We start from the raw sequence: 106,882 nt of genomic DNA, 5'->3' as shown, positions 1-106,882 counted from the left end.
TGCCAAATAGCGCTGTATCTTGCCGCTGAATAGCAGGTGGTGGCAATTAGCTTTAATTTATCCATGTAAAATAGTCAGTAGGGGAGTGTCATTGGCGAAATGTTGCTCGAAGAAGTATCAATGAACCTGACCCTATCGATCTTTGACCCTATCGATCTTGACCCTATCGATCCTGGCCCTATCGATCCTGAAATGTTGTCTGATAAGCTGCTGAGTGCCAATAGGAGCTAGAATGAGTCTAGTGTTTTAGGGGAAGTCCAAGGCCTTTCGGGCATGGCTCCAGTTGCCAGAGGATTTAATATGACGGATATCTATATGCAGGCGGCTATCGCTCAGGCCAGAAAAAGTTTGGCTGAGGGCGGTATTCCTATCGGTTCGGTGCTGGTTATCGATGGCAAGATTGTTGGCGCTGGCCATAATCAGCGGGTGCAGAAGGGCAGTTGTGTATTGCATGCTGAAATGGATTGCCTGGAAAACGCCGGTCGCTTAACTGCCGCCGATTACCGCCGAGCCACGCTCTACTCTACTTTATCGCCCTGCGATATGTGCAGCGGCACCGTTTTGCTTTACGGCATTCCAAAGGTGGTGATTGGTGAGAACCAGACTTTTCAGGGGCCGGAAGCCTATGTGCAAAGCCGGGGCGTTACGCTGGAGAACCAGCATAATGCCGAGTGCATTCAGCTGATGCAGGATTTTATTGCCGCTAAACCCCAGTTGTGGTTTGAAGATATTGGCGAGTAACCGGGTATCTGCTTTGCTACCGCTAACAACATTGGCTGAGGAATATGAACACATTATCTAAACAAATTACCTTGTGGTTAACTGCTGTTGTTATGGTTGCGGCCTGCAGCAGTGCAATTAGCAACCCCAATAGCAACTCTAATAGCAACCAGGCAGCCGCCGACCCTGAGCCTCAGTTGTTGCGGCTGGATTATCAGAGCAGCATCGACAATGCCAGACGCCAGTATTTTGTTTATTTACCGGCGGGTTATCAGCAAAACAGTACCAAAAAATGGCCGGTTATGCTGTTTTTGCACGGCAATGGTGAGCGGGGCAATGGCCTGGATGAGCTGGATTACACCTTAATTCACGGACCTTTGTATGAAGCCTGGGTGCAAAAGCGTGACTTGCCATTTATTATCGTTGTGCCGCAACTGCATATGTTTCAGATGGGCAACGTATCTTATATTGCCAACCGCTCGCCGGCCGATATCCCGCAGCGCTTAACAGAAGGCGTGCCGCCGCGCCCGGCGATGTTTCCCTCCAGCCAACCAATAGCACCGGCAGAGCCGGTAGCAGATATGAGTAAGGTGCCTGCATTATTGCCTGATGGCTGGGAGCGGGCAGAGCAGGATTTGCTGGCGATGCTGCAAACCGTGCAGACAACTTACAAAACCGATGCCAGCCGTTTGTATTTAACCGGCATTAGCTATGGCGGTTTTGGCTGCTGGTATATGGCCAGCAAGCACCCGCAATTGTTTGCTGCGGTGGCGCCGGTAGTCGGCTGGGGCCATCCGGATTTAATGCCGCCTATTGCCGAGGCTAACATTCCACTATGGGTATTTGCGGCCGGGCGTGATGCTGCGGTCAATAAAAACTACTTTTACCCGGGTATTGAAACCTTGCGGCAGTTGGGCCACGATAATTTTCGTTTTAGCATGTTAGAGCAAGCGGGGCATGATGCCTGGCGCCAGATATACGCCGGCGACGATCTGTATAACTGGCTGCTGCAACACACATTGCCCAAGCAGTAAAAGAAAGGAAAAAAGAATGTGGTTACAAAAAGAGCTGACATTAAAAGCGCAAACCCGGGGTTTTCATTTAATTACCGACGAGCTGCTGCGGCAGTTACCTGAGCTTAGCAAGCTGTCGGTCGGTATTTGTCATTTTTTTATTAAACACAGTTCTGCCTCAATAACTATTAACGAAAACGCCGACCCGACTGTGCGTCAGGACTTCGAGCAGTTTTTTAACCGGGCCGTGCCGGAAAACGAGCCTTATTACACCCATACTTATGAAGGTAGTGACGATTTGCCCGCCCATCTGAAAAGCAGCCTGCTTGGCAGCAGTGTCACCATTCCAATCACCGGCGGTAGGCTGGATCTGGGGACCTGGCAGGGAATTTACCTGGGCGAACACCGCAACCGTGCTGGCAGCCGAAAGGTGGTGGTTACCCTACAGGGGGAATAGGCTGGTTGTGATCAGGATTTCGGTTTTCTTCAGTTCAGCCAGGCGTTTGCATAACAACAACCTTTTGCTCAGTCACGCTGATAATTTAATCGCCCCATACTTTGTTCACCTCGATTGGTAAGTAGACATCGGTGCGCCACTGTGCAACAGGTGTGCTTTCCAGATCATCAATATATTACGTACAATAACACCCTAGACGAACTTAGGCTTAACACTGGTAAATAGAAAGTTGTTGATAACCAGTGTTTCTCGGGTTAGTTTCCGGTGATTCAATTATTTTTCATAAGCGATCTGCTTGCGCGCCTTGCAGACAAAGTACCTTCTATTAAATTGGCAGATTTCAGATGCGAGAGTTACTTAATTTAGATCATATAAAAAGGACGCTATGAAAAAATTAAATGCCCGTATTGTCTTTGTATCTATATATTTTTTATCAATACTATATTCTGTTGCTGGTGCCGATTAAGTAGATGATTTTTTGTTGAAAAAGATGCAGGATGAAAAAATTCCTGGCTTACAAATCGCTGTTGTAAAAAATAACAAAATAATCAAAACAGAAAACTATGGTATCGCAAATTTACAAGATAATATTGCGGTTACCGACAAGACTGTTTTTACCATTAATTCGATAACCAAGTCTTTTATCGGGGTTGCCATTATGCAACTTGTCGAAAAAGGTAAATTGGCACTATCAGATAAAGCTTCTTCTTATGTGACCGACTTGCCTGATACTTGGCAAAACATCACCATTAAACAGTTGCTTACTCATACTTCCGGATTACCTGAAATTGAGTTAGGAACATCTCTTATTGCCCCTGAAGGTGCAGAAGCTTCCTGGAGTTTGGTTAAAACTTTACCTTTGGCTGCAAAAGCCAATACTCAATTCCAGTATACTTCTACAAATTATGTGCTACTAGGGAAAATAATCACCCAGGTAAGTGGCAACAGCTTCACCGATTTTATTACTGAAAATCAACTTATAAAAGTAGGAATGAGGCGAACTGAGGCAGCTGGCTTCGCTCACTTTCAAGGCGTCATTCCTCATCAGGCGAGAGGCTATACGTATTATTTTGGAAATGAATTAACTACGATTCAATATGAATTACCTCCTTTTCTTCGAGCTGCTGCAGGCATGAGTTCGAATGCAAAAGAAATAGCACAGTGGGTAATTGCTTTACAGAAAGGAGAATTGTTAAGTGAACCTTCGAGCCTGAAAGTTTTGTGGTCACCCGCTGTACTCGAAAGTGGGAAAACGGCAGGCTTTGACCGGCTGTTAAATGGCTACGCACTTGGCTGGCAGGTTATTGACAGGGCTGAACACCCGGCAATTGCCGCTGTTGGTGGCGATCGATCTGCATTGGTTATATACCCACAAGATAATCTGTCCATTGTTGTTATTACGAATTTGATGGGAGCAAACCCGCAATCTTTCATTGATGAAATTGCTGAATTCTATATTGCAGATATGGAGGCTATTAATGGTATTGCTGTTACCGAAAGTACGTTGAAAAATTATGTTGGACATTATACGTTTTCTAACTTTTCTATTGATGTAATGTTAAAAGATGGCAGGCTATCTTTTCTTGCTTCAGGAGAGGGGCAAGAGCCGTTTATCCTTTATGCAAAATCAGATACTCATTTCTTTGCAAAAGTTGTCGATTTACAAGTGAGTTTTAAACATAATGATAATGGTTCTGCACCATCACTTATCATACATCAAGGTGATGAAAATTACCTTGGCACCAGAGCGCGTTAATGTATCTGGCTAATACGGTGTTAAAAGAAACGTCTATAACATGCCATTTATCGACTTTAAAATTGTCTAATGACGGCCTGCCATTTTTACTACGTCATCCAGTTGATGGCTTACCAGCAGAAATTACAAGTTTCCAAGCATAAATTTACATTTTAGTGCTTTATCGACGATTAACTATACTCAAAAATACCGTAAAACGATTAAACACAGATTCAAACACTTGGCTAAACACCAAAGACTCATCGGAGCCAGGCATTAATGCCTGGCTCCGATGAAGAATGAGTTACTGACAACTGCCGCAGCACATCTGGCGGTCATCACCGCGAGTTGTAACTTCAGGCTGGACAAACAGAATTTGATTTTCCAGTAAAATATGCTGCATTAAGTCTTCTTTTAGCTCCTGCAACGCCAGATACAGTGCTGTCCAGGTATTGCAGGCATCGGCCGGTAACGTAATATTATTGGTCAGTTTATCCAGGGTTTCCAGGGCATCCCCATGTTGCAGGTGCTCTTCTTCCATTACGCTAATCGGCCCGGCAGGATATATGCCCCCGGCGAGCATTGGAAATAAAATCTGCTCTTCTTTTACCATATGGCTTTCCAGCTCCTGATACATGTCCTCCAGGTGTTGGGTCAGCCCGGTCGGGCAATTCGGATCGTCAGCATGAACATGTTCAACCCGTCTGGCCAGACGGATAACTTCGGGCAGTTGCAACCGGTGGCGTTGATGAAAACGCTGCAGAATATACTCAATAAGTTGCCGTACCGGTTTACTGCGCCAGTCGGTTATCTCGCCGTCTTGTTGTTGTAATTGCCTCAGCGCACTGAGGATCGGCGTTGCATCAAGCTCTTTTTGTGCAAGGGCTTCACGCAGGCTATGTTGGCCGCCACAACAAAAATCCAGTTTGTATTGGTGAAATACCGCGGTAGCACCGGCAATGGTAGTGGCTATCTGGCCTAAAGACTGGTCTAAAAATGATACATGGGTGAGTGACATACTAACTCCTGCATACTGAATAAAATGTGCCGCAGTAACGGGGCGACTTGTCGCTATTAACAACACTAAGATGGCAAGAGTCAGGCCAAAACTACCTCCTTTGATTTATATAGCTTTATTTTGCACTGTGGTAAATTGCACCCGGTTAATTGAGGGTAATATCTACCCAGGGGTAAAAAATACCATGCTGGAAGAAAGTCTAATTGCAGATTTGGTAACAGATTTACCTGCGGCCGTACGGTTGCAGCGCTTAGTGAGTACCCTGCGAAGCCACTTTTGCTGTGGCGCAGTCGGTCTGCTCAGACTGGAGCATGACGTGCTGAAACCGGTGGCGCTGCATGGTTTGGTGCGGGAAGCGCAGGGCAGGCGTTTCGTGGTAGCCCAACACCCCAGGCTGGCGGCAATTCTGGCCAGCCGCAATCCGGTCAGGTTTGAGCCGGAGTCTGAATTACCCGACCCATATGATGGTTTATTAGCAGAGCAACCCGGCCAGGCGCTTCCTGTACACGATTGTATGGGTATTGCGCTTTATGTTGAGGGACGCTGTTGGGGGGTTATTACCCTGGATGCGTTGCAGGCAGGCAGCTTTTCTCAGGCTGCGATTTACGAGCTGCAGCGCTACAGTTTGCTGGTAGAAGCCGCAGTACGGATGACGGAGCTGGAGCAAGCTAACCGGGCTTTGCGTCTCAATCATCAGGCCGATGAGCAGCAATATGAACCCGCCGCCAAACAACGCTATGAGCTGATTGGCCAGAGTAAAGTCTTGCGCCAAATTCTGCAGGAATTAACTGTGGTAGCAAGCTCTGATCTTCCGGTTTTGCTGCTGGGTGAAACCGGTGTGGGGAAGGAGCTGTTTGCCCGTCATTTGCACCGCAGTTCCGCCCGCGCCAACAAGCCGATGATTTATATTAACTGCGCGGCCCTGCCCGAAAGCCTGGCAGAAAGTGAACTGTTTGGTCATAACAAAGGCGCGTTCTCGGGGGCCCACAGTGAGCGGGCAGGCCGATTTGAGGCGGCAGACGGCGGAACCTTGTTTTTAGATGAAGTAGGCGAGCTGCCACTTTCAGTGCAAGCGAAATTGCTGCGGGTACTACAAGACGGTGAGATCCAACGCCTCGGTTCAGATAAAACCCGCCAGGTAAATGTACGGTTGGTGGCGGCAACGAACCGGGATTTAAAACAACAGGTTAAAAGTGGTGAATTTCGGGCCGATTTATACCATCGCTTATCGGTTTACCCGTTGCCAATTCCACCGCTGCGCGAACGGCCGGATGATATTCCGCTATTGGCAGGTCATTTTCTGGAGCTCAATCGCAGCCGGTTGGGGCTTCGGGCGCTCAGATTATCCGCTGACGCTGAACTTGCGTTATTAAGTTACGACTGGCCGGGAAATGTACGGGAACTGGAGCATGTAATAAGCCGGGCGGCGATTAAAGCATTAAGTCATGGCGCATCCCGCACTGACATTGTTACTCTGGAGGCGGCATTGCTTGATCTGGATACCGTGCCCTTAGCCATTGCACACAATGAAACAAATGAGGTGCTGCAATTAAGCGGTATCCCTTTAAAGCAAGCGGTCAACCAACTGCAACGACAAATGATTCAACAGGCAATAAGCCAGCACAATGGCAGCTGGTCGTTAGCTGCCCGTCAGCTGGAGCTTGATCCCAGCAACCTGCATAAGCTGGCACAAAGGTTGGGCCTTAAATGAATGGTAAAAGACATAATGTGGCACTATAGCCGGATGCTGTGCTGGCGGGCACTGGCCATTGTCAGCTTAGCGCTGGGGCTGTTAGGCATACCCTTGCCGGGCCTGCCGACGGTACCTTTTATTTTGCTTAGCGCCTGGTCGTCAGGTAAAGGCTGGCCAGCCCTGGAGCAGCGTTTGCTGGCACATCCGCAACTAGGCCCACCCATTCTGGCCTGGCGCCAGAATGGGGTGGTACCGCGTCGCGCCAAATACCTGGCCACGGGCATGATGCTGCTCAGTGTTGTGCTGTTACAATTATCTCAGGCTCCGCTGCTACTAAGGCTGCTGCTACCCTGTTTTTTGCTGCTGGTGGCAATTTGGCTATGGCGCCGTCCGGAACACGTTACTCAGGATAATAATTATGACAAAACCGACTAAGCCGCCAGCTCTAAGCGCCCAGCAGGCGATGCGATACAGCCGCCAGCTGATGCTGCCGGCAATGGATTTTCGTGGTCAGGAGGCATTGCTGGCAAGCTCGGTGTTGCTGGTCGGCATGGGCGGGCTTGGCTGTGCTGCTGCGCCTTATTTAGTCGCCAGCGGCATTGGCAGTATTACGCTGGTCGATGATGACACTATTGACCGCAGTAACCTGCAACGCCAGATTTTGTATCGCGAAGCCGATATCGGGCTTAGTAAGGTGCAACAGGCTGCGGCGGGTTTGCGCCAGTTAAATGCTGAAATTGATATTGAAGCGTTGCAGCAACGTTTAACTGCGGAGGATTTAGCTGAGCTGATACCGCAATTTTCACTGGTACTCGATTGCAGCGATAACCTCGTCACCCGCAATGCCATTAACGCCGCCTGTGTTAAGGCCAAAGTGCCGCTGGTATCAGGCGCGGCGATCCGCTTTGAAGGCCAGGTTGCCAGCTTCAGCATGCAAGGCGACACGGCTTGTTATCACTGCTTAAGCCAGTTATTTGGTGAGCAGCAATTAAGTTGTATGGAAGCCGGTATTTTGAGCCCGGTAGTGGGGGTTATTGGCACAATGCAGGCACTGGAGGCGGTAAAAATCCTGGCGGAAGTGGGCACGCCGCTGTATGGCAAGTTGCAGTTATTTGACGCTTTGACCAGCCAATGGCGCCAGTTTGGTATAAATAAAGACCCGGGCTGTTCGGTTTGTGGCTAATGGCTAGTGACTAGTGACTAGTGGTTAATGGCTTGCAGTGTTTAACGCTGCGCCGGTTTTGTCGCCTGTGGCAGAATATCGCTATGTACCATTTGCAACAGGTTATAAGCATCACCTAAATCACAGTTTTCATGGTCGCGTTTTTTATAACCCATTGACGTTAATTCAATATGCCAGGTTGGCACCACATCTACCGTGGCCAGGGTTTGTTTTACACAGTTAAGCGGGCAGCCATCGACAGCAAGAATTGGCCGGCCGGACTGGGCAACTTTTACCAATTGCTTTACCTTGCCGCCAACTCCGGCAATACAGGACATTTGGGCTGAGCCTTCACGATCGAGTACGACCGCAAGATCATTGGCTAGCTGCGCGACATTAGAGCAACCTGAGCAGGAATAGACTAAAGGCTTGTCGTTGTATTTTGTGTTCATAGCAGGCTCCTGATGCTAAATAGTGTGGTCAGACTATTTAGTCAGTGTAGAGGCCATGGCAATACGCGACTTGATATAAATCAAAGCTGCTGGACAGATACCCCTTCAGGGGTACAGGTGATAAGAATGGCAAGCGGCGTGCCATCTGCGGTTACAACGCCTTCAGAGCTTGTCACAGCAACTCGCTCGCTACCCACTCGCTCAGACACTCTGTGACAACTCTTCAGGGTTCTAACCTTCGCGACTATTCAGGTTATCAGCATGCTGAGGAAAGGAGGTTGGAATCCCGATTGCGCAGCCACAGAGTGTTTGAGCCCTGCCGTAGGCAGCAGGGCGACAAATTCGTCAGGAACGAATTTGAACAGCTTCAGCTGGCCGCAGGGGCTGGGCAGGATGCCCAGCATAGTTGCTGTGGCGAGTAGAGCGGGAGTTGCAACCGGCTCGATGAACACCGAACTCTAACTATTTAATATCAGAAACTGGCGATTTAACCCGGCCGGCCATCTGGCCTTGGGGTGGTAAGCACCGGGAAATATACCAGTACATAAAGTAAATAGGCCAGTACCCAGCCAGCAACACCCAACCATAGCCACTGCATTGTTTGCGCTGGCCAGAGCCAGATTAGCAGGGTGCGGCTGACAGCTGCAGCCAGTACCAGCAAAAATGCCAGTGACATAATGGTATGCGGTTTAAGCATGCGGCCGCTGTGGCCCAATGACACCCGCGCCATCATGCTTAAAATCATACTGCCCATAGCGCCGGCGGTTAAGGCGTGCAGCGCGATGCTATTGCTGATATTAACCCCGGCGTAGCGAGCGCTGTATAGGGCAAGACCAATTGGAATACACCAGTATGCCAGATGCAGCGACCACAGCAGCGGCACTTTTAAGGTGATCCAGATTTTCCAGCGCAGACAGCGCAACGCGGTTAAGGAGGCGCTAACTGCAAATAAGCCACTGATTGCCATGGCTGGCAGATATTTGGTTAAGGCAAAAAAATGCAGCACAAAAATAAGCCAGAGCGAAGCCAATGCGGCGCGATCGAGCCAAAGTAAGGCTTCCACCTTTGGGGTTTGGGTGCCATTGGCTGTAAACATTGGCAATACCCTACCACCGACAATGGCCATCAGCAGGGTAATCAGCCAAACCGCATTCTGACTACCCAGTTGAATAAGCTCAAAGCGGTTCGTAGCGACGCCGATATACATTAATGCATTACAGGCACTGAGTAACAACAGCACCGGGATAAAAAACAAATTTCTGCTTTGTCCTGTTTGCAATAACGGCCTGGCCAGCAGATAGGCGCAAACCGGCAAAAAGCTGAGATCTACTGCCGCCACCAGGTAAAGGGGTAAGTCCTGGCCGAACAGCAGTAGCAAGCGACCTGCCAGCCACAACAAGCTAATTATTAGCAGGCTTTTACCATGTGGCGCCCGCAAGCCGGTCCAGTTTTGTACTGCGGTAAGTAAAAAGCCGATAATAATGGCGGCAACAAAACCAAACAACATTTCGTGGCTATGCCAGAACAGCACATTGGCGAAGGGTTTAAGCTGAATAACGCCAAAAAGCGTCAGGCCCCATAACAGCATCGCGATGACACTAAAGGCAGCCCCCATTAAAAACATTGGCCGGAACGCCTGGCGTAACAACGGTGACAGCTTCTGCTCAGTTGCCAAGTCGGTAATTTGCATGGTTTATCCTTACCTTAAACAGGTTGGTCTTCATCTAAAAGAAAATTGTCAGAGCGGGCCGCAGCCAGCTTTTGCTGATACTGCGCCGCCTGATTAGCAAAGAACATGGTGATCATACAAAGCGCCAATACGCCGTATAAAATCATAAAACAGCCGGTGACTATGCCGAGTGCATCCTGTGCCAAACCAAATACTATTGGCAGGGTGCAGCCGCCCAGGGCGCCGATAGCAGCAACAAAACCACCAGCGCTACCCATATGATGCGGATAGTAATCGTGAATTACTTTATACACACTGGCCCGGCCAAAACCCTGCGCCACGCCGATAATGAAAATCAGTAGGGTAAACCACCAGACATTAATACCTATTTCCAGTTGTACATCTTTTTCCAGGCCGTGAATAATCAGGGTAGTGGGCGGGTAACTTAGAAAAAACAAGCAAACTATACAAACCCAGAACACACTCCAGTTTACGGCACGGCCGCCGTAACGGTCAGAGAACCAGCCGCCCAGCGCCCGCATCATTGAAGACGTGGCGACAAAAAACAGAGTAAAGGCCATCGCTTGCCGCGCGTCCATGGCGTAGGCCTGCATATAATATTGCGGTAACCATAACAACAAGGCTAAAAAACTGCCGAACACAAAATAATAATACAATGAGAATCGCCAAATCCGCGCGTCAGCGCATAGCTGGCGCAAACTCAGCCCCTTGGGTCTGGCCTGAGTGCTCTGCAGCGGTTCTTTTGGTGCCAGCAAGGCAAACAGCAGACTGATTACCAACAGTCCGCCGGCATAAACCGGTCCAACCCATTGCCAGCCGGCGTAATCTATCAGCAAAGGAACCAGCACAAAGGTAATCGCCACCCCGGCATTGCCAACACCAAACAGGCCAAGTGCCCGGCCCTGACGGCTGGAGGCAAACCACTGACTGACATAGCGCACCCCAAAGGTAAAAGACACGCCGCTAATCCCAAACCACAATCCCAGCAATAAATAACCAGTGAAGCTTTGTACGGTCGGCAGCAGTAATAAAGCGGGCAGCACAGCCAGCATCTGGTAGAGCCATAACAGTCGCGCACTATAGCGGTCGGCCAGAATACCGAGCGGCAATCGGAGGATGGCACCACTTAATATCGGTGCTGCCAGCAGTATGCCGTATTGGGTCGCGCTAAGGCCAAGTTGCTGTTGCAGGGCAATGCCCATTACAGCGTACAAGGTCCAGACGGAAAAGCAGGCAGCAAAAGCCAGGGTTGCCAACAATAACGCCAGGTTGGCACCAGGCAGTGTCGCCTGTTTCAACGAGGTGGCAGCAGGTTGCGGCATAACTATAAATCCGGCAAACAGTATTAACCGTTAGTGTAACGTCAAAGTGGCCCACTGCTGCAGCGAAGAGGGTGTACCTCTGACGCGCTATGCTGGCCTGGATAAAAGTGCCGGCCTGACCGAAGTAGGTAGTAAGTGCCGCAATACCCTGCATTTGCATCGGCAATGCCACTACCTATAAGGTGGTATATTGTTGTTTTTTATATGAAAATAAAATTTCAGCTTTGTTTTATATCAATGATTTTCGGTTTCAGTCTCTCTACACTGGCTGCAGTTTAGTGATAATCCTTTGGAGGATGTTATGGCTGGCCCTGCTTTATCAACAAATAGCGGCAGCGGGTTAAACCTGCTTAATTTTGCCGAACAAAAAATAAAAATGCTGCACCTTACCTGGTTTGCGTTTTTTTTGACCTTTGTAATGTGGTTTGCCCACGCACCTTTGCTTATTCATATTAAAGAAGCACTTGCCCTTACCGATGCACAGGTTAAAGCGCTGCTGATTTTAAACGTGGCAATAACGATCCCGGCACGGATAGTAGTGGGCATGCTGGTAGACCGCTATGGTCCGCGGATTATGTATTCTTTGCTGCTGTTTATCTCAGCAGTGCTGTGTATCGGCTTTGCTTTTGCCGATACCTATGCCGCGCTGGCGTTATTTCGCTTTTTACTTGGCTTTGTCGGTGCCGGCTTTGTGGTTGGCATTCGTCTGGTCGGCGAGTGGTTTCCGCACCATCAGGTAGGAACGGCAGAGGGTATCTACGGTGGCTGGGGCAATTTTGGCTCTGCCGCAGCAGCAATGAGCTTACCGCTATTGGCACTGGCCTATGGCGGCGAAAATGGCTGGCGGTATGCTATTGGCACTGTCGGGGTGATAAGTGCAGTGTATTCGCTGATATTTTATAAATTTGCCCGCAATACGCCCAAAGGCTCAATGTATTTTAAACCGAAAAAAACCGGCGCTATGGTGGTGACAAGCTGGGGGGCGCTGTGGGGCCTGATCCTGATGAACATTCCGATGCATCTGGCATTGGGCATGCTGGCCTGGCGTTTATCACCGGCCGGGGTTAATTTATTCTCTGTCAATATGATGTATGCGTTGTGGAGTGTGTTATTGCTGTTATTTATCGTCCAAACCCAGCAAACCTGGAGGATTAATGCCGAGCATTTACGGGTTGGGGTGCCAGAGATCGATAAATACAGTTTTAAGCAGGTGGGGATATTAAATATTGCCTATTTTGCTACTTTTGGCTCTGAGCTGGCAGTGATATCTATGCTGCCATTGTATTTTCTGGAAACCTTTGACGGTTTAAGTGCGGTAAAAGCCGGTTTGCTGGCGTCGGGCTTTGCCTTTATGAACCTGGTATCACGGCCAATGGGCGGTTGGTTTTCCGATAAATTTGGCCGGCGTAAAAGTATGCTGATCTTAATTGGAGGTCTGGCGGCAGGCTACTTCTTAATGGGGCTGATGGACAGCCACTGGTGGATCCCGCTGGCAGTGCTGGCAACGATGGCTTGCAGCTTCTTTGTTCAGGCCGGAGAAGGCGCAGTATTTGCCATAGTGCCGCTGATTAAACGCAGCATGACCGGCCAGATTGCCGGTATGGCCGGTGCCTATGGTAACGTTGGTGCGGTCGTTTATCTAACAGTGCTAAGTTATGTCAGCTACAGTATGTTTTTCTATGTTATAGCGGCATCTGCCCTGGTTGGCCTGGTAGCGGTAATGTTTTTAGATGATCCCAAAGGTCATATTACCGAAGTGGGGGAAGACGGTACGGTCTTTCGGATAAACGTTGGTTAGGCGTGTTGCTGGTTAAATAAGGATTAACAGGTGTCGGGATCTGAGCTGCAACTTTGCTACAGCAGTATTTGCGAGGCCGGCGTTAAGCCGGCCAACGAAGATGCTGTGGCGGTAGATATACCGGCCGATCCTCACCTGTTAGCTTACAAAGGCGCCTGTTTTACCCTGGCCGATGGCGTAAGCACAGCTGAGGCTGGCCGGCAAGCCAGCGAGCGGGCGGTAAGCCGGTTTTGCCGTGAATACTGTCAGACGCCGGATAGCTGGTCGGTGGCCTATAGCGCTCAACAGTTACTGGCAACCATTAACAATGAGTTGTACGAGCTGAGCCATCAGTTTGCGCACAACCAAAAAGGCTACCTGACGACATTTACCGCGCTGGTGCTGAAATCGCAGACCGCGCATTTTTTTCATATTGGCGATAGCCGCTTGTATCACTGGCGCGAAGGCGTGCTGGTGCAACTTAGCCAGGACCATACCACGATATTATCAGAGCAACGTCAGTTTCTCGGCCGGGCCCTGGGTATGGATGCCCACGTCGAGTTACAGCATGGTAGTATCAGCATTAGAATGGGTGACCGCTTTTTACTGTGCTCCGATGGCCTGTCTGATTTTATCAGCCCGGATGCACTGCAGCAGGCAGTGTCAGCCGCAGTTGATTTACAGCAAGCCTCGCAGCAGCTTAAGCAGCAGGCGTTAGCGCAGGGCAGTGATGATAATATCAGCCTGATTTTGCTTGAAATAACGGCACTGCCTGAGCAAAGCCTGGATGATTTAAATCAGCGCCTTACCAGGCTGCCATTTCCGCCAGCGCTTAGCCCCGGGATGAAGCTGGATGGCTATAAAGTACTGCGCGAATTATTTGCCAGCAGCCGCAGCCATTTATATTTGGTTGAAGATGAGTGCGCTGCTGTAAAAAGCACTGCCCGGCAAATGGTGCTGAAATGTCCTTCGCTGAACTACGATGATGATGTTCTCTATATTGACCGTTTTATCCGCGAAGAATGGATCGGCCTGCGGATAGAGTCAGACTTCGTGGTAAAGGTTGTGCGCCAGCACCGGCCGCGGACCTTTTTATACTACCTGATGGAGTATTTGCCGGGCCAAAGCCTGGAGCAATGGTTTGAGGCTCAACCCAAACCGTTAAAACCGGCATTGGCAATTAAGCTGGTAAAACAAATTGCCGAAGGTTTAAAAGCTTTCCACCGGATGGGCGCTATCCATCAGGATTTAAAGCCCGGCAATATTATTTACCTGGAAGATGGCAGCTTGAAAATTGTTGATTTTGGTTCAGTCTATGTCGCTGGTCTGGCAGAAATATACAGCCCGCTGCAACATGAAGCCGCACTGGGTACCGCCGCTTATTCTGATCCACACTATCTGCTTGGGCATAACTCTGGCGTCCAGGGCGATATTTATGCGCTGGCTACCATTGCGTACGAGCTGTTCAGTGGTGGTCATTTACCTTATGGTCATACCGTTGAAAATTGCCGCACGGCGGCCGATTACGACAAACTGCGTTATCGCAGTAGCAGCCAGTTTAACCCGGTCATTCCAACCTGGTTCGACCGGGCCTTACAAAAAGGGGTGAGTTTAGATTTATCGCAGCGCTATCAGAGTATTAATCAGCTACTGACCGATTTACAACAACCAAACCCGGCATTTTTGCACGAGGAAGTTAAACAACAACACAAAACCAACCCGCTGCTTTTCTGGCAGCTGTTATCGGGTTTCTGGTTTATCACGTTATTGCTGGTGGTGTGGCTGTTTTTGCTTAGGCGTTAACATAGCTGATAGCGAAGACCGGTTTGCTCTAAGACAACCGTTGAAGCCCCGGACGGGCGGAAACGAGCCCCCAGGGAAGGGTTCACGGCGTGTTGTCGTGAGCAAACCGGTTGAAGCCAGACATCTGATTATCAGCTTTTGGGCCGAAAGGGCTTAATTACCTGTTCATTGCATTGCAAAAAGGGTCCATCCATTAAATCAATGCAGTAAGGCACCGCCGGAAATACCGCATCTAAACACTGGCGAATGGCTTTGGGTTTACCCGGCAGATTAATAATAAGGCAGCTGCCGCGCAGGCCGGCGGTTTGGCGCGATAATATGGCCGTGGGCACATATTTTAAGGATTCGGTGCGCATTAATTCGCCAAAACCCGGCATCATTCTATCACAGACGGCTTCGGTTGCCTCGGGGGTGACATCACGTTTAGAGGGCCCAGTGCCGCCCGTGGTAACAATTAAACAGCAACCCTGTTCATCAGCCAGTTTACGGAGAATATGCTCGATCAACGGCTGCTCGTCCGGGATCAGCCGGTATTCGGCCTGCCAGTCGCTGCTTAAATAGTCTGTTAAAGTATCGATAATTGCCTTACCGGATAAATCCTCGTAAATGCCGGCACTGGCCCGATCGCTTACTGTAACTATGCCAATTTTGGCGATTTGATTAGTCATTAAAATTCCACGTTTTGTTAAATAAGACGAACCGACTTACCCACGCTAACACGCCGTGAACCCATCCCTGGGGGCTCGATTCGGCCGTCCGGGCCTGCAACGGTTAGCTTAGAGTAAGTCGATTCTCACTTAGATTATCTGCGTCAGTACTGTACTTTTTTGCTAACTAACCGCAAGCCATCCCGGCCAGTTGCAGCCAGTAGCCATTACTATCTGTAGCGTTTAGTTGCTGCGGTGCGTTGCCATCAAGGTTGGCCTTAAATTTAGCCAGCCAGTCAAAAGTGCCGGTTTGTTGTGGGCTTAACCGTACAATATCTGCCAGGTTTTGCATAGCGGGTAGCTGGTTTATCAAATTGTAACGGTAACCCGATTGCGTCTGAATACCGTTTAACACAAAGACCTGAGTGCCGTCCTGGCTTTTTACTTCGCGCCCCTGCGGATAATTAATGCAGCACAGTTCACACTGATCTTTACTGCGGTTTTCAGAGCGGGCAGTAAAACAGCGACCGCTCCACGCCAGCGGCAAATGACCAAAACTAAATACTTCGGTAGTAAAGCAATCGCGGATATCAGTTATCAGACTCTGGCTTAATACATCGCTTAACCACTGGCCGGATAATTCTACCGGCATCACCCAGCGGGTCATGCCCATGCTGATTAAGCGGCGTAATGTATGCTGGTTGTAGCAATTAATGGCAGCGCCAGCAACGAACGGCAGGCATTGCTCCTGCAACATGCTGATGGCGCCAACGTCATTTGCCTCTACTAAAAAATCGCCGTTATCGACATATTTGCGCAGCTCTCTTAACTCATTTGGCGCTTCATATAAGGTCATAGACGATAAACAAACCTGTTTGCCGGCTTCGCGCAGCATTTGCCCCAGCGCAAAATAATCGGCATATTTCAGCTCACGCCTTTTACTACAGACCGTTTCGCCAAGGTAAACAATGTCAACGTCGCTGTCAGCCACCTCGCGATAAAACTGCAGTATTTGTGCTTTGGGCCAGAAATAAAGCACCGGGCCTAATGAGAATTGCATAGCTGTTATTTCCATTTCCGATGATAGGCGCCCAGCGTGGTCTGGCTGCCTTCAGCCAGACCTGCCAACACCTGCTGCCACTTTGGTTGTACATTAAAATGATCGGGGGCGCTTTTTACCGCATCGATGGCAGCACGCCACACTTTGGTAATTTGGGCCACATAGGCCGGGCTGCGCTGGCGGCCTTCTATTTTCAAAGAGCTAATGCCTTCGGCATACAGCTGTGGCAGTAAGTCCAGGGTGTTAAGGCTGGTTGGCTCTTCCAGCGCATGGTAAGTGTCATCGCCCACAGTAAAGCGACCTTTACACAGGGTGGGGTAGCCGGCTGTTTCATTCGGGGCAAAGCGGTCAATTAATATACCGTTTAAGCGCGACTCCAGCGTGCCGTCGTTATCCTGCCAGTTAACAAACGCTGCCGGTGAGCAGGCACCTGCGGTATTAGGTGACTGACCGGTCATGTAGGAACTTAAATAACAGCGGCCTTCGGCCATGATACACAGGCTGCCAAAAGCAAACACTTCAAGATCAATGTCGCAGCTGCGGGCCAGGGCGCGCACTTGCTGCATCGATAGCACGCGCGGTAACACGACGCGGCTGATATCAAACTGCCGGTAAAAATTTATTGCCGCGGCATTGGTTGCAGAAGCCTGCACTGATAAATGCCGCTCCAGCTTAGGAAAGCGCTCAGCGGCATAGGCCAGCACGGCAATATCAGCCAGAATAAGCACGTCGGCGCCAGCATTGGCAGCAACATCCACCGCCTGCTGCCAGCGCTGATAGTTATCCGGATGGGCAAAGGTATTAATGGCCACATGTAATTTTTTACCATGCTGATGAGCATAGCGCGCCGCATCTTTCAGTCTGGCTTCGTCAAAATTCAGCCCGGCAAAGTGACGGGCGTTGGTGTCATCTTTTAAGCCGATATACACGGCGTCGGCGCCATGTTCAATGGCCGCCTTTAACGCCGGCATACTGCCAGCAGGGCAGAGCAGCTCCATTTGTCGCCTCATTAAGTCATTAGTTATCTCAGCTACCTCCGACAGGGCATAGCTAAGGGGTCGGTACTGTGGTTTTATTATAGGACGATAACGGACACTAAGGCTTTTATATGTTTGATATTAAAAGGGTTAACTCTAAGTTGGTAGCAGTACTACCCCCAATGTTACGCCAGCTTACCCGCTGTGCGCCAAAGGGGATGCAAAGCTGCATGTTACAGTTGGCATTAAACCGGTTTTTCCAGCCTGAGCTCAGTAGCGGTGAGCTTAATTTTATGCAGCACAAGTCGGTGGTGATCAATGTTGCCGATATCAGTCTGGAATTTGGTATTAGCCTGCATGGCAGTAGCTTGCAGGTCCAGCTGATGCCCGCGCAACACGACCTGTTATTAAAAGCTGAACTGGCTGATTTTATTGCCATGATAAGCAATACCACCGATCCGGATACGTTATTTTTCCGCCGTCGGTTACAAATGCTGGGGGATACCGAGCTGGGTTTGTACTGTAAAAACCTGTTGGACAGTATAGGGCCAGAACGCTTACCACCGGGGATATCGGGCGGTCTTAACTGGTTAGCGCAACAACAAGCTGAGTAATAGCAGCGCAACCGCAAAGCAATAGCAGAGGTAATAATGCAACGTATCAAATGGGACCCGAAGTTAATCAGCAAGTACAATATTAACGGCCCGCGTTATACCTCGTATCCAACGGCGCTGGCGCTTAGTAGCAACTTTGATCCGGTGCAAATACTAGAGGCGGTCAGCCAAAGCCCGGCTGAGCTTAGCCTGTATTTGCATATCCCGTTTTGCCACAAGCTTTGTTATTACTGCGGCTGCAATAAAGTCATTACCCGCCATCAGCATAAAGCCGATACCTATCTTGATGCCTTAGCGCAGGAAATGGCGCTGTATGCTCCGCTGTTAAAGAGCAAGCAAATTAATCAACTGCATTTAGGCGGCGGCACGCCCACCTTTTTAACCGAAGTGCAGTTAAGCCGGTTAATGGCGCTATTAGATAATCACTTTACGATAACGCCAGACGCTGAAATCAGTATCGAAATTGACCCACGCAGCTGCAGTGATGAAAAATTACGCCATTTACGCACCCTGGGGTTTAACCGAGTAAGTTTTGGCGTGCAGGATTTAGATGAAAAAGTGCAAATTGCTATTAACCGGATGCAGGATACTGATTTAATTCGCCATCAGGTAAAGCTGAGCACTGAGCTGGGCTTCAGCTCGATTAACCTGGATTTAATCTACGGTCTGCCATTTCAGCAACCGGCCAGCTTCGCCCAAACGGTCGATGAAATTATCCGCCTGAACCCGCACCGTATTTCGCTGTTTAGCTACGCCCATATTCCTGAACGTTTTGCGGCCCAGCGTAAAATAGCCGATAGCAGCCTGCCAGATGCGCCATTAAAGCTGGAACTGATGCAACTGGCGATTGAACGTTTTGTTGCGGCAGGTTATCAGTTTATTGGTATGGACCACTTTGCCAGACCAGGCGATGCCTTAGCCAAAGCGCAGCGAGCGGGTAAGTTACAACGTAATTTTCAGGGTTATACCACCGCAGGCCAGGACGCCCTGATTGGCCTGGGAGTATCCAGTATCAGCCAGGTAAGTGGTGTGCTGTGGCAAAACAGCAAAGAGCTGCCCGCCTATTATGCGGCTATCAGTGATGGCCAGCTTCCCACCGAACGCGGTTTTAGTTTAAATGCCGATGATAAAATCCGCGCAGCGTTAATCAGCCAGTTAATCTGCCATTTTGAATTAGATATAGCTGCGTTTTGCCAGCAATGGCTGCCAGGCAGCTTCTGGCATTACTTTGCCGAGGCGCTGGAGCGCTTGCAGCCCTTTATCGAAGATGGCCTGGTAGAGGTAACTGCCGGGCGGATTAAAGTCACCGACGCCGGCCGGCTCTGGGTGCGCAGCATCTGCGCCTGCTTTGACGCCTATTTAACCCAGGGCCAGCAGCGCTATTCAAAAGTAGTGTAATTCTGAGGGGACGCCCGTTTATCAGTGAAAAAGGGCGCCCCAAAGCTATCTGGAGGGAGGTTAATACAACGCCACTAAATCGCCGGCTTTATTAAAAGTCAGGAAATCGGCAATCATGCCGCCCTGAATTTTTTCAGTCATCATTTTAAGTGGTTGGCTGGCCTCATCACTGTTTGGAGCAAAGCTGCCGCGCCCCGCAATTGCTGAGACAAAAGCGATATCCCAGTCAATGCCGGTTTTTTCTGATTCCGCGACCAGGGTACTGAATTCGACGACTTCGTCAGGCAGTTTATCTACACATAGCACCGGTGCTAACGCGCCGCCCTGACCTTGTTCAAAGTTGTTTTTTTGGGTGTCGGTATAACCGTTTGGCAGCTCAGCTTTGGCAAACACAAACAGCAAACGTTGCGGCTCATCCTGGATGCCGGCAGCGCGGATTAAGTCGGCATAAGATTCAATATTCATATCAGAACGCTCAGTAAGGATTTGGGTCAGTGTAGCAAAGCCGGCCGGGGTGAAGCTTTGGTATTAAGGGGTAAAGGTTTTACCCCAGATGGGGTAGGGCTCTGGCATTTAGTGAGGCAATAAAGAGCGTTCAGTTTAGTTTAGTGTTAAACAAAGCTGCAATCAGATCTGACTGCGTTATGACTCCCACCAGCTGCTGCTGTGTATTTAGCACCGGTATATGGTGCCGGCCCTGATCTGAAAGCAGCGGCACCAGAACGGCGATATGGTCATCCTCATGCGCCACGCTTAGCTTAGTCACCATAATCTCTGCCACTTTACGTTTGTATTGTTTATTATGGCGGTTTTTTAACAGCAGCTGATTAACATGCCGCAGTAAGCCCCAGTAGTGTGGGACCTGCAAGTTTTTCAGAACATCCACCGTCGATACGACGCCCAGCAGCTGCTGTTGACTATCGGTTACCGGCAGCATGCTTATTTTATGTTTACGCAGCAACTGCCAGGCAGCAGCGACAGCCCTATCGGGTTCAACTGTAATTAAATCGCGCGACATAATATCGCGACAGCGTATTTCGCCGCTTTTGCGCTGATAGGCATGAAGTTGCGCCTGATGATAAAGCTTTTCTAAATCCTGCTCGCTAATATCCACTACCGTATCAAAGCTATTTAATGCGTCGAGTAAATCCTCTGGTTGTAAGCCGAGCCGTTTAAGCGGGGATTGATCGTGATGCAAATGCACCGGATCAAATTTTTGTGGTGGTTTTTGCATGCCGCGCTTCAGCCAGAACTTTTGCAATAAAATAGCAACCGCCAGCATCACAAATACGTTTAATGCTACCGGGTAGAGTAAAAAATCATAACCCAGCACAGTGTCGGTTGAAGCAATAACAGGTACCAGGGCCGTGGCGCCGCCAGGAGGATGCATACATTCAAAAATATACATGAAAAACAAAACACAGCCGATAGTGACTGCGGCCATCAGTGCCAGGTCATTAAACAGGTGCGAACAGAGAAGACCAACAGCCGCTGAGATAAGATGGCCAGCTGTAAATGACCAGGGACGTGCCAACGGGCTGTTCGGTAAGCCAAATAATAAAACAGAAGACGCGCCCATTGATGCCAACAGCACTAGGGTACTGGCGGGATCAGCCAGTTGCAGGCTAATAAAGGTGACGATAAACAGCGCTATAAATGCCGCGAAGGCTACTTTTAACCGCTCGATTAGTGGTATGGCGGATAGTCGCTGGCTGTCATGTTTCATCAGGCCCAGTTGTGCCAGTATAACACTTAACAGGTTTTTCGCTTTAATTTGCAAATGTAAATCCGGTAACTGCACCAAAGGGGGGCAAGTATAAGCAGGGACAAAAGAAAAAGACACCACAGCAATGCCATGGTGTCTTTTAATCTTTCAATTTTTTAATCTTTCGTTTTTTAATCTTTCAATTTTAGCCAGGTAATTGGACTGGCTGTTGGGCTGCGTTACTGTCAAACACGCCTTTTACCACCTGCCAGCTTACTGCCAGGGCGCCGACGATAAAGATCACATCTCCAATAGTCCGCACCCAACGCAGCGTTTGCAGGATATCGCTTTGCATAAAGGCTTCACTACGGGCATACCATAAACCCTGGCTGGCACTGGCGTAAAACTGAATAAAACCGATTGGTAGCAGGCTGGTAAACAGCATCAGCAATAGGCCGCCATTCATCCACCAAAAGGCGGTTTTCATCAGTTTTTCATCAAATACCAGCTGCGGCCGGATATAACGCAGAATCAGCAAACAGAACCCGAGCGCCAGGAAGCCATAAACCCCAAACAGCGCAGCGTGAGCATGGGTAGGGGTGGTATTTAAGCCTTGCAGGTAATACAGCGCAATGGGTGGGTTGATCATAAAACCAAACACCCCGGCACCCAGCATATTCCAGAACGCAACTGCCACGAAAAACATTAATGGCCATTTAATATCTGCCATCCACGGCGCTTTGTTTTTTAAACGCCAGTTTTCCCAGGCTTCATAACCCAGCACAACCAGTGGCACGACTTCCAGCGCACTAAAAGTCGCGCCAACGGCCATTACCGGGGTGGTGGTGCCAGAGAAATAAAGATGGTGGAAGGTACCGGGTATGCCGCCAAGCATAAATAACGAGGCCGAAGCTAAACTGGCAGTGGTGGCCACATTGCGTGATACCAGGCCCATACTATGAAAGATAAACGCCAGTGATACCGTTGCGAATACTTCAAAGAAGCCTTCTACCCACAAGTGAACCACCCACCAGCGCCAGTACTCCATTACCGATAAATGCGTGCGTTCGCCGTAGAACAAACCTGCACCGTAAAACAAACCAACGCAGATAACCGACGCTGCAAACAGTGCCAGCAGGTTTTTATCGCCCGGCGCTTTAAAGGCCGGTATTACCGCCCGCAGCATTAGCAACAACCAGAATAGGATGCCGATGTACTTAATGATCTGCCAGAAACGGCCTATATCAATGTATTCATAGCCCTGATGACCAAACCAGAAGCTTAAATGCTCAGGCATAATTTGCATAATGGCAAAATAGTTACCGGCAAAAGAGCCGGCGACTAATACCACTAACGCCCAGAACAAAATATCGACGCCCAGTTTCTGATACTTCGGATCTTTGCCACCGTTGATAATAGGTGCTAAAAACAGCCCCGCGGCTAAAAAACCGGTTGCGATCCAGAACATCGCGGCCTGAATGTGCCAGGTACGGGCCAGACTATAGGGCAACCACTCGGTGGTATTCAGACCGTAAAATCCATCACCTTCCACGGTGTAGTGTGCCGTAAAACCGCCCAAAAATACCTGCAGGGTAAACAGGGCAACCACCACCAGAATATATTTGCCCAGTGATTTTTGCGACGGCGTTAGTGTAAGCCGGGCGATAGGGTCGAGCTGAGGTGCTTGTGGCTCTTCCTCATCATGCTTACGCAAAAACGACCAGCCCCAAATCAACGCACCAACTCCGGCAATCAGCAAAATAATACTCACCAGTGACCAGATCAGGTTTTCAGCGGTAGGGCGGTTATCGATTAACGGCTCATGCGGCCAGTTGTTAGTATAGGTCGCACTGTCTGGTGTGCGTTCCGTGCTGGCAGCCCAGGCGGTCCAGAAAAAGAATTGGGTCATTTCCTGACGCCGGCTCAACGACGGCAGGGTATTGTTTTTCATTGCATAGTTTTCACGGGTCTGACTGAGTGCAATATCATCTCCGAACAGGGCAATATAGTGCTCTGCTGTTTGCTCAATAGCCTGCACACGACGATCGCTAAGTTGCAGCGTATCCGTAGCTTTATCATAGCTATTAGTGCGGTAGGTTTGCTTTAAGGCAAACTGCAGTGCATTTTGTTGGGCAGGGTCAAGTTGCGTATAACTAAGACCATACTCATCCAGGGCAGCCAGTTCCAGCCAGGCCAGCAGTTCCCGATGCAACCAGTCCGCCGTCCAGTCGGGTGCCTGATAAGCGCCATGGCCCCAGATTGAACCCAACTGCATACCGCCGACAGACTGCCAGGCTGTCTGACCGTTTAAAATAGTCTCATTAGTCATCAGCACTTGCCCTTGCTGATTCACTACCTTAGCCGGGATAGGCGGGGCCGAGCGGTAAACCTCAGCGCCAAAATAGCCCAATACCGAGAAAGTTATCGCCAGGATGCCAATTAGCAGCCACCAGAGTTTACGATATCCGGCCATATAGCCCCCTTACATAATTGTTATTGCGCCCAAATCTCATACTTCACTCCTGTTTTTTTATCGGCAGGGCGTCACCTGCCTGCGCTGTCATTACAAGAATCAAGCCAAAGGTTAAGCTTTTGTTTTTAATGATTTTATCTGTTTTAGTTTACACGGCAGGGTAGTTTTAACCTGAGCAGGGTTGGGTGTAATTAACTCTTTGGGTCAAAATGACCCGACAGCTTCGCAGGCAGGGTGCTTTCTACCACTTTAGCGATATAGGCATAGCAGCCCGGTTGTTTTAAGGTAGCGCCTAAGTGCAGTGCTGATGCGCAGTTTTGAGGCCCTACTGATGGAATACTATTTACCGCTAAAACACTTACACATGCTGTGTGCGTTTTTAAGCGCCACCTTGTTTATTGGCCGCTTATTGCTGGACGTGACCGGTAAACCGCAGTGGCGGCATAGCCCGCTGCGGCGTTTACCACATATTAATGACACCCTGCTACTGACATTAGCGTTTACGCTGTTAGCCATAGGCCCCTGGCAGCCTTTTACTCACCAGTGGCTGGGTTTTAAAATTCTGCTATTGCTCGGCTATATTGGTTTTGGTGTCGGGGCGTTAAAGCAAAGCCTGGCAGTGCCAACACGCACAATCTGCGCGCTATTGGCCCTGGCTCAGCTGGCCGGAATTTTTTATCTGGCGCGGTTTAAACCCGTTTTGTTTTTATAAAACATAACGGCTATGGCATGAGTCAGCTGCATCAGCTTAATGGCTGACTGACTTGTTAATCCGTTTTGTTCAAGTGAGATATGCTTTTCAGGTTATTGATAGCTAATTTGCTCCAGAAATACGCTGTCAGTAATTGAAAGCGATTTCCGGTATGAAGCAGCGTTTGTGCCTGCTGTTGACAGATCCTGCTGACCTCATGGTTACGTTCAGCAAGATCTCTGATATGAAAAAGACTTTTATTTACTGCTTCTGCCACTGCACTTTGCTCCTGAACAGCGGCAGCAATCATTTGACTGGCATCTAAACTATGTTGAGTTCGTTCCGATAGCTGTTTAAATGCCGTTGTCAGAATCTCTGTGTGGCTCGCACAGTTATCAGCCAGATTTCTGCCCTGTTGCATTGCTTCCAGACTATGCTGGCTGGCTTGTGTAATACCCGACACTATGTGCTCAATCTCATTGACTGAGTGTTGCGTACGATTTGCTAGCTCTCTTATTTCAGCGGCAACCACAGAAAACCCTCTTCCTGCATCGCCTGCACGGGCAGCTTCAATAGCGGCATTGAGGGCCAGCAAATTTGTTTGATCGGCCAAAGTGGTAATAACATCAAGCACATCTGCTATGCGTTGACTGTTGTCAGAAAGCTCACTGAGCTTGGCATCCGCCTGACATAAGCTTTGTTGCAGTTGCTCAAAGACACTATTATTCTGTGCACTTAACGTTAAGCAATGTTCAAAGCCTTGCTGCAATTGTCGCCCTGTATCAGCATTAATTTGCGCGTTGTTTGCGACATCGCCGATACTGGTGGTCATTTGATGCATAGCAGTTGCTACCTGCTCTGTTTCGCTGAATTGTCCTTGCAGATTAGAATCCAGTTGCTGCATGTGCTGGCTGAACTGTTCGCTGCTTTGAATCAGTTGTTCTGATACAAAACACATCCGTCCGGTAAGTGCAGCCTGTTCGCCTTGCAGCGTTTGCAATCTAAAATGGATATGGCTTGCAGGGTGACGGCTACCACAATATATGTATTGCATTATTTGATCGACAATCGTTTTATCAGACGCATCATCTGGCTGGCTAAAAGGCTTAAGTAATTTTAACTGGATATATAACGAACAGAGGGCCGCAACAATCACCAGGCCTATCAGGGCATTTTGCGGTAACGCCAATACCAGGCCGAGTGTTAGTGCTATTGTTAAAGGTATCAGGTTGAGCTTAATCAGATTATGTATCAGATTATGTGTTTTGGTACTCGGATTTTGACCATTTTTAAGCTGCTTATATAACGTTTCTGCCCGGGCGATTTGTTCATCACTGGCATGTCGGCGAACAGACTGATACTCGACTATATCGCCGTTATCGTAAATTGGTGAAATAAAAGCATCAACCCAGTAGTGATCGCCATTCTTACAGCGGTTTTTCACAATTCCCCGCCAGGACTTACCGGTTTTAATCGTCTGCCAAAGATGCTCGAAGGCGGCGGAAGGCATATCTGGATGGCGCAAAATATTATGGCCATGGCCAATTAATTCTTGTTCATTGTAGCCACTGATTTCAACAAATTCGCGGTTTACGGAGGTAATTCTGCCTTTAAGATCAGTGGTGGATAAGATATTGCAATTTGGTGGAACAGGAATATTTTTTTGAGTTACGTTGCTCGCAATCGACATTATTCTACTTCTTATGCAGCCTGTATATTATGTAAACAGTGTAACCGTGTAAAAACCAGCGTAAATCCTGCTTTAAGGGTAGTGCCGTACCTCTTCTGCGGTACGACACTCTCGATGTGTTTACCCAGCACAAGTTAACGTTGTATTACGCCTGATATTTTTCTAAGGGCAAAATCAGTGATTCACGTTGATAGTGGCGCAGCGAATGCTCTTGCCGGCGGCCACGGCTAAAGGCCGATACCCGCTTTAAATAACCGATAACCCGGGTACCGTAATCGATATCGTTGCTGCCGCAAGCCGGACAAGCGCATAAGGTGCGCTTGTCGATGGTTTCGCACTGGTTGCAGATGGTAATTTTGATGTTGACGCAAAAATAGTTGCATCCGGTTTGGGCGGCGATATTCAGCAGTTGCAGGTAGCCGGTCTGATCTAACCTTTCCTCCAGATTTAAATGCAGGGCAGAGCCGCCGTCGAGGTAATCCAGTAGCTCGCGGCCGTGCAGCTGAAATTTATCCAGAGTGTTGCTTTGCTCATCTTCTACTACGTAAAAATACGAGTTATAGCAATCCCGCGGTACCTGGTAGCCATCCTCACGGTCCCATTTGGCATTCTTAACGCCCAGGTTTTCTGCCGGCACAAACTCGGTGTTAAACATATAGCCATATTCCACTTTAGCCGCTTTATTGGCATCAAAAATGATTTTCAGCTGTTGTTGCACAAAGTTAATGTAGTCGGGGTTATTGCTGGCAGTTAAGCCCTGTGACTCGGCCGCTTCTACCATGCCGTTGATGCCAATGGTTAAAAATTGCTTATCCAGGCTGATAAAGCCGGCATCGTAAACGGTCAGCAACCCTGCGGCTTGGTACTCTTCCATTAACCTACGATAAGCCACCTGATATTTATGAATTTTACTGATCTCAATGGCTAAATCCCGGCCATCCTGCACCAGCCGGTTCATATTAATAGTAATTACATTGATTGAGCCGGTGGCGACTCCGCCGGCCCCTAACGAATAGGAAAACGTGTTATCGCTGATTTCACTACGCAAACGGCAGCAGCTGGCCAGTGAGTCGGCATTTTCTGATTGATAAACAAAGAAAGCGTTACCGGCAGCCATTTCCCGGGCAATGTCATTGGCAAAGGCTTTATCTTTGCACTGACCATTATTGGTTAGCATGGCCACGGTGACGACCGGAAAGGTCAGCACGGTTTTTTCCCGTTCTTTATTAAACCACTGTAAAAAGTACTGCTGTAAAGCTGATACTGATTGCCACTCTGGTTTCATAAAATCGGGAAAGACAAAGCTGCCAAACATACTGTCAAAGTAGTATTGATCGTAAATTGAGATATTCCAGAATACGCTTTGGTAGCCGCGGGCCGCAGCTGGCTGGTTTAATGCGTAGACCACATGTTGCAGATGATTAGCAATTTGCTTTGGATGAGTCTGCAGATAGTTATCGCCATAATCTTTACGGGCAAAGTAATCAAAATACGTTAAAAACTCAACGGTAGCCACGGCACCGGCAAACTGGCTGGAAACGGCAAAGACAAAATTGACAAAGCAACCGCAAAACGACTCCAGATGTTTGGGCGCCTGCGACTCGCCACCCAGTTTGGTTAAACCATCCCGTAAAAACGGATACATGGTGACCGACACACAATAGGGTTTTAAGCTGGTTTCATCATGGACATATATTTCGTGGTCGGTTATCTGGCGCAGATACTCAGCAGCCAGTTCAGCACCGAACAGTTCGCTTATTTTATTGCTGATCAGCGCCCGGTTGACCTGAATAAACTGATCTTTCATCAGCTCAGCTTCCAGGGTTGCGATGTTTTTCTGAGTCACGTTTGCATTAGCATCCAGTTTAGAGCCATCAGCAGCATTATTGGCGTGCAGGTAATTGTCGATAAAATTCAGTTTTTGTTGAAGTTGGTGAAAATTCAGCGCTTGCATAATAAATCCCTCTGCAGTTTATTTTTGAAGAAAAAGATGGTTCAGGCATTGGCCTGTGCGTAAATCAGTAAAAATCTGGTTAGTGTTGGCGCTGTTCAGCCCCCCGAGCTCCTGCAGCCAGCGGCCGGTTTTCAGATACGTCAGCTGCTGTTTAAGATCAGGACTGATATCGTCCAGGCCAGTGTAAAGACAAGTATTTAAACCAGCAGCACGTGCCAGCCTTAATAATTCGAGTAAGTTTTGCGGCTGCCATTCGCCGCCGAGGAACAACACGCAGCTAATTAGCTTCTGATAGCTTTGCAGGCGGTGGCTAAAGTACTCTGGCGTGAGCTGACAGCCGATATCATCCCGCCAGCTGTAGCTGCTGTGGCAGCCTTTACAACCCAGCGGGCAGCCCGCAATGGTAAAGGCCAGTGATACTTCGCCCGGCACTTCCTGGAAAACGACTTGTTCAGCAGTGAATCTAAGCATATTTCCTCTATATAGTGTTTTAGTTACAAATAGGCACTAGATGTTGTGTTTTAGCTTAGTCTTCCTTGCGGTTGGAAACTTGATCTGGATCAAGTTTTGCTCGTGGGGTAAACCCTGGTCTGGCGCCAGGGCCCGGATTTAGTGAGGTTGTTACCCCTTTGGAGGTAAAGCCGGTTATCTTTGATACCCTTCACCCGGCCGGCGCGGAAAATAAAAAACCGCCCACTGAAATCCAGGGGCGGTGCAGAGGAGCCAATAACAACATTGGCCAACGTGGAGCGCTAAGACAAAATGGCTTACAGCTGGTAACTCAGCATTAGCCAAACCTTGGTGGTATCTGCTGCCAGCGTATCGGCACTGTAATGAGCCAGTTTCAACAAGGCAGACAGCTGTTTACTGACTGCATAACCGGCACTGGCATTCCATTCGCTGCCGTATTTGCTGTTGCCCGCATCGCTGTCAAAGCGGTGATAGGTAACGGCAAGTGCAACATTATTTAATTTACCGCTGGCTTGCAGCCAGTTATCTCGAAGGCCATTATCGGGGGTGTTTAAGAATATATCAGCAAACCCGGAAAAGGCATGCAGGGTAGCCAGTGGGGTTTGAAAAGCGCTCTGACCGTCGCCGGCAAGCCGTTCTTGTCCGGCTTGTAACGTGACGCGTTCCAGTGCCCAGCTCACACTCAGACGATGGTAATGATGGCTAACGTTTAACGGCGCATTATGGGCATCATCCTGTTTGGCCAGGGCTAAATGCCAACTAAGTTTCGGCCCGCTAGTTAACTTGCCCTGATAGTCGATACCAAGGGTGCGGCTACTGCGTGCTGCCCAGCTATCAAACTCAAAATCATAGCCAAAAGCAGCCAGTTGCTGGGCAGGGCTGAGTTGCCACTGCAGCAGTGCTGTATTGAAGCTACCACGCTGATCTGCCGCGGCGCCTTCAGGGCCAAACACCCGGTTAACGTTATAATAATGGCCCACTTCGGCGCTTAAGCCCTGTTTGAAACTTTGCTGCAGCCGGTAACCGTCTAAGGTTTGCTCATTCTGGCGCCAGCCTACGCCCCCTAAAAAGCGCTGATTCAGCTGGTTTACCAGCTGGCGGCCAGCGCTTAGCACGGTGCCATTGTCGCTCTGGTAACGCAGCAGCGCCTGATTAATATCAGTGCCCTTAGGGTCGGCTACCACACTGTAATTTGTATTGCCATTTACGGTGCTGTTGTAGTTATCGCCCCCCAGCTGGCTAACATTGTCCAGCTGTAATAACGCACTAAAACCATAAGCCTTGCCGGTATCAATGTTTAACCGGCTGCGCAGGGTAGAGGCGATAGCGTCATCCAGGGCGTTATCCTGATCAACATATTCTAAGCGGTAGCGAAAATGCGCCGAAACGCTGCTTTGCTTAACTGCAGTGTTCAGTTCATCACTGATACTGGCGGTAACCGGTGTGGGCAGGATAGTCGCAGATAACGCGACTGTGATCGCAAAAGGTAAAGCAGAAACAGCGGTTGTCATGGTGGATCTCCAGACTGCAAATGATGCAGAGATCCTAGCCTGAAATAATTTTTTTTATAATTAGGTTAAGGAGTTACCTAATTATTGGTAGGGGAGGTGATAAACAGGAATAAAGGGGTAAAAACGCAGAGGCGCCAGCTGTTCCGACATCATTGGCGCCTCAGGTTGGGCTGGTCTGGCACTGCCGAATTATTGCATTAGTGGCGACGCTGACAGGTTAAAATCAAAGCCGTCTATTTCTGCATCGACAATCAGTGTATGAATATACTGCGCTACTGCTTTGCGCCGGACTTTTTCATTTAAATATTCGGCAATTTTCTGCTGTACTGCGCGAAACGGTAGTAACTTGCCGGGTACTTTGCGGGCAATATGGACGACATGGTAACCATAGCGGCTTTCTACCGGCTGTCTGACCAGGCCAGGCTCGGCAGTGAAAAGTTGCCGCTCAAATTCCGGTACTGTCTGGCCCCGGCTGATTTGGCCTAAGCTACCGCCGGTTTCTTTGGACGGGCAGACGGAGTAATGCTGCGCCAGTGCGGCCAAAGGTTCGCCTTGTTGTAACTGGCTGATGAGCTGCTCGGCCAGTATTTTGGCCTCTACCCGGGCTTTGTCATCCTCAGGTGCTGCGGCCAGCAGAATATGGCTTGCTTCCAGTAACGGCGAACTTTGAAACCGCTGTGGGTTTAGCCGGTAGTATTGCTCGCATTCTTCCTGGCTTGCTGTGGGAATTGCCACTTCAGCCGTAATTAATGCATCGAGAAAATTATCATCGCTGGCGGTGTTGGCTTCACTTTTTACGCTAAGGCCTAGCGCTTTAGCCCGCTGGCGCAGCAGCTCGCCGATAATCAGTGATTCGGCCGCTTTTAGCATGGCGCCGCGTTTATCGCTGGCCGGGTGGTACTGCATTTCGGCCATAATGGCCGCTTCGCTGATACTGGCGTTGTTTACTTGTATCATATTAAACCTCTGATATCGTTGCCGTTTAGCATGTCGCCAGACTGCTTTCAGCCGGTATTGCACACAAAGACGCCGTAAATCCCTCCCTGGAGGCTCCTCTTTGGCATCCATGCCAAAGACGCTTTGTTTAGCAATATCAGCTCGCAGTCTGGCTGGTCAATCGATCCTTTCTGGCCCAGGTTGGAACCTCGATAGCGCAGCCACAGAGTGTCTGAGCGCAGCGAGTTGCTGTGGCGAGCACAGCGAGTGTTGCAACCGTCAGGGCCTTAAACCGTGCGTTATTCAAGTCGTCTAGCGCACAAACCGCTGGCGTACTATCTGGTGCTGGCGGCTGATGTACTGCACCGGCACGCTGAGCATATGCACTAAGCGGCTAAACGGGAACACTACAAACAGCGTCATACCCAAAAACACGTGTAGTTTAAAAATCCAGTGCACGCCGCTAATGGCTTCTGCTGCTGCCACGCTGTTAAAGGTGACGGTATTTTGGGCCCAGGCCATCAGTTTTAGCATCTCAGCACCCTCTAAATGGCCCATTGATACGGTAATACTCAGCAAGCCCAAAATTAACTGCGCATAAAGTAAAAACAAAATGGCGATGTCCATCGGGTTGCTGGTGGCGCGAATGCGCGGGTTAAACAAGCGACGTTTAATCAGCACCGTTAAGCCGTAAAAGCAGATCAGGCCAAATAAGCCACCAGCGCCGATTGCGATCAGCTGTTTCATCTGGGTGGTAATACCAAACAGATACCAGATTTCTTTTGGCATTAATAAGCCAAAGAAATGGCCTAAAAAGATGCCCAGCACGCCAATGTGAAACGCGATACTGCCTTTACGCAATTGCTTGCTTTCCAGCAGCTGGCTGGAGCTGGTTTTCCAGCTGTATTGCTCTCTGTCGTAGCGAATCCAGCTGCCAATCACCATAATGGCGATGGCAATGTAGGGGTAAATGCCAAAGGCAAACATATTTAAATGTGCCATGTTAATGCTCCTTTAAGCGCGCTTAGCCGCGGCTGCTTTATAAAGTTGTTGCCCAGCCTCTTCGCTACCTAATAACTCCGTACTTAGCGGAATAAACTGATCGCGGCGCTGTCCGTCGGTAGGCTTGTTACCTGTGCCGCACGCCGAATTGGTTTGCTCGTTGCCGATAAAGCTGACCATTTCTTCCTCCCAAACCTTGTCGAGCTCTTTGGGCGTATCGTCACGTTTTTCGCTGGCGATCTGACTTTTAATATCCGTCAAATCAATTTCAGCAGCAGATAAGGCGACCAGAGTGGCAAAAATGCTGGCGTAGTCCGACTCACGCTGCTCAAGGCGGCACAACAGTACCGCCAGCACCGGCGCAATTTCTTCCAGGCCAATTTGTGCGTTTTGTCCGCCCTGAGTGGATAAAAATTCCAGGTAAAGCGGCAGGTAGTCCGGCAGCTCTTTTACGCCGATATCCAGACCGGCCTCTCGGTATTGCGCCATCAGATTAACCATGGCCTGACCGCGATCGCGTGACTCGCCATGAATATGCTCAAAAATCAGCAAGGACAACGAGCGGCCGCGTTCAAAAAGGCTGTCGTATTCAGACTGCCAGTCCATCAGTTCACCGCTGCTGCGGGTTTCTATAAAAGCACTTAAACTTTGCTTAAGTTCTGCCGCGATAGCGGCATCGGCCACTATCGTCAGCAATTCAGCTTTGGCATCAATTAACGGCTGCTTCGGGTAATCCAGCAGCAGGGATAACAGTTGTAGTATGGGCATGCTTTGAATTGACATAAAATTTAATCCTTAATCTCAACCGGGATAACCTGACGTACACCTTTGGCTTTGGTGCCAAACAGATTTACGCCGTTATTGCCATCGCCACAGCCGTTGCCAAAACTAAAACCACAGCTTGATTTTAAGTCATAGGCGTTTTCGGCGTAGGCGCGGTGGCTGGTCGGAATGACAAACCGGTCTTCATAGTTTGCCAGCGCCATATAGCGGTACATTTCTTCTACCTGTACCGGGGTTAAGCCTACTTGCTTTAACACCTCGGCATCTTCTACCCCGTCTACCTGCTGGGCACGTTTAAAGGCGCGCATCGCTATCATCCGCTCCAGCGCCCGCACTACCGGCGCTTCATCACCGGCGGTGAGCATATTGGCCAGATAACGCAGTGGAATACGCAATGATTTCAGATCCGGTATTTCACCGTTCATGCCGACATGGCCAGCCTGTACTGCGCCCTGAATGGGTGACAGTGGCGGCACATACCAGACCATTGGCAGGGTGCGGTACTCCGGGTGTAGCGGTAAGGCTACTTTCCAGTCCATTGCCATCATATATACCGGCGAGCGCTGGGCGGCTTTAATCCAGTTATCACCAATACCTTCCGCTTTGGCTGCAGCAATTACTGCCGGATCGGTCGGATCGAGGAAGATATCCAGTTGCGCCTGATACAAATCTTTTTCGTTTGGTGTATTGGCGGCCGCTTCAATTTTATCGGCGTCATACAGCAGCACACCCAGGTAGCGGATGCGGCCCACACAGGTTTCCGAGCATACGGTCGGCTGGCCGGCTTCAATGCGCGGGAAGCAGAAAGTACATTTTTCTGATTTACCGGTTTTCCAGTTGTAATAGATTTTTTTGTACGGGCAGGCCGAAACACACATCCGCCAACCGCGGCATTTGTCCTGATCAATCAGTACTATGCCGTCTTCCTCGCGCTTATAAATAGCACCGGAAGGACAGGCTGCAACGCAGGCCGGATTTAAGCAGTGCTCGCACAAGCGGGGCAGGTACATCATAAAGGTCTTCTCAAACTGCCCGTAAATGTCTTTTTGCACCACTTCGTTAAAGTTCTGATCGACTTTGCGTTTGGCAAACTCGGTACCGAGAATTTCTTCCCAGTTCGGGCCCCATTCGATTTTTTCCATCCGCTGGCCGCTGATTAACGAACGAGGACGTGCCACCGGCTGATGTTTGGTATCGCCAGCAGTATGTAAATGCTGATAGTCAAAATCGAACGGCTCGTAGTAGTCGTCAATTTCCGGTAAGTCCGGGTTAGCGAAAATATTCGCCAGAATACGGCGTTTGCCACCGATTTTCAGTTCCAGCTTACCGCTTTTATTGCGTACCCAGCCGCCATTCCATTTTTGCTGGTTTTCCCATTCTTTCGGAAAACCAATACCGGGCTTGGTTTCAACGTTGTTAAACCAGGCGTATTCGACGCCTTCACGCGAGGTCCAGACATTTTTACAAGTGATGGAGCAAGTGTGGCAACCTATGCACTTGTCTAAATTCAGCACCATGCCAATTTGGGCTCTTACTTTCATGTTACTTACTCCAACCTTATTTAGTGTCTAACCAGTCGACTTTGCCCATTTTCCGGATGATGACAAACTCATCGCGGTTACAGCCAACGGTACCGTAGTAGTTAAAGCCGTAGGATTGTTGGGCATAACCACCGATCATATGGGTGGGCTTCATCACCGCGCGGGTAACCGAGTTATGAATACCGCCACGGGTACCGGTTAACTCGCTGCCGGGTACGTTTACAATGCGCTCCTGGGCGTGGTACATCATGCTCATGCCCTCTGGCACCCGTTGCGATACCACAGCGCGGGCGGCGATGGCGCCATTGACGTTAAAGATGTCAATCCAGTCGTTATCCTCAATACCGGCAGCGGCAGCGTCGGTTTCGCTTAACCAGACGATAGGGCCGCCACGCGACAGCGTCAGCATCAGCAGGTTGTCCGAGTAAGTACTGTGGATACCCCATTTCTGGTGCGGCGTGATCCAGTTCAGTACGATCTCTTTATTGCCGTTCGGTGTTTTATTCAGCACCGGCTGCACGGTTTTTAAGTTAATCGGTGGCTTGTAGCTGCACAGCTGCTCGCCAAAATCGCGCATCCACTCGTGATCCTGATAAAACTGCTGGCGGCCGGTAATGGTGCGCCATGGGATCAGCTCATGGACGTTGGTGTAACCCGCGTTGTAAGACACATGTTCATCCTCCAGGCCAGACCAGGTTGGCGAGCTGATGATTTTGCGCGGCTGGGCGACGATATCGTTAAAACGAATTTTCTCGTCAGCTTTAGGCAGTGCCAAATGGGTGTGGTCGCGACCGGTAATTTTGCCAAGCGCCTGCCAGGCTTTTACCGCGACATGGCCATTGGTTTCCGGTGCTAAGGATAAAATCATCTCGCAGGCATCGATGGCGCTGTCAATCTTCGCCATGCCTTTGTTAATGCCTTCGTCAGTATGCACCCGGTTCAGTTTTTTCAGGAAAGCGACTTCGTCCTTGGTATCCCAACCGATGCCTTTACCGCCATTGCCAATTTTCTCCAGCAAAGGGCCAACAGAGGTAAAGCGTTGATAGGTATTGGGGTAATCACGCTCAACAATATTAATATGTGGCATGGTCAAGCCCGGTATGGCCTCACATTCGCCTTTCCACCAGGCTTTTACGCCATAAGGCTGGGCCAGTTCGGCCGGGGTGTCGTGGTGCATTGGCGTGGTGACAACGTCAGTTTCTACACCTAAGTGGCCAACGGCGGCTTTGGAGAATGCCTTGGCGATGCCTTTAAAGATTTCCCAGTCGCTGCGTGCTTCCCATACCGGATCAATGGCAGCGGTTAACGGGTGAATAAACGGATGCATATCCGAGGTATTCATATCGTCTTTTTCATACCAGGTGGCGGTAGGCAGCACAATATCGGAATACAGGCAGGTGGTTGACATCCTGAAATCCAGCGTCACCCATAAGTCGACCTTGCCTTCAGCACCGTTGTCAGTCCACTCAATATCCTGCGGTTTTTTGCCACCGAACTCGCCTAAGTCTTTTCCTAACAAGCCATGCTTGGTACCCAGAAAATGCTTCAGCATATATTCGTGGCCTTTACCGCTGGAACCCAGCAGGTTAGAGCGCCAGATAAACATATTCCGCGGGAAGTTTTGCGGGCTGTCGGGCTGTTCGCAGGCAAACTTAATGCTGCGATCTGTCAGCTGCTGCAGCACATAGTCTTTTAGCTCAACCCCGGCCGCCTTGGCTTTGGCGGCCAGGCCCAGCGGGTTAACGCCTAACTGCGGTGCGGATGGTAACCAGCCCATGCGCTCAGCACGGCTGTTAAAGTCGATAATGCTGCCGCTCCACTTTTCTTTGTTCGCCAGCGGTGATACTACTTCGGTCATATCAAGCTTTTCATAACGCCACTGGCTGGAATGGTTATAAAAGAATGAGGTACCGTTCATATGACGTGGTGGCCGCTGCCAGTCCAGCGCAAACGCCAATGGTGTCCAGCCCGTTTGTGGCCGCAGCTTTTCCTGGCCGACATAATGCGCCCAGCCGCCGCCGCTCTGGCCGATACAACCGCACATCATCAGCATATTAATTAAGCCGCGGTAATTCATGTCCATGTGATACCAGTGGTTTAATGCTGCGCCGACAATGACCATCGAGCGGCCGCGGGTTTTATCGGCATTGCGGGCAAATTCGCGGGCTACTCTAATCACATCGTCCGGGTTAACACCGGTGATTGGCTGCTGCCAGCCCGGGGTATAGGGCACATTGTCCAGATAGGTTTTTGCACGACTATCATCACCAATGCCGTTATCGACACCGTAGTGTGCCAGCATTAAGTCAAATACAGTGGCAACCAGCGCCGTGCTGCCATCGGCCAGCTCAACTTTTTTGGCCGGAATTTTGCGGATTTGCACATCGTCGTGCGCGGTGTGCTGGAAATACTGATATTCGTGCGGCGCGCCACCAAAATAAGGAAAAGCCACGTCGACCAGCTCATCACGGTTATCTTTTAACGATAACTGTAAGTCGATATCACCGTCTTTATCTTTTTGCTCAAGGTTCCATTTTCCGGCCTGGCCCCAGCGGTAACCAATGGCACCGTTTGGGCTGGTTAAGCGGCCATCGCTGTTAATGGCAATGGTTTTCCAGTCCGGGTTGTTGTCTTCGCCCAGGTTATCCACTAAATCGGCAGCACGCAGGAAACGGCCCTGTGTCAGATGCTTATCCCCTTGTTCCAGCATCACCAGCATCGGCATATCAGTGGTGCGTTTTACATAGTCGGTAAAATACGCGCTTGGGTTATTAACGTAAAACTCTTGTAAAATAACGTGGCCAAACGCCATTGCCAGCGCGGCATCGGTACCCTGGCGTGGCGCTAACCAGGTATCACCGAACTTAGAGGCTTCTGAATAATCTGAGGTGATAACACAGGTTTTGGTGCCTTTGTAACGTACTTCAGTTAAAAAGTGCGCGTCTGGTGTGCGGGTTTGCGGCACATTAGAGCCCCAGACAATAATGTAATTCGAGTTATACCAGTCGGCCGACTCCGGCACGTCGGTTTGCTCGCCCCATACCTGGGGTGAGGCCGGTGGCAAGTCGCAGTACCAGTCGTAGAAGCTTAAGCAGTTACCGCCGATTAACGATAAATAACGGGCACCTGCGGCGTAGGACACCATCGACATCGCCGGAATGGGCGAGAAGCCGGTAACCCGGTCCGGGCCATAGGTTTTGGTGGTATACACATTTGACGCAGCGATAAGCTCGTTCACTTCATCCCAGCTGGCGCGGATAAAGCCGCCCAAGCCGCGACGTTCTTTGTAACTTTTCGCTTTTACCGGATCGCTGACAATAGACTCCCAGGCTTTTACCGGGTCCTGATGCAGCGCTTTGGCTTCGCGCCACAGTTTCATTAATTGCTGGCGTACCTTGGGGTATTTTAAGCGATTGGCGCTGTAGATATACCAGGAATAGCTGGCGCCACGCGGACAACCGCGCGGTTCATGATTCGGTAAATCCGGCCGGGTGCGCGGATAGTCGGTTTGCTGGGTTTCCCAGGTTACCAGGCCGTCTTTTACATAAATTTTCCAGCTACACGAGCCGGTGCAGTTTACGCCATGGGTTGAGCGCACAATCTTATCGTGCTGCCAGCGCTGACGATAACCTTGTTCCCAGGTTCTGTCTTCGTTAGTGGTAACACCGTGGCCGTCGGCGAACGGGGCTTTGCGGGTTTTGAAAAACCGCAGTTTGTCGAGTAGGTGACTCATGGTTTACTCCTGGTCTTGTCCTGCATGAACAGACATCTTGCTTTTCTGGTAGGCACACTATAGAAACTACACTGAGATAATGCTTGATTTGGATCAAAGCGGCTACCGCGCTAAATGACTGATAAAAAACAAAAATACCCACAAGGTGGTAGTGTGGGTAACGCTGTTTTAGTTGACAATACGCAGGTCTATACCCCCTGCAAAGCCAGTGCGGTAATATTGACTACCCCGGCGGGGCAAAAGGAGTAGCTCATTTTTGCCGGCAATTTTTGCCAGATAGCAGCGCGGCAGCCAATAAGCAGGTATGCTTAGCCAGTAATGTAAGCGGAGAAGTTATGCGACAGTTTTCAATAGTCAGCCGAATTAATATTGCCCTGGCCTGCATTGTAGCGCTGGCTATCGGTACCATGCTGGTCTCGTACTGGTTATCAGATAAAACCGATAATGATGCTCACGCAGTCAATGTCGCTGGCTCGCTCAGGATGCAAAGTTACCGTCTGGCCTTGCTGACGCTGCAGCAGGATGAACAAAAGCTGCAGGCTGCCAAAGTACAATTTAATCAAAGCTGGCAACATCCGGTGTTTACCCGCTTTATGCATAACGAAAAAATAGCCTCGCAATTCGAAACGGCCAGACAGCACTGGCAACAACTGGAACCGGAATTGGCGCAGTTGTCACAACAGCCGGTACAGATTGAGCAGGCTCTGACAGAGCAGATTCAGTTGCTTGAGCAGCTGGTGTCTTATATCCAGCAGGATGCCGAGCAGAAGGTCCGTAGTTTCCGTACTCTGCAGCTGGTCGCATTACTGGCCACAGTGTTGTTGTCGGCTATTGTCATTTATTGGTTAAAAGTGATGGTTCAGCAACCGCTGGAAACACTGACTCAGGGCGCGAAAAGAGTTGCTATGGGAGATTTTACCCACCGTCTCAGCGTGGAGAATAATGATGAGCTGGGCACTCTGGCGCACAGCTTTAATAAAATGAACGATTCCATCGCTTACATGTATGGCAATCTGGAACAGCGGGTAGAACAGCAAACCGAGGCGCTGAAGCATAGCAATACCACGCTACGGTTTTTGTATAACACGGCGCAGCGTATTAGTGAACATGTGCCGGAGTATGTCGATTTTAATCAGATTATTGCTGAGTTAAAGCCGGTGGTTAAACTCGACGATTTGGAATTGTGTCTGTTCACCCAGGAAGGCGATAAACCCTATATACAACTGGTGCCCGGAACCGACGGTGCAGAACCTTGCATTCAGCTGAACTGCGGTGACTGTTTAAGTCAGACAGAAAATGCTGGCTGTACAACTCATCAGTTTAATTTTCAGCTGCAACGCGAGCGGAAAAAATATGGTGTTCTGGTGGCACGGGTTACACAGGGCCAGCAGCTGGCTAAGTGGCAGCAACAGTTGCTGAGCTCAGTCGCTGATCAGCTGGCACTGGCATTAAGTTTAAAATCTGAAGAACAACAGGTACGCCGGCTGGCATTGATGCAGGAGCGCACTGTGATTGCCCGTGAATTGCACGACTCGCTGGCCCAGGCGTTGTCTTATTTAAAAATTCAGGTAACCCGCCTGAATAAAGCGACCCAAAAAGATGACAAAGCTATTATTGCTGATGTATCGGCTGAGTTGAAACAGGGTCTGGATGCGGCTTATCGCCAGCTGCGCGAGCTGCTAACCACCTTCCGTTTAAAAGTTGATGGCGAAGGCTTGTTAAGCGCCTTACAAACCACGGTTAAACAATTAACCATTCAGTCTGATTTGCACATCAGGCTGGATTACCAGTTGACGAATGTGCCGCTGGCGCCACATGAAGAAATTCATCTTTTGCAAATTATCCGGGAAGCCAGTCAGAATGCTGTGCATCATAGCCAGGGCAGCGAGCTTAAAATCAGCCTGCATCATAGTGCTGAGGGGATCAATCTGGCGGTGGAAGATAATGGGGTTGGCATACCTGCATCGGCTGAAAAACTAAACCATTATGGTCTGGCCATTATGCAGGAACGAAGCAAGCATTTAGGTGGCAGTATTCAGATTAAAGCCCGTGCAGAAGGCGGTACCGGTGTGTATTTCAGCTTCCGGCCAGAGTATTTATTACAGCAGCATCTGGCATGATGGAGCGCAAAGGGGGCGTATATTTACGCCCCCTGTGGTTTGCAGGAATAGCTGTTTGGGCTATGGATTATAAAACTCGCCGTTTTTACGCAGGTAAAAAAACCAATTCACCAGCAAACACAGGCTGTAGAAAATGGCAAACCCTACCATCGCGTATTCCGGGGTAGCCGCTTTTATTTGCTCTCCCAGTACCTGTGGAATATAAAATGCACCATAGGCGGCAACGGCTGAAGTCCAGCCCAGTACCGGGCCAGCTTGTTCTTTTGGAAATACCACAGCAATGGTGCGGAAGGTGGAGCCGTTACCAATACCACTGGCAGCAAACAAACCTAAAAAGATCAGGAAGAACGGCACAAAGTACTGTTCCGGAGTGGCGCTTTGATAGGCCAGCTGCATATAGTAAGCCGCACCCAATGCACATAGTACCATCACCACAGAACATAGCTGGGTTACAAAGGCGCCACCGAGTTTATCAGCAATCCAGCCGCCAACCGGGCGGATCAGCGCGCCCACAAAGGGGGCAATCCAGGCATAAGTTAAGGCGCTGGGGCCGTTGGGGTTTGGCGTAGAATGGGTCATAACGCCATCTACCATAATATGGCTGTAGCCAAATATCACTTTAATGGATAACGGGAAGGCGGCGGCAAAGCCGATAAAAGAGCCAAAAGTCATCACATAAAGTACGCTCATTACCCAGGTGTGTTTATTGTTAAAAATCTTATATTGCCGATCCAGACTGGTGCGAATGGCGCCCGGCAACAATTTAAGTAAAAACACGGTGGCAAATAAGATTGCAATCAGCACAATTTCTTTCGGAATACCAAAACCTGAACCATTGGCCGACTCCGGTAAAATTAACCATAGACCGGCAATAGAGGTGATAAAACCAATGCCCAGCATGGTCAGAATGATGCTGAAAGATTTGGCTGCTGAAGGCAGTTTAGGTGTCACTTCTTCGGTATGAATATTGTTAGTGCCAAACCAGAGCAAAAACGCCAGCGGTATCAGGGTGATTAACCAGGCAAAACCGGCATTCTGGATCCAGGTTTCAGTGCCGGCCGGTATGGTACCGGTAACGGTGCCGCTGGCTTTAGCCAGGATCATCGGCTCCCCACCACCGAGCAGGGTAAACACGCCATACGACATAAAAACCGGCACCAGGATTTGCACGGTAGTAACACCAAAGTTACCCAGGCCAGCGTTTAAGCCCAGTGCCAAACCTTGCTGCTTTTTCGGAAAAAAGAAACTGATATTAGACATTGATGAAGCAAAATTGCCACCGCCAATGCCGGATAACAACGCCATCAGCTGAAATACCCACAGCGGGGTGTCGATACTTTGCAGCGCCAGCCCGGTTCCGACAGCAGGGATCAGCAGTAAGCTGGTAGTAAGGAATAAGGTGTAACGACCACCACACAACCGCACAAAAAAGCTGGAAGGAATACGTAACGTTGCGCCGGTTAAGCCGGCAATTGCGGTAAGCGTAAACAGCTCTGCCGTGCTAAACGGATAACCTACGTTAAGCATTTGTACCGTGACAATACTCCATAACATCCAGACACCAAAGCCGCAAAGCAGGCTGGGGATGGATATCCACAGGTTACGGTTGGCAATAGCCTTACCCCGGCTGTGCCAGAAGTTGTCGTCTTCCGGTTGCCATTGTTTAAGATCTGACATAGTTCACTCCTGTTGGGAACAGCAATTTAAGCTGCCCAAACTATGCAGGGTCAAACGCTATGTCACAATGTATCTTCAGAGTTAGCCGTGGTGGGAAGAGGGATAGTTAGGGGTACCTAGAAAGTGGTAGCTTTAAAAATTCTGGTTAAAATAATTGATATATATCAGTAGCATATAATCAGGCGGTGAGCTCAGGTAGCGCTTAAAGTTTAAATTAAGCCCGGCTGCTGAACAGCCATTTTACTGATTTATATCAAAGTTCGTCCCGGCTTGTTGTAAGCTAATAGCATATAGATACATTGTCTAATCTTGGAGCGGGACATGGCAGAGCAGAAATCCAGCATTATGTTAGTGGATGATCACCCTTTATTGCGCAAAGGCTTAAAGCAGTTATTAGCGCTGGAAGATGAGCTTGAAGTGATTGCTGAAGCCAGTAGTGGCGCTGAGGCAATTCCGTTGGCAAGCGAGCTGGACCCGGATTTAATTATTCTGGATTTAAATATGCAGGGTATGGATGGTATTGCGACCTTAAAAAAAATGCGCGATGAAGGCGTAACGTCCAGGATAGTTATGCTGACTGTTTCTGATGCAGATGAAGATGTCGTTAATGCTATCAGTAACGGCGCAGATGGTTATTTACTAAAAGACAGTGATCCGGAAATTTTACTGGATCAAATTAAACGCTCGCTTACCGGTAAAATGGTACTCAGTGAAGCGATTACTCAGGTATTGGCAACTGCACTACGCCGGCCGGCGGTTAAAACGCCGGCTGAACTTAACAGTCTGACTAACCGTGAGCATGAAATTCTCAGTTTTATTGCTAAGGGCTTAAGTAACAAGCTGATTGCCCGTGAACTTAATATCTCGGATGGCACAGTAAAAGTCCATGTTAAACATTTATTGAAGAAGCTTGGCCTGCGCTCACGGGTTGAAGCAGCGGTGTGGATGGTTAACCAGCAAGCTTCCCAGTTTTAGTGGAGAAACGCCCGATGCAAGACGCCCGCGTCCCGAAACAAATGCTAACTGCAGAGCAGGCAATATTACAAATGCTTGGCGAAGTGCAGCCGCTGACCCAAAGCGTTAGTGTGCCACTGAACAATGCGCTGGATAGAGTGCTGGCACAGCCTGTGGTGTCAGACATTAATGTACCGGGTTATGACAATGCAGCTATGGATGGTTATGCGCTGCGCGCAGCGGATGTTAAGCCTGACGTTCGATTGGCGGTGGCCGGAACCGCGCTGGCCGGCCATGCGTTTGCAAATCCTGTCCCGGCAGGGTGTTGTGTAAGGATAACCACCGGGGCCGTGTTGCCTGAAGGTTTAGATACTGTGGTGATGCAGGAACAGGTAGCGCTTAGCGAAACCGACCAGCAGCAATCGATTCTCTGTCAGCTCCAACCAACAATGGGCGAGCATGTCCGCCGTGCCGGTGAAGACATCGCCAAGGGTGCTGAGGTGTTTACTGCTGGTCATAAGCTGCGCCCGGCCGATATCGGTTTGCTGGCGTCTCTGGGCATTGCCAGTGTTAATGTGCTTCGTCAGCTAAAGGTAGCGATATTTTCCAGTGGTGATGAGCTTGTTGCGCCGGGGCAAAAACTGCCGGCAGGTCATATTTATGACAGCAACCGCTACGTTATCGCCGCAATGCTTAAGCGTCTTGATGTGCAGCTTATCGATCTTGGCTTATTGCCAGACGAGCCTGGGGCAATAGAGCAGGCATTTCAGCAGGCGATGAAAGAGGCCGATGTGCTGGTAACCAGTGCCGGCGTGTCGGTGGGCGAGGCCGATTATACCCGGCAAATTCTCAGTAAGCTTGGCCAGATCAATTTCTGGCAGGTGGCGATTAAGCCGGGGAAGCCGTTCGCCTTTGGTAAACTTAACAATTGCTGGTTCTTTGGTTTACCGGGTAACCCGGTGGCGGCAGTGGTCACGCTGGAGCAATTAGTCCAACCGGTGTTGCGTAAACTTAGCGGTGAGGTTATCCAATCGTCAGCTAAGTTGTTGCAGGCAGAATGTGATGTACCGCTGAAAAAACAGCCCGGGCGGCAGGATTATCAGCGCGGCTGGTACTGGCAGGGCGAAACCGGTTTAAAAGTAAAAACCTCAGGCGCCCAAAGTTCGGGCATGTTGAGCTCTATTGCAAATGCTAACTGCTATATTGTCTTGCCGCGTGACAGCAGCAGCCTGCCAGCCGGTGAAATGGTATCGATACTGCCGTTTTCAGATTTGTTACGCTGATATCCAAAAATGAGCATACCTCTTTTGCACCGGCTGAAGCCGGTGCGGTTTTGATCTGTATCAACACCAGTTAGCGCAATAATAACCACACTGCCGGCATCAGCTAAAACGGGAGTGGTTTATGTTATTAATCGATGCGTTGTTGCAGGAACTAGACATTTTTGGTGTTAAACAACTGTTTGGCATTCCCGGCGATTTTGTGCTGCCGTTGTTCGAGCAACTGCAGCAGCGCAACCACTTGCCGCTGTATTATTTAAGTCATGAACCCTCAGTGGTATTTGCCGCCGATGCAGCAGCCCGGATCAGCAATAAACCGGCGGTAGTTATCCTCACTTATGGTGCCGGAGCCCTTAATGCCGTCAATGCGGTGGCCCAGGCTTATGTTGAACATGTACCGCTGTTAGTTATTGCCGGTTTCCCTAGCCAGGGCGAGATTGCGCGCGGTTTGCAAATACATCATCAGGCCAGAACGGTCGACTCACAGCGCGATATTTACCGTGAAATTACCGCTGCCCGGTTTCGGTTAGATAACCCGGATACTGCCGGTTCCGACATTCGTGCCGCGTTAACCGTGGTGGAACAGCAAAGCCGGCCGGTGCTGCTGGAAATACCGCGTGATGCGCTAAGTTTTAACACGTCTGCCGCAGGGCCTTACCTGCCTGAACCGATAGCGGCGGATAAAATTGAGCTGGCCGTCGCTGCGTTAACTGGCCGCTTACAAGAGGCAAAAAAGCCGGTGATATTAGCCGGGGTAGATGTCCGCCGTTTTGAGGCAGTGACTGAGCTGGAAGCCTTAGCCACTAAGCTGAATATACCTTTTATCTGCACGCTGATGGGCCGTGCCAGCTTTAATCAGCACCATCCGCTGTTTGGCGGTATTTTTCTGGATAAATCTGATATCCGCCCGGCAAAGCTGTTATCTGAAGCCGATCTTATTCTGCAAATTGGCGTGATTAAAACCGATAGCAATTTTGCTGCCCATTCAGAGCTGTTCCCCGCTGAAAAAGTGCTTTGTCTTGAACAGCAGCAACTGGCATTAAAGCCGCTGCTGGCAGCATTGCTGGCCGCGCCACTAGCGGCATTTCAGCCACCGGTAATGCCGGCTTTGCCATCTGTCGCAACAGAGCAGCAGCTTAGTGCCACCAGCCTGGTGCAGGGTTTGGAGCGGATATTGACCGCCCGCCATGACACTGTGCCACTGATTTCTGATATAGGCGATTGCCTGTTCGCCTCTTTGCATGCTAATCCCAGCCTGATGCTGGCACCGGCGTTTTATGCTTCTATGGGCTATGCGGTGCCTGCCGCCTTTGGCGTGCAGGCCGCCACCGGCTTACGGCCGGTGGTGCTGGTAGGCGATGGCGCCTTTTTAATGACTGGCCTGGAGCTTGGCCATTGTGCCCGCTATGGCTTTGCCCCGATTATTATTGTCTTTAATAACCAGCGCTGGGACATGATTGACGCTTTTGCTCCCGGCCTTAACTGTACCGGCTTAGATAACTGGCAATATGCCGAGCTGGCCCGCAGCATGGGCGGACATGGTATGCAGGTTAGTAACCTGGCTGATTTTGACGAGGCATTGTCGTTGGCGCTTAGCAGCAACAGACGCTTTAGCCTGATAGAAGTAATGCTACCGGCAGGCAGTCGCACCGCACGGCTGAATAACTTCGCTGAGGGCTTTAAAGCGGCAGCCAAAAGCAATCTCACACCATGTTAGCTATCCGGGCTTTGGCTTTGCTCATTACCTGTCAGGTGTTTACCGCTGGTAATAACAATGACAAACCTTGGATGTGATCAGTGATTCGGCGTTAAGCTAGTCCAACGCCACTGCTTTAATTTGCGCATAAACCTGCTGGCCAATTTGTAAGCCGAGCCGGTCTGCTGATTGTTTGGTTAGCAGTGCCTGCAGTGGCTGGCGGTCAAGCTCCAGCTGTACCAGCAGTTCGGCGGGGTGCGGTGCGGGGTGTATGCCGGTAATGCTGACCTGAAGCTGATTGCTGACTGAGCAGTCGCTAAGTGGTTTCAGGCTTAGCGCGACATCGCGCGCCTGAATACGTAAACGGTATGAGGTGGCGGAGTAGTTTGCGTCAACACTATGCTGTGGTGAGGGTAATTGTAACTGCTGTTGGCCGATACTAAGCTGCAGCAGGTGGTTGTGGCTGCCCTGGCTTTTGGCGTGCAGTAGCGACATAGCACCGATAGCAGCCAGTTCGGGTTGGAGTAATTGCTGTTGCAGCGGGCCCTGGCTGTGGATGCGGCCGTGTTGCATCAATACCAGCTGATCGGCCAGTTTTACGACGTCGTCCAGCTGATGACTGACCAGCAGCATAGGTATGCCGGTTGTATTAGCTATGCGCTGTAAAAACGGCAAAATCTCGCTGCGGCTTTGCTGATCCAATGATGCTAAAGGTTCATCCAGCAGCAGTAATTGCGGCTGGCTCAGTAAAGCCCGGCCCAGTGCGATGCGCTGGCGCTGACCGCCGGATAAGTACTGTGGCGCCAGTTTAAGCAGTGACGTCAGCTCAAGTAAGCGGATCACCTGCTCTGGTTGCAGCCGCACAGCAGTTTGCTTTGCCAGCCGGTTAAAGCCATACAGCAGGTTTTGCTCAACTGATAAATGCGGCAGCAGGCTGCTTTCCTGAAATACCATACCGATCCGGCGCTGATGCACCGGCACAAACTGTTTACCCTGTTGCCATGGCGTTTCGTTAAGGCAAATTTGCGCATTAGCATGGCGGTCGAGCCCGGCAATTGCACGCAATAAGGTGGTTTTACCACAACCCGAGCGGCCAAATAGGGCGGTAATACCGTTTAGCGGCAGGCTGTTATTTAACTGCAGTGAAAATTCGCCAAGAGCCAGGCTTAACTGCACTGTAAGCGTTTGGCACTCAGGCGCAGCGGCTAATTGGCGTGGCTGGCTAATATGCTGCCAGCAGTGCTGGGCGGCATGTTGCAACAGGCTAATCATAGTATGGCCTCGCGTTCAAACCGGCGGTTTAACCCATATACAATAAACAGTACTGCAAAGGCGGTAATTAATAACCCTAACGATAACTGATGCGCCTGCGCATAATTCATCGCTTCGGTGTGGTCATAAATCAGTACCGATAACACCTGGGTTTCGCCGGGTATACTGCCACCGAGCATTAAAATAACCCCAAATTCGCCTAAGGTATGGGCAAACGTTAACGTTGCAGCAACGATAAACCCACCACGGCATAGTGGCAGTATTACACTGAACAGCTGATCCAGCTTGCTGGCACCTAAAGTAGCGGCGACTTCCAGCGGCCTTGGTCCCATGCGTCGAAAGCTTTCCACTAAAGGCTGCACGGTAAAGGGCAGCGAGTAAATGACTGAGCCAATTAGAATGCCACTAAAGCTAAATGCCAGATGGTTTAGCCCCAGTTGCTCCAGGGTACTGCCGATAGCGCCATGCGGCCCAAGCAGCAGTAACAAATAAAAACCCAGCACAGTGGGTGGCAATACCAGTGGCAGCGCTACTATCGCCTGAATGGCGGTGCGCAGTTTGCTATGGCTAAGCGATAACCACCAGGCCAGCGGGGTACCCAGCAGCAGTAAAATCAGCGTGGTGTATAAACACAGCTTAAGGGTGAGTTGGATGGCTTGCCAGTCCTGACTACTCAATATTGTGAGAAACTCAGGCATGGCTTAGTCCTGTGCCGGCAGAGTTGCTGGCAGTTCAAAGCCGAAGCGTTGCATTACCGTTAGGGCAGCCGGATTTTTCATAAAGGCGCTAAAATGGTGAGCAGCAAGGTTATCCGCGCCATGACGGGTAACCACAAAAGCCTGGGTAAGCGGCTGATGCAGGTCTGTCGGAATAAGGTGATAACCCTGTTTGGCCAGTTCAGGAAACTTTGCTAACGACAGCGCAATAATGCCAATGTCTGCACCGCCGCTTTGCACCAATTGTGCGGTTTGGGCGATGTTTTCGCCATACACCAGCTTTGGTTCAAGCTCTGCCCACAGGCCAAGAGTTTGCAAAGCTTCTTTGGCACGTTGGCCATAAGGCGCATGCGCCGGTTGAGCAATGGCCAGGCGACGAAACGTCATGTTTTTCAGCTGATGCAGCTCAACCTCTGACATATTTTGCCGTGGGCTCCACAGTACCAAATGACCCACAGCGTAAGGTTGTGGCACAGTAACCGCGTGGCCATCCTGGTACAGCAGCTCAGGAAAGCGGCTGTCAGCTGAAAAAAACAAGTCAAAAGGCGCGCCATGGCGAATTTGCGTGCTGAGTTTGCCGCTTGACCCATATACAACATGAATATCTGTGGTGGGGTGCTGCTGGCGAAACAGCAGAATGACTTCATCTAAGGCATAGCGTAAATCTGACGCTGCAGCCAGCATCAGCTTGTCGCCGGCATAAACCGGTAGGACGTAAACCAGAGAAAACAGACAAAACAGCAGTGCACTCCGGATCATATTTTACTCCCAGCGCGCCAGCGCCTGCTGATCACTGGCTTTGGCCTCAACCCAGTAATCACCCTCTGCGGTATGTTCTTTTTTCCAGAACGGTGCGCGGTTTTTTAAGTAATCCATAATAAACTCGCAGGCGGCGAACGCAGCGGCCCGGTGGGCGCTTGCTACCCCGACAAACACTATCTGCTCATTTGGCTTAAGCCTGCCAACCCGGTGAATAATATGTACAGCAGCCAGTTGCCAATGATTAAGCGCATCGGTGGCAATGCGGTTAAGTGCCTGTTCGGTCATGCCAGGGTAGTGCTCCAGTGTCATGCCATGCAGAACGGTATCATGCAGCTCTCGCACCAGGCCGCTAAATGTGACAATTGCTCCACAGGCTGCATTACGGCGTAGCTCACTGTATTCACTGGCCAGACAAAAATCATCACTTTGTACGGCGACAAATATGCTCATATCAGCCTCCGGTTACCGGGGGGAAAAACGCCAGTTCATCCCCATCCTGCACGCTGGCGGTTAGCGGCACCAGTTGCTGGTTCAGGGCGCAAAGCAAATCAGTGCGGCTTAGCTCCTGCTGCCAGTTTTGGCAGCGGCTTTGCAATTGGCTGAGTACCGATGCCACATTCAGTGTATTGCTCTCACAACTGAGCAAGTATTGCTCGCAATCCAGTCGCTCACGCAGCGCTGCAAAAAACAGAATTTTAATCATATTGCCTCCGAAATATAATGCCCCGACTTACCGCCGGTTTTTTCCAGCAGCCGGATCTCGCTAATGGTCATCGCCTTATCTACCGCTTTACACATATCGTAAATGGTTAGCGCTGCCACACTGGCGGCAGTTAATGCTTCCATCTCGACGCCGGTTTGGCCGCTTAGCACACAGCAGCTTTCAATTTTTATTTGACCTTGCGCTGGCAGTAGCTGAAAGTCGACTGATACCTTGCTTAGCATGAGCGGATGGCACAGCGGAATAAGCTCACTGGTTTTTTTCGCTGCCATAATGCCGGCAATGCGGGCGGTGGCCAGTACATCGCCTTTTTTCAGTAAGGCCTGCTCAATTAAACTGATCACTTCTGGCGTGGTAAATACTACTGCGCCGGCGCGGGCCAGCCGCTTAGTGTCCTGCTTGTTACTAACATCGACCATGGCAGCGGCACCACTTTGATCCAGATGCGTTAAATGTGGGAATTCACTCATTTCAGGCTCCACAATTATTGATTGGGTTGTTTTTCACATGAGCAACAAAGTTACAGGGACCGGTTTTGCTATCCAGCTGTGGCAAAATCAATTGCTGCATGGCAAGCCTGCAGGCACCGCCAGAGCCAGGCATCGCAAATAGCAAAGTGCCATTGGCCAGTCCAGCCAGTGCGCCGGATTGCATCGCGGCTGAGCCTAATTCGTTAAACGTTAACTGTCGAAATAACTCGCCAAAGCCCGGTACCTGTGTATCCATAAGCGGTGTTAATGCCTCGACCGTACAATTACCCTTGGCATAGCCGGTGCCACCATTCAGCAACACTACCTGAATGGTCTCGCTTGCGATCCACTGACTTAACACGGCACGTATGTGATATTTGTTGTTCGGCAATACTATCCGCTCTGCTAATTGGTGACCTGCGGTTTGCAGCAGCTGACAGAGCAAGTCGCCGCTGCTGTCATTAGCGCTGCTTCGACTGTCCGAGACGGTAAGTACGGCTATAGTCAGCGGATAAAACCGGCTTAAATCAGGCCTTGGCATAGTGCTCTCCGTTATTTAGTAATTTCAGGCAAAGCTGCCAGTCTTGTGGGGTATTGGTATTAAGCAGTTCAGTGGTCGGGGCCGGCAGAGTTCGCGCATTAAGGTCTGCCAACAATGCTTTAACCGAACGCTGGCCGTTTTGCAGTTGTTTACTAATCATGGCACTAAGTGTCGGGTTTACCGGCAGTACGCAGGGCAGCGGGCTATTGGCAAAACAGGCGGCTTGGCCAGCCGCGTGTCGCAGCAGCCGCTGCAGACTAAGTGTGCTCAATAATGGCGTATCTATCGGTAATACCAGTAACTGTGAGCTGCGACAGCGCTCAAGCGCCGCTAAAATACCGGCTAAGGGCCCTTGTTGCTGAGTTTGATCGGCAATAAAACCCGGTTGGTTACGACTAATCAGTACCTCTGCTGCACCGCTTTCTTGCGCCAATTGCTGCATATGCTCAAGTAAATTCAAGCCATTAAGGTTTAGCAGCGCTTTATCCTGGCCCATGCGGCTGGATTTTCCTCCGGCTAAAATCAGTGCGCTAAATTGCATACAACTGCTCATATTAGCCACCAATCTGGGCTAGGTGCCGGGTGCTGCCACTGTAATCTTCAGCCAACTGATGGCTGAAAGCTTTGCCTTGCACTGCTTGTTGCAAAAAACGAATTAAGGGCGCGCTATTATCTGTTTGCAGCAGGCTACGCAACTCCTGGTGGTTGTCGGTAAACAGACACAAATACAGCTGACCCAGGCTTGAAACTCTAAGCCGGTTACAGTCGGCACAGAAGTCTTTGCTGTAGGGCATAATCAGACCAATCCGCCCCTGATAATCTGCATGCGAGTATTCCAGAGCTGGACCGTCAGTTTTCGCTTTGACATTCAACTGCCAGCCCTGATCCAGTAGCTGTTGTTGAATGCTGGCACCACTTAAATGTTGGCGTTGATAAAAATCAGCATTATCGCCAGTACGCATCAGCTCGATAAAACGCAGCGCAATATCCTGCTGTTTAACAAATTTAAGAAAATCGGGCAGGGCCAGGGCATTATGCTGTTTTAGCAGTACGGTATTAATTTTTACCTGCTTAATGCCAATGGCTTTAGCATGGGCTATGCCCTCTAAGATGTCGGCTAATTTGTCCTGGCCTGTGACCAGGTGAAAGGTGTCGGCATCCAGGCTATCGACGCTAACGTTCACCGCATCCAGACCTGCTTCCTGCCAGGCCAGCACATCACGTTTTAAACGGTAGCCGTTGGTGGTCAGTGCCACTTTTTCAATACCGGGTACCGCTTTGCAGATAGCGATAATTTCGGTCAAGTCTTTACGCAGCGAAGGCTCGCCACCGGTAATCCGTACTTTGCGGGTACCCAGCCTGGCAAAGGCAGTAACCAGATGTTTAATTTCGCTTAGGGTTAATTCACCGCTACGGGAGTCACAGTCATTGCCATCAGGCAGGCAATAGCTGCAGCGAAAATTGCAGATTTCAGTAACAGAAAGCCGCAAATAGCTAAAGCGGCGCGCATAAGCGTCAGTTAACATAATTCACCTTTCCAAATGGGGAGGTATGGCCGTTTCCCGTCATACCCGGTGGCATGATTGCCACGGCATACCGTTCATCCCTGATATCGTAAAATACGTATCAGGCTTAGAGCCGGTAGCTCGGTGTTGTGGATTAATGTTACATGCTGAGGCTACGCTTGGTTATTGCCATTAAGAGGGGGCTTGTTTACTCCATTGTGGGTAGGTAGGCTTACAACAGGATAATAAAAAGCAAAAACGCCACCCATAAGGTGGCGTTTTCAAAGAAATTTTTGGTGCGTCCTAGTGGACTCGAACCACCGACCCCTACCATGTCAATATAGTGCCGGTACTCCGGTAAGTTATTGACACCAGTTATAAAACAGCTGTTTTAACCCCCCTTAAAACAGTGAAATTCGCTCATTTAAAATCAAAGGCTTACATTTTGATTTTGATAGTCAGATCCGTAATTCTGCCTGGCATTCGGTCCACTCTGGTTCGTGCCGGTCGGTATAGTGCGCTGTCATTTTGGCTGTACTGTGGCCCATAAGTGTTTGCACGTATTCTTCTGCAAAGCCCGCCTGCAAATATAAGTGCCCGCCAAGTGCGCGTATTTCGTGAAACGTTGGCCGCTGCTCTGCCGGCAGGGCTGCTATCGCTGGCACCAGATCCCTGTAGTAAGCAAACTCTTTACTAAGTGTTTCCGGCAGCACCTGGCTCCAGTGCGTTTTGGCTTTGCTGGCATACAACCGTTCTGGCCGGCGATGAATTATGTAAGGGCTGGCAATGCCGCTTCTTCTGCTTCGCTGCAGTATTTCCTGCAGCGATTGGCTTACCTTGATCCGCAAAAATGCCCGGTGGCCATGCTTTTCGGTTTTACGCTGGATCAGTTCCAGATAATCGCCTTTGACATTTTCATGCTTAGACTCGCAAATATCACCCCGGCGCTGCAGTGTGATCAGTGCGAAGTCCATGGCTATCTGTAACCACTCTGGCGCCCCAGCATAAATTTGCTTATACAATTCCAGTGGCAGTGCCTGGCGTTGTTTGGTGTCAGCCGCCTTGGCCAGTGTCGACTCTGCCGGGTTATCCTCAGCAATGCCTTTGGTCAGGCCGTAGCGGAATATATCGACCAGCTGGCCGCGCATTTTTATGTAAGCGTTATTCTTAAAGCCTTTGTCCAGGTAATCAGCAACGAACTTAACGCTCATGTCGCAAACCAGCATTTTAGATAAATCCAGTTCCAGCCGGTTAAGCCGGTATTCTGTTATGGCTAAGGTGCTCGGCTTTAGTTTTTTTGTTGGTACAAATTCATCCCGGTAACGCTGCAGTAACTGGCCGAACTGGGTAGCGCCTTCTGCAATAACCCTGTGCACTAAGTCGGATCCGTCCATCAGCATGGCATTCAATTTTCTGGCGGCCACGTTGGCGGCTTTCATATCTGAACCCATGCCATGAAACTTACCGGTTTGCGGGTGTTTATATTTGTAGTAGCCGCCCTGGGCGTATAGGTTGCGCTCCAGATTGCGGTTCCGCTCTTTTCGTTTGCGTGCGTTCATTTATTCAACCGGCTCTAAGGACATTATCAACCAGTTCGTTACCGGTTGATTTCTGTTCATCTTCAATATCAACATACCACGTACCGCCAATTTTGCGAGCGCCGGGAATGTCGCCGTTCTGAGCCCAGCGCCGGGCTGTTTGGTTTGATGGCGGGGTGGTAAAGCGTTTTTCCCGCCACTCATCTAATGGCATTAGCTTTTTCATTATGACCTCACTTAACTGTCATCTTCTGGGCGAGGCAGGCCGGTTATGCTGTTCCAGCTTTTGCCATAAGCAATGTTGTTCACCACAGATAACTTAGCTTTAAAACGTTTCGCTATTTGCGGTGTGGTTTCTGCAGTTTTGCATGCCCGCTTGTTGCATATCGCTGCCCATATTTCACGGGCTGTTTGTTCGCTGATGGTGTAATTGCCGCCGCGGCCACCGCCTGCCTTTGGTGCTGATAAAGGAATGCCAGCGTCTAATCGATACTTAACACCACTCCAGCTAAGTTTGTGTTTTCGGCCCAGCGCAGCGGTGCTGATGTTATTGTTCATTGGTTTAACCTTAAAAACTTATCAGTTAACTGATTTAACCCGAGCCCAGTCGATTTCTTTTATCTTTTCGACTGTCTCGGCTACGTCATTCATTGCATTAAAAGCACGGTTAAAGTTGCTCTGGCTGACGCCGTTAATTGCTGATGCAACAGAGTCGGACAAGCCGGTTACCAGATGATCTTTAAGCGCCGATTTAATGTTGTCGCTGCGAATATCCGTGCGGCTTAGTAGCAGTTCAAACCGCTGCTGGCACTGACTGCCCTGGCTGATGTATTTCATGCTGCACCTGCCCGTTTTGTCAGAACAGGTAGCGGCATGCCAGGCATGATGAAAAACCAGTAAATGTTAGCTGCGTTGCTTAGTTCGCTTTGAGGCGGAAAGTATTCGACAGCTGTTACTTCTGGGCCGAACAGCGTGTTTTTAATCTGCTGCAGTGTTGCCCAGTGATCAGGGAAAACTGCATCATCATGCCGCTGTACCATTGCTTTCACAGCAGTACTGCCGTCCGACATAAGGCAGTTGTCGTCAATCATCACAATAAAGTGATTATTCCTGTAAGCGCGAGTCATCCAGTCCGGCCAGGCACGTGATTGCGACTTATCCATCTGAACGAATGGGCCTGCTGGCTTGGATAGCATCTTCTTAGCTACTTTCATTGCTTCTGCTGTTCTGGCCATCACTCACCAGCCTTATCTGTAACTTCTACGGCAGTACCCTGTCCGACCATTAAATTAGGTAGATGAACTTCTCCGGACTTACCGCATGAAACGCAGTGAAATGTTCTCATGCCGGTTTCTTTATCCAGATTGGTGCACTCCATAATGCCACCCCTACCTTTGGCGCAGTCAGAGTGCCAGAACTGAAACTGTTTAAAGTGGAAAGTTATTTCAATTTGCATCACTCACCCCACATGCGGCAGCAGAGGCGGCAGTTTGCCAGTGCGCTGCGCTTCGTTGATTTCAGGTAACAGGCGCTGGCCAACGGTTTCACCGCCGGGCAGTACCAGGTGCGCCATAAATTCTTCTTCAAAGGTGGTTATGCCGGCTTCTACTGCTTCCAGCTTGGCCTTAACTACCAATGCCAGTGCTCGGTACCGCTGACGGCAGGCTTGGTCCCACTCTTTTTGCGCTACCGCTGCAGTTCTTTTTTTGCCGGTTTCAGTCGTCCAAAACTGCTTATCTGCTTTATCTGGCAGTGGCACGACAATGCGAACCTGCCTGCCGCCCATAACAAACCCGACAGCAACGCTGCCAGGCTTGGTGCCATACATGAACTGGTCAGCGCCGTACTTGGTTAAGGTGCGCTCGATTTCCATAACGCTTTGGCTGGTACCAACTGCTGTTTTTTCTGCGTAGGACATTAGGTGCCTGCCTTAGCCGGTTGACCTATTTGTTTTGGTAGGTCCTCTTCGACTAATGCAACAACAGGTATCCAGTACTTAGCAAGAGCATCATTGATGCTTTCCTTGCCGTAGTTAGCACGAATTCCAGCACTAAGAAGTCTCAAAACGTCTTGCGTTAACACTGATCTAACTCGCTCAACCTGCGACTGCAGTTCAGTTACTTTCTTTTGTGCAGCATAATGATCTTGATAGGCCTGTATTTTCTTATCCTCTGACGCAATAAAAGCACTGGTCAAAACTAACGGGTTTTCTCCGCGCTGGTGCAGCATCATTGCGAAGTTGGCTAAATCCTCAAATGTGCCGAAGTTCGCTTTGTTTAGGTGCGCAACAAGCAGGTTAGCCAGGTGCTCACCTGAGCAAAGCTGCTTATCATCCCAGCCGTGCCGGCCTTTATTTCTGGCTGCAGAAAGCTTTGCTTTCATTGCAACAGCAAATCGGTCAACGGCTTTATCGTCCGGGTGCTGACTAGATAAGACGGCGTTGCGTTCTGGTACCAGGTCAGCGCGAACATAGCGGGTGGCATCTTCTTCTTTCATACCTTCGCCCGGGGCTGGAGTGTCAGACCAGATATGGTCGTGTTCGTCGCCCAGCATTGGTACCAGGTAAATTTCTGCTGGGTTGTCTTTATGGTTGATCATGCTGCAGCTCCTGCTTTATCAGCGCATAGCTCTGGTAGATTGGCGCGTACCAGTGCTTCTGCGAATGGGGGTGGTACTGCGTTGCCGCAGCGTGCTACTTGCTTGGCTTTTGGTATTGGCTTGCCGTTCTGGTCGACGTTGATCACGTAGTCAGCCGGGAAGCCCTGGGCGGCGAACAGTTCGTGTGGTTCCAGCATACGCATGCCGATATCCACTATTTCGTATTGCTCGCCCTGAACGGTTACCAGGCCAAAGCGGTGTTTGGTGGTAACGGTTTGCAGCGGATCCTGTAGTGGGTGGCCAATGTTGGTGCCGTAGTATTTCAGCAGGAACGCCCGCACTTCACCGACATGGTTTCCGCCGCTGGTGATGGTTGGCATTGGCTCGGTTACTGGCTGGCCGTCTTTGCAGGTGCCGCGCAGCTTTACCAGGTGGCTGGTAGCTAAGCCGAACCGGGTGGCTCCTGCCATTACGGTGTGAAACTGTTCAGCTGGGCTTTGGCCAATACTGTTCTGCTGGAACTTAGTCATAAACGCCGCGACCAGTTGCGACTTACCACCGCCGCCAGCTGTTATGCTGCCTGATGGTTCCGTTACCGGATGGCCGACCGATTTACCAAACTGGCGGGCAATAACCGGTGCCACTAATGCAAAGTGGCCGCCTTTAACTTCGGCGCAAACAGTGCGCAGCGGTTCATTAGCGGGCATGTTGCGCTGGTGCGTAGCGTTAGCATGTTCGGTAATGAATGGCGTTAATGTCGGCACTACCAAACCGTGCGCATCACGACTGGCCAGCACGGTGTTGAATGGCTTATCAAGCCCCTGACCACGGAAGTGATCGCCGCTATGGTTGCAGGTAACAATAAACGGCTGGGCCGCATCTATTACAAAGCGCTGAATGCCTTTGGCGATCCGGCGCATGGTGTTTTCTGCCAGTGGGCGCTTGCGCTCGAATATGCTTGGGCAAGGTATAGACCAGTCGATACACTCTGCAGCAGTGCGGTATGGCAGCATTTTGCCGGCTAATACTGCAGGGCTATCTGGTGCGCCGTGGGTTGGCTCTGGCCAGACTATTGGCTGGCCGTCACAACGGGCCACCATAAACAAGCGCTTGCGTATTGTTGGTGCGCCATAGTCACAGGCCCGCAGTTCGCGCCACTCTACTTTGTAGCCCAAGCCGCGGATAAGCTTGGCGGTGTCAACCAGGCCTAATACGTCTGCACATTCCTGCAGTGCCGGGTGATCAGCATCAACGCCAGTGCTAAGCATGGCAACAAAGGCTTTGAATGTTTCGGTTTTGCGTTCAGGGCATGGCCAGCTGTTGCCGGTGTCCGGACATTCTATTAACGGGCCCCATGTTTTAAATTCTTCTACATTTTCCAGCATGATCACCCGTGGGTGAACTTTCATTGCCCAGCGAATTGCAATGTAAGCCAGGCCGCGTATTTCACGGCTAACCGGTTTGCCGCCTTTGGCTTTACTGAAGTGTTTGCAGTCTGGCGAGAACCACGCCAGATCAACCGGCCGGCCAGCGGTCGCTTTAACCGGGTCTACATCAAACACGCTTTCACAATAGTGCAGGGTTCCCGGGTGGTTAATGGTGTGCATGGCAATGGCGTCTTTGTCGTGGTTGATTGCGATATCAACAGACCGGCCAATAGCCATTTCAATACCAGTGGATGCGCCGCCACCGCCGGCAAAGTTGTCAACGATTAAGCCGCGCATGATTTTTCCTTATTATTTTGTGCTTCCTGCAGTTGGGCAACCAGGTAATCGATTACTCCTTGTTTTTTCCATTGCCATAACAGTCTTTCGTTTGCAGCTATGCATAACTCTTGATAAAACTCGTCAGTAGGCTCACACGGGTTGGTATCAATAGCCGATTCAACAATATCCAAAACCTCAGCTGGCCACTTGTGGGCTTGCTCAGGCTCTACCATTTCCCCGGCGGCGGGAATATGGTCCGCCTGCTCGTTGCCATCGATATGCACCGAGCTTTCAACTTCATCACCGAATACGTCCCAGCCTGGTGCTGATACCCGGGCAAACATTTCAAGCCGGGGCACATCACCGCACAGCTTTACTATGTCGTCACGGAATATTGCGGGCTTGGCTGAATGCGCGCCTACCACTTCATCGCGCACTTGGCGAATGCTGCGGCACTCTGCTTTAGGCTTGCCGCGAACGGCGATTAACGCGCACTCTGCACCGGCCCTTGTCCAATAACCCATGCCAAAGTGGGGGATAAGGTTGGTTGAAAGCTTGCGCCAGATAAAGGCATTCATATTTTTCAGGGTAAAGCCCCAGGCCTTAACCAGATCCAGCGCCTCTTGCGGCTGGCTGCTGACGTACCACATAACCAGCACGCAGTCTTTTTCGCACAGCGCCGGCACATCAAGCGCTTTCAGCTGGTCCGGTGACATAACTGAGTAGTGAGCCGCTGCGCCAGACTTCATGCTGCCGCCAGATTTAACGCTGTTGAACTGCCAAGGTGGATCGGCGTAGATGATGTTGTATTTTTTGCTCATACCCTAACCCCCGTAAACAAATGCACTGGCGCCACGGTGCCGCCGCATTGCTCTACAGCTTCGGCTATCGCCCCGGCTTGGTTGTGATAAGCGGCCACCGGCTTGCCGTTGACCATAACGATGTAGATGGTTTGGACTGTCATGGTTAAGCCCTCCGGTTCTGGTGCAGGCAAATTACTGCCAGATCACCGGCCAGCTGATCCAGCACGTTTACCAGCTGTGGTGCATGCGGTTTGATGATTAATGAAATGCCAGCCAGGGCGCGTTGCTTTTCCGCTATATCATCAACAACTGGGTATTGCTCTGGCTGCAGTAGGCTGGCCAGTGCGTCGAGTTCGGCAGTAATGTCTGCGGCCTGGTCAGGATAGGAAAAGTTGATACTGAAATCTGGGCTGTACGGCAGAACCACGCGACCTGATTCCTGAACTGGCTGGCCAGTAGCGTTATCAACGTCGATAACTTCTTCATCGGCTGCAGGTTGGTCTTTATCGAAGTCAATCAAGTCAGATATTTGCGGCTGTTTAGTTTCAGCAGCTGCGGTATCAGCCTGGCTGTGTTCGGTGCTGGCAAGTGCCAGCAAGCTTTCGTTGGCTGGTTGGGCATCTTTCAGTGTTTTGTACATACCGTTTGGCTGCTTACGTAAAACACCTTTTTCCAGTGCGTCGGCCAGCAGCTGGTGCACAACGGCGTCGGTAACAGCCAGGTGCTTTTTCATTGCCCGAATGCTTTTGGCTTCCGCTTTGCAGTACACCATTAGTTTTTTAACCTGGCTGCACAGTTCGCCGGGGGCGGCCATTTTTAATGCTGCGTTAGTTGCTGGCATGGTTAGCACTCCTGTTTGTTGCTAATAGGTAATTCGTTGATAGATAACACCAGCTTTAACCCGGCTGGGCTTAGCCAGTAGCGGCCGTCGTGGTGCTGCAGCAGGCCAAGCTGGCGCAGTTCGTTAGCCAGGGCAGGGCCTTTGCCTTTGTCGGCTACGCCGTTAATTTCAAACTGCAGCGGGTGCATTTGGGTGCAGCCGTCGCGGTTAAAGGCGCGGTGCCATTCGTACACCACAGCTAAGCCGGCTTTTTGCTCGGGCTTTAAGGTGTCGTACAGGCTAACCAGCTGGTAACCGGCGCTGTGGTTTTTAACCACCATTGGCACTGGTGATGCCCGGCGTAGTGCCGCGGCCTGGGTAAGTGAGTTTGCTAGCATTGGGTAGCCTCCTGCTGGTGCTGTAATTGGTTAATTCGCAGCTTGATCATGCGTTGCACGTAATCGTGGATTGCCTTTGTACCGCCTGCGCTGTGCATCATTTTAAAATCTTGCAGGTACAGGTCTTGTGCCAGGCGCTGCAGTTCGATAATTACTGAATCGGTATTCATGGACGGCCCCAGGCAAACGCAGCAACAAACAACAGGGCGGCGATAATGGCCAGTACCCAGATAAAGCGGTTACCGCCGGTGGCAGTGCGCTGGTTGATGTAGTCGGTTAGTGGTTTCATGATAATGCCCGTTAGCTTGCTTACGTTTAATGTAAGTCAGCTTACGGCATTACGTCAAGGATTAAAGTAAATTCTCTTACATTTATTTTTTAGACAATAAAAAACCCGCCGAAGCGGGTTGGTAATTTTAAAGATTAAATATTTATCTGAGCACAGAATACCAGAACACCCGACCAAGCACTTTAATGTTTATGGCCTGTTCGGCCTGGTAATCTTCATCCGGGTATTCATCTGAATTAAAGCTACGCAGCCTTAAGCCGTTGCCGGGCAGACGGTACAGGCGCTTAACCTTTAACAGGCCATCATGATCAATGGCATACATATCACCATCTTTTATTTTGGTGTTGCCGGTATCGATACCAACAGTTGCCTGGTCAGGCAGAACCGGCTCCATGCTATTGCCGCTTACTGTTACACAAGCCGCTAGATCTGGCTGGATGTTGTAACGGCGCAAGGTTGACTTGGCGAATCGCAGTTTAAATCCGTTATCAAGTAACTGTACTACTGAACCAGTTCCTGCTGACAATTCAACTTCCTTATAAAATGGCAGCTCTACTTCATCATCGTTTAGCGGAGTTTTACTATCCCATAAATCAAAAGAGCCAATAGTGTAAGTTGCTGCATGGTCACTTACTCCGCCTTTCTGTTTGGCATCTTCGTCGCCAGTTAGCAACCACTCAGGCGTCACGTTTAAAGCCTGAGCAAGCTTGATTAAATGCTTACCGCTTGGCATTCCACCGCTTTTGCTATCGGTTTCCCAGTTAGAAACAGAGACGCGATTAACTCCGACGACTTTAGCAACGGATTCCTGGGTTAGCTTAAGCCATTTTCGGCGGCTTAATATTCTTTCGCTCATTTTCATGTAAGCAAGCTTACCATTAAGAGTTAATTCCATCACCGAAAAAATCCTTGCGTTATTATGTAAGCTCACTTACTCTAATTGTTAGTTGATTTACTTTTAGGTGCTCTCAATGAAAAAAGCCGATGTTATAGCGCATTTTGGCGGTGTAACTGAAACCGCTAAGGCGCTTGGTATCAAAAGCCAGGCTGTTTCTCAGTGGCCAGAAGATGTTCCAGAGCTAAGGGTTTACCAGATCGAGAAGATAACCGCTGGCGCCCTTAAAGCTGATCAGCTGAAAGCTGTTCAACAAGCCTCTTAACCACGCTTAAAGGATAACAGCCCCATGAGCAATAACACGTTAAAGCCAAACACCATTCCACAGTGCCCGCAGGATGCGGCCTACATGCTGGGTAAGCGCCATAACACGAGCGACTTGGCCCGCAAGCTGGGGGTTAGCCCTAATGTGCTGGGTAATAAGCTGAACCCGGATCAGGAGTTTCACAAGCTTAGCCTGGGCGAAGCGGTGGCCATTACTGAACTGGCTAACGATAACGCCATTTTAGAAGCCTGGGCCCACCAGCGCGGTGGTGTGTTTGTAAAAGTGCCAGAAGAAGTGTGTTGTGACGAGGAACTGAGCGACCAGCTAATGCGGGTTAGTGAGGAACTGGGGCACGCAATGGCTGAAATACGCCACGCCCGGGAAGATGGCGTAATTGACAGCATTGAGTTCGAGCGCATTAAAGCCAAGCTGTTAACCACCATTACCGAAGCGCTGGCGCTTAAAACGGTGATTAAAGGGCAGGTACGTGATTTGCCAACCCACCCCGCGATTGTAATTAGTAAGGGCTGAGCATGATTGAACTTACATATACCCAAGCCGCCTTGCTGGCACTGGTCTGGGCGTTCTTTTTGTCCGGTAAGTTTACCGGCAGCCGCAGGATGCAATCTGGCTTTGGCATGCGCCTGGTTAATACCGTTACTAAAACCATCGTTATTTTCTTTTATTGCTACTTCCCATTTTTGGCGCTGGCAGCGTGGGGGTGGTTTAACGGGTTTATTGATTTGATATGAACACTTGGGCAACGCTTCGCGGCCCAGTTGATGAGCGAAGATATAACTAAGTGGGGTGGTTTATGCAGCGAGCGCTGTAATGGCGTTAAGCACCTTTAGCGGTAGAGATACCGCGCAGTTTATTGGGTTGGTGTTTTAGGGGACTTATGAGCCGATTGGCCACGGGCGAGCGAACCGGAGATAAACACCAACGCCAATGCGCTGCTTTAGCGCAGAAATGCAGCATGGGTGGCTGCAATGTGTCCCGGCCACTGGGTTAAGTGGCAGCTCTGAATGAAACTTAGCGCGGGGCAGGCCATTGGCAGCGTGTAGTTCGGTGTGGCAAGCCGTTAATTCATAAATTAGCCACTATGTGAAAGGAAAGCAGTGCAGGAAAGTTACGAACCCGAATATGGCCTGCACCCATTTGAGGGTTCAGCCAAGAAAAGCTAAATCAGTTAACTGATAAGTTTTGATAGTAAAGCATGTATTCGCCTGGCAATTGATGCAGTTGCCAGCCGAATGCAGTGAAGCCTGTAGCCAGGCAGTGTGATAAGCGTGAAAGCGTGTCGTACTAGTTAAGTTGCGTGGGTTGGCATGATGCTGGCCGGATGGGCCAATTTGCCCTGACGTGTAAGCGCACACCCGACGGGGTAGCCGGAGTTAGCGAACCGGCCACTGCAGACTTAAAAAAGAAAAGCCCGCTGGTTCAGAGCGGGCCGGTCATTAACTTAGAACAAAGGTAAGCCAATGACAGCGACAAATTTAATTGATTTTAACGCTAAGCGCAATGGGGGTAACCAGGTGATAGCTGATACTGACGATGGTTACACCAGAACGGCCAACGCCATTCAGGACCAATTGTGCAAAGCCGACCTAACCGGCGCCCAGTTTCGGGTGCTTAGTGCCATTATTCGTATTACCTACGGTTACAACCAAAAAACCAACCGCATTACCAATACCTATTTGGCAGAGCTTACTGGCGTGTCTGAAAAGGGCGTTAGGTTGTGCCTGGCTGAGTTGCATGGCCGCAATATGATCACGCTGGAAAAGTCGGGCCTGATGAAGTTGGTTGGCGTGAATAAGGTGATCAGCGAATGGGTTGTAACCACTGGTAAAAGTGAAAAACAGAGTGCAAAAGGCAAGGTAAGCCGGAACAACAGTTCCATACTAAGACGGAACAACGGTTCCTTTAAGGCGGTACAACAGTTACCACAAGACGGAACAGTAGTTCCGCACAAAGGGAACAGTAGTTCCAGCACTAAAGACAACCTTAAAGACAACTTACTAAAGACAACTTCTAAAGATCATGTGTCGGCGCCTTCGGCCCCCGACGCCGATTTAAAACCTGATGCGGCCATTCAAAAAGGGAAACTCTGGGGCACGGCTGAAGATTTAGACATTGCCAACCAGTTTGATGCCATTTTAAAAACCACCCTGGGCGAACACCACCGGCCAGCCAACCTAGCGCTATGGGCTAACGATATCCGGCTAATGCGAACGCAAGACAAGCGAACCGCTAAGCACATGATCACCCTGTTTGCACTGGCCCACACCGATAAATTCTGGAAAACCAATATTCAAAGCCCGGCTGCACTGCGCAAGCAATGGGCACGGCTGGCAAGTTTACATTCTGAGCGTAAAAGCGGCCTGGGTAACGGCCAAACAGGCATAACCATTGGTGCTGACGGTAAACCCATGACAGCACAGGACTGGGGCATTAAGGCCCGTGAATTGGCGGTGAAATTATGAATAAGCCCGTTTTGTTAACCGTACCCCGCGGCATGCTGGCCAAAGTTAAAGCCCATGCCAAGCACAGCGCCTTTACACCAGATGATTACCTGGCATTTCAGCAACGCGAAGCCAAGGCTGATTACCAGCGGCAGCAAGCGCAGCTGGCAGCAGAACGCCACCAGCGCGATGTTAAAAACCTGTTGGAACGCAGCGGTGTGCAGGATATTTACCTTAGCGCCACGCTGGAAAGTTACCAGGTATACCGGCCAGAGCAGAAAGCCGCCATAAGCACCTGCCGCGAATACCTGCAGAGCTTTGGCCAGCATGGTGCTGTTAAAAACATGGTGTTCTGTGGCAGTACCGGTACCGGTAAGAACCACATGGCCAGTGCAATATGCAATGCGCTTAACGCCAGTGGCAAAAGTGCTGTAGTGGCCACGGCGTTTGAAATACAAATGAAAGCCCGTGCAGCCCGACGCCACGATAGCCGGTTAACTGAGGAAAAGGTTATAGCCAGCTTTGCTAACGTGGATCTGCTGGTGCTGGATGAAATAGAGCTTGGCAGCACACAGGATAACGACTGCAAAATAGTAAACGCCGTGATTGATCAGCGGGTAACACAGGGTAAGGGCAGCATTGTGCTTACCAATATGAAAATTGACGAGCTGGCAAACCACATGGGCGAGCGGATAGCCGACAGGCTGTTAAGTAGCTTTTACCTGGTGGAATGCTACTGGCCCAGCTACCGCACTAATAAGCCGGTGGCTGTATGAACCAGCCAGATTACAATCTACGCAACCTAACCGCTGAACAACATGAAGCGGCTGCAGACGATACGCTGGCCTGCTACTGGCTGCACTTAAAAGCGGCCGGCAAGCTAAAGCGCCATGAAATTAATAAGCGCCTGGCTGATATGCCAAATGCACAGCGGGAACGCATGCGGGCAGCGCTTAACCGTAATTTACCTAAGTTTAAGGGTGCTAAAAATGCCGCATAACAACGAAGCCCAGTACCACATTCAGGAAGCCATTAACCACTTACAGCAAGCAGGCACTATTGTGCTGCAGCAGGCCCCGGCTGATGATCAATCAGTGTTCCAACCAAGCGAACTGGCCGGCAACGAATTACTGCTGATTGCTGATCACCTGGCGAACGTGCGAAAGGTAGCGCAGCTGCCGGTTACTGGGGCTTAGTAATGAAGTTAAATCCGTATGATCTTATGACGCCAGAGAAAAAGCAGGCTGCCATAGCTAAATCTGTTGAAGTTAGAAAAGCAAATAAGCAGAAGCGAATTGAAGCTGCTTTGGCGAAGCGTGATTTAACCAAAGAAATTAACGAACTTAATAAAGAAGTTTCTCAATTAAAAGCATTAACGGTTGCAAGTAAAAGCCTTACTGGTGATGTTTTGCTGAAGGCTGATGAAATTGTAAAAGCATCATTGCCATTTAAGAAAATATGCGGTGTTTATTTTCTTATTAAAGATGGGAGCGTGGTTTATGTTGGCCAGTCTGTAGATATTTTCTCTCGACTTGGTTCGCATGAAAACTTTCTATCATTTGATTCTTATGCATTTATCGAATGCGTTAAATGTCAGTTGGATTTAATCGAATCTTTATACATACACACCCTTAGCCCGCCATTAAATGGCGACTTTAGCAACGGTAGTAAGCAATCCCCAATGTCTATGAAGACCATTCTAGCGATGGTGGGGAATAAATGAAAACAGTCAAAACATCGATAAGTGAAAGGGTAATTAAGGAGTATTCAGAGGATCTGACTGTTTCAGAATTAAGAGACGAAAAAAGCCCTCTGTGTATAAGGTTTAATAAATCCCGAGAAAAAGCTACATGGTATTTGGTTATTTACGAACTTGGCAAAAAACACCGGCAGCGGATTGGTTACTGGCCAGTGCTGAAATACAAAGATGCGCTGTCTATGGTTCCTGATGTACTTAAGCGGATCGGGAAAGGTGAGGATTTGCAGGTTAGCGAGTTTAAGACGGTAGATCAGCTTTTAAACTGGTACTTAGACCGCATTGGAAAAGAGGCAGTTAAAAGTCAGAGTAGAAGAAAAGGTGTTATAAGCGCGATCAATGTGCATTTATTACCAAGGTTGGATGGGATTGTTATATCGAACATTAAAAAAGCAGTTATTGATCAATTACTGATTATGCCCCTTCAAAATGCAGATTTAAAGCCATCCTCGATAAGACAATACTTTGCTGTTTTAAAGCGTGTGTTTGCCAGTGCTGCAGAGCTGGATTTAATTACTGTTAACCCAATGGCAGGCATGAAGTTCAGTGACCATATTCAAAAGCGCATTGTTCCAAAGTTCAGCAAGCTTCACGTTCAGGATATAAGCCGCATTGTTAATCAGGCTATGGGTCTGTCGTTAAGGTCCAAAAACCTAATTATGTTCATGATCTTGTTCGGAACCAGAATTGGTGAAACAAGGCAGATGCGCTGGAGCTATATCGACTTCGACACCAGGCAAATTATTTTCCCCGAGAAAATCACTAAAACCGGAATGGTGCACGTTCTGCCTATAACTGACGTTGCATATCAGCTGCTAAAAGAATTTGAGCAAAAGAATACAGGGCAATACTTATTTGGTTCTGATGATGCGCTTACGGCCAGCGAGGCTGACAAGCTTATTAGGTCGGTATCAAAGGGGCGTTTTAGTGCGCATGACTTACGCAAGGCCGCCAGGAGTGCCTGGGCAGAACTGGGTATTGATTACTGGGTAGCAGAGCGCTTGCTTAACCATAAGCCTAAAGGTTTGGATTTAGTTTATATCCAGGCTGACTCTCTGAAGTTAAAGCGCGAAGCTTTGGAACGGTACCATAACTGGATATTTAACAGTTTAAAAACCGATGAAAATAGCGGCATACAAAAATGATAAAAACCAACGAAAGGCAGGCATTGTCTAGCGTATAGGTGAATTTAGCGTTTTCCAACATGGAACACGCCAGAACATAGAAAAGAGGTTTGTAGTGCTTGAATTGACGTTGCCATACCCGCCATCGGTTAACAGTTACTGGCGTTCTGTTCCTGTTGGTCGCAAGGTTCAGGTACTCATCAGTGAAAAGGGCCGCCGGTTTCGTGCTGATGTAAGAAGCTGTGTTTTACTTGCTAAGGCAGCGAGGCAGTATTCAGGGCGGTTGCAGGTTCAGGTTAGTTTGCACCCGGCTGATGCCAGGCGCCGTGATATCGATAACTGCTTAAAGTCGCTACTCGATGCGCTGGGCCATGCCGGTGTTTATTTAGATGATAGCCAGATTGATGCGCTTAGCGTTTGCAGAAAATACAATAAGCCTGGTGGCGAGTGTGTGGTCAGGATCATGTTGCTGGATAGTACCTGCTGATGATAAAAGAGGGCGGTTGGATACATGGTGGTCATATTCTCCGGAGTGTTCGGGAGAAAAAAGGATTGACTCAGGATGAAGTCTGTTTAATGTCCAATATCGACCGTCGCACATACCAGCGCTGGGAGCGGAAACAGTCTGAACCGAGCTTTGGCCAGACAATGCAGATCTGTGAGTGTGCGTTTAAGGTTGATTTGTTAGACGCTGTAGCAATAGCCGTGGAGACACCAGAACAATGAACATTAAAGATTTACGGCAAGACCTTAAGCAGTGGGGCCGGTTCTGGTCAGATAAAGAGTCGTTGCAGGGCTATGCAAGCAAATCCAGTATTCATCGATGCGGTGAAGTGCTGCGAACAGGGTTGTGGATCAGCTCAGATAAGCACCTGTTCAGCCACCAGGCAGATAGTATTTATGTGCCTTTCTATATTAAGGCAATAGATAGTGCAGTTATAACACTGCCAGAGGTCCAGCGAGCTGTTGTTACCAGGCGCTATATAAAGGAGGTATTTCTTACTCCGACTGAAAAGCTGGCACTTTTGCATGCCGAATCAGCCCTTTTAGCTGAATTATACTAATTATTTTCAATTTATTTTGCTAAAGCGTCATTTTTGACGCTTACAGAGCCCTAATAAACCGCTATATTTCGCTAAGCTTGCACAAGTTCTAAATACGAACAGCGCATAAACCCTGGCCCCTCAGCCGGGGTTTTTTTATGGGGTAAATATATGGACTGGTCCAACTATCCGAACTTCAGCAAGGCTGAGTTTGATTGTAAGCACACTGGGAAGTGTGAGATGGAACCGGCATTTATGGAGCGATTGCAGACACTGCGCATTGCTTTTGGCAAGCCAATGCAGATAAGCAGCGGTTACCGTGCACCGCAACACCCTATTGAAGCGGCTAAGGCCAAGCCTGGCCCACACAGTACCGGCCGCGCTTGCGATGTGATTGTTCGTGGATCTGATGCATTAAAGCTGGTTGAGTTGGCAATAAAGCATGGCTTTACCGGTATAGGCGTTAACCAGAAAGGTAACGCACGATTTATTCACCTGGACGACTTGAGCAGCATCGATGGCCGGCCAACTATCTGGAGTTACTAAAATGCCAGCATTTCTATTGAAGGTTGTTAAAGGCCTGGCCATTCACTTTGCTACTAAGTATGCAGCAGAGTTATTGGTTAAGGCTGCCATCGAAGCGATGGAGAAAGCCGCTAAGCGCACCAGCACTGTTATTGATGATGAGATTGTCGCTAAGGTTAAGGCTGACCGCGACACTATTATCAGCATTGTGCGTGGCAAAGGCTAATAGATGCGTGATGATCAAGTGAATCCGGAAGTCCCTACTAAGTGGGGACCTGATAAGCGCAGCTGGCATCTGGATAAAACCATAAGCGTTGGCCATCTGGTTAGCACACTAATCATTGCTGTGTCTGTGTTCGGCTGGGCAGTAACCCTTGATAAGCGCGTTGAGCAGAACGCACTGGCCATCATCCATTTAAAAGAGCAGCAGCATGCTGAACAGAAGCGTGTTGAGCAACTGCGCAGTGAGATTAAGCAGGACCTTCGGGATATTAATCATAAGCTGGACAGGCTGATTGAAAGCCAGGCTAAGCGCTAATGCCACGTACCAGCAAGCCATGCCGAAAGTGCAAGACAGTGCTTACCCGTGATGCATCTGGTTACTGTGAAACATGTAAGCCTGCAGATGGAACCAATTGGACAGGTTGGCAGCAGCAACGCGGAAACCGACATGAGCGTGGATATGGTAGTAAGTGGCAGGTTTTACGTGCAGAAATTCTGGAACGTGATGAGCATCTGTGTCAGATCTGCATCAAAAGTGGTGTGTTCACCAGGGCCACTCACGTCGACCACATTAAGCCGAAGGCACAAGGAGGCACCGACGATAGGGCGAACCTGCAGGGCCTCTGCAAACCGTGTCACGACGCCAAGACGGCCACAGAACGGACAGGGGGGGCGGGGTAAATCTCTACAGCCTGGCCCAGCTGTACCGCCCCTTAAGTCATATTTTTACACCCGCGAAATTAAAAGTTTAACCCGGCGGGCTGGTTGAGGTCCTATGTCAGGTACACAGATCGTTGCCGGACGTGGCCGCAAGCCAAAGCCAACAGCGCGTAAACGGGCTGAAGGTAACCCGGGTAAAAGAAAGCTGAATGATCAGGAACCCGATTTTTCAATTATCCATTCGGTCGATGCACCAGAGTGGCTATCTGAAAATGCTCAGGTCATGTTCAAGCTGGTAACCAACGAGCTTTGCCGCGAGCAGGTTCTTACTGCGACCGACCTGCATAACGTTGAGGCGTTCTGCACCAGTTATTCAAACTGGCGGTTGGCCCAGTCTGAAATTGACCAGAAAGGGATCACGGTAAAGGGCGCTATGGGCGGGGTGATCAAGAACCCTGCAGTAACCGTGGCCAACGAGTCATTGCGACAGCTGGTAACGTTCGGATCCTTGCTTGGTCTGGACCCATCCAGCCGTAGCCGGTTAATTGGCGCTGCCAAAAAGCCAGCTGGTAACCAGTTTTCAGAGTTTTAAATGGCTAAGGTAGAGCGGTACCCGCACGTTAACCGGGCAAGTAAGTATGCCCGTGATGTAGTGGCCGGCCGAATACCCGCCTGCAAGTATGTGCGTCTGGCATGCGAACGTTACCTGGTAGACCTTGAACAGCAGTCGAAGAAGGTATTTAAGTACCGTTTCGATAAAGACAAAGCTGAACGGGCCTGTCGGTTTCAGGAAAAGCTGCCCCATACCAAAGGCGAATGGGCGTTCCGTGGTGAACGGCTGAAGCTTGAGCCCTGGCAAAGCTTTGCAATTGCCAACGCCTTTGGCTGGGTTCGTAAGAAAGGCGGTCGCCGGCGCTTTCGGGAAATATACACCGAGGTACCGCGTAAAAATGGTAAGTCGGCGCTTAGTTCCGGCGTGGCCGTGTACACCTTTGCTGCTGATGGTGAGTTCGGCGCCGAGGTTTATGCCGGCGCCACTACTGAGAAACAAGCGTTAGAGGTATTCCGGCCAGCAAAGCTGATGTGTTCCAGAACGCCGGATCTGCTGGCGCATTTTGGTATTGAGGTTTTTGCCAGCACGATAAGCAAACTGGCAGACGGTGCGAGACTGGAGCCGCTAATTGGTAAACCCGGTGACGGTGCCAGCCCCAGCTGCGCCATCATCGATGAATACCACGAACACGATACCAGCGATTTATACGACACCATGCTTACCGGTATGGGCGCCCGGTCGCAGCCTTTGTTGTGGATCATTACCACAGCAGGCGCGAACATCGAGGGCCCGTGCTACGACAAACGCCGCGGTGTTATTGAAATGCTTGAGGGCATAACACCCGACGACGAGCTATTTGGCATTATTTACACTGTTGATGCCGAAGACGACTGGACAGATCCGGCAGTACTGCGCAAGGCAAACCCGAATATGGGTGTGTCGGTGCATGAAGATTACCTGCTAAGCCAGCAGCAGCGGGCCATTAAAAACGCCCGGTTTACCAATACGTTCAAAACGAAGCATTTGAACATCTGGGTAAGCGCTAAAACCGCATTCTTTAACCTGGAATCGTGGAAAGCCTGCGAAGACAAAACCATGGAAGTCTCTGCTTTTGCCGGGCAGGAATGCATTATCGCCAACGACTTGGCCACCAAACTGGACTTAACCGCCATGGTTCCGCTGTTCTGGCGCGACATATGTGGCAAGCGGCATTACTACTGCATTGGCAGTAAGTTCTTTATTCCATACGACACCGTTTATAACAGCGATGATCAGAAGCTGGCGCAGCGCTACCAGAAGTGGGCGAACACCGGCAGCATCATCGTTACCGACGGTGCCGAAATAAACTTTAAAGACGTGATGGAAGAAATACTTAACTTCCACCGCGAAGCCCCTGTGCGTGAGGTGCCGCTGGATCCGCACGGTGCCACCGCACTGGCGCACGACTTAGAGGGCGAGGGCCTACTGCCGGTAAATATACCGCAGAACTACACCCACATGAGCGAACCCATGAAAGAACTGGAAGCCGCGATACAAAGCGGCCGGTTCCACCATGACGGCCACCCGATACTTACCTGGTGTATTGGTAACGTGGTTGCTCAGGTAACGCCAGACGAAAAAATGATGCGCCCGGTTAAAGAAAAGCGGGGCTCAGTAAACAAAATAGACGGTGCAGTCGCGCTGATCATGGCAATTTCACGAGCAATGGCTCACGAAGATGCTGGAATAGATTTCTCAAAACTGAATGTGGAAGACCTGCTTTTATGATTGGATCAATCAGAAAATGGTTTGGGGGTTCGGATACGTCGCTTGAAAAGCGTAGTGATCCACTCGAAAACCCAGCCAATCCACTTTCAATGGATGAGATCGCCGATTACCTGGCTAATTATAGCCATGTTTCAGAAGACTCAGGCATGCGGCTGGCCGCAGTTTACAGTTGTATTTATGTTTTAAGCAGCAACCTGGCCCAGCTGCCACTGCATGTTATGCGGCGCAAAGGCGATATGGTGGAAAAGGCTACAGATCACCCGGCATATTGGCTATTGCATAACGAACCGAACGAATACTTAAGCAGCTACGACTGGCGTGAAACAGCGCAGACCCATGCCGTTGGCTGGGGTAATAGCCTTAGTAAATTAGTTCGGAATAAAAAAGGTGAGTTACAGCAGATTGTTCAGGCTAAAGCCTTTGGCAACTCAATTAACACACTTAACAACCGACTTTACTTTGGGTTTAACCATCCAGATGAAGGATTGCAAACCGTAAGCCATTACGACTGTATCCACATTAAAGCATTCGGTTCTAATCAGCGCTGGGGTAAAAGCCCAATAACCCAGCATGCTGAAGCAATCGGGCTTGGCCTGGCTGCTCAGGGTTATGGTTTGCAGTTCTTCCAGGGTGGCGGCCGCCCGACTGGCGTTTTGTCAGCTAAAGGTGCAATGAACGATAAAACCTTTGGCAGCCTACTCGAGCTGTGGAAAAAATCAAAAAGCCAACTACAGCAAGATACAAATAAAACATTGCTACTGCCTGCTGAGCTTGAATATAAGGCGATAACCATTTCGCCTAATGATGCTCAGTTTCTGGAAACTCGTAAGATGACTAGAAGTGAGATCGCCGGCATCTTCAATGTGCCTGCGCACATGATTAATGATCTGGAAAAAGCCAGCTTCAGCAACATAACAGAAAGCTCAATTAACTTCGTTCGTTACACCATGATGCCTTACATCATGAAATGGGAGCAGGAGTTAAACCGCAAAATATTTACCATGGCAGAGCGTAAAGCCGGCTATTACGTCAAGTTTAATGTTAAAGGACTGCTGCGTGCCACACCAAAAGAGCAGGCAGAGATAGTAGCGTCTGGCATTAACTCAGGTTACCTGAACCGCAATGAAGCACGGATCCTCGACGATATGAACCCGGTTGAAGGGTTGGACGAATATTTAATATCAGTAAATGCTGCCCAGCAAACTGGCAAAAAAACAGAAGGTGATACCGATGAGTGATTATGAAAAGCGCTGCTTTGCCAGCGAGGTTCGTGCGCAAACAGAAGAAGGGCAGCCAGCAAAAATAGTTGGCAACGGTGCCGTATTTAATTCCCGCTCTGAAAACTTAGGCGGCTTCCGTGAAATTATTATGCCGGGCGCCTTTGACGATGTGTTGAACGATGATGTTCGCGCCACATTTAATCACGATCCAAACTTCATACTTGGCCGGTCTTCATCAGGAACGCTTCGAATTGCCACCAATGATGATGGCCTGGGTTATGAAATTGATGCACCCAGCACACAAACCATCCGTGATTTAGTGTTATCACCTATGGCCCGGGGCGATATCAAAGAAAGCAGTTTCGGCTTTCGCGTTGCACAAGATGGTGACGAATGGCTGCAGGATGATGAAGGCATTATTGTTCGCAAAATTCACCGCATGAGTAAGCTTTTTGATATTGGCCCGGTAACCTTCCCAGCTTATCAGGCAGCGAACTCGGCTAAGCGGTCAATGGAGCAGCTAAAGCAGGCCATTGAACAAAACATTCATGTTCGCGCCATGAACGAAAAATCCTACAGAGAGCGCATGCTTTCAATTTTACGATAACCCGCAAGTGGAACTATCCCGCCCGCAGCTTGCGGGTTTTTTATTTTAAAGGAGCATGAAAATGCCAAAGCTACACGAGTTACAGCAAAAACGTAACGCCATTGCCATGTCAATGCGTCAGTTAAACGAAAAAATTGGTGATAAATCTTGGTCACCAGAGCAGCGCTCTGAATGGGATCAGCATAAAGCCAACTATGATGAAGTAGACCAGCAAATCAGCCGGGAAGAACACCTGCAGGGTTTGGAAAGCCGCCATTTTGATGAAGATCATGAGCAACGTGGTCAGGCCGGCAAAGACCAGGACAACAAAGGCGAGCCGGGTAGTGAGTACCGTTCAGCTTTTGAAAAGTTCATGCGCAACGGCCATCAGGAATTAACGCCTGAAGAACGGTCAATTTTTAAAGAGTACCGTGCGCAATCATCAACAGTTGCTGGTAAAGGTGGCGAAACCATTCCCACTGAATTCCGCGGCCTGATCGTGGATAAAATGAAAGCGTATGGCGGTATTGCAAATATCTGTCAGCTGCTGGAAACAGACAAAGGCAACCCAATGGAATGGGTTATCACCGATGGCACTAACGACCTGGGTGATCTTGTTGGTGAAAGTGAAGAAGCGGCAGAAGGCGATGTTACGTTCAGCATGGACAGCCTGGGTGCTAAAAAGCTTAGCTCTAAGATTATCCGGGTGCCAAACGAACTGCTGCAGGACAACAGCGTAAACATGGAAGCTTACCTGGCTCAGCGCATTGCCAGTCGTATTGGCCGTAAAGAGGCTCAGCTAATTGTGCAAGGCACTGGCGCAGGTACGCCGCAGCAAAACAAAGGCTTGGTTGTATCAACTACGCTGTCACAGGTTGCCGCCGCTGTTGCTGCAATTTCAGCGCAGGACTTCTTAAACCTGAAACATAAAGTTGACCCGGCTTACCGTACCAGCGCTCGTTTCGCGTTTAACGACACCACGCTGCTGCTGTTAAAGTCACTTAAAGACTCGCAAGGCCGTCCGCTGTGGTTACCGTCAATTGCTGGTGTTGCACCGTCTACTATCGACGGCGATCAATACACTATCGACCAGGCCATTGCTAACGTTGGCGCTAGCGGTGTTTCAGCGTTTTATGGTGACTTCAGCAAATTCGTACTGCGCCGCATTCGCTACATGACATTAAAACGTCTGGTAGAGCGTTATGCAGAGTTCGACCAAACCGCGTTCCTGGCATTCCACCGGTTCGACACTGTACTGGAAGATACCAGCGCTATTGCAAAACTGGCTCACCCAGCAAGCTAATAGTTGAACCAAACAAGGCCAGATAATTCTGGCCTTATTTAACCGGAACACCGGAGAACAGTAATGGCCAGAAAGCAAACATCTGCAACCAATGCAGATAAAACCAAAAGTGATAAGCCAGCAGTGGCGCCAGATCAGCAAAAGAAATGCGTTGTTGTTATGACGGTACCCATGGCTGGCATTGGCATTGATTGGGCAATCGGTTTAGAGCAACAGTTAGCCCCGTTAGCAGCGCATCGTTTAGTAATTGCAAATAATGCTAAATACCTGAATGAAGAAGATGCGGAATTAGCTGCTCAAGCCGCAGCTGAAGCTGAAGCATTAGCCGCGGATGAAAAAGCCAACGCAGATCTAGAAGAACAAAAGGATACCGCTGAATAATGCTTACTCTGATCAGCATAAAGCGCCAGCTTCGGCTGGAAGATGAAGATCTCGACGACAACCAACAGGGCTATTTGTTAGAACTGGAAGCGGCCGCCGTCGATATGCTGGAACAGCACCTTAACCGCAAACTTTATGCCGATCAGCAAGCTATTGACGATGATCCTGCAGCAACAGTAACCGCTCTGGTTATCCCGCCATCAGTAAAGCGGGCAGGGCTAATGCTGGTATCAGATATGTACGAAAACCGGGGCGTAACCAGCATATTATCGCTGAACGACAACCCGGTATTTAACGCTGCGCTCAATCCATACCGGATTTACCCCAATGGCTATTGAGGCAGGCAAACTGCGCCACCGCTGCGAGTTATACAGCGTAAACCGCGATAACCGCGACGCATCTGGCCAAAAAGTACCGGCTTACGTGCTGGTTCGGCCGTTCTGGGCCGAAATATTAACCGCAAAGCAGGTGCAGCAACGCATTGCCAACGGCATGGAATACCCCAATGCCACCACATTTCATTGCCGGTTTATGCCCGGCACTGACGTAACGCCCGACATGGCCGTGCTTTACAAGGGCAAATATTACGATATAGAGCAGGTAGAAAACCCCAAGGGGCTTAATATCGAGCTGTATATCATGGCAGGGCATAAGCTATGAGCATCAAAGTTACCGGGCTAAAAGAGCTACAGGCAGGTTTAACGCAGTTAGGCGGTAAATTTGCCAGAGATGCAGCACGTAAAGCCCTTAGCGATGCGGTTAAAGTGCCTCAAAAGGCAATGAAGCAAGCTCTACCAACCAAAACAGGAACCGCCAGGCGGAGTATCAGAGTTAGAACCCGAATTGATGGTAACGGCGTACCAGTTGCATATGTTGGTTCATTTGACAAAAAAGCCTGGTATATAAGGCTGCTTGAACGCGGAACAAAGCCAACTAAAACGAATGTTTTTTTCACGCGAAAAGCCGCAAAGCGTTCAGGCAAGCCAAAGATAATGAAAATAGGGAGCCGCTACGCCACGGCCCGAAATCACCCCGGCTTAACCGCTGGAAAATACCTTGAAAATGCATTCGAAAACAACATTGAAGCCACTCTTACTCAGCTTAAGAAGCGACTTCGTGAGCAGATAGTTGTTCAGACTTTCAAGAAGATAAAATCATCATGAGTATTGAAGCTGGAATTAAAGATCTGCTGAAAAACGATACCGACATATGGCAGTCAGTAAATAGTCGAATAACCCCGCTTGAACGTGATGAATCTGGCCCTTTACCTGCAATTGTTTATCGTAGTAGCGAGCCACAGCAAGAACGCCTGCTAGATGGTAGTTTTGAAAATATCGCGAGGATCACTATTAGCTTTGAATGCTGGGGTGGTACTTATATTGCCGCCAAAATACTGGCTGACAGGGCAATTAAAGTTTTGGAAAGCTTTACCGGCGAAATTGAAATTTATCCCGGTAAAACGGTGAAAATAATGATTATTAATGCCGCGCCAGTTGGCGAGGACAAAGAGTTTAACTTGCCAACCAATCTGGTTGAGTTCGAAGTAAATATAATTTACCAACCCTAAGGAGAAACACCATGGCCGTCATCGGTGCAGGTACTAAGTTTAAATTTAAAGTCGCTCCAGCCACAGAATTTACGTTGTTGCCGGGTGCTCGTTCAATTGGTGATACCGGTGCAGAGCGCCCACTTGTGGACGCTACCCCGTTAGATAAATTGGATAAAGAATATATCGCCGGTATGAAAGACGGCGATGAAAAAGACATTGTTTTTAACTACGAAATAGCTGATACAACCCAAAAGTTATTCCGTGATGCCGCAAGAGCCGGCACGCCAGCTGATATTGAACTTGAGTACCCAAACGGTGCCAAGGCAACGTTCTCACTGGTTCTGCTCAGCTTCCGGGTGCTAAATCCAGAGTCAGAGCAAGCGCTGCAGTGCAGTGTGAAATCGAAAGTATCTGGTCCAGTAACCTGGGACGAAACCGTAACCCCATAATTTAGGGAATATCATGTCAACCAACTCAAAAAAGTCAGTGCTGGCGATGGCACTGGCTCACGTTGATTTAAAGACTGAAATTGTCGTTGTGCCAGAGTGGAATGACGCTGAAATAACGCTTTCAGAAATGTCAGGTGCAGTGCGCGGTGCTTACGAGGCCTATATGGCCACAGCAGGTTTTTACGATAAGGAAACAGGGCAGGCTATTGAAAGCAAGTTTCGCCAGTTGTTCCGGCCTGCCGTAATAGCCTTTTCTCTGGCTGATACAGAAGGCAATCTGCGCGAAGATTTAGTTAATCAGTTGGCCAGCAAAAGCCCCAAAGCGCTGGATCGCTTATTTAAGGTGGCAGACAAACTTAACCTTTTGTCTGCGGGCGCCCATGAGGACGCAGCAAAAAACTAAAAAAGCAGCCTTACCGGCAATTTCTGTTCATGCTGGCCAGCCACCTGCACAAAACGGTGTCAGAGCTTGAGAAAAGCTTAACCAGTGCTGAGCTTACCGAATGGGCTGCGTATTTTAATTTAAAACCCGATGACACGCCGAAAATAAGCGTGGCCGACGAAATAGCCTTAATGAAAGAGGAACTGGGCGGATGTCAAAAGACATAATTGCCAATTTAGTAGCCAAAATGGAGCTTGATGGTGCCCAATTCCAAAAGGAAATGGCCCGTGTAAACAAATCCACTAACGGCTACCAAAAAAACATTAAGGCAGCCAACGACAGTCAAGGGCGATTCCGTAAAGAGTTTAGCCGCTTTACTGAGGGTATCGGCCGCGCTCCGGGCCCGCTCGGATCCTTAACAAACGGGCTTGGCAGTTTAACGAGTGGTTTGGGTGTGGCTGGTGGCGCGGCAATTGCTGCAGGGGCTGCAGTCGCGGCTTTGGGTGCAATATATGCGAAAGGCGTAGCAGTGGCCGCTCGCTTTGAGCAAAGCCAGTTTCGTATTGAAGCGCAGTTGCGAGCAAATAACAGTGCTGCCGGTTTAACCAGCCGTGAAATAACCGATCTCGCTGATAGCGTTGCCCGGAATACATTGGCAAGTGTAGATGGTGTTCGCCAGGCTGCAGGCATTCTTATGCAATTTAAGTCTGTGCAGGGCGAAACATTTAAAGAAGCCATAATGTTAGCACAGGATATCTCTGCAATTTACGGCAACGGTCTTCCTGAAAACATTAAAAAGCTCGGTAAAGTTCTTTCTGATCCGGCCAATGCGATAGGTGAACTTAAAGAAGTTACCGATCGGTTTGATGAATCGCTAAAATCAACTATCAGAACAATGGTTGAAAGTGGCGATGTTGCCGGTGCCCAGAGACTGATATTAAAAGAGCTGCGTGGGGTGGTTGGTGGTTCAGGTGCTGGAGAAGGTCAGGGTTTAGCCGGTGCAGCTGACGGTCTTGGTCAAAGCTGGGAAGCTCTACTAAACAATATAGGTAACACCAAGCCTGTCATAGCGGCAACATCCGCACTCGATGGGCTTTTGCAGCGTGTTAATAAAGAGATTGCTCCTTTCGATATGCCGGTAGATGAAATGCCGGCACGTTTAAAAGAGCTTCAAGCAGAGTATGACGCAACTGCAGCAGCCCAGAAAAAATACTTAAATGGCAGAGATCCAAAAACACTATCTCGGCGGCCGGCTCAGAAAAACAGTGGTTTTCAAAGCGAATTAAATGAAATTAGTGCCGAACAGAAAGCGCTAACTAAAATTTACAACGAAGAAATGCTGCAACGTGAACTTGCTGCAGAGCAGGCAGAAAGGCAACGGTTAAAAACTGAAAGTGAAGCTGCTGCATTAAAAGCGCAAACTGCAAAGAAAGCCGCTGACGAAAAGCTTAAGCGGGATATAGCCAGTTCAAAGAATACCCTGTTCCAATTAGATAGCCAGTACGCCAGTGAAGAAGAAAAACTTCAGCTGGCCAGCGATAAGCGGTTACAGCAAATCAGTACGCTCATCGCATCGGAAGCTGATCTACGCAGAATGGGTTTCGACTCTGTTGAACAAATGCGGGCAGATTACCAGGCTAAAGAGCTTTCATCACTTGATGCCCAAATAGCTGAATTAAAAGCACGCAAAGACAAGGAACGTGCCGACAATGAAGACAGGGCCCAGGCTGAAATCGATAAAGAAATTGAACATCAGAATAACGTAATTGAATTCCGCCGTGGTCAAATGGATTACGTTGCTGATCAGTATAAAACTGAACAGCAGCTTATGCAGGAATACTATGAAGACCAAGAGCAGATTGTTAGGGATTACTACTCTAATGTCGGGGGCATTACTGAGGAAGGTGAGGCGTTAATTGCCGACATTAAGAAGCGGGCGAAGTTAGATCAGCTTAACTTTAATATTCAAAACACCCAAATGATGCTTAGTTCTGGGCAGGAGCTTTTTGGTAGTCTCGCTGAAATGGCCAAGAACCACAAAGGAGAGCAGTCCAAAACGTATAAAGCGATGTTTGCGGCCAGTAAAGCTTTCGCAATTGCTCAGTCTACGGTTTCGATCTTTCAGGGTATAGCGAATGCAGCTGCAGTGCCTTGGCCGCTAAACTTAGCTGCTATTGCTTCTACTATTTCTGCAACTGCGGGCTTAATATCAAATATCACTGGAACGCAATTAAGCGGCGCCCGCGCTAATGGTGGCCCAGTTGGCCCTAATGGCTGGTACTTGGTTGGTGAGCGTGGTCCTGAGTTACTTCGTACTGGCAGCGGTACAGGTAAAGTAACCAGTAATGAAAATTTACGTGCAGCACTTCAAAGCGGTGGTCAGTCAGGTCAGCAGGCAAACTTTAACTTTAACTTTACCGGCATGGATAACGACAGCCTGCTCGAAATGCTAATGGAAAACAGAGGCGCTATTGCTGGTATGGTAAGCAGTGCTTTTGAGGACCAAGGCATAAGACTGGCAGGTTAGATGGGTTTGGTGGTTTAATATAATAATGCTAAATTCAAAATTAAATTCCAAGGCTAAGATTAACCTCAATGAAAGTGATTATTAAATTTTTAGTGCTAACTGTAATTTTATGTTCTGCATTTTTTGGTTGGTACTATTTTCACGAACAATCGTTTCATGATCTGACAACTCCATATCTTGCTAAAAAGTGGGTTAAGGCTGAGCTTAATGACCCCAACAGTGCGATATTCAGAAATACAAAAGGTTACTGTGGTGAAGTTAACTCAAAAAATAAAATGGGTGGGTACAATGGGTTTGTTAGGTATGTCGCAATACATGAGGGATTAGTAAGCTTTGAAGGCGAAACATATTCTGATTTTGACGAGTCTTGGCGAATAAGTTGTGAGCTGACATTGAAAGAGTGGGAAGTGGAATTCTGCAAGGAAAACCCCGAAGCAGTTTTCTGTTAGCTTCAAGTGTTGGCAGTCTATTTCTGGTATTACCATATTAATAAATAACCTAATAACCCGCTACGGCGGGTTTTTTATTACCTGAATTCGGGGAATTATGAGCCAACTACCAGCAGTATTTAAAGTGCAAGAAGCTCGGTTCGCCAGCATCGATGCCAACATAAGCACCGAAAGCAAAACCTATATTGAGCATGTGCGCGCTATACCTGGGCACAAGTGGGAAATAACCCTGATCAGCACGCCTTTAACGCCGGATCAGCTGCGTTCTGCTTTTGGCTGGGCGTGTGGCTTAAAGGGCCGGTTTACTGCCTTTACTGCCGTAATACCGCGCTATAGCGATACAAAAGGGGTTGGCTCTGGTGCGCCTGTTGTTCGAACAGCAACAAGCCAGGGTGCAACTGCAGTACCAATGGAAGGTTTCAGTGGCCCTGTTACTGGCCAGCTTCTGGCTGGCGACTTTGTTAAGTTTGCTAACCACAGCAAGGTTTACATTGTAACCGAAGACGCCAACAGCAACGTCAATGGCCAGCTTACTTTGAACATACACCCGCAGTTAATGAAAGCCGTGCCGCTGAATACCGCTCTGGTAATCCGCGATGTTCCGTTTTTATTGCGCAAAGTACGTGATGTGCAGGAATTCAAAGTAGACGGCCGTGCCGGCGGTATTGCCAAGTTAGAGCTTGATTGCCGAGAGGCGCTATAACTAAATGATTATAACAACGCCACAAGTCGCTGCTGCAATAGCCGGAGATCACAACTATTGCCATTTAATACGCATGGAACTGGCAAACAATACTGTGCTTCGCTTTACCGAGGCCGGTTTTGATATTGACTGGAACGGTGAAACGTTCGACGCCAACGGCCTGCTGCTGGGTGTTGATGCCCCCAGTTTTAACACTGAGCTGCGCATTGGTGAAATAGGCCTTAGCTTTACCGCGGCAGACCAAAGCATTGTGGCACTGATGCTGAGCAACAACCAGGTTAACCGGCCGGTGTACATTTACCGGGCTTATATAAACCCTTTCGGCCAGGTAATACCCGATCCGGTATTACTGCATGCCTGGCTGATTACCAGTACCGATGTGCAAGACGACAAAGACAGTGCTACCTGCACCGTTCGTATGGCCAGTGAGTGGGCCGACTTTGAAGCACCCCGTGGCCGCCGCACTACCCAGAACAGCCAAACCCGCTATTACCCGCAAGACAAAGGGCTTGAATTTTCTACACAGGTTAAAAAAGACATTAAGTGGGGCGGTGCATGATCCTTAAGGTATTCAAAAAAGCATTTAAGTTATTAACTGCGCCGCTTCGTAAAATTCTGGGTTGGTTATTTAAGGTACCAGACCCGCAGGATCCGGCTGCCGTATTAGTTGAAAAGCAGGGCAGCGATCACCCCATACCGGTAATTTACGGCACCCGTAAAATAGGCGTTATTAAAGTACACAAGTACGTTACCGACTTATCTGGCGGTGCTGATAACGAACTTCTGCATTTAATATGCGTGCTGTGTGAGGGCGAGATAGACGCCATTGAGGAAGTTTTCTTCGATGGTAAAAGCGAAAACGATCCCCAATGGCGCAAAGACAAGAACAACCCGGCGAGCCCTAAGTGGTTTACTGTTCACCGCTATTTAGGTGCTGCAGATCAAGCGGTATCCTTTCCGGCTGTTTCTGCAATACCTAACTGGGGGTTTGACCACAAGCTAAGTGGGCTGGCGTATTTATACGTTGTGCTACAAATGGACAAAGACCAAAGCATCTGGCGAGGTGAGCCTGAAATTACTGCCCGGGTGCGTGGCCGCAAAATTTACGACCCAAGGTCAAACACCACAGCTTACAGCGAGAACCCTGCCATCCAGTTGCTGGACTACCTGCAAAATACCGTTTATGGCAAAGGCCTCAGCAGTGGCCGCTTAGTGCTGCCCAGCATTATTGCTGCTGCTAACGTTGCTGATGAAACCGTAAACAGCACTGTAATTCAGAATGGCACGCCAACTACCTATAGCCACAAGCGGTTTAGCAGCAATACGTATGTAGATACGGGTACTTCGGTATTTAATAACGTGCAGCAGATGCTGTCGTCAATGCGTGGCAGCTTGCCCATCGGCAGCGGTTCGCTGCGCCTGCAAATAGAAACCGAAGCCAGCCCGGTGTTTTACTTTAGCCATGGCCGCAGCGAGCAACTAAACCATGCCACCATTACCGGCAAGATTAAAAGCAGCGGCGGCGGCAAGAAAGACCGGTTTAACCGGGTGGTGGTGCGGTTCCCTAATGCAGCTCTGGATTTTGAGCGTGACGAAGTATTCTATCCGGACAGTGAGGATCCGCTTTTTGCTGAATGGCTGGCCGAAGATAACGGAGTATTGCTGGAACAGAACTTCGAGTTCAATACCATTACCAACAAAGCAGAAGCGCTGCAAATGGCGCGGATCATTGCCCTGCGTAGTCGCTTTCAGCTGCAGTGCGGTTTCACCGCCAGCCCGGCTGCTATTGTGGTTGAGCCCGGCGACGTCGTAGGCATAACCGATGATACCCGCGGCTGGGACGCTAAACCGTTCCGGGTAGAGCAGGTAAAATTAAAAGACGATGGCGATGTAGAGCTGGAGTTTATTGAACACCAGAACGCCATATACCCATGGAGCGGTACCACCTACGAAGAACGCATTGGCGGCACCAACCTGGGCGACCCCACTAACATACCCGCGCCAACCGGTTTAAGCATTGCGCCGGATCTAACGCTGGCCACCGGCGGCCGGCTCACCTGGTCAATGGCTAACAACGCCTTTGTGCGCCGTTTCCGGGTAAAAATATCAAACGCAGAGGGCGAGTTCTTCAGCGAAGAAACCATAGTCAGGGCAATGGTGCTGCCGTTACTTGATGCCGGCGAATACACCATATCAGTGTTTGCCCTTAGCACGCTTAATACCTTATCGCCGCCAGCGGTTATTGCCTTTAACTTAGTTCAGCCACAACCGCCAACTGAAATACAGTTCACCCGGGGTAACTTTGAAATTGAAGCAAGGCCGGTACTTGCCGGTGCCGGGCTGGGTACCCAGTTCGAGTTTGCTATAGGCGACACCACCACCGTTCGCGGCCGTGGTATCAGCCTTATTTTTACCGGCTTGGCACACAGTACGGAATACACCATATTTGCACGAACCGTTAACGCACTGGGCACCTCCGCCTGGATAAGCCGTACAACCACCACAACAGCTAATGGCGCCAATATTGTCGACCTTATTGGCGAAGACGTTGGCGCATCAATATTTGATGATGTCGTAACGGCGGTAAACACTGAACTGCAGCAAACCGTTGAAGCCGCTCTGGTCGATGTGCCGACCGATGTTGAAGTGCAGCAGCTAATAGATGACAGTATTGCCACAGTTAACGCGGCAGATACAGAAGATCCTCGTGTGCAGGTGCTTTACGATGTAATGTCGGTTATCGGGGAGCAGGAAAACCGGGCTGAAATAAAGCGCACTGACTTTCTTATTGCTCAGGAAGGGCAAGTAAGAGCAGCTGCAATACTGGAGCTAAATGCGGCAGATGCTTCGTTATTAACCCAGATACAGCAGGTTACCACTGACTTGCAAGGTAACAGCGATGCGTTGGTGGCGCTGCAGGGCGTTGTTACTAACCCTGTTACCGGACTAAGCGCATCGTTTAGCCTGGCGCAACAGGCGAAAACTACTGCTGATGGCAATACCAGCAGCATAAGCCAGATCCAGAACGAAGTTGAAAACCTTGATTTAGGGTTAACCGGTACTGTCAGTTTTGTACAGCAGGTTGAAATTTTAGCTAATGAAGCGCAAGACTCAGCAGATAACGCACAGTCAACGGCAAATAGTGCGGTTAGTTCTGTTAACTCGCTTACAGCCACTGTTAATAACGCTACCACCGGTTTAAGTGCAACTAATCAGCTGGCACAGCAAGCTAAAACCACGGCTGATGGTGCCGCATCGTCGGTTAATTCGCTAACCGCTACCGTCAATAATGCTACCACCGGTTTAAGTGCAACTAACCAGCTAGCGCAGCAGGCTAAAAGCACCGCCGACGGTGCCGTATCATCATTAACAACACTGCAGTCCACTGTAAGCGGAATTAATGATGAACTGGGTTCAGCGCAGCTATCACTGCAGGCCACCATTAACGAGCTCGGCGACGTTAGCGCCAGGGCGTTTTTTGGTGTTACCAACGTGTCTGGTGGGGTGGCCCGGGTAAACGGCGTTGTAGTAGATGGCGCTACCAACACTCTGGAGTTCCGTGCCGATACAATGCGGCTAACCAATACTGCTGGCGTAGTGCAAATGTATTACGACACCGGCACTGGCCGCTGGGTATATAACGGCGATTTAATTGCAGCTAACTTTAAAACAGCCAACAGCGGTTACCGGGCAGAAATGGGCACCGGCACTTACCCTTTTTGGTATGGCACCGGAACCAAGAATCTGACCAACGCACTATTCGCAGTAGACACTTCCGGTAACGTTAATATGCGCAATGCGCAAATTAATGGCGGTACTATTCGGATGATTGGCGCCACAGCTATGAGCATTGAAAGCCAAACCCCATTTGGCCCGCACAATTTACTGGAATGGAAAGGTAAAAAAATTAACGGCGTTAATTGGGATACCAGTACTAACCAGCCAATTCTAAGCGGGCTGCTAAAAGGCAATGCCAGCTACTACTACAGTGCAGATGATCAAGTGTATTTTTCTGGCTCAATACTGGCCGGTACTCTTCGCAATGCTCAGCAGTCAACCCAACTTGGCGCAAACACTGAGGTCGAGACAGGATCATACGGTAGTAATGGCGGCACCATTACCATTAAATGTAGTTTTGGTGCCAGTAAAGGCCAGTCTGGCTCTGGTACGTGCCCGGTAAGTTCCAACCCAACTGGAACAATGTACTTAGACCGCTGGAATGGTAGCAGCTGGCAGCAAGTGGCATCCCACGTTATGACGGGCCAGTACAATTGCTTGCAGGAGGGTGGTGAATACCTTTCAAGCTGGACACTTACGGGTTCCTTTACCTTTACCGACAACCTTCTTAGCACGGCGAACCGGCGTTACCGCTTGCGGGTAACACATACAACGCCAGTACTGCCAAACGGCACTCAGAATTTAAGTATTATAAGTGAGGAATAATGGCACTTACCCCCGTAAAGCCGCTTTATAGCGTCAGCGCTACTGCTACTAACGGCAGTAATATTATTAACGTTACCGGTGGCGTAGACTGCAGTTGGTTAAAATCAGGCTCAATCGTTGCCCTGGGTACCCGGCAATTGGTAGACGCAATAAGCGGCACATCACCAGATGGCAGTGGCAATAGCACAATAACCCTGCGCCGTAACTGGACCGACCCAACCACCACAGCATCGTTGCTGGCGTTTATGAGCTGGGAAGGTTTGGCCGATGCGGTGGTTAAGCTTAGAAACTTAGCCGAAGCCAGCGAAAGCGCCTTACAGGGCGCTTTTTCTTTTATGGGCAACTGGTCAGCTGCAGGGGGTGATTTTCCGGCAGCGCCGGCAGAGGGTACAGGTTCGCAGCAATACCGCATAAGCGTAGCCGGCACAATGGGCGGCCGCGCCTACCGGGTGGGTGAGCAAATATACTACGACCAGTTTACCAGCCAGTGGCGGCCGTTAACGGAGGCGTTAGGTTCAGCAGCGTTCGCCACTGTAACCACCAGTGCCACTGATACGACAGCAGGCCGGTTGATGAAGGTGGGTGATTTTGGGTTGGGGGCAACGGGCAACACTGCGGTTTTTGGCGGTGATTTAGGCGCAATAAACACAACGCAATTTTTAAACTGTGGTCCATCAACGACAGGCGGCCCCGCTGGAGTAAACATTGACGGCGCTAAGGTTCTTCATGCTAAGTGGGCTGATACAAATAGTGCAACCCAAATTTTGTGGACTTACAATGGTGCAACGTATGAAAGGCATATAACGGGCGGTACACTATTGCCATGGCTTCAAACTTTAAAATTAGATGCCGCAGGTAACTTTTCAATAGGAAACAGCAGCGCGCCGAATATAGCAGGATATTTAACGCAATCTTTGGATGGCGTGACAGGCAGCTTTACGGATTACAGGCAAAGTGGCGCCAATGGCCTGCGGTTGGGGGCTGATAGCGGCAACGGATTTATAAATGGCGCTGCTGGTATACTCAGGCTTTTGACGTCTGACATTGAGCGTATGCGCATTGATTCAAGCGGCAAACTAACCTCAGCCAACGGCGCAGCCTTTGTCGGCACAGTGGCACAAGGCGGAAACCAAAGTGCAATAATCCAGCGTGGAAGTAATGCCAATGGTGGATATGTTCGGTTTGCGGATGGTACGCAGATTTGTTTCACCAACAGACAAACAGCTTTGGCTATCAACAACCCTATCGGCAACTTGTTCTGGACAGGTTCCAATTTATGGACACTCCCCGTTTCATTTGTGGCACCACCAACTGTTTCCGTATCCGAGGCGGGTGGTGCAGGTGGTTGTTGGGGTGGACTTGGAACTGGAGGTACGGACGCAACAACAACAACTTTTGCTTTATACAGAGGCACTTTGGAAAACACGCAACCGATCGCATCTCTAATCGCAATCGGCCGCTGGTACTAAGGAACAACTATGAAAATAGTATTATCACCCATTGCATCAGCGATAGCTGATCAGTTACCTGTTGTAGCCGGCGACACGGTTACTTATCGCAGCGAAACCTACGATTTAGCACCTTTGCCCGATGGTGCAACAGTCGAAGCAGACAGCCCTTTTATTGGTAATATCAGCCGAGTAAACAGTGAACTGCAATTTACACTGGAATACCAATACAACGCCAAGCTGGCCGAAGATAACCAGCCTACCGACTGGGCGAGCTATACCTTTGTCGTAACAGAAGGCGAATGCCCAGACCCAATTATTTATAAGCCCGTGCAACAAGATCCCGAACCAGTGTCAGAGGTGCTAAATGATTAAATGGGAAACGGTAAAAACGGCTGATGACAAGCTGGCCGAATACATTGCTACTAAAAACCAGTGGCTTAATACTGAGCGCGACCGGCTAATTGCCGCGGGTGTTGATCATGCAGGTTATCGTTACCAAACCGCTGAGCGAAATATTGCAGATTTAATGGGCGCTATTCAGGTTGCTCAACTTGCCGCAGCAGCTGGCCAGCAGTTTACAACGCAATGGCTAACAGAAGACAATGTTACCGTACCAATGAACTTGCAGGATTTAGCTGCGCTTGGTGCTGCAGTAGCGCACCACAAAGCAGCACTGGTTTATAAATGCCGTGATCATAAGGACGCTATTCTGGCACTGGAAAGCAAAGAGAGTATTGATAATTACATTTTAAATATTACATGGTGAATGTAGTTACCAAATAATAAGTATTTCATTGAAGAAGCCGGAGCTAAATGCCCGGCTTTTTAATTGGCCGCGGTTTAATTCAGGGGCGCTTTAGTGCAAACAATCCCAGTTATCTACTCCCGCAACAACAAGCCATTTAGCTACGCCATACGGCTGCTGGATAAGGGCGCGTTAATTTGCCCTTTTAGTCATGTAGCTATTGTCAGTAAATGCGGCACGTTCGTGTACGAGGCCCGTGGCGGTTACGGTGTTATCAAAACACCAATACAGGAATTTAAGGCGAGGGCGACGTACTGGGAGGAAGGGTTCTTCCCAGTAATTTGCCGCGCCGAAGCTTACCGTCGGGCAGAGTCACAACAGGGTAAAGAATACGACTTAATGGGCGCCGTGGTAATTGGATTGCCATTCATCCCTCACCACTGGGCTGATCCGGAAAAATGGTTCTGCTCTGAATACCTGGCTTATTGCTCGCAAATGTTCGAAGCAAAACACATAAGCTTTATTGGCGTGAACTTCTGTTATGCGCTTACGCACAGCAAGCCATTGCCTGGTATCAGTTTTAATAACAAAGAAATTCAGTTTGAGAGTGCAGTTTAATGGCTAAATATGGCGATATAGTTTTGGGCTTACCGGTTGGTGCTGGTTTACCACCTGGTTTTACCAGTCGTTTTACAACATCAGGTGTCACTATTGGCGTCACCGATGATGTTGATTCACCAAGCGGCAAAGCTATCAATATTAGGGGGGCGAGTACAGCCCGCACCTTTTTTAGCTATAACGCCATAAACGCCGACCCAGACAGAGCAACTGTAACGCAGATTTCTCTGATACGAATTAATAACCCACATGATGGTGGTGCCGCTACAACGTTTGGCGGTTTAGCATCACGCGGTAGCGGTTCAGCTGGCAGTGAAACGGTTAATGTAAGCGCATTTAATCGCGGGTCGAACATTACCGGCGAACGCGGCCGCATTTCTAAAATTAAATATACCGCTGGTTCAGCCACTGTGCTTTATGCCTCCCCCGGTGAAGCTTGGGTGCAAAATGGCATTTACTGGCTGAAGCAAGTAACAAGCGGAACAACTTACACGTCAACTCTATATGCTGCTAACGATTTAAACGGAACTCCGCTAACATCCGGCACAGAAACGGCTAATGCCTCAAACGCAAATAACTGGATTGGTATATTCAAATTTTCAGGCGAAGCTGATTTTGATGTGCTGTTTTACGCTATTGGTACAGGTGCTGATTTACCTGACCCTCCGGGCGGCGTAACACCAACTTTATCAGCTGCAACTGGCACTGAAACCAGTGATACAACAGCTGATGGCTCAGTGACTACTGACACAACAGGTACGTCAATCAGTGCAGTGGTAACAGCCAGCGCAACACCACCAAGCAGAGCCGATATTATAGCTGGTACAGGTGCAGTTTATGCGGTAACGCCAGCGGTAACAGTAATAGGAGCGCAATCATTCAGCGCTACCGGCCTAACTGCTGAAACAACTTACTACTGGCATTTTGTTCAGGGTGAAAACTCTAACATTATAACCAGTAATGCATTTACCACCGAAGCTGTTCCAGTATCACCACCGGCAACAGCCCCAGCAAATTTAACCCCTATTGCAATATCTGACACTGAAATTACATCTACATGGGAATCGGTTGCTGGTGCCACGGGTTATGATTTGGAAGTTGACAGCGTTGCTACCGATGTTGGCAATGTTTTAACGGCTGACACTGCGGGGTTAACTGAATTAACAGGATATGATTTCCGAGTAAGAGCATATAACGCCGCTGGTGATGGACCGTGGTCTGCTGTAGTTTCTGAAACCACTGACGCAGCACCAGCTGAAATTGTTTTAGTGACTGATTTTGACAGCGGTAATGTAAGCCAAACATTAACTACAATAACTAACCCGGCAAGCGCCGAACCAATAATTAATGTTTTATCAAGGCCCGCTGCAATAACAGGCACCAATGGTAGTGGCTGGACGATAACACACTTTGCGGTCGAAAATGCCGAAGGGGTGCGCCCTGTAATATCGTTAGACCGGGACGATATGGCGTTTAAATTCGATACGCCATTATCGACGTACTTACCATCTTGGACGCAGGATTTTATAAACTACACACAAGCACCAAGTCGCAGTTTAATTGGTGGTGCTACCGGCACTATTGAGTTTCAATTTACAGACCCATTTCCAGCGGGCCGGGTTTATATTGTAACTAATCCCCTAGGGCAGCAAGCAGCAGCGGCACCTTATGCGGCCTCATTGTTGGCTGACTACCCCGGCATTGTTTCGCCAACTGGCTCAGCCGATTCGGGCGGTGTTTATTTCACAAGTCCAGCTGAAGTAGATGAAAACGGCAGGCAGTGCGGCGGCCATGATATGTTCGCCCTTAAATTTGAATTTGGTGGCTCGACTACTGACGGTGGCCCGAAACGTAAAGCGCTGATTACGTATGGTCAGCACGCAATGGGTGAGGCTCAAGCTTGGTGGGCGTTTAAATCTTTTGTTGATTACATACTTGATTCAACAGATGCTGAAGCGGTCAGAGATAGAGCAAACTTTGATTATTATGTTTATTTCAACATCAGCCCAAATGGTATTTTTTCAGGCCATCGTCGGCACAATCCAAGCAGAAGCACTGACCCTAATCGAGACTGGGTTACTACACCAGTGCTTGCTGAAATTGCAGCGACTAAAAACGCAATAGTAGCAGATACAGCCGGTGCGGTTGACGTTGTTTTTGATTGGCATGGCGCGTCATCACGTTCAGATAATTTCTTGGTGTATGCCCCTATTCAAGCTAATACAGCAAGATTTATCGAATTAGGTGAAATTGTTTTTGGCAGCACTGGTATTTATGACGAATCCGACCAAGATGGCACGTTGGCAAAATGGGCCTTGATTAATCTTGGCGCTACTTTTACGACAGCGGCTGAAACACACGGGCGCGGCGATACTTCACTATCGAACTATCAAAACATCGGTGTTAATTGGGCTAAAACCCTAGCCGCTGCTGATGCTGATGGTATGTTTTACACACCGCCCGCAACATTTCTGCCCCTGAATATATCCGGCTTACCTGACGGCACATACACCGTAAACCTTTGCCTTGCTTCAACCGGTGAACAGATAGTGCAGGACGATATTGCTTTTGTTGATGGTCAGGCTCAGTACGAAGTAGATTTAGCCCTTGGCACCGCTATCGCCGGTTACATCGTGGATCCGCCAAACGGAGCTGTAATCTACGGAGTGCTGACCAATGCTTAACACCTGGGGGCCACTGAATCAGTGGTCAGGTGCATCAGCCGGCACAAACTACGACGTTGGCGGTATTGGTAATTTCACTATATCCGGCATTGGTGGTGTTTCACGGCAAACCGAGACGGCTGGCGTTGGCAGCTTTTCAATATCAGGTGTTGGTGCAGTTAGCCGCGGATCTCCGGCCGGAGGCATCGGTTTAGCTGTTTTCAGCGGCTTGGGGCAATTATACCGTCAAACCTTTGTAAGTGGTGTTGGTAGCTTCATTGTTAGCGGCGAGGGCGGCTATTACGAAGACACCGGGCCTGATCCCGTTGGAACCAATTACGATGCTGGCGGCATTGGAACGTTTACCGTATCTGGTGAGGGCGCCATATCTCGCCAGACAACAGCAGCTGGTGCAGGTGAATTTCAGCTAACAGGGCAGGGTGGCATCAGCCGGCAATCTGCTGTTAGTGGCATTGGTGCACTGCAATTCTCAGGCTTGGGCAATGCATCCCGGCAAACCTTAGTTTCAGGTGTTGGCAGCTTCACTATCAGTGGGCAGGGTGGTGATGAAGGTGAACCCTTAATCATTGGCATAGCCCGCTGGCCAGCAGCAGTAATCGAGAATAAAAAGCGCTTTAACATTGGCAAGGTATCAACAGTGGCCAGGTTCAGAACTGGTATCGTTTAGAGGGCACGTAAATGCAGTTAAATCAAAACCAGTCTTACGATCTGGAATTCCCTGTTGAACTGGCCACCGGTGAACCGGTACCAGCAGTCGACGCGGCCACCTTTACCCTGATCCGTTCTGGCAGGGAAATACAGAAAGTAAATCTGTGCAACGGCGGCAGTTTCACCCCGGGGCTTTTTACTGCCCCGCTTGAAGCAAACCCCAGTTACAAAAACGTTTATCAGTTCGAAGTGTGGCTACTGATAGATGGTAAACCCTGTATGCCACATTCCGGTGAAATTGAATTTAAAGAAACATTTGAGAGGATCGAAGCATGTTAACAGCAGCAGGTAAGGTTTTATTTTTGAACGGCGGCAACACTGAGCCAGTAAAAGTGGTTAAACATACTGCGGCGCCAAACGCCACAGCGTCAAATAACCGGATCGGTGCTTTGCAAGCATGTAGCTTTGAAACTGCAGCTGATGGTACCGACTTCCGGCAACTATCTTCTGACGTGGAAACTGTAGTTCCTGCCGCGACGGCAACAGCTACACACTTCAGCGTTTATAATTCCGATGATGTCGCGATACATATTATCGCGATGACTACACCGCGATCTGGCTTAGTTGAGGGTGACACGGTTACGCTGAAAGCAGCCGATACCAGGCTGACAATTAACTAATTTTGCTTATACAGTGCACTACTGTATTTTTATAAAATTTTGATAATATTTTTATACAAGTAAAGCCTAAACAAAAACAGCGCCGATAAGGCGCTGCTTTTATTGGAATTATTGGTGCGTCCTAGTGGACTCGAACCACCGACCCCTACCATGTCAAGGTAGTGCTCTAACCAGCTGAGCTAAGGACGCACACTTGGGTTGCCGGCCGCTATGCCTCTATAAAGAGTAAACAGTCTGGCTGACAACGGCGGCTATGTTATTGTGCTGCTGACGGGTTGGCAAGTGTTTTTCGTGTTTCGCTTAACGTTTGGCTGAATTTTAGCCTGTCAGCCGGTATTTAACCGCAACTCTGCAGGTTTTGGTCGTATCTTTGCCGCAGTCAGCCCCTTCGCTGCACACATTTATCGTCGCCTATGTTAACTTTGGCCCACCGTAAGATATGTCGCCTGGCAGAACAATAATTCAGATAAGCAGGCTTTCGAGGAATTTATGATTAGAACGAGCAACGGCTTACGCCGACCTTTGCGCTTTAGTGCGGCTATGTTACTGCTGATTGTCAGTGCTGGCTGCAGCCAGTTGCAGAGCACAACGCCCCAGGCTGAAATTACCTCTGGCGCTATTGCTGCCAGTAGCGTTGCAACGACCGGTTTGCGGCCACTTGAGCTGACCGACATTATGAAGTTTCGGGAAATTAAAGAGCGCCAGCTTAGCGAAAACCAGCAGTTTATGGTGTATACCGCTGCGCCTGATTTTGGCGACAGCACCGGTTATCTGGTTGTTTTACAAAGTGGCAAACAGCTCAGTGTTGAGCGCGGCGATAAGGGCCAGCTTAATGCCGATGGCAGTTTTGCGCTGTTTCGCCAACGCGCGCCGCTCTTAGAGCGCGAGCAGGCTGCTGATAAAAAAGCGCGTGAAGCACTGGCGCAAAATGCAGTACTGGTAAACAGTGAAACGGGCGAGCAGCGGGTTATCGCCAATATTGATCGCTTTGCATTTACCGGTGATGGCCACACCGCATTGTTACTGGTGCGTAAGGCGGACAGCAAAGACCGCACACAAACCCTGCAGGCGCTGCATTTAGCCAGCGGTACCTTGCAAACCCTGGCTCAGGTAACCGATTTTGCGGTGGCGGCAGAGGGTTCAATGGTGGCCTGGATTGCTGAGTTGGAAGCAACAGAGAACGCCGGCCCGCAAGCAGACAAACAACCCGCACAGCAGCGGCTGCTGGTTTGGGACAGCGCTGCTGACAGCCGGTTCACTGCACATGGTGCAACAGCACAAAAGCTGCAACAGCTGAAATTTAATCAGCAGGGCAGTCAGCTGGTATTTTTCAGCGGGCCCGACAGCGAGCAGTTAAAGGCCTCAAACCAGGCGGAAGCAGCCCAGCAGCTATGGCTCTGGTCACAGGGAGATGACAGCGCGCAGCAGCTTAATACTCAGCGCGCAGGTTGGCTGCTAAGCGAGCATTATGCGCCGCGCTGGAGCGAAGATGGTAAGCGGCTGTTTATCGGCCACCGGCCGGATAGCGGTGACAAACCGGCAAAAATTGAACCGCCGCAAACTGAGGCTGAGCTGTATAACGTGGAGCGGCTGCTGGCCGACCGGCGCTTGCAGGTATGGCATGGCGATGATGAGCGGATTAACAGCCAGCAAAAAGCAGAGTACAAGCAGGCGTTAAAGCGCACTGCGCCGGCTGTTATCTGGCTGGACAGCTTACAGATGGTCGTATTAAGTGATGATATCGACGAGCAACTGCAGCTTACTGAGCATACTGACGCGCAGCTTATCAGCAGCGGCCGGCCTTATTTAAAACAGCTGAGCTGGGATGGCCGCTTGCACGATATCTGGCATGTTAATTTACGCAGCGGCAAGCGTCAGCGGGTATTCAGCGCTAACCGCAGCCATGAGTCGGCCCATTTATCACCATCAGGCCGTTACGTTGTCTATCTGCAAGATGAGCAGTACCAGTTGTTTGACAGCGCAACCGGCACTACCGTGCAGCTGGCGGTCGCTGCACCTGTATCCTGGGTAGATGAGCAGAACGACCGGCCAATGGCTGCCGAAAGTTATGGTGTGGCAGGCTGGTTAGCCGATGAGTCGGCGGTACTGGTGTATGACCGGTTTGATATCTGGGCGCTGAGCCCTGGTGGCGGCATGCAAAAACTGACAGACGGCAGAACGGCTAAGCAGCAATACCGCTTGCAGCAAAAGGATGATGCGCTGGCAGTCGACCCGGCAGCAGCCCATTTACTGCAAATGTATAACGAAGACACCAAACAATACGGTTTTGCCCGGCTTACCTTATCCGCTGATGCCACCAATAGTGAGCTGAATGGTGAGCTGACGGTACTTCTGCAGGGCAAAAAACGCTATGACGTTGTCGAAACCCTGGAAGACTTCAGTGAGGCGAAGCGGCATTACTTATTTACCGAGCAGAGTTTCAGGCAGTTTCCTGATTTATGGCTGGCCAGTGCCGATTTCAATCAGCGGCGCCAGCTGACTGATGTTAACCCGCAGCAGGCAGAATTTATTTGGGGGGACAGCCATTTAATTGAATGGACCAGCGCTACTGGCGAGCCATTGCAGGGCGTGTTACTAACCCCGGATGGCTATGATCCGGCCAGGCAGTACCCGGTAGTTGTGTACTACTACGAGAAATTCTCGCAGCGGCTGCATCATTATAATCAGATGAAGGTCAATCACCGGCCGAACTTCCCGTATTATCTGGGCCAGGATTATCTGGTGTTTCTGCCCGACATTCATTTCAGACCGGCAGCACCTGGTCCCAGTGCCACCGAATCATTAGTGCCGGGTCTGCAAAAGTTAATTGATATGGGCGTGGCCGATCCACAGGCAATTGGCTTACATGGCCATAGCTGGTCAGGTTATCAGACGGCCTTTGTCGTAACCGAAACTGACATGTTTGCAGCAGCCGTTTCGGGGGCACCGGTGGCTAATATGACCAGTGCCTACAGCGGCATTCGCTGGCAGAGCGGCCTGGCCCGCCAGTTTCAGTATGAAACCGGCCAGAGCCGGCTTGGCGTGTCGATGTACGACGACGTAAAGCCCTATATTGATAATTCACCGGTATTTTTTGCCGATAAAATTAATACCCCGATGCTGATCCAGTTTGGCGACGACGATGGTGCGGTGCCGTGGGAGCAGGGCATTGAGTATTACCTGGCGCTGCGCCGCTTAGGCAAAGACGTGGTAATGCTGCACTATGAAAATGAGCCGCATCATTTGCAGCGCTATGCGAATAAGCTGGACTACAGCATTAAAATGCGTGAGTTCTTCGATCACTACTTAAAAGGAGCGCCGGCACCGAAGTGGTGGACAGAGGGCATGCCGTATCAGCAATACGAAAAGTAAGCTGCGCTTTTAGTAAAACCAAAAATAAGCCCTGTCAGCCCGGCTCAGTCCGGGCTTTGGGTAAGATTAACCGGGCATACCTGGTTGAGTTGTTGCCACCACTTCACATGCAGCAGCAGTTGCTGCTGCAGTTGCTCTGCCGGCTGCTGATAACGTTGTTGCAGCGCCGGATAAATCGGCGTGTCCTGGTACAGCTTGGCAATTAGCGGCCAGCTTTCGTTATAAAAGCGGCTCAGCTCTGCTAAGTGCGCCTGCACCTGACCAATAAAAAACTTACGAAATACCGTGGTTAAAATGCTCAGCTGCTCAGTGCTGCGCCCTTGCGGACACAAACTTTCCGGCGCAATCGCCAGCAGCTTCGGGTTAAGCTGGCTGAACCAGGCTGCACTGTAACGCAGACTGTGCTGCAGCTTTGCCAGAAAGTCGTGCCGATACAAATCGGCCAGACTTTGTTCAATATCAAGCGCCGCGGCCTGTTGCCACTGCTGCTGTGCGATCAGTGTGCTCAGTTCAATCAGCTTATTCAGCGCACTGCTGCCGGGGACAAAGCCGCTGCTGTCGCCGCTGATTAATTGCTGATTACTGCCCTGCCATTGCCGGCGCAGGGTATCATCGGCCAGCAGCATATTGTTAAGCGCGACAGCAATGCTTTGTTGTTTTTCACTCTGCCAGCTGCTGATTTGCTGCTGCAGTGCCGGGCTGATGTCCTGCTGTTGACACTGTTTTAAGCGCGCCAGTAGCCTCAGTTCATAATTCAGTTGCTTGCTGGGCGGATACACCCGGCCAAGGACGCTGTTGCGCTCGCCAATCAGCTGATCCAGGCTGCATTCCCGGCTGGCCCAGGCGTCGCGTAAATCAACCCGGATATCGGGCAAAGGCTGTCTGAGCTCACTTGGCCGCGGTAACACGGCGACCGGCTCTGGTTGCACGGTAATGTCACTAAGCTGCAGCACCCGGCTTAAGCGCTGCTGATAATCAGTTAACTTTGCTTCGCTGTCAGGTTTGCTGCAGCCGCTGAGGCTAGTCAGTAACACCATGATCAGCAGCGTGCTGAATTTCATGATCAATCCTTCTGATATGCTTTCTGAGGATAAATGCCAGCATAATAGCCGCAGTACTCAGGCCAATAATAATACCTATCCAGAAGCCATGGGCACCCATTGGCGCTACCAGCCAGTCAGTTAAGCCTAATACGGCGCCGAGTCCAAAACCGATTGGCCAGTAAGCAAACAGGGTTATGTAAAACACCGGTTTGGTAATTTTCATGCCGCGCAGGGCACAGGCCGACACCACCTGAATGGCGTCAGATAACTGGTAAAAACAGGCCAGAATAAGCAGCGAGCTGGCCATCGCAATCACCGCCGGATTGGTGGAATACAGTGAGGCGACATAGCTGCGCATAAAAAAGGTAAAACTGGCGATAAAAAACGACATAAATATTGCCAGACACAGCGCGGTGCTGATGGCGACTTTCAGCTCTTTATTATTCTGCTGGCCGACTAAATGACCAACCCGGATAGTGGTCGCCAGACCAAAACTAAGCGGTAGCATAAATACCAGCGCGCTGTAGTTATTCGCCACCTGATGGCCGGCCACCACTATCGGTCCCAGATGCACTATCGCCAGCGGAATACAGGCAAACAGCGTTACCTCAAAAAAGATAGAAAAAGCAATGGGGGTGCCCAGGCAAACGATATACCAGATGTCTTTTACATTGGCGCTCAGCTGCTTCGGCCAGTGCCGGTAGGGCCGGGTGGTGCGGCTGAACCAGCCGTACACCAGCATGGCAATAAACATGGCCAGAAACACCAGGCTGGTAGCAATGCCACAACCGGCGCCGCCTAAGGCCGGCATGCCTAATTTGCCGTAAATAAAGATATAGTTAGCCGGAATATTCACCAGAATGCCGACAAAACTGATCCACATACTGGCTTTGGTATTACCTATGCCTTCAAATAAATTACGGATAACAATATAACCGGCGGCCGGAAACAGGCCCCAGCTGACATAAAAAAGATATTGCAGGGTTTTATCGCGAAGCGCCGGCTCCATATCCAGCATGCCTATCGGAATATCGGCAAACAGCATCAGGATAAATAATAAGCCTGCAAGCAGCATTCCCAGATACAGGCTTTGCAGGGTAAAATGGCTTACCGGCTCGGTTTGTCTGCTGCCAAAATACTGTGCGACAATAGGCGTTAATGCTAACAGCAGGCCCTGCATGGTCAGTACCACCGGTAGCCACAGGCCGGATGCTACCGCCAGCGCGGCCATATCGGTAGCACTGAACCGGCCGGCCATCACAGTATCGACAAAATACATCATGGTCTGGGTCAGCTGAGCCAGCATAATAGGGCCGGTCAGTTTTAACAGAGTTTTGGCTTCAAAGCGGGAAAAAGGTACCATGCGCCATCGTCGGGTTGGCCATTAATGGCGCGCAATTTAGCACAATTGAGGTTTTATGTTTACCGGAATAGTTCAGACAACCGCGCAAGTGCGCGAAATTCGCGATGAAGGGCAGCTGCGCCGCCTGACTTTAGCGGTGCCGCCTACCAATTTGCAGGCGCTGGAGCGCGGTGCCAGTATTGCTATTAACGGCGTATGTTTAACAGTTACCGCTTTTGACAGCGCGGCCGGTTGGGCAAGTTTTGATGTCATTAGCGAAACCCTGAGCAAAACCAATTTAGGTAAGCTTGCCGTGGGCAGTCATGTTAACCTGGAACGCTCGCTGACATTTGGCAGCGAACTGGGCGGCCATATTGTGTCAGGCCATATTCAGACCACCGCCATTTTAACCAGACTGACGCGCGAGCAGCACAAGGTGAGTATGGAACTTACTCTGGATAAAAGCTTTTTGCCTTATATTCTGGCCAAAGGCTTTATTGCCGTGGAGGGCTGCAGTTTAACGGTGGGCGAGGTGACTGACAGCGGCTTTAGCCTGTATTTAATTCCGGAAACGCTGGCCATTACCACCCTGGGTGAGAAGCGTGAAGGCGATATGCTGAATATTGAGCTGGATCAGCAAACCCTGACCATTATTAAAACGGTTGAGCGGGTAATGGCAGAGCGCTTTGGGGCTGATCACTAGCCGCTGTTACCAGCCTAGTAATATTGTTCGTCGTCAGCATCAACAAAAATTTGCACACTATGATGCTGAATATCTTTATGTACCTTTAAGTGAATGGGATTGCAGCAATTGCTGCAATCCTCTATGTACTCCTGATCATCGTCAGTTACTTCTATATCCATATGCACCGGATGGCCACAAAACGGGCAACTGATGGTTTTGGTTAATACGCTCATACTGCCTCCTTTCGCTCAGGCTTTTTCTGCTGCTCCCAGACTGCGACCGCCATCAACTGCGATGATCTGGCCGCTGATATAAGGCGATTGCAGCAAAAACAGCACGGTGTTGGCGATATCTTCCGGGGTACCGGTTCGCTGCAGGGGTATTTGCCGCAAAACATCTGCCTTATCTGCCTCAGCTAATTGCTGACTTGGCCATAAAATGGCCCCCGGGGCTATGCCATTGACTCTTATTGTAGGTGCTAATTCGCGGGCCAGCGATTTTGTCATCATTAATAATGCCGCTTTCGCCATGCAGTAAATGCTGTGATCCTGCAGTGGCTGCTGGGCGTGGATATCCACCATATTGATAATACAGCCGTTATTGTCGGATAACGCCGGCGCCAGGGCTTGCGCTAAAAAATACGGCGCTTTAACATTACTGCCAAATAAATCATCCCAGTTTGCTAAAGTCGCGCTGGCCAGTGGGGTTGGGTAAAAGCCGGAGGCATTGTTAACCAGCACATCCAACCGGTTAAAACAGGCCAGGGCTTGGGCAGCAAGTTGCTTAACGGCCTGATCCTCAAGCAGGTTGGCCTGCAGGGTGACAGCGCTATTTGGCCGCTGCTGGTTAAGACTGTCGGCCAGGCTGCTGGCCGCTTCTGCTGATTGATTAAAATGAATGATAACCCGGTAGCCTGCCTGATGCAGCTGACAGACTATTTGTTTGCCTAAACGTTTAGCACTGCCGGTAACCAGTGCGACCGGGCTGTCCGAATCTGACATAATACATCCTAATAAAATTGCTGTTTTATCATCTCCTGTGCTTGTACCAGAAAACTGCCACGAAACAAATACGCATGATTTAACACATGGTATAAATTATACAGATCCCTGCGCTGTTCAAAACCATCCGGCAGTTTATTAAACTGTTGGTAGTATTGATAAAAAGCGTCAGGGAAACGGCCAAACAAGCCAGTGAAAGCGACGTCAGTTTCCTGATCGCCATAGTAGCAGGCCGGGTCAAATATTACCGGTGAGCCGGCAATAAAACCGACATTGCCGCGCCATAAATCGCCGTGTAGCAAACTGGGCGCCGGCTGATGATGGGCCAGCCGCTGCCGGCATTGCTCGACCAGATAATCAATGTTGCCAAAACCAAAGCCTTGTTCCAGTAACAATTGCAGTTGCCAGCCAAGGCGTTGCTCAGAAAAGAAACTGCTCCAGTTACTCTGCCATTTATTGGGCTGTGGCGTGCGGCCAACGGCATTATCCCAGTCAAAGCCAAACATCGCCTGTTCATGCTGTTGGTGCAACAGCGCCAACTGCTGGCCCAGTTGCTGCCAGCCACTGCCACTTTCTTTTAGTAACGGTAAATATTCTAAAACCAGAAAGGCTTTATCAATGGTCTGGCCGTAGCAGATGACATCGGGCACCCTGATACAGTGGTGCTGGCGCAGGGTACGCAGGCCAAGCGCTTCGGTTTCAAATTGCTCCAGCTGCTCGCGCTGATTCAGCTTGACGAAAAAGTCACGACCATTGCCACTGATTTTAAACGCCAGATTAATATCGCCACCGGTAAGCTGCGTTTTATCTGCAACTTTAAAGTCGATATCCAATTCACTGTTAATACTATCTGCAATCGCCTGCCACATCGGTTAGCTCCCTGTTCCGCTGTCAATTTAGTATGGCTGATAAAACAGAAAGATCACTGATCGAAAACCGCCTTTTATGACGTAAAACAACTTTTAAAACGAAAGTGATTGCTAAAGTTGCCAGCAATGTTAATTATCATATTCGTGCCCATCTAATAGTGCCTGGAGTTTACATGGCTATCGTTACCCCTCGTTTTCGTGTGCAAGCTTACAATATTATGAGTGTAGTTAATATCGCGCTGTTTTTTATGGCATTGGTATTAGCCAGTTGGCACAGCACCTGGCTGTCGGCACTGCTGATCGGTTTGCCCAGTGCCTTAATGCCAATAGTGTTATACCGCTTACTAGGCGATCACTTGCTGGCCAGGGTGAGTTTTGGTATCAGCTTTATGTTTTTTGCAGCGCTGCATATCCATCAGGCTGCAGGCATGCTGGAAATGCATTTTGGTATTTTCGTGTTGCTGGCATTGTTAATTGCTTTTCGGGACTATCTGGTCATTCTGACGGCAGCAGTCACTATTACCGTACATCACCTGTTATTTATGTGGTTGCAAATGCAAGGTGCCGGTATTTATTTAGTACCGCCACAGAGCTTGTCGTTGGGAATTATTATGGTGCATGCGGTGTTTGTGGTAGTGGAGGCCGCAGTATTAATCATTATTTCCAGACAAAGTTACCGTGAGGCCAGCGTTGGTCAGAGTTTATTTGATGTTACTGAGCGGCTTTTAACCAGCGATGGCAAGGTTGAACTTACTCATCGTTGCGCTGATTTGAACTCACGGGTGATTGACAACTTTAATGCCGTGTTTGATACCCTGCACAAAACACTGACTACTATTGAACAGCAGTCTGTAACGTTAAATCAGGAATCAGGTATTTTAAGGGCCGAAGGTGACGCGCTGGCTCTCAGCATGCGCAATGAGATGAGCGAAGTAGAGCGGATAGCTGCGGTTACTGAGCAAATGTCGCATAGTATTCAGGATGTCTTTAATTTGTCGCAGCAGGTACTGCAATTTGCCAAAGCGGCAGAGACGGCAGCAGATGACGGTAAATCGTCAGTAAGTAATACTATAAGCTCAGTTCAGCAATTGGCCAGCCAGCTAAGCGATACCGGCCATAAGGTAAATGATGTGGCCAGTGCTACGGTAGATATCCGTAAAGTGCTGGATGTTATTCAGTCTATTGCCGAGCAGACAAACTTATTGGCCCTTAATGCGGCAATAGAAGCTGCCAGAGCGGGCGAGCAAGGTCGCGGCTTTGCCGTCGTTGCTGATGAAGTGCGTACCCTGGCATCGCGCACCCGGGGTTCGACTGATGAAATTAAACAACTGATTGAGCGATTGGTCGACAACAGTGCCCAATCAGTCACTGAGGTTAAACGCAGTGTGGAACAGCTGGAGAACACCCGTCAGCACGCCGAACAAAGCGGCCAGTTGTTGCAAACTATTCTGGAACAAGCCAGGCAGGTTGCAAATTCGTCTGATACGATGGCAAGCGCGTTGCGGCAACAAAGTGCATCCAGCAATGACGTTGCCCAAAGTGTACAGCAGCTTAATCAAATGACATCAGAGCAAAACGAGCTTGGGATTAAAGTGTTACAAAGTGCTGATAGTTTAGAAAAAATCACGGTGGCATTGACTAAAGAGTCAGCAAAATTCCGCGTCTAAAGGCAGTGAGCACAAACCAACAGCGTGTCATGTTGCTGCTGCCACTGTTTGTTGTTTGGGTGGTTTTGGCCAGTGCGGGTTTGTTCTATTTTGGTAATCAGCATTATGGCCAGTTTGCGGGCGATATCGACTGGCAAAATTCTGTAACTACCGAATTTAACTTGTCGGCGCTTAAGGTGGAAGTGACCCCGGGTATCCAGGTCGTGCATGTGCAGCAGCCAAATTGTATCTGTAATAGCAGAGCAGAGAATCATATGGCTTTATTTGCCGGTGATTATCAGGTGCCTGGAACGTCTCAGCACCGGCGTCAATTAGCCGACGTTGTGGCCGCTGGTTTTGTGCTTCCTGCGAGCCCGGCGGTGCTGATTTTTGAAAACGGCCGGTTAATTTATGCCGGGCCTTACGCCACTGGCCCGATGTGCTCTGTTTCTGATAGTTTAATTGCGCCCATTTTAAAAGGTGACGTTAACCTTGCCGGTCTTTGGCTTAATGGTGAAGCTAAAGCGTGTCGCTGCTTGTTAAAAGAAGAGTAAGCAGACCAAAGTAGTCAAGCCCTGCGCCTGATGTTACTATAGCGCCGCATTTAATATTTCCAAACCACAAGCTTTGGCAAATGACTTTTGGTGTAAGCCATTAACTGTCGAAGCGGGCTTGGTGAATATTCCCATTATTAAACAAGTGACCCTTGGTGTGGGCCACCACTGTAAAAGGATAAATCATGCCAGTTATTACTCTGCCTGATGGCAGCCAGCGCGCCTTTGATTCTGCTGTATCTGTTATGGATGTCGCCAAAGACATCGGTCCCGGTTTAGCGAAAGCCACCATTGCCGGTAAGGTAAATGGTCAGCTGGTTGATGCCTGTGATCCAATTAGCACCGACGCTACCCTTAGCATTATTACCAGCAAGGATCAGGACGGCCTGGAAATTATCCGTCACTCCTGTGCCCACTTATTAGGCCATGCGATTAAGCAAATGTGGCCCAATGTGAAAATGGCGATTGGCCCGGTCATTGAAAACGGCTTTTATTATGATGTGGATATTGATCAGCCAATCAGCAGCGATGATTTAGCTGAGCTCGAAGCGCGGATGCTTAAGCTTGCCAAAACCGAATATGACGTAATCAAGCATAAAGTCAGCTGGCAACAGGCTTATGATACTTTTAAAGCCCGCGGCGAAAGCTACAAAATGGAAATCCTGGAGCAAAACGTCAGTAAAGACGATCAGCCGGGTTTATATCATCACGAAGAATATATCGATATGTGCCGAGGCCCGCATGTGCCTAATATGCGGTTTTGCCAGCACTTTAAGATAATGAAAGTGGCCGGCGCCTACTGGCGTGGCGACTCGAAAAATAAAATGCTGCAGCGGGTATACGGTACCGCCTGGGCAGACAAAAAACAGTTAGCGGCTTATTTACTGCAGTTAGAAGAAGCAGAAAAGCGCGATCACCGCAAAATAGGCAAGGCACTGGGCTTATTTCACTGGCAGGAAGAAGCGCCGGGGATGGTGTTCTGGCACAATGATGGCTGGACCATTTTCCGCGAGCTGGAAAGCTTTGTCCGGGAAAAACTGGGCGAGTACGACTACGACGAAGTAAAAGGTCCGTTAATGATGGATCGGGTGTTGTGGGAAAAATCAGGTCACTGGGAGAAATATGCCGAAAACATGTTTACCACTCAGTCTGAACACCGCGAGTATGCCATTAAGCCAATGAACTGCCCGGGCCATGTCCAGATTTTTAATCAGGGTTTAAAATCGTACCGCGATTTGCCACTGAGAATGGCTGAGTTTGGTTGCTGTCATCGCAACGAGCCATCAGGTGGCTTACACGGGTTAATGCGGGTGCGCGGTTTTACTCAGGACGATGCCCATATTTTCTGTACTGAAGATCAGGTGCAGGCCGAAGTGACCAAATGTATTCAGATGGTATTTGATGTTTACAGCACTTTTGGCTTTAAAGACGTTAAAGTAAAACTGTCGACCCGGCCGGCGCAGCGCATCGGCTCAGATGAAAGCTGGGATAAAGCCGAGCAGGGTCTGATTGAAGCGCTGAAAAGCAATAACATTGACTATGATCTGCAGCCGGGTGAAGGTGCGTTTTACGGTCCGAAAATTGAATTTACCCTGCACGATTGTTTAAGTCGGGCCTGGCAGTGCGGCACGATTCAGTTAGATTTTGCCTTACCGGGTCGGCTCGGTGCTACTTTTGTCTCGGAAGGCGGTGACAAGCTGGTACCGGTAATGATTCACCGGGCTATTCTGGGATCACTTGAGCGTTTTATCGGTATTTTAATCGAAGAATATGCCGGCCTGTTTCCGGCTTGGTTAGCCCCGACTCAGGTTGTGGTGATGAATATTACCGATAATCAGGCCGAATATGTGCAAAATTTAGTAAAAACTTTCAAATCTCACGGTATTAGAGCAATTAGTGACTTGAGAAATGAGAAGATAGGCTTTAAAATTCGCGAGCACACGCTTAAGCGTATTCCTTATCTTGTTGTCGTTGGCGATAAAGAGATGGAAGCGGGCGATATCGCCCTGAGAACGCGTAAAGGTGAAGACCTTGGTAAGATGTCAGTAGCCGCTTTTGTAGAAAAGCTGACGGCTGAGATTAAGACCCGGATATAAACCAATAAGCGATAAGAATAATTTTTCGGAGGAACATACTATTAAAGTAGGAAAGAAAACATTACCTGCAAACCGTCCTAACAGGATAAACGAAGAAATTAATCTGCCGGAAGTGCGGTTAATTGGCGTCGAAGGTGAGCAACTGGGTGTAGTAAGTATTGCTGAAGCCATAAAACTGGCTGAAGACAGTGGCAATGATTTAGTAGAGATCAGCCCGACAGCCGAACCACCAGTTTGTAAGTTGATGGACTACGGTAAGTTCCTGTTCGAAAAGAGTAAAGCTCTGAAAGAGCAGAAGAAGAAGCAAAAACAGATCCAGATTAAAGAAATAAAATTCCGGCCTGGAACTGACGAAGGCGATTACCAGGTAAAACTACGCAACCTGCGTCGCTTCATTGAAGAGGGTGACAAAGCTAAAGTAACGCTGCGCTATCGTGGTCGTGAAATGGCGCATCAGGAAATCGGTATTGAGATGCTTTCTCGGATTAAAGAGGACTTGTCTGATATCGCTGTCTGCGAATCTTTCCCTTCACGGGTGGAAGGTCGGCAGATGATCATGATGCTGGCCCCAAATAAGAAGTAATAAGTGCCTTCAAGTTTAGGAAACTGCGGCTTGCCGCAGTTTTTTAACGCCTTATTATTCGTTGTAACTTAACAATGCGAGTTTAAATACTATGCCAAAGATGAAAACCAATAAAGGTGCCGCGAAGCGTTTCAAAAAAACCGCTTCTGGTAGCTTTAAACGTAAGCAATCACACCTTCGCCACATCCTGACGAAGAAGACTTCTAAGCGTAAGCGTCAGTTAGGTCCAAAAACCTTAGTCGCTAAAGTAGACATTGCCGGCTTAGTCCGTTGCATGCCGTACGCATAATTAACAGGAGTCAGAAATGCCAAGAGTAAAACGTGGTGTGACGGCGCGCGCGCGTCATAAGAAGGTGTTAAACCAGGCTAAAGGTTACTACGGTGCCCGCAGTCGTGTTTATCGTGTTGCTTTCCAGGCCGTTATTAAAGCCGGTCAATATGCTTATCGTGACCGTCGTCAGCGTAAGCGTCAGTTCCGTCAACTGTGGATCGCGCGTATTAACGCAGCGTCACGGATGAACGGTTTATCTTACAGCCGTTTCATCGCAGGCCTGAAAAAAGCCTCTGTTGAAATCGATCGTAAGATCCTGGCCGACATCGCTGTATACGACAAAGCCGCTTTCACTGCTTTAGTATCTAAAGCAAAAGAAGCCTTAGTCTGATATAAGCCGATAGCATCGGAAGCCACTTAACCGTGGCTTAAAATACCCTCAACATTAACGTGGCTGAGGGTATTTTTTTATCTGAAATATACGGAACAGGCGCGACGCAAACTGACAATTGCGGCAAAAAAAACGGCGCCAAAAAAGCACCGTTTAGTTATAAGCTTGAGCCAGGTTTGGCTAATTAAGTGCAGGTTTAAATTCTATCAGCAGGTTATTGTCTTTAAACAATTGCAGTTTAGCGCCGTTTACTTCGGCTCTGTCGGCTGCTTGCAGTGAGCGGGTAAATTGCTGCTCAAGCTCGCTGCTGTCACTGCAGTATTTCTGGGTGCTGGCCAGGCCTGCGACATTCAGCCGGTTAGCCTGCTGCTTGTAACTGCCATTAAAACTATTACAGCCGGCGAAACCATATAAGCGGTCTTGCCGGTCAAATAGCATTCTGACATTCAATTGCTGCGGCAGGTATCGGCCCGCCAGTTTCTCTGCGCGCCAGACAATACCCTGGAACTGGCCGGGCGCATAAGCGTCAGGGCAGGTAGCGTTGGGCCAGAACTGTTCAAACTTTTCAATCAGCAATTGCGTTTCACCCTGTTCGTTGATGCTCTTGCGGCCCACCAGGGTGGCAATTACGGCATTGTTACGCAGTCGCTCGTCCTGCTGGTAATGACGCATCATCGGTAGGTGATGCTGGGTGTTGGCAACACTGAGACTTTCACCAGACTGGCACAGGGTAAAAGTTGCCTGGTTATTCTGGAGTAAATACAGACCCAGCATGGGCTGGCGGGTATCGAGCTTAATAAACTCCGGTGCCCGCTTTAGCTGATAATTCAGCGCAGAACTTATCGGCTTGCCTGCCAGATCAAGCATCGCTAACTGATTGTTATTGGAAAAGTAAAATGCCGGCAGGGTTTGCTGCTGGTTAACCAGATGCAGGTTACGTTTTTCCAGTAACCAGATCCCCTTGATAATACTAATATCACCGCGCTCCAGATATTCCTGACGCACTTCAAAGCGACCATCGCGGTATAAATTCAGGTGATATTGA

116 protein-coding genes, 1 tRNA gene and 1 riboswitch (1 of these 118 cut by a window edge) are annotated in these 106,882 nt (G+C 49.5%); of the genes, 65 read left to right on the top strand and 52 right to left on the bottom strand.

What is annotated here, in order from left to right:
• Positions 1-300: 300 nt before the first annotated feature.
• From R3187_RS14460 to R3187_RS14445, 4 genes are all read left to right on the top strand, one after another.
• The gene (locus R3187_RS14460; RefSeq protein WP_318967756.1) at positions 301-741 is read left to right on the top strand and encodes a nucleoside deaminase; all 441 of its coding nucleotides are present in this window, start codon (positions 301-303) and stop codon (positions 739-741) included.
• Between the two features lie 44 nt (positions 742-785).
• Entirely contained in the window at positions 786-1,754 is a 969-nt protein-coding gene (locus R3187_RS14455) for an alpha/beta hydrolase-fold protein (RefSeq protein ID WP_318967755.1), read from the top strand.
• A gap of 16 nt (positions 1,755-1,770) precedes the next feature.
• Entirely contained in the window at positions 1,771-2,190 is a 420-nt protein-coding gene (locus R3187_RS14450) for a secondary thiamine-phosphate synthase enzyme YjbQ (RefSeq protein ID WP_318967754.1), read from the top strand.
• A gap of 481 nt (positions 2,191-2,671) precedes the next feature.
• A complete protein-coding gene (locus tag R3187_RS14445; RefSeq protein ID WP_318967753.1) occupies positions 2,672-3,946 on the top strand; it encodes a serine hydrolase in 1,275 nt (424 codons plus the stop codon).
• A 283-nt stretch (positions 3,947-4,229) separates the two neighbouring features.
• Here the strand turns inward: R3187_RS14445 and ytfE are convergent, their stop codons facing one another.
• A complete protein-coding gene (gene ytfE / locus R3187_RS14440; RefSeq protein WP_318967752.1) occupies positions 4,230-4,943 on the bottom strand; it encodes an iron-sulfur cluster repair protein YtfE in 714 nt (237 codons plus the stop codon).
• A gap of 184 nt (positions 4,944-5,127) precedes the next feature.
• Between ytfE and norR the strand changes: the two genes are divergently transcribed.
• From norR to R3187_RS14425, 3 genes are read left to right on the top strand one after another with little or no spacing between them, the layout of a single operon-like run.
• A complete protein-coding gene (norR, locus tag R3187_RS14435) occupies positions 5,128-6,654 on the top strand; it encodes a nitric oxide reductase transcriptional regulator NorR (RefSeq protein ID WP_318967751.1) in 1,527 nt (508 codons plus the stop codon).
• Positions 6,655-7,071 (top strand): YbaN family protein, encoded by a 417-nt coding sequence (locus R3187_RS14430; RefSeq protein ID WP_318967750.1) that lies wholly within the window; start codon positions 6,655-6,657, stop codon positions 7,069-7,071. It begins immediately after the preceding gene.
• Entirely contained in the window at positions 7,055-7,819 is a 765-nt protein-coding gene (locus R3187_RS14425; protein WP_318967749.1) for a molybdopterin-synthase adenylyltransferase MoeB, read from the top strand. Before R3187_RS14430 ends, R3187_RS14425 begins: the two co-directional genes overlap by 17 nt.
• 41 nt (positions 7,820-7,860) lie before the next feature.
• On the opposite strand, the gene R3187_RS14420 is transcribed toward R3187_RS14425, so the two are convergent.
• From R3187_RS14420 to R3187_RS14410, 3 genes are all read right to left on the bottom strand, one after another.
• The gene (locus R3187_RS14420; protein ID WP_290617042.1) at positions 7,861-8,250 is read right to left on the bottom strand and encodes a putative zinc-binding protein; all 390 of its coding nucleotides are present in this window, start codon (positions 8,248-8,250) and stop codon (positions 7,861-7,863) included.
• A gap of 487 nt (positions 8,251-8,737) precedes the next feature.
• Positions 8,738-9,940 (bottom strand): NnrS family protein, encoded by a 1,203-nt coding sequence (locus tag R3187_RS14415; RefSeq protein ID WP_318967748.1) that lies wholly within the window; start codon positions 9,938-9,940, stop codon positions 8,738-8,740.
• A gap of 14 nt (positions 9,941-9,954) precedes the next feature.
• Positions 9,955-11,262, bottom strand: a complete 1,308-nt coding sequence (locus R3187_RS14410) for an MFS transporter (RefSeq protein WP_318967747.1) — start codon at positions 11,260-11,262, stop codon at positions 9,955-9,957.
• Between the two features lie 301 nt (positions 11,263-11,563).
• On the opposite strand from R3187_RS14410, the gene R3187_RS14405 reads away from it, so the two are divergent.
• Entirely contained in the window at positions 11,564-13,060 is a 1,497-nt protein-coding gene (locus tag R3187_RS14405; protein ID WP_318967746.1) for an MFS transporter, read from the top strand.
• Positions 13,061-13,090: 30 nt separating this feature from the next.
• Positions 13,091-14,842: a protein kinase domain-containing protein gene (locus R3187_RS14400; protein ID WP_318967745.1), complete on the top strand. Its 1,752-nt coding sequence runs from the start codon at positions 13,091-13,093 to the stop codon at positions 14,840-14,842.
• 131 nt (positions 14,843-14,973) lie between these two features.
• Here the strand turns inward: R3187_RS14400 and mog are convergent, their stop codons facing one another.
• The 3 genes from mog to ubiU all read right to left on the bottom strand — a co-directional run bounded on the left by mog (position 14,974) and on the right by ubiU (position 17,547).
• A complete protein-coding gene (gene mog / locus R3187_RS14395) occupies positions 14,974-15,510 on the bottom strand; it encodes a molybdopterin adenylyltransferase (protein WP_318967744.1) in 537 nt (178 codons plus the stop codon).
• A 166-nt stretch (positions 15,511-15,676) separates the two neighbouring features.
• On the bottom strand, positions 15,677-16,549 hold the full coding sequence (locus R3187_RS14390; protein ID WP_318967743.1) for a U32 family peptidase: 873 nt from the start codon (positions 16,547-16,549) through the stop codon (positions 15,677-15,679).
• Positions 16,550-16,554: 5 nt separating this feature from the next.
• On the bottom strand, positions 16,555-17,547 hold the full coding sequence (gene ubiU, locus R3187_RS14385; protein ID WP_318967742.1) for a ubiquinone anaerobic biosynthesis protein UbiU: 993 nt from the start codon (positions 17,545-17,547) through the stop codon (positions 16,555-16,557).
• A 110-nt stretch (positions 17,548-17,657) separates the two neighbouring features.
• Between ubiU and ubiT the strand changes: the two genes are divergently transcribed.
• Positions 17,658-18,140, top strand: coding sequence for a ubiquinone anaerobic biosynthesis accessory factor UbiT (gene ubiT / locus R3187_RS14380; RefSeq protein ID WP_318967741.1), 483 nt, complete (start codon positions 17,658-17,660; stop codon positions 18,138-18,140).
• Between the two features lie 36 nt (positions 18,141-18,176).
• Positions 18,177-19,538, top strand: coding sequence for an oxygen-independent coproporphyrinogen III oxidase (gene hemN, locus R3187_RS14375; RefSeq protein WP_318967740.1), 1,362 nt, complete (start codon positions 18,177-18,179; stop codon positions 19,536-19,538).
• A gap of 60 nt (positions 19,539-19,598) precedes the next feature.
• Here the strand turns inward: hemN and R3187_RS14370 are convergent, their stop codons facing one another.
• The 3 genes from R3187_RS14370 to R3187_RS14360 all read right to left on the bottom strand — a co-directional run bounded on the left by R3187_RS14370 (position 19,599) and on the right by R3187_RS14360 (position 23,716).
• Positions 19,599-20,003, bottom strand: a complete 405-nt coding sequence (locus R3187_RS14370) for a ribonucleotide reductase subunit alpha (protein WP_318967739.1) — start codon at positions 20,001-20,003, stop codon at positions 19,599-19,601.
• Positions 20,004-20,133: 130 nt separating this feature from the next.
• Positions 20,134-21,318, bottom strand: coding sequence for an HPP family protein (locus tag R3187_RS14365; protein WP_318967737.1), 1,185 nt, complete (start codon positions 21,316-21,318; stop codon positions 20,134-20,136).
• Positions 21,319-21,448: 130 nt separating this feature from the next.
• Positions 21,449-23,716, bottom strand: a complete 2,268-nt coding sequence (locus tag R3187_RS14360; RefSeq protein WP_318967736.1) for a nitric-oxide reductase large subunit — start codon at positions 23,714-23,716, stop codon at positions 21,449-21,451.
• A 307-nt stretch (positions 23,717-24,023) separates the two neighbouring features.
• Here R3187_RS14360 and R3187_RS14355 point away from each other — a divergent pair, with 307 nt between their 5' ends.
• Complete coding sequence (locus tag R3187_RS14355) at positions 24,024-24,428, top strand: SirB2 family protein (protein WP_318967735.1); 405 nt, start codon at positions 24,024-24,026, stop codon at positions 24,426-24,428.
• A gap of 55 nt (positions 24,429-24,483) precedes the next feature.
• On the opposite strand, the gene R3187_RS14350 is transcribed toward R3187_RS14355, so the two are convergent.
• The 9 genes from R3187_RS14350 to R3187_RS14310 form a co-directional block, all read right to left on the bottom strand.
• Positions 24,484-26,097 (bottom strand): PAS domain-containing methyl-accepting chemotaxis protein, encoded by a 1,614-nt coding sequence (locus R3187_RS14350; RefSeq protein ID WP_318967734.1) that lies wholly within the window; start codon positions 26,095-26,097, stop codon positions 24,484-24,486.
• 145 nt (positions 26,098-26,242) lie between these two features.
• Positions 26,243-28,051 (bottom strand): anaerobic ribonucleoside-triphosphate reductase, encoded by a 1,809-nt coding sequence (gene nrdD, locus R3187_RS14345; protein WP_318967733.1) that lies wholly within the window; start codon positions 28,049-28,051, stop codon positions 26,243-26,245.
• Between the two features lie 18 nt (positions 28,052-28,069).
• Positions 28,070-28,522, bottom strand: coding sequence for an anaerobic ribonucleoside-triphosphate reductase activating protein (nrdG, locus tag R3187_RS14340; RefSeq protein ID WP_318967732.1), 453 nt, complete (start codon positions 28,520-28,522; stop codon positions 28,070-28,072).
• Positions 28,523-28,818: 296 nt separating this feature from the next.
• The gene (locus R3187_RS14335) at positions 28,819-30,033 is read right to left on the bottom strand and encodes a hypothetical protein (protein ID WP_318967731.1); all 1,215 of its coding nucleotides are present in this window, start codon (positions 30,031-30,033) and stop codon (positions 28,819-28,821) included.
• Positions 30,034-30,222: 189 nt separating this feature from the next.
• Positions 30,223-30,990 (bottom strand): peptidylprolyl isomerase, encoded by a 768-nt coding sequence (locus R3187_RS14330; protein ID WP_318967730.1) that lies wholly within the window; start codon positions 30,988-30,990, stop codon positions 30,223-30,225.
• 291 nt (positions 30,991-31,281) lie between these two features.
• Positions 31,282-31,971 (bottom strand): respiratory nitrate reductase subunit gamma, encoded by a 690-nt coding sequence (narI, locus tag R3187_RS14325; RefSeq protein WP_318967729.1) that lies wholly within the window; start codon positions 31,969-31,971, stop codon positions 31,282-31,284.
• 12 nt (positions 31,972-31,983) lie between these two features.
• Positions 31,984-32,754: a nitrate reductase molybdenum cofactor assembly chaperone gene (gene narJ / locus R3187_RS14320; RefSeq protein ID WP_318967728.1), complete on the bottom strand. Its 771-nt coding sequence runs from the start codon at positions 32,752-32,754 to the stop codon at positions 31,984-31,986.
• Positions 32,755-32,759: 5 nt separating this feature from the next.
• Positions 32,760-34,295 carry a nitrate reductase subunit beta gene (gene narH, locus R3187_RS14315; protein WP_290616998.1) on the bottom strand — a complete coding sequence of 512 codons (1,536 nt, stop codon included), beginning with the start codon at positions 34,293-34,295 and terminating at the stop codon, positions 32,760-32,762.
• Between the two features lie 16 nt (positions 34,296-34,311).
• The gene (locus R3187_RS14310; RefSeq protein ID WP_318967727.1) at positions 34,312-38,028 is read right to left on the bottom strand and encodes a nitrate reductase subunit alpha; all 3,717 of its coding nucleotides are present in this window, start codon (positions 38,026-38,028) and stop codon (positions 34,312-34,314) included.
• A 335-nt stretch (positions 38,029-38,363) separates the two neighbouring features.
• On the opposite strand from R3187_RS14310, the gene R3187_RS14305 reads away from it, so the two are divergent.
• The gene (locus tag R3187_RS14305) at positions 38,364-40,148 is read left to right on the top strand and encodes a type IV pili methyl-accepting chemotaxis transducer N-terminal domain-containing protein (protein WP_318967726.1); all 1,785 of its coding nucleotides are present in this window, start codon (positions 38,364-38,366) and stop codon (positions 40,146-40,148) included.
• A gap of 60 nt (positions 40,149-40,208) precedes the next feature.
• Here the strand turns inward: R3187_RS14305 and R3187_RS14300 are convergent, their stop codons facing one another.
• A complete protein-coding gene (locus tag R3187_RS14300) occupies positions 40,209-41,825 on the bottom strand; it encodes an MFS transporter (RefSeq protein WP_318967725.1) in 1,617 nt (538 codons plus the stop codon).
• A gap of 321 nt (positions 41,826-42,146) precedes the next feature.
• On the opposite strand from R3187_RS14300, the gene narL reads away from it, so the two are divergent.
• The 3 genes from narL (at position 42,147) to R3187_RS14285 (ending at position 45,776) form a co-directional block, all read left to right on the top strand.
• A complete protein-coding gene (gene narL, locus R3187_RS14295) occupies positions 42,147-42,800 on the top strand; it encodes a two-component system response regulator NarL (RefSeq protein ID WP_290616989.1) in 654 nt (217 codons plus the stop codon).
• Positions 42,801-42,814: 14 nt separating this feature from the next.
• Entirely contained in the window at positions 42,815-44,062 is a 1,248-nt protein-coding gene (glp, locus tag R3187_RS14290) for a gephyrin-like molybdotransferase Glp (protein WP_318967724.1), read from the top strand.
• Positions 44,063-44,183: 121 nt separating this feature from the next.
• Positions 44,184-45,776 carry a thiamine pyrophosphate-binding protein gene (locus R3187_RS14285; RefSeq protein WP_318967723.1) on the top strand — a complete coding sequence of 531 codons (1,593 nt, stop codon included), beginning with the start codon at positions 44,184-44,186 and terminating at the stop codon, positions 45,774-45,776.
• Positions 45,777-45,872: 96 nt separating this feature from the next.
• Here R3187_RS14285 and modC read toward each other — a convergent pair whose 3' ends face one another.
• The 24 genes from modC to R3187_RS14165 all read right to left on the bottom strand — a co-directional run bounded on the left by modC (position 45,873) and on the right by R3187_RS14165 (position 60,789).
• Complete coding sequence (modC, locus tag R3187_RS14280) at positions 45,873-47,027, bottom strand: molybdenum ABC transporter ATP-binding protein (protein WP_318967722.1); 1,155 nt, start codon at positions 47,025-47,027, stop codon at positions 45,873-45,875.
• A complete protein-coding gene (gene modB / locus R3187_RS14275; RefSeq protein WP_290612742.1) occupies positions 47,024-47,725 on the bottom strand; it encodes a molybdate ABC transporter permease subunit in 702 nt (233 codons plus the stop codon). Before modB ends, modC begins: the two co-directional genes overlap by 4 nt.
• A 3-nt stretch (positions 47,726-47,728) precedes the next feature.
• Complete coding sequence (gene modA, locus R3187_RS14270; RefSeq protein WP_290616982.1) at positions 47,729-48,502, bottom strand: molybdate ABC transporter substrate-binding protein; 774 nt, start codon at positions 48,500-48,502, stop codon at positions 47,729-47,731.
• A gap of 3 nt (positions 48,503-48,505) precedes the next feature.
• Positions 48,506-48,955 (bottom strand): molybdopterin synthase catalytic subunit MoaE, encoded by a 450-nt coding sequence (gene moaE / locus R3187_RS14265; protein ID WP_290616980.1) that lies wholly within the window; start codon positions 48,953-48,955, stop codon positions 48,506-48,508.
• A 1-nt stretch (position 48,956) separates the two neighbouring features.
• A complete protein-coding gene (locus R3187_RS14260) occupies positions 48,957-49,208 on the bottom strand; it encodes a MoaD/ThiS family protein (RefSeq protein ID WP_290616978.1) in 252 nt (83 codons plus the stop codon).
• Entirely contained in the window at positions 49,205-49,696 is a 492-nt protein-coding gene (gene moaC, locus R3187_RS14255) for a cyclic pyranopterin monophosphate synthase MoaC (RefSeq protein ID WP_318967721.1), read from the bottom strand. The genes R3187_RS14260 and moaC overlap by 4 nt, the downstream gene beginning before the upstream one ends.
• Position 49,697: 1 nt before the next feature.
• A complete protein-coding gene (locus R3187_RS14250) occupies positions 49,698-50,237 on the bottom strand; it encodes a molybdenum cofactor synthesis domain-containing protein (RefSeq protein WP_290616974.1) in 540 nt (179 codons plus the stop codon).
• Positions 50,224-50,790: a molybdenum cofactor guanylyltransferase gene (locus R3187_RS14245; protein WP_318967720.1), complete on the bottom strand. Its 567-nt coding sequence runs from the start codon at positions 50,788-50,790 to the stop codon at positions 50,224-50,226. Before R3187_RS14245 ends, R3187_RS14250 begins: the two co-directional genes overlap by 14 nt.
• A 1-nt stretch (position 50,791) precedes the next feature.
• Positions 50,792-51,763 (bottom strand): GTP 3',8-cyclase MoaA, encoded by a 972-nt coding sequence (moaA, locus tag R3187_RS14240; RefSeq protein ID WP_318967719.1) that lies wholly within the window; start codon positions 51,761-51,763, stop codon positions 50,792-50,794.
• A riboswitch (molybdenum cofactor riboswitch) is annotated at positions 51,752-51,901 on the bottom strand. It overlaps the preceding gene by 12 nt.
• 299 nt (positions 51,902-52,200) lie before the next feature.
• Complete coding sequence (locus R3187_RS14235) at positions 52,201-53,301, bottom strand: tyrosine-type recombinase/integrase (protein WP_318967718.1); 1,101 nt, start codon at positions 53,299-53,301, stop codon at positions 52,201-52,203.
• Between the two features lie 4 nt (positions 53,302-53,305).
• On the bottom strand, positions 53,306-53,506 hold the full coding sequence (locus R3187_RS14230) for an excisionase (RefSeq protein ID WP_318967717.1): 201 nt from the start codon (positions 53,504-53,506) through the stop codon (positions 53,306-53,308).
• An 11-nt stretch (positions 53,507-53,517) separates the two neighbouring features.
• Positions 53,518-53,838, bottom strand: a complete 321-nt coding sequence (locus R3187_RS14225) for a hypothetical protein (RefSeq protein ID WP_318967716.1) — start codon at positions 53,836-53,838, stop codon at positions 53,518-53,520.
• A 21-nt stretch (positions 53,839-53,859) separates the two neighbouring features.
• Entirely contained in the window at positions 53,860-54,117 is a 258-nt protein-coding gene (locus R3187_RS14220; protein ID WP_318967715.1) for a PapB/FocB family fimbrial expression transcriptional regulator, read from the bottom strand.
• Positions 54,114-54,515, bottom strand: a complete 402-nt coding sequence (locus R3187_RS14215) for a hypothetical protein (protein ID WP_318967714.1) — start codon at positions 54,513-54,515, stop codon at positions 54,114-54,116. Before R3187_RS14215 ends, R3187_RS14220 begins: the two co-directional genes overlap by 4 nt.
• A gap of 224 nt (positions 54,516-54,739) precedes the next feature.
• Complete coding sequence (locus R3187_RS14210; RefSeq protein WP_318967713.1) at positions 54,740-55,198, bottom strand: hypothetical protein; 459 nt, start codon at positions 55,196-55,198, stop codon at positions 54,740-54,742.
• Positions 55,198-55,878 carry a hypothetical protein gene (locus R3187_RS14205; RefSeq protein WP_318967712.1) on the bottom strand — a complete coding sequence of 227 codons (681 nt, stop codon included), beginning with the start codon at positions 55,876-55,878 and terminating at the stop codon, positions 55,198-55,200. The genes R3187_RS14210 and R3187_RS14205 overlap by 1 nt, the downstream gene beginning before the upstream one ends.
• Positions 55,875-57,602: a DNA cytosine methyltransferase gene (locus R3187_RS14200; RefSeq protein WP_318967711.1), complete on the bottom strand. Its 1,728-nt coding sequence runs from the start codon at positions 57,600-57,602 to the stop codon at positions 55,875-55,877. The genes R3187_RS14205 and R3187_RS14200 overlap by 4 nt, the downstream gene beginning before the upstream one ends.
• Positions 57,590-58,405: an MT-A70 family methyltransferase gene (locus R3187_RS14195; protein WP_318967710.1), complete on the bottom strand. Its 816-nt coding sequence runs from the start codon at positions 58,403-58,405 to the stop codon at positions 57,590-57,592. The genes R3187_RS14200 and R3187_RS14195 overlap by 13 nt, the downstream gene beginning before the upstream one ends.
• The gene (locus tag R3187_RS14190; protein WP_318967709.1) at positions 58,402-58,548 is read right to left on the bottom strand and encodes a hypothetical protein; all 147 of its coding nucleotides are present in this window, start codon (positions 58,546-58,548) and stop codon (positions 58,402-58,404) included. The genes R3187_RS14195 and R3187_RS14190 overlap by 4 nt, the downstream gene beginning before the upstream one ends.
• Before the next feature lie 2 nt (positions 58,549-58,550).
• On the bottom strand, positions 58,551-59,228 hold the full coding sequence (locus tag R3187_RS14185; RefSeq protein ID WP_318967708.1) for a hypothetical protein: 678 nt from the start codon (positions 59,226-59,228) through the stop codon (positions 58,551-58,553).
• Between the two features lie 2 nt (positions 59,229-59,230).
• A complete protein-coding gene (locus R3187_RS14180; protein WP_318967707.1) occupies positions 59,231-59,605 on the bottom strand; it encodes a hypothetical protein in 375 nt (124 codons plus the stop codon).
• Positions 59,599-59,775 (bottom strand): hypothetical protein, encoded by a 177-nt coding sequence (locus tag R3187_RS14175; RefSeq protein ID WP_318967706.1) that lies wholly within the window; start codon positions 59,773-59,775, stop codon positions 59,599-59,601. Before R3187_RS14175 ends, R3187_RS14180 begins: the two co-directional genes overlap by 7 nt.
• Positions 59,772-59,894 carry a hypothetical protein gene (locus tag R3187_RS14170; protein ID WP_318967705.1) on the bottom strand — a complete coding sequence of 41 codons (123 nt, stop codon included), beginning with the start codon at positions 59,892-59,894 and terminating at the stop codon, positions 59,772-59,774. Before R3187_RS14170 ends, R3187_RS14175 begins: the two co-directional genes overlap by 4 nt.
• A 142-nt stretch (positions 59,895-60,036) precedes the next feature.
• On the bottom strand, positions 60,037-60,789 hold the full coding sequence (locus R3187_RS14165) for a helix-turn-helix transcriptional regulator (RefSeq protein ID WP_318967764.1): 753 nt from the start codon (positions 60,787-60,789) through the stop codon (positions 60,037-60,039).
• Between the two features lie 76 nt (positions 60,790-60,865).
• Between R3187_RS14165 and R3187_RS14160 the strand changes: the two genes are divergently transcribed.
• The 33 genes from R3187_RS14160 (at position 60,866) to R3187_RS14005 (ending at position 85,158) form a co-directional block, all read left to right on the top strand.
• Positions 60,866-61,054 (top strand): Cro/CI family transcriptional regulator, encoded by a 189-nt coding sequence (locus tag R3187_RS14160; protein WP_318967704.1) that lies wholly within the window; start codon positions 60,866-60,868, stop codon positions 61,052-61,054.
• 24 nt (positions 61,055-61,078) lie between these two features.
• Positions 61,079-61,585, top strand: coding sequence for a phage regulatory CII family protein (locus R3187_RS14155; RefSeq protein WP_318967703.1), 507 nt, complete (start codon positions 61,079-61,081; stop codon positions 61,583-61,585).
• A 2-nt stretch (positions 61,586-61,587) separates the two neighbouring features.
• The gene (locus tag R3187_RS14150; protein WP_318967702.1) at positions 61,588-61,806 is read left to right on the top strand and encodes a hypothetical protein; all 219 of its coding nucleotides are present in this window, start codon (positions 61,588-61,590) and stop codon (positions 61,804-61,806) included.
• Positions 61,807-62,535: 729 nt separating this feature from the next.
• Positions 62,536-63,537 carry a replication protein gene (locus R3187_RS14145; RefSeq protein ID WP_318967701.1) on the top strand — a complete coding sequence of 334 codons (1,002 nt, stop codon included), beginning with the start codon at positions 62,536-62,538 and terminating at the stop codon, positions 63,535-63,537.
• Positions 63,534-64,292, top strand: a complete 759-nt coding sequence (locus R3187_RS14140) for an ATP-binding protein (RefSeq protein WP_318967700.1) — start codon at positions 63,534-63,536, stop codon at positions 64,290-64,292. Before R3187_RS14145 ends, R3187_RS14140 begins: the two co-directional genes overlap by 4 nt.
• The gene (locus tag R3187_RS14135; RefSeq protein ID WP_318967699.1) at positions 64,289-64,516 is read left to right on the top strand and encodes a hypothetical protein; all 228 of its coding nucleotides are present in this window, start codon (positions 64,289-64,291) and stop codon (positions 64,514-64,516) included. The genes R3187_RS14140 and R3187_RS14135 overlap by 4 nt, the downstream gene beginning before the upstream one ends.
• Positions 64,506-64,712 carry a hypothetical protein gene (locus R3187_RS14130; protein ID WP_318967698.1) on the top strand — a complete coding sequence of 69 codons (207 nt, stop codon included), beginning with the start codon at positions 64,506-64,508 and terminating at the stop codon, positions 64,710-64,712. The genes R3187_RS14135 and R3187_RS14130 overlap by 11 nt, the downstream gene beginning before the upstream one ends.
• Positions 64,713-64,714: 2 nt before the next feature.
• Positions 64,715-65,239: a GIY-YIG nuclease family protein gene (locus tag R3187_RS14125; protein ID WP_318967697.1), complete on the top strand. Its 525-nt coding sequence runs from the start codon at positions 64,715-64,717 to the stop codon at positions 65,237-65,239.
• Complete coding sequence (locus R3187_RS14120; RefSeq protein WP_318967696.1) at positions 65,236-66,417, top strand: tyrosine-type recombinase/integrase; 1,182 nt, start codon at positions 65,236-65,238, stop codon at positions 66,415-66,417. Before R3187_RS14125 ends, R3187_RS14120 begins: the two co-directional genes overlap by 4 nt.
• 94 nt (positions 66,418-66,511) lie before the next feature.
• Entirely contained in the window at positions 66,512-66,883 is a 372-nt protein-coding gene (locus tag R3187_RS14115; protein WP_318967695.1) for a RusA family crossover junction endodeoxyribonuclease, read from the top strand.
• Positions 66,883-67,122, top strand: coding sequence for a helix-turn-helix domain-containing protein (locus tag R3187_RS18800; protein ID WP_413229030.1), 240 nt, complete (start codon positions 66,883-66,885; stop codon positions 67,120-67,122). Before R3187_RS14115 ends, R3187_RS18800 begins: the two co-directional genes overlap by 1 nt.
• Before the next feature lie 488 nt (positions 67,123-67,610).
• Positions 67,611-67,985: a D-Ala-D-Ala carboxypeptidase family metallohydrolase gene (locus R3187_RS14110; protein ID WP_318967694.1), complete on the top strand. Its 375-nt coding sequence runs from the start codon at positions 67,611-67,613 to the stop codon at positions 67,983-67,985.
• 1 nt (position 67,986) lies between these two features.
• Positions 67,987-68,190, top strand: coding sequence for a hypothetical protein (locus R3187_RS14105; protein WP_290614723.1), 204 nt, complete (start codon positions 67,987-67,989; stop codon positions 68,188-68,190).
• 3 nt (positions 68,191-68,193) lie between these two features.
• The gene (locus R3187_RS14100; protein WP_318967693.1) at positions 68,194-68,502 is read left to right on the top strand and encodes a hypothetical protein; all 309 of its coding nucleotides are present in this window, start codon (positions 68,194-68,196) and stop codon (positions 68,500-68,502) included.
• Complete coding sequence (locus R3187_RS14095; RefSeq protein ID WP_318967692.1) at positions 68,502-68,867, top strand: HNH endonuclease; 366 nt, start codon at positions 68,502-68,504, stop codon at positions 68,865-68,867. Before R3187_RS14100 ends, R3187_RS14095 begins: the two co-directional genes overlap by 1 nt.
• Before the next feature lie 94 nt (positions 68,868-68,961).
• Complete coding sequence (locus R3187_RS14090; RefSeq protein ID WP_318967691.1) at positions 68,962-69,438, top strand: phage terminase small subunit P27 family; 477 nt, start codon at positions 68,962-68,964, stop codon at positions 69,436-69,438.
• A complete protein-coding gene (locus R3187_RS14085; RefSeq protein WP_318967690.1) occupies positions 69,439-71,166 on the top strand; it encodes a terminase large subunit in 1,728 nt (575 codons plus the stop codon).
• Positions 71,163-72,404: a phage portal protein gene (locus R3187_RS14080; protein ID WP_318967689.1), complete on the top strand. Its 1,242-nt coding sequence runs from the start codon at positions 71,163-71,165 to the stop codon at positions 72,402-72,404. Before R3187_RS14085 ends, R3187_RS14080 begins: the two co-directional genes overlap by 4 nt.
• The gene (locus tag R3187_RS14075) at positions 72,397-72,993 is read left to right on the top strand and encodes an HK97 family phage prohead protease (RefSeq protein WP_318967688.1); all 597 of its coding nucleotides are present in this window, start codon (positions 72,397-72,399) and stop codon (positions 72,991-72,993) included. Before R3187_RS14080 ends, R3187_RS14075 begins: the two co-directional genes overlap by 8 nt.
• Before the next feature lie 61 nt (positions 72,994-73,054).
• Positions 73,055-74,275, top strand: a complete 1,221-nt coding sequence (locus tag R3187_RS14070) for a phage major capsid protein (RefSeq protein WP_318967687.1) — start codon at positions 73,055-73,057, stop codon at positions 74,273-74,275.
• A gap of 63 nt (positions 74,276-74,338) precedes the next feature.
• Positions 74,339-74,656 carry a hypothetical protein gene (locus R3187_RS14065; protein WP_318967686.1) on the top strand — a complete coding sequence of 106 codons (318 nt, stop codon included), beginning with the start codon at positions 74,339-74,341 and terminating at the stop codon, positions 74,654-74,656.
• Positions 74,656-74,994 carry a head-tail connector protein gene (locus tag R3187_RS14060; protein WP_318967685.1) on the top strand — a complete coding sequence of 113 codons (339 nt, stop codon included), beginning with the start codon at positions 74,656-74,658 and terminating at the stop codon, positions 74,992-74,994. Before R3187_RS14065 ends, R3187_RS14060 begins: the two co-directional genes overlap by 1 nt.
• The gene (locus tag R3187_RS14055; RefSeq protein ID WP_318967684.1) at positions 74,984-75,316 is read left to right on the top strand and encodes a phage head closure protein; all 333 of its coding nucleotides are present in this window, start codon (positions 74,984-74,986) and stop codon (positions 75,314-75,316) included. The genes R3187_RS14060 and R3187_RS14055 overlap by 11 nt, the downstream gene beginning before the upstream one ends.
• A complete protein-coding gene (locus tag R3187_RS14050) occupies positions 75,313-75,819 on the top strand; it encodes an HK97-gp10 family putative phage morphogenesis protein (protein WP_318967683.1) in 507 nt (168 codons plus the stop codon). The genes R3187_RS14055 and R3187_RS14050 overlap by 4 nt, the downstream gene beginning before the upstream one ends.
• The gene (locus tag R3187_RS14045; RefSeq protein WP_318967682.1) at positions 75,816-76,223 is read left to right on the top strand and encodes a hypothetical protein; all 408 of its coding nucleotides are present in this window, start codon (positions 75,816-75,818) and stop codon (positions 76,221-76,223) included. Before R3187_RS14050 ends, R3187_RS14045 begins: the two co-directional genes overlap by 4 nt.
• 11 nt (positions 76,224-76,234) lie before the next feature.
• On the top strand, positions 76,235-76,654 hold the full coding sequence (locus tag R3187_RS14040) for a phage tail tube protein (protein WP_318967681.1): 420 nt from the start codon (positions 76,235-76,237) through the stop codon (positions 76,652-76,654).
• Positions 76,655-76,667: 13 nt separating this feature from the next.
• Positions 76,668-77,057, top strand: a complete 390-nt coding sequence (locus tag R3187_RS14035) for a hypothetical protein (protein ID WP_318967680.1) — start codon at positions 76,668-76,670, stop codon at positions 77,055-77,057.
• Positions 77,058-77,086: 29 nt separating this feature from the next.
• Positions 77,087-77,263: a hypothetical protein gene (locus R3187_RS14030; protein ID WP_318967679.1), complete on the top strand. Its 177-nt coding sequence runs from the start codon at positions 77,087-77,089 to the stop codon at positions 77,261-77,263.
• Complete coding sequence (locus R3187_RS14025; protein ID WP_318967678.1) at positions 77,248-79,563, top strand: phage tail length tape measure family protein; 2,316 nt, start codon at positions 77,248-77,250, stop codon at positions 79,561-79,563. The genes R3187_RS14030 and R3187_RS14025 overlap by 16 nt, the downstream gene beginning before the upstream one ends.
• Before the next feature lie 68 nt (positions 79,564-79,631).
• Positions 79,632-80,012 (top strand): hypothetical protein, encoded by a 381-nt coding sequence (locus tag R3187_RS14020; RefSeq protein ID WP_318967677.1) that lies wholly within the window; start codon positions 79,632-79,634, stop codon positions 80,010-80,012.
• A gap of 97 nt (positions 80,013-80,109) precedes the next feature.
• Positions 80,110-80,715: a hypothetical protein gene (locus R3187_RS14015; protein WP_318967676.1), complete on the top strand. Its 606-nt coding sequence runs from the start codon at positions 80,110-80,112 to the stop codon at positions 80,713-80,715.
• A gap of 4 nt (positions 80,716-80,719) precedes the next feature.
• Complete coding sequence (locus R3187_RS14010) at positions 80,720-81,274, top strand: hypothetical protein (RefSeq protein ID WP_318967675.1); 555 nt, start codon at positions 80,720-80,722, stop codon at positions 81,272-81,274.
• Entirely contained in the window at positions 81,271-85,158 is a 3,888-nt protein-coding gene (locus R3187_RS14005) for a phage tail protein (protein ID WP_318967674.1), read from the top strand. Before R3187_RS14010 ends, R3187_RS14005 begins: the two co-directional genes overlap by 4 nt.
• 25 nt (positions 85,159-85,183) lie before the next feature.
• Here R3187_RS14005 and R3187_RS14000 read toward each other — a convergent pair whose 3' ends face one another.
• Complete coding sequence (locus R3187_RS14000) at positions 85,184-85,345, bottom strand: hypothetical protein (protein ID WP_318967673.1); 162 nt, start codon at positions 85,343-85,345, stop codon at positions 85,184-85,186.
• Positions 85,346-85,403: 58 nt separating this feature from the next.
• Here R3187_RS14000 and R3187_RS13995 point away from each other — a divergent pair, with 58 nt between their 5' ends.
• The 8 genes from R3187_RS13995 to R3187_RS13960 all read left to right on the top strand — a co-directional run bounded on the left by R3187_RS13995 (position 85,404) and on the right by R3187_RS13960 (position 91,984).
• Positions 85,404-86,627: a hypothetical protein gene (locus tag R3187_RS13995; RefSeq protein WP_318967672.1), complete on the top strand. Its 1,224-nt coding sequence runs from the start codon at positions 85,404-85,406 to the stop codon at positions 86,625-86,627.
• 9 nt (positions 86,628-86,636) lie between these two features.
• Positions 86,637-86,981: a hypothetical protein gene (locus tag R3187_RS13990; RefSeq protein ID WP_318967671.1), complete on the top strand. Its 345-nt coding sequence runs from the start codon at positions 86,637-86,639 to the stop codon at positions 86,979-86,981.
• Positions 86,974-87,375 (top strand): DUF4376 domain-containing protein, encoded by a 402-nt coding sequence (locus tag R3187_RS13985; RefSeq protein WP_318967670.1) that lies wholly within the window; start codon positions 86,974-86,976, stop codon positions 87,373-87,375. Before R3187_RS13990 ends, R3187_RS13985 begins: the two co-directional genes overlap by 8 nt.
• Positions 87,376-87,468: 93 nt before the next feature.
• Positions 87,469-87,972, top strand: a complete 504-nt coding sequence (locus R3187_RS13980; protein ID WP_318967669.1) for a hypothetical protein — start codon at positions 87,469-87,471, stop codon at positions 87,970-87,972.
• Positions 87,972-90,656, top strand: a complete 2,685-nt coding sequence (locus R3187_RS13975; protein ID WP_318967668.1) for a fibronectin type III domain-containing protein — start codon at positions 87,972-87,974, stop codon at positions 90,654-90,656. Before R3187_RS13980 ends, R3187_RS13975 begins: the two co-directional genes overlap by 1 nt.
• Complete coding sequence (locus tag R3187_RS13970; protein WP_318967667.1) at positions 90,649-91,323, top strand: hypothetical protein; 675 nt, start codon at positions 90,649-90,651, stop codon at positions 91,321-91,323. The genes R3187_RS13975 and R3187_RS13970 overlap by 8 nt, the downstream gene beginning before the upstream one ends.
• Before the next feature lie 11 nt (positions 91,324-91,334).
• On the top strand, positions 91,335-91,643 hold the full coding sequence (locus R3187_RS13965; RefSeq protein WP_318967666.1) for a hypothetical protein: 309 nt from the start codon (positions 91,335-91,337) through the stop codon (positions 91,641-91,643).
• Entirely contained in the window at positions 91,637-91,984 is a 348-nt protein-coding gene (locus tag R3187_RS13960) for a hypothetical protein (protein ID WP_318967665.1), read from the top strand. Before R3187_RS13965 ends, R3187_RS13960 begins: the two co-directional genes overlap by 7 nt.
• A 112-nt stretch (positions 91,985-92,096) precedes the next feature.
• Here the strand turns inward: R3187_RS13960 and R3187_RS13955 are convergent.
• Positions 92,097-92,173 (bottom strand) — tRNA-Val (locus tag R3187_RS13955).
• A gap of 300 nt (positions 92,174-92,473) precedes the next feature.
• Here R3187_RS13955 and R3187_RS13950 point away from each other — a divergent pair.
• Complete coding sequence (locus R3187_RS13950; protein WP_318967664.1) at positions 92,474-95,356, top strand: S9 family peptidase; 2,883 nt, start codon at positions 92,474-92,476, stop codon at positions 95,354-95,356.
• A gap of 44 nt (positions 95,357-95,400) precedes the next feature.
• On the opposite strand, the gene R3187_RS13945 is transcribed toward R3187_RS13950, so the two are convergent.
• Both R3187_RS13945 and R3187_RS13940 read right to left on the bottom strand, forming a co-directional pair.
• Complete coding sequence (locus R3187_RS13945) at positions 95,401-96,417, bottom strand: DUF3080 family protein (RefSeq protein WP_318967663.1); 1,017 nt, start codon at positions 96,415-96,417, stop codon at positions 95,401-95,403.
• Entirely contained in the window at positions 96,377-97,762 is a 1,386-nt protein-coding gene (locus tag R3187_RS13940) for an MATE family efflux transporter (protein WP_318967662.1), read from the bottom strand. The genes R3187_RS13945 and R3187_RS13940 overlap by 41 nt, the downstream gene beginning before the upstream one ends.
• A gap of 55 nt (positions 97,763-97,817) precedes the next feature.
• Here R3187_RS13940 and R3187_RS13935 point away from each other — a divergent pair, with 55 nt between their 5' ends.
• A complete protein-coding gene (locus R3187_RS13935) occupies positions 97,818-98,444 on the top strand; it encodes a riboflavin synthase subunit alpha (protein ID WP_318967661.1) in 627 nt (208 codons plus the stop codon).
• A 14-nt stretch (positions 98,445-98,458) separates the two neighbouring features.
• Here R3187_RS13935 and R3187_RS13930 read toward each other — a convergent pair whose 3' ends face one another.
• The 3 genes from R3187_RS13930 to R3187_RS13920 are packed head-to-tail and all read right to left on the bottom strand — an operon-like array spanning position 98,459 to position 100,296.
• Positions 98,459-98,659 (bottom strand): CPXCG motif-containing cysteine-rich protein, encoded by a 201-nt coding sequence (locus R3187_RS13930; protein ID WP_318967660.1) that lies wholly within the window; start codon positions 98,657-98,659, stop codon positions 98,459-98,461.
• 15 nt (positions 98,660-98,674) lie between these two features.
• Entirely contained in the window at positions 98,675-99,427 is a 753-nt protein-coding gene (locus tag R3187_RS13925) for a pteridine reductase (protein ID WP_318967659.1), read from the bottom strand.
• 8 nt (positions 99,428-99,435) lie between these two features.
• A complete protein-coding gene (locus R3187_RS13920; protein WP_318967658.1) occupies positions 99,436-100,296 on the bottom strand; it encodes a fructosamine kinase family protein in 861 nt (286 codons plus the stop codon).
• Between the two features lie 173 nt (positions 100,297-100,469).
• On the opposite strand from R3187_RS13920, the gene R3187_RS13915 reads away from it, so the two are divergent.
• The 6 genes from R3187_RS13915 (at position 100,470) to rplT (ending at position 105,837) form a co-directional block, all read left to right on the top strand.
• Positions 100,470-101,963 carry a methyl-accepting chemotaxis protein gene (locus tag R3187_RS13915; RefSeq protein ID WP_318967657.1) on the top strand — a complete coding sequence of 498 codons (1,494 nt, stop codon included), beginning with the start codon at positions 100,470-100,472 and terminating at the stop codon, positions 101,961-101,963.
• A gap of 29 nt (positions 101,964-101,992) precedes the next feature.
• A complete protein-coding gene (locus R3187_RS13910) occupies positions 101,993-102,496 on the top strand; it encodes a DUF6436 domain-containing protein (protein ID WP_318967656.1) in 504 nt (167 codons plus the stop codon).
• 185 nt (positions 102,497-102,681) lie between these two features.
• A complete protein-coding gene (gene thrS / locus R3187_RS13905) occupies positions 102,682-104,592 on the top strand; it encodes a threonine--tRNA ligase (RefSeq protein WP_318967655.1) in 1,911 nt (636 codons plus the stop codon).
• Between the two features lie 40 nt (positions 104,593-104,632).
• A complete protein-coding gene (infC, locus tag R3187_RS13900; protein WP_318967763.1) occupies positions 104,633-105,175 on the top strand; it encodes a translation initiation factor IF-3 in 543 nt (180 codons plus the stop codon).
• A gap of 91 nt (positions 105,176-105,266) precedes the next feature.
• Positions 105,267-105,464, top strand: coding sequence for a 50S ribosomal protein L35 (rpmI, locus tag R3187_RS13895; RefSeq protein WP_027672243.1), 198 nt, complete (start codon positions 105,267-105,269; stop codon positions 105,462-105,464).
• A 16-nt stretch (positions 105,465-105,480) separates the two neighbouring features.
• Positions 105,481-105,837 (top strand): 50S ribosomal protein L20, encoded by a 357-nt coding sequence (rplT, locus tag R3187_RS13890; protein ID WP_019676566.1) that lies wholly within the window; start codon positions 105,481-105,483, stop codon positions 105,835-105,837.
• A gap of 180 nt (positions 105,838-106,017) precedes the next feature.
• Here the strand turns inward: rplT and R3187_RS13885 are convergent, their stop codons facing one another.
• On the bottom strand, positions 106,018-106,882 hold the 3' portion of the coding sequence (locus R3187_RS13885; protein WP_318967654.1) for an META domain-containing protein. Its footprint extends 239 nt past the window's final position; only the last 865 of its 1,104 coding nucleotides appear in the window; the start codon falls outside the window, past its right edge; its stop codon occupies positions 106,018-106,020.

It is taken from the genome of Arsukibacterium sp. (genome assembly GCF_033721375.1).
In the GTDB taxonomy this organism is placed as follows: domain Bacteria; phylum Pseudomonadota; class Gammaproteobacteria; order Enterobacterales; family Alteromonadaceae; genus Alishewanella.
This window is presented reverse-complemented; position numbering and strand designations above follow the sequence as displayed.

Coding starts and splice junctions, on each gene's coding strand:
- R3187_RS14030 (WP_318967679.1), top strand. CDS start 77,087: ATGCTGGCCAGCCACCTGCACAAAACGGTGTCAGAGCTTGAGAAAAGC.
- R3187_RS14330 (WP_318967730.1), bottom strand. CDS start 30,990: ATGATACAAGTAAACAACGCCAGTATCAGCGAAGCGGCCATTATGGCC.
- R3187_RS14160 (WP_318967704.1), top strand. CDS start 60,866: ATGAAAAAAGCCGATGTTATAGCGCATTTTGGCGGTGTAACTGAAACC.
- R3187_RS14300 (WP_318967725.1), bottom strand. CDS start 41,825: ATGTCAGATCTTAAACAATGGCAACCGGAAGACGACAACTTCTGGCAC.
- moaA (WP_318967719.1), bottom strand. CDS start 51,763: ATGTTAACTGACGCTTATGCGCGCCGCTTTAGCTATTTGCGGCTTTCT.
- R3187_RS14285 (WP_318967723.1), top strand. CDS start 44,184: ATGTTATTAATCGATGCGTTGTTGCAGGAACTAGACATTTTTGGTGTT.
- R3187_RS14230 (WP_318967717.1), bottom strand. CDS start 53,506: ATGAAAAAGCTAATGCCATTAGATGAGTGGCGGGAAAAACGCTTTACC.
- R3187_RS18800 (WP_413229030.1), top strand. CDS start 66,883: ATGATAAAAGAGGGCGGTTGGATACATGGTGGTCATATTCTCCGGAGT.
- narI (WP_318967729.1), bottom strand. CDS start 31,971: ATGGCACATTTAAATATGTTTGCCTTTGGCATTTACCCCTACATTGCC.
- ubiU (WP_318967742.1), bottom strand. CDS start 17,547: ATGGAGCTGCTCTGCCCTGCTGGCAGTATGCCGGCGTTAAAGGCGGCC.
- R3187_RS14130 (WP_318967698.1), top strand. CDS start 64,506: ATGCCGCATAACAACGAAGCCCAGTACCACATTCAGGAAGCCATTAAC.
- R3187_RS14415 (WP_318967748.1), bottom strand. CDS start 9,940: ATGCAAATTACCGACTTGGCAACTGAGCAGAAGCTGTCACCGTTGTTA.
- R3187_RS14050 (WP_318967683.1), top strand. CDS start 75,313: ATGAGCATCAAAGTTACCGGGCTAAAAGAGCTACAGGCAGGTTTAACG.
- ubiT (WP_318967741.1), top strand. CDS start 17,658: ATGTTTGATATTAAAAGGGTTAACTCTAAGTTGGTAGCAGTACTACCC.
- R3187_RS13990 (WP_318967671.1), top strand. CDS start 86,637: ATGAAAATAGTATTATCACCCATTGCATCAGCGATAGCTGATCAGTTA.
- modC (WP_318967722.1), bottom strand. CDS start 47,027: ATGATTAGCCTGTTGCAACATGCCGCCCAGCACTGCTGGCAGCATATT.
- mog (WP_318967744.1), bottom strand. CDS start 15,510: ATGACTAATCAAATCGCCAAAATTGGCATAGTTACAGTAAGCGATCGG.
- modB (WP_290612742.1), bottom strand. CDS start 47,725: ATGCCTGAGTTTCTCACAATATTGAGTAGTCAGGACTGGCAAGCCATC.
- ytfE (WP_318967752.1), bottom strand. CDS start 4,943: ATGTCACTCACCCATGTATCATTTTTAGACCAGTCTTTAGGCCAGATA.
- R3187_RS14460 (WP_318967756.1), top strand. CDS start 301: ATGACGGATATCTATATGCAGGCGGCTATCGCTCAGGCCAGAAAAAGT.
- R3187_RS13995 (WP_318967672.1), top strand. CDS start 85,404: ATGAGCTGGGAAGGTTTGGCCGATGCGGTGGTTAAGCTTAGAAACTTA.
- R3187_RS14085 (WP_318967690.1), top strand. CDS start 69,439: ATGGCTAAGGTAGAGCGGTACCCGCACGTTAACCGGGCAAGTAAGTAT.
- R3187_RS13915 (WP_318967657.1), top strand. CDS start 100,470: ATGGCTATCGTTACCCCTCGTTTTCGTGTGCAAGCTTACAATATTATG.
- R3187_RS14200 (WP_318967711.1), bottom strand. CDS start 57,602: ATGCGCGGCTTAATCGTTGACAACTTTGCCGGCGGTGGCGGCGCATCC.
- R3187_RS14335 (WP_318967731.1), bottom strand. CDS start 30,033: ATGACAACCGCTGTTTCTGCTTTACCTTTTGCGATCACAGTCGCGTTA.
- R3187_RS13945 (WP_318967663.1), bottom strand. CDS start 96,417: ATGAAATTCAGCACGCTGCTGATCATGGTGTTACTGACTAGCCTCAGC.
- R3187_RS14105 (WP_290614723.1), top strand. CDS start 67,987: ATGCCAGCATTTCTATTGAAGGTTGTTAAAGGCCTGGCCATTCACTTT.
- R3187_RS14405 (WP_318967746.1), top strand. CDS start 11,564: ATGGCTGGCCCTGCTTTATCAACAAATAGCGGCAGCGGGTTAAACCTG.
- R3187_RS14355 (WP_318967735.1), top strand. CDS start 24,024: ATGCGCAGTTTTGAGGCCCTACTGATGGAATACTATTTACCGCTAAAA.
- R3187_RS14015 (WP_318967676.1), top strand. CDS start 80,110: ATGAGCCAACTACCAGCAGTATTTAAAGTGCAAGAAGCTCGGTTCGCC.
- R3187_RS13970 (WP_318967667.1), top strand. CDS start 90,649: ATGCTTAACACCTGGGGGCCACTGAATCAGTGGTCAGGTGCATCAGCC.
- R3187_RS14170 (WP_318967705.1), bottom strand. CDS start 59,894: ATGAAACCACTAACCGACTACATCAACCAGCGCACTGCCACCGGCGGT.
- R3187_RS14220 (WP_318967715.1), bottom strand. CDS start 54,117: ATGAAATACATCAGCCAGGGCAGTCAGTGCCAGCAGCGGTTTGAACTG.
- R3187_RS14155 (WP_318967703.1), top strand. CDS start 61,079: ATGAGCAATAACACGTTAAAGCCAAACACCATTCCACAGTGCCCGCAG.
- R3187_RS14020 (WP_318967677.1), top strand. CDS start 79,632: ATGAAAGTGATTATTAAATTTTTAGTGCTAACTGTAATTTTATGTTCT.
- R3187_RS14195 (WP_318967710.1), bottom strand. CDS start 58,405: ATGAGCAAAAAATACAACATCATCTACGCCGATCCACCTTGGCAGTTC.
- R3187_RS13910 (WP_318967656.1), top strand. CDS start 101,993: ATGTTGCTGCTGCCACTGTTTGTTGTTTGGGTGGTTTTGGCCAGTGCG.
- thrS (WP_318967655.1), top strand. CDS start 102,682: ATGCCAGTTATTACTCTGCCTGATGGCAGCCAGCGCGCCTTTGATTCT.
- R3187_RS14360 (WP_318967736.1), bottom strand. CDS start 23,716: ATGGCCGGATATCGTAAACTCTGGTGGCTGCTAATTGGCATCCTGGCG.
- R3187_RS13935 (WP_318967661.1), top strand. CDS start 97,818: ATGTTTACCGGAATAGTTCAGACAACCGCGCAAGTGCGCGAAATTCGC.
- nrdD (WP_318967733.1), bottom strand. CDS start 28,051: ATGCAAGCGCTGAATTTTCACCAACTTCAACAAAAACTGAATTTTATC.
- glp (WP_318967724.1), top strand. CDS start 42,815: ATGCAAGACGCCCGCGTCCCGAAACAAATGCTAACTGCAGAGCAGGCA.
- R3187_RS14125 (WP_318967697.1), top strand. CDS start 64,715: ATGAAGTTAAATCCGTATGATCTTATGACGCCAGAGAAAAAGCAGGCT.
- R3187_RS14250 (WP_290616974.1), bottom strand. CDS start 50,237: ATGCCAAGGCCTGATTTAAGCCGGTTTTATCCGCTGACTATAGCCGTA.
- R3187_RS14070 (WP_318967687.1), top strand. CDS start 73,055: ATGCCAAAGCTACACGAGTTACAGCAAAAACGTAACGCCATTGCCATG.
- R3187_RS14190 (WP_318967709.1), bottom strand. CDS start 58,548: ATGACAGTCCAAACCATCTACATCGTTATGGTCAACGGCAAGCCGGTG.
- R3187_RS14430 (WP_318967750.1), top strand. CDS start 6,655: ATGGTAAAAGACATAATGTGGCACTATAGCCGGATGCTGTGCTGGCGG.
- R3187_RS13920 (WP_318967658.1), bottom strand. CDS start 100,296: ATGTGGCAGGCGATTGCAGATAGTATTAACAGTGAATTGGATATCGAC.
- R3187_RS14005 (WP_318967674.1), top strand. CDS start 81,271: ATGATCCTTAAGGTATTCAAAAAAGCATTTAAGTTATTAACTGCGCCG.
- hemN (WP_318967740.1), top strand. CDS start 18,177: ATGCAACGTATCAAATGGGACCCGAAGTTAATCAGCAAGTACAATATT.
- R3187_RS14225 (WP_318967716.1), bottom strand. CDS start 53,838: ATGAACAATAACATCAGCACCGCTGCGCTGGGCCGAAAACACAAACTT.
- R3187_RS14145 (WP_318967701.1), top strand. CDS start 62,536: ATGACAGCGACAAATTTAATTGATTTTAACGCTAAGCGCAATGGGGGT.
- norR (WP_318967751.1), top strand. CDS start 5,128: ATGCTGGAAGAAAGTCTAATTGCAGATTTGGTAACAGATTTACCTGCG.
- moaC (WP_318967721.1), bottom strand. CDS start 49,696: ATGAGTGAATTCCCACATTTAACGCATCTGGATCAAAGTGGTGCCGCT.
- R3187_RS14350 (WP_318967734.1), bottom strand. CDS start 26,097: ATGTCGATTGCGAGCAACGTAACTCAAAAAAATATTCCTGTTCCACCA.
- R3187_RS14420 (WP_290617042.1), bottom strand. CDS start 8,250: ATGAACACAAAATACAACGACAAGCCTTTAGTCTATTCCTGCTCAGGT.
- R3187_RS13925 (WP_318967659.1), bottom strand. CDS start 99,427: ATGTCAGATTCGGACAGCCCGGTCGCACTGGTTACCGGCAGTGCTAAA.
- R3187_RS14045 (WP_318967682.1), top strand. CDS start 75,816: ATGAGTATTGAAGCTGGAATTAAAGATCTGCTGAAAAACGATACCGAC.
- R3187_RS14450 (WP_318967754.1), top strand. CDS start 1,771: ATGTGGTTACAAAAAGAGCTGACATTAAAAGCGCAAACCCGGGGTTTT.
- R3187_RS13930 (WP_318967660.1), bottom strand. CDS start 98,659: ATGAGCGTATTAACCAAAACCATCAGTTGCCCGTTTTGTGGCCATCCG.
- narJ (WP_318967728.1), bottom strand. CDS start 32,754: ATGTCAATTCAAAGCATGCCCATACTACAACTGTTATCCCTGCTGCTG.
- nrdG (WP_318967732.1), bottom strand. CDS start 28,522: ATGCTTAGATTCACTGCTGAACAAGTCGTTTTCCAGGAAGTGCCGGGC.
- R3187_RS14025 (WP_318967678.1), top strand. CDS start 77,248: ATGTCAAAAGACATAATTGCCAATTTAGTAGCCAAAATGGAGCTTGAT.
- R3187_RS14035 (WP_318967680.1), top strand. CDS start 76,668: ATGTCAACCAACTCAAAAAAGTCAGTGCTGGCGATGGCACTGGCTCAC.
- modA (WP_290616982.1), bottom strand. CDS start 48,502: ATGATCCGGAGTGCACTGCTGTTTTGTCTGTTTTCTCTGGTTTACGTC.
- R3187_RS14305 (WP_318967726.1), top strand. CDS start 38,364: ATGCGACAGTTTTCAATAGTCAGCCGAATTAATATTGCCCTGGCCTGC.
- R3187_RS14135 (WP_318967699.1), top strand. CDS start 64,289: ATGAACCAGCCAGATTACAATCTACGCAACCTAACCGCTGAACAACAT.
- narH (WP_290616998.1), bottom strand. CDS start 34,295: ATGAAAGTAAGAGCCCAAATTGGCATGGTGCTGAATTTAGACAAGTGC.
- R3187_RS14140 (WP_318967700.1), top strand. CDS start 63,534: ATGAATAAGCCCGTTTTGTTAACCGTACCCCGCGGCATGCTGGCCAAA.
- R3187_RS14410 (WP_318967747.1), bottom strand. CDS start 11,262: ATGCCGCAACCTGCTGCCACCTCGTTGAAACAGGCGACACTGCCTGGT.
- R3187_RS14455 (WP_318967755.1), top strand. CDS start 786: ATGAACACATTATCTAAACAAATTACCTTGTGGTTAACTGCTGTTGTT.
- R3187_RS14065 (WP_318967686.1), top strand. CDS start 74,339: ATGGCCAGAAAGCAAACATCTGCAACCAATGCAGATAAAACCAAAAGT.
- R3187_RS14425 (WP_318967749.1), top strand. CDS start 7,055: ATGACAAAACCGACTAAGCCGCCAGCTCTAAGCGCCCAGCAGGCGATG.
- R3187_RS14080 (WP_318967689.1), top strand. CDS start 71,163: ATGATTGGATCAATCAGAAAATGGTTTGGGGGTTCGGATACGTCGCTT.
- R3187_RS13960 (WP_318967665.1), top strand. CDS start 91,637: ATGTTAACAGCAGCAGGTAAGGTTTTATTTTTGAACGGCGGCAACACT.
- R3187_RS14205 (WP_318967712.1), bottom strand. CDS start 55,878: ATGATCAACCATAAAGACAACCCAGCAGAAATTTACCTGGTACCAATG.
- rplT (WP_019676566.1), top strand. CDS start 105,481: ATGCCAAGAGTAAAACGTGGTGTGACGGCGCGCGCGCGTCATAAGAAG.
- R3187_RS14150 (WP_318967702.1), top strand. CDS start 61,588: ATGATTGAACTTACATATACCCAAGCCGCCTTGCTGGCACTGGTCTGG.
- R3187_RS14165 (WP_318967764.1), bottom strand. CDS start 60,789: ATGGAATTAACTCTTAATGGTAAGCTTGCTTACATGAAAATGAGCGAA.
- R3187_RS14210 (WP_318967713.1), bottom strand. CDS start 55,198: ATGTCCTACGCAGAAAAAACAGCAGTTGGTACCAGCCAAAGCGTTATG.
- moaE (WP_290616980.1), bottom strand. CDS start 48,955: ATGAGCATATTTGTCGCCGTACAAAGTGATGATTTTTGTCTGGCCAGT.
- R3187_RS13940 (WP_318967662.1), bottom strand. CDS start 97,762: ATGGTACCTTTTTCCCGCTTTGAAGCCAAAACTCTGTTAAAACTGACC.
- R3187_RS14175 (WP_318967706.1), bottom strand. CDS start 59,775: ATGAATACCGATTCAGTAATTATCGAACTGCAGCGCCTGGCACAAGAC.
- narL (WP_290616989.1), top strand. CDS start 42,147: ATGGCAGAGCAGAAATCCAGCATTATGTTAGTGGATGATCACCCTTTA.
- R3187_RS14180 (WP_318967707.1), bottom strand. CDS start 59,605: ATGCTAGCAAACTCACTTACCCAGGCCGCGGCACTACGCCGGGCATCA.
- R3187_RS14310 (WP_318967727.1), bottom strand. CDS start 38,028: ATGAGTCACCTACTCGACAAACTGCGGTTTTTCAAAACCCGCAAAGCC.
- R3187_RS14095 (WP_318967692.1), top strand. CDS start 68,502: ATGCCACGTACCAGCAAGCCATGCCGAAAGTGCAAGACAGTGCTTACC.
- R3187_RS14245 (WP_318967720.1), bottom strand. CDS start 50,790: ATGAGCAGTTGTATGCAATTTAGCGCACTGATTTTAGCCGGAGGAAAA.
- R3187_RS13985 (WP_318967670.1), top strand. CDS start 86,974: ATGATTAAATGGGAAACGGTAAAAACGGCTGATGACAAGCTGGCCGAA.
- R3187_RS14390 (WP_318967743.1), bottom strand. CDS start 16,549: ATGCAATTCTCATTAGGCCCGGTGCTTTATTTCTGGCCCAAAGCACAA.
- R3187_RS13975 (WP_318967668.1), top strand. CDS start 87,972: ATGGCTAAATATGGCGATATAGTTTTGGGCTTACCGGTTGGTGCTGGT.
- R3187_RS14235 (WP_318967718.1), bottom strand. CDS start 53,301: ATGAACGCACGCAAACGAAAAGAGCGGAACCGCAATCTGGAGCGCAAC.
- R3187_RS14040 (WP_318967681.1), top strand. CDS start 76,235: ATGGCCGTCATCGGTGCAGGTACTAAGTTTAAATTTAAAGTCGCTCCA.
- R3187_RS14060 (WP_318967685.1), top strand. CDS start 74,656: ATGCTTACTCTGATCAGCATAAAGCGCCAGCTTCGGCTGGAAGATGAA.
- R3187_RS13965 (WP_318967666.1), top strand. CDS start 91,335: ATGCAGTTAAATCAAAACCAGTCTTACGATCTGGAATTCCCTGTTGAA.
- R3187_RS14090 (WP_318967691.1), top strand. CDS start 68,962: ATGTCAGGTACACAGATCGTTGCCGGACGTGGCCGCAAGCCAAAGCCA.
- R3187_RS14120 (WP_318967696.1), top strand. CDS start 65,236: ATGAAAACAGTCAAAACATCGATAAGTGAAAGGGTAATTAAGGAGTAT.
- R3187_RS14370 (WP_318967739.1), bottom strand. CDS start 20,003: ATGAATATTGAATCTTATGCCGACTTAATCCGCGCTGCCGGCATCCAG.
- R3187_RS14075 (WP_318967688.1), top strand. CDS start 72,397: ATGAGTGATTATGAAAAGCGCTGCTTTGCCAGCGAGGTTCGTGCGCAA.
- R3187_RS14260 (WP_290616978.1), bottom strand. CDS start 49,208: ATGATTAAAATTCTGTTTTTTGCAGCGCTGCGTGAGCGACTGGATTGC.
- R3187_RS14010 (WP_318967675.1), top strand. CDS start 80,720: ATGATTATAACAACGCCACAAGTCGCTGCTGCAATAGCCGGAGATCAC.
- R3187_RS14185 (WP_318967708.1), bottom strand. CDS start 59,228: ATGCCAGCAACTAACGCAGCATTAAAAATGGCCGCCCCCGGCGAACTG.
- R3187_RS13950 (WP_318967664.1), top strand. CDS start 92,474: ATGATTAGAACGAGCAACGGCTTACGCCGACCTTTGCGCTTTAGTGCG.
- R3187_RS14055 (WP_318967684.1), top strand. CDS start 74,984: ATGGCTATTGAGGCAGGCAAACTGCGCCACCGCTGCGAGTTATACAGC.
- R3187_RS14110 (WP_318967694.1), top strand. CDS start 67,611: ATGGACTGGTCCAACTATCCGAACTTCAGCAAGGCTGAGTTTGATTGT.
- rpmI (WP_027672243.1), top strand. CDS start 105,267: ATGCCAAAGATGAAAACCAATAAAGGTGCCGCGAAGCGTTTCAAAAAA.
- R3187_RS14215 (WP_318967714.1), bottom strand. CDS start 54,515: ATGGCCAGAACAGCAGAAGCAATGAAAGTAGCTAAGAAGATGCTATCC.
- R3187_RS14100 (WP_318967693.1), top strand. CDS start 68,194: ATGCGTGATGATCAAGTGAATCCGGAAGTCCCTACTAAGTGGGGACCT.